Here is a 115343-nt window from a genome sequence, read left to right as displayed (position 1 = left end):
CCAATTTAAAGAACCAGGCCTCCTTTATTTATTTTTAACTGGATTTCTATTAATGGGATGCTTTGTATCGTTATATAATTACATTGGTTTTGAGTTAATGGCTCCACCTTATTCTTTAAGTCAAACCTTAGTTGGCTTTATATTTATTGTGTATATTGTTGGAACATTTAGCTCTACTTGGATGGGAATGCTAGCTGATCAATACGGCAAAAGAAAACTATTAATGTTGTCCTTGATTATTGTATTATTCGGGGCATGTTTAACGTTAAATTCGTCTTTATGGTTAAAAGTAATCGGTATCGCCATCTTTACGTACGGTTTTTTTGCTGGACATTCGATTGGAAGTGGTTGGGTGGGACAAATCGCTACTCATGATAAAGCACAAGCATCATCCCTATATTTATTTTTCTATTATGCGGGATCTAGTATCGGAGGAACGGTGAGTGGTGCATATTATAGTAGTTTTGGCTGGCATGGTGTTGTTTCCATGATTGTGGTCCTCACGATAATTTCTATCATCATAGTAATTCGATTGGGTAGCATTTCTATAAGAGCATTACGGCATTCTCCACATAGAATTTAAGAAACAAGGAGTCTTACTCGCAATATTGTACAAGATCTATACTTTGTAACGTTTTGGGATAAATGAATAAAAGAAAAGCCCTGGTGCCCTCCAAAATAATTGATTAGGCCCAGGGCTTTCATATACAAATATATAGACACTAAACCTAATAAAATAAAACCGCCAATTTTTTAATCTACAAAGACACCCCAACCGTCCGAATAACCACCATGTGGTTTACTTAAGTCATTTAATTTTTTCTGTATTTTAATTAATTCACTATGATTTAATAGCATTCTTTTCGAGCAAGAACATGCCCACTCATCTGTTTCGTCATCTTGCTCTAGGAAACAGTTGAATCCTTCTCCTTTTAGTACTTGCGATAATTTTTCACCTGTCATTTGATCAGGCACGGCCACAAAAAATTCGACTGACTGTGTTTTTTTAAAATTCACTCCATCTTTATAAAGACTTTGTAAAGCCTCTCCATCCGCATCATTTGGAAATTTCATTGGTTTTTCCTCCATATTCTATTACATTCAATATTCATTATAATTCACTTATTTCTATTCCACTAATCAAATTAGCTTGACTTAACATATTATTAACATCTTCTACATAGTCTCTTAAAATACGAAGGATATAATGTGAATTGTACAACAATCCACTACTAATAAAAGGGGGATATAAATGTTCTTAAAAAAACTAACTCAAAATGGCCTAATTACGATTGTTTACTATAAAAATGGTGCATTGCAAACCTTAAAAGGGCGGGTTTATCACCTAAATCTTAAAGACCAATTGCTTTCTTTAAAAGATGAAAAACAAATGTTATTTTCCATTCGTTTATCTTCTGTAAGACATATTTATTAACTGTTTTATTTCACCAATGAAAGCTAATCAAGAAATCCCCACCACTAAACCTTGAAAAGGTTATTTTTTTTCTAAATTTTCCATTAGAACAAGAAGATGCCTTGGTCATGTTATACCAAGGCACCTAATATTTGGAAAATTATTTTTTGAATTGGATTTAGCTATGCGTGATCCTTATTTTTGACGCGGCTATTTCGGCTTGGTTCCTTGCTACTTCAACAGACTCTCCTGAACTTAAGACCACCGCCATCCGACGGCCCACTTTTGTTTCAGGCTTTCCAAAGATTCTTACTTGGGTATTTGGGATAGATAAGCTGTCCTCAATGCCTTCAATTTGGTATCCTTTACTCTCTTTCCATGCTTTAACCGTGCGACTTGCACCAGGAGTTAACAGCTGAACCCCTGGGATGGGATAACCCAAGATGGCTCTTATGTGCAAGGCAAACTCGGAAAGATCCTGCGTAGCCATGGTAACCATTCCCGTATCATGTGGTCGTGGTGAAACTTCACTAAAATAAACACCCTTTGCCGAAAGAAATAATTCAACGCCAAAAAGTCCGTATCCACCAAGGGCATCGGTGATTTTTTTTGCGATGTCCTGCGCTTCTGCTATTTGTTCCTCTGACATAGCATGCGGCTGCCAGGATTCAATATAATCCCCATCTTTTTGGACATGACCGATTGGGGCACAAAAGGTTGTGCCTGAGACAGAACGAACCGTTAACAGTGTGATTTCAGATTCAAAGTGAATAAATTCTTCAACAATCACTCGAGCTTTTTTGCCTCGCCCACCCGAAATTGCCTCATTCCAAGACATTTCAACATCCTCGATAGAACGACAAATGGTTTGCCCTTTTCCGGATGAACTCATAATCGGTTTAATTACACATGGAATTCCGATTTCTTGTACGGAACTTCTTAATTCCTCCAGCGTGTCTGCAAAGGCGTATTTCGCAGTTGGAATCCCCAATTCTTCACTAGCCAATCTTCGGATTCCTTCTCGATCCATCGTCAGGTTCGTTGCTTTAGCCGTTGGCACAATACAAAAACCTTCATTCTCAAGATCAATTAACGTTTCCGTTGCGATTGCCTCAATTTCAGGAACAACCAAGTCCGGCTTTTCTAGTTCGATCACTTTTCGCAGTTCTACTCCATCAAGCATATCAACAACATACGAATGATCGGCCACCTGCATGGCAGGAGCATTTTCATAACGGTCAACAGCAATCGTTACCATACCAAGTCGTTGAGCTTCGATAATCGTTTCTTTTCCGAGCTCTCCCGAACCAAGTAACATCACTTTTTTTGGTTTGCTAGAATTTGGGTAACTAATCATCTTATCCACTCCTAAATGTTTGCTTTTTAGCTATAATATCGTATAATCAATGGGAATATCAATAGAAAAATAGTTTAAATAACGAACGTTTATATATTTTACACTATTAATCATTCGTCCAACAAAAGGACTCATACTATCAATACGAAGGGAAATAAAAAATAAAAATAAAAGATTCGTAAATTAACGAATTAAAAAAAGAAAACACTATTTTATTTAGATTAAAAGAGATAAAATAAAAAGTAATTTAAAATTGACGATAGAGGTGCCAAAGTGAAAGAGATTATTTTGATTTTGCTGTTACAATTGGTTTATGTACCTATTTACACACTGCGAACCATCTTTTTGGTTAAAAATATAACCGTGTTAGCATCAATTTTAGGTATCGCAGAAATGTTAATATATGTTTTTGGGCTTTCACTCGTATTTGGTGGCGATCAAAGTATTATTGCAATGGTAGTTTATGCCGTTGGATTCGGGTTAGGAATCATCCTTGGAACGAAATTAGAACAAAAAATAGCAATTGGTTATATCAACGTTACGGTTAATACACAAGAAAAAAATGGTCATTTGATAGACACTTTAAGACAAAATGGTTTTGGTGTTACATTATATACAGGTGAAGGACGCGACAGTGAACGTTATCGAATGGAAATATTGACAAAGAGAAATAGAGAAAATGAACTAATAGCTACTGTCGAAAAATTTGAGCCTAATGCGTTTATTATTTCATACGAACCAAGAAGATTTAAAGGCGGTTTCTTATTGGATCGACTTCGTTAGAAGAATTGAAACACAGCGTAATGTTGGATTTGTAATTTTTGCAAGATAAAAAATGACGTGTGGTAAACCACACGTCATTTCTTATGCCATTTATATAGATGGAACAAGTTACATACTAAACCTGGCCTTTTTTCTACTATAATATTATTTAGGTAGATAGGATTTCCCCATCAAATAACAATCCACTTCATGAGCAACCTGTCTTCCCTCGTTGATTGCCCAAACGATTAGGCTTTGCCCTCTTCTAGCATCACCTGCAGCAAATACCCCCTCAACGTTTGTACGATACTCACCGTAAGCTGCTTCAATCTTTTGGTTGATTGCATTCACACCGAATTGACTCAAAAGCGGCTGCTCAGTGCCCTCAAACCCAATCGCAATAAAGACAAATTGGGCTGGCCAGACTTTTTCAGTTCCTGGAATTTCTTTAAAAAAGAATCGGCCCTCATCATCTCTTAATTTTTCCATTTGAATGGTATGAAGTTCCTGTAAGCGGCCGTTTTCATCCGCAACTATTTTCTTCGTTTGGATCGAATATTGACGCGGGTCTTCGCCAAACTTGGCCTCGGCCTCTTTATACGCATAATCCATAGTAAAAACATTAGGATAGGCTGGCCACATATTCCCTGAAGTACGTGTCTCAGGTAATTGTGGATGTTTGCCAAACTGAACCACACTACGGCAATTTTGACGCAGGGCCGTTGCCACACAATCTGCTCCCGTATCGCCGCCGCCAATCACGATGACGTCCTTGCCTTCCGTATTGATAAATTGACCATCTTCAAAATTCGTATCCAAGTAACTCTTCGTTGCCTTGGTCAAGTATTCCATGGCGAAGTGAATCCCTTTCGCCTCACGCCCTTCAATGACTAGATCACGCTGTTTTTGAGCACCTGTACAAAGAATCACAGCATCGAATTGTGCGTGGAGTTCTTCTGCCGTAATATCTTTTCCAACCTCTGTGTTCGTGACAAACTTGATCCCTTCTTGGGTTAATAAGCTGATTCGACGCTCAACCACTCCTTTATCTAGCTTCATATTTGGAATACCATACATGAGTAAACCACCAGGACGGTCTGCACGTTCAAAAACCGTTACCGAGTGACCTGCTTGGTTGAGTTGATCCGCACTGGCTAATCCAGCCGGACCTGAACCGATAATCGCCACTTTTTTCCCCGTTCTGCTTACTGGAATCCGAGGGGCAATCCAGCCATTTTCAAAACCCTTATCAATAATCGCTTGTTCAATGTTTTTAATGGTTACTGCTGGGTCCGTTATGGCTAACGTACATGATCCTTCACAAGGTGCAGGGCATACCCGCCCGGTGAATTCCGGGAAATTATTCGTTTTAAGCAACCGATCAAGGGCTTCTTTCCACCGGCCGCGATAGACCAAGTCATTCCATTCGGGAATAAGATTATGAATCGGACACCCGGATGTTGCTCCTTGAACTTCCATTCCCATATGGCAGAAAGGAGTGGCGCAATCCATGCACCGCGCTCCTTGTCTGCTTAAAGTTTCGTCCGAAAAAGGCAGGGAATACTCTTTCCAGTCGCCTACTCGCGTAAGGGGATTTCGCTCTTTACCTTTTTCTCGATAGTAATCCATAAAACCTGTTGTTTTTCCCATCTTCCTCTCCCCTTTCTTAGCGTAGTACAGCTTCTGGCTGTTTAGTTGTAGTATTTTTCTGTTTGGAAGAATTGGCTAAAAATGCACTCATAATCGCGTCTTCATCTGGTAAACCTGCATCCTTTTGCTTCTGAATTTGCTCAAGCATCCGTTTATAGTCTTTCGGAATGACTTTGATAAATTTTCTGACATAATTTCCCCAGTTTTCTAAAACATAGCTTGCTTTCACACTATTCGTATAATAGAAATGAGTTTGAATCATTTTCATTAACTCTTCCTCATCGTTTTTTGACAACGACTCTATTTCAATCATCTCTTGATTACATAACTTCCTAAAAGCCTCTTGATCATCAGCTAATACGTACGCAATCCCGCCAGACATCCCTGCAGCAAAGTTTTTACCTACATCACCTAAAATAACGACGCGTCCGCCTGTCATATATTCACAGCCATGATCGCCAATTCCTTCCACAACCACGTTCACACCGCTATTACGGACTCCAAATCGTTCGCCTGCACGTCCATTAATATATGCTTCACCGCTTGTTGCACCGTATAAAGCAACATTCCCAGCGATTACATTTTCCCCAGCTAATAATTTAGATGATTGGTCTGTTTTCACAATCAACTTTCCTCCAGATAAGCCTTTCCCCAGAAAATCGTTGACGTCTCCCGTAATCTCTAATGTCACGCCGTTTGGAACAAAGGCACCGAAACTTTGACCTGCGGACCCTGTAAATCTTAGGGTAATCGTATCCTCAGGCAGCCCCGCTTCCCCATAATGTTTCGACACTTCACTTCCGACGATTGTTCCAACAACGCGGTTCACGTTCGTAATTGGGAAGCTCACATCCACTGGAATTTGATCTTGTAATGCTTTTTGAACGGCCGGTAAGATTTTCTGGATATCAAGCGACTCGTCAATTTTGTGATTTTGTGGTGTTGTAAATGTGCGAACACCTTCAGTCTGATGCAGCAATGGAGTTAAATCTAGATCTTTTGCTTTCCAGTGTGCTTTTGCTCGGTCACTCATTTTCAATACATCTGTACGACCAACCATTTCGTCTAATGTTCTAAAGCCAAGCTCCGCCATTAGTTCTCGAACTTCTTGAGCAATAAAACGCATATAGTTGACAATATAATCCGCTTCTCCTGTGAACTTTTGACGAAGCTGCGGATTTTGGGTCGCAATTCCAACTGGGCAAGTGTCTAAATGACAAACGCGCATCATCACACATCCAAGTACGACAAGTGGTGCAGTCGCAAAAGCAAACTCTTCTGCCCCAAATAATGCAGCCATTACCACATCTTTTCCGGTCATTAATTTACCATCTGTCTCAAGGACAACACGATCACGCAAACCATTCAACATTAACGTTTGGTGCGCTTCGGCAAGCCCCAGTTCCCATGGTAATCCTGTGTGCTGGATACTAGTTTTTGGAGATGCTCCGGTTCCACCATCATACCCACTGATGACAATGACATCTGCGGCGCCTTTGGCCACACCGGCAGCAATCGTTCCGACCCCGCCTTTGGATACAAGCTTTACGCTGATTCGTGCATCTCGGTTGGCATTTTTCAAATCGTGAATCAGCTGCGCCAAATCCTCAATCGAATAAATATCATGATGCGGTGGTGGTGAAATCAGCCCAACACCTGGTGTGGAACCACGAACATCAGCAACCCATGGATAAACTTTATTACCCGGAAGCTGTCCGCCTTCACCTGGCTTTGCTCCTTGTGCCATTTTAATTTGAAGCTCATCCGCATGAACCAGATAATGACTTTTGACTCCAAAACGGCCGGAAGCAATTTGCTTTACAGCACTGCGACGGTTATCGCCATTTTCATCTAAGCTAAAGCGGCGCGAATCTTCTCCACCTTCACCAGAGTTGCTTTTTCCGCCTAAACGATTCATCGCAATCGCCAAAGTTTCATGTGCTTCCTTGCTGATTGATCCAAACGACATCGCTCCTGTTTTGAAACGGCGGACAATGGAATCAACTGATTCTACCTCGTCGATTGATAAAGACTGTCTTGTTTCATCAAATGAGAACAAATTCCGTAAGAAGCCAATTCTCTCTTCATTAGCAAGCTTGGAATATTTTTTAAATAAATCGTAATCGCCCTTTCGGCAAGCCCATTGCAGTGTATGAATCGTTCCAGGATTAAAGGCATGATGTTCCCCTGTTTTTCTCCACTGGAAGTTACTTCCTGAATCTAAAGTTTGATCATAAGAATCTGCATATGCCAAAGTATGAAGCATTTTTGCTTCTTTCGCGATTGTATCTAAACCAATCCCACCAAGCTGTGAAACCGTTCCTGTAAAATAACGCTCAATGACTTCTTCGCTGATTCCAACTGCTTCGAAAATTTGTGCACCGCGATAACTTTGGACCGTTGAAATCCCCATTTTGGACATCACTTTTACAACGCCCTCAGTCATTGCTTTTATATAATTATTTACCGCGTCTTCATAGGTAAATTGTAAACTTCCTTCTGCGATGGCCTGCTTATAGGTGGCGAATGCAAGATATGGATTGATGGCATCCACACCATAACCAATTAATGCAGCTAGATGATGAACTTCACGTACCTCTCCAGATTCGATAATGATGCTTACTTTCGTTCTGCTGCCTTCACGAATCAAATGCTGGTGAAGAGCACTTACTGCCAATAACGAAGGAATCGCTGCTTGGTTCTTATTCATTTTACGGTCAGATAAGATTAGTAGACTTACCCCTTCTGAGATCGCCGAATCTGCCTCTTGGCAAATCCTATCAAGACTGCCTTCCAGATTATCATCAAACAGAATGTCAATAACCTTACTCTTAAAATCGGCTGAATCCAAAGATTTCAAACGCTCTAATTGACCGTTGTTAATGACTGGTGTATCAAGTTGAATTCGACGGCAGTTTAACGGTGAAGGCTGTAATATATTTCCTTCTGCACCTAATAACGTCATCGTTGATGTGACAATTTCTTCTCGTAGTGAATCAATGGGCGGATTGGTTACTTGGGCAAATAATTGCTTAAAGTAATTAAACAATGATTGTGCCCGATCAGATAAAACCGCTAAAGGCATGTCATTACCCATTGCGCCAATAGGATCTTTTCCTTCATTTACAACGGGAACCAAGTATTTTGAAATATCCTCGTAGGTGTAGCCGAATGCTTTCTGGCGAATGAGTAAATCTGCTAGGATTTCTTCTTCGTTGGATCTTTCTTCATTTAAACGAATAAGCTGTTCATCCAACCATTGCTGATAAGGAAGTGCTTGAGCCATCTCCGTTTTTACTTCTTCATCAGAAATAATCCGTCCTTCTTCCAAATCAATTAACAGCATTTTCCCTGGGCTTAAACGATCTTTATATAGTACTTTTTCAGGTTCAACATCAATGACGCCAACCTCTGATGAAAAAATAATATAATCATCATCCGTAACGTAATAACGAGCAGGACGAAGGCCGTTCCGATCTAAAATCGCGCCAATTTGTTTACCATCTGTAAAAGAAATAGCCGTTGGACCATCCCATGGTTCCATTAAGCAGCTATGAAACTCGTAAAATGCTCTCTTTTCTTTTGTCATATGCGGGTTTTCTGACCATGGCTCAGGAATCAGCATCATGGCAGCATGAGCAGGTTTTCGGCCCGCCAGTACCAAAAACTCAAGCGCATTATCTAAAATCGACGAGTCACTTCCCTCGGTATCAAGGATTGGAAGCACCTTTTGCAGGTCCTCACCAAAAGCTTCCGAGACGAATTGCTTTTCTCGGGCCTTCATCCATTGAACATTGCCGCGAAGTGTATTTATTTCTCCATTATGGATTAGGTAGCGGTTTGGATGGGCCCGTTCCCAACTAGGGAACGTATTTGTACTAAAGCGGGAATGCACTAAAGCAAAAGCCGATACAAAACTCTCATCCTGTAAGTCCAGGTAAAATCTGTCCACCTGTTCCGGTGTTAATAACCCTTTATATACAATCGTTCTGCTTGAAAGGCTGGCAAAGTAAAAACGTAAATCAGATTCCTTCGCCCAAAGTTCTGATTGTTTCCTAATAATATATAGTTTTCGCTCAAAAGATAATTCATCCTTCAGTCCTTCATTGGCACCAATAAAGACTTGGCGGATGAATGGACGGCTTTGCTTGGCTGTTTCTCCAATGGTTTCATCATTGACAGGTACAGTTCTCCAACCAAGAAGGGTCTGCCCTTCTTCTTCTACCACTTTATTAATATAGGACTCTATTTTTTCTCTTTCTACATCATTATTTGAGAAAAAAAGCATCCCTACCCCGTATCGTCCTTTTTCAGGTAATTGGACGTTCTGAATGGTAGTGCGGAAAAACGCATCTGGAATCTGGACCATGAGTCCAGCGCCATCACCTGTTAATGGATCACTTCCCTGCCCGCCGCGGTGATCTAGTTTACATAGCATGCTGAGTCCTTTTTTGACAATCTCGTGAGATGCGATCCCTTTAATATGGGCATACAATCCAATTCCACATGCATCATGTTCATATTCTGGGCGGTAGAGACCTTGTGCTTTTGGTAGTTGATGAAACGTCATTTCTATCTCCCCCGTTCTTAATTTTCCGATAAATCAGTATGATAGTAATTTTATGTTTTTATATACATATAAACAATATATAATTAAGATTAAATCAATCTCATTTTTATATGAATGGAGGGTTTAAGATGGAACTACGTCAATTACGTTATTTTATGGAGGTTGCTGAGCGCGAACATGTAACCGAGGCGGCAGATAATCTCAATGTCGCACAGTCGGCCGTAAGTTTTCAGATTGCTAAATTAGAAGATGAGCTCGGTGTTCGTTTATTTGAACGAATCGGAAGGAATATTAAGTTAACGCAGATTGGAATAATTTTTTTAAGCCATATTAAAAAAGCGGTCAAATTGATTGATGAGGCAAAAGAAAAGGTAGATGAGTATTTAGATCCTCAATCCGGCACCATTAAAATTGGTTATCCAACAAGTCTTGCAAGCTATTGGCTTCCAACGGTTATCTCCGCCTTTCGAACAAAACAACCAAACGTTGTTTTCCATTTGAAGCAAGGCTCTTATCAATATTTAATTGAAGCCGTTAAGAATGGTGAAATTGATCTAGCGTTTATTGGGCCAGTACCAACGAAGGATCCTGATATTGAAGCAAAGATACTATTTACAGAAAACATCTCTGCGTTGCTTCCTTCCAACCATGCACTTGCCAATCGAAAAAGGTTGGAACTAAACGAGTTACGAAACGATTCATTTGTTTCATTCCCGCAGGGATATATTCTTCAAAAAATTGCCATAGAGGCGTGCAAAGAAGCTGGATTCGCACCAAATATCACCTCAGAGGGAGAGGATTTGGATGCATTAAAGGGACTGGTATCAGCAGGCATTGGTGTATGCCTCTTACCAGAAAGCACCGTCTATGAATCCATGCCGCGATACACGGTAAAAATACCAATTGACTCCCCTCAAGTAAAAAGAACCGTCGGCCTCATCACACCAAAATCTAGGGACCTAGCACCATCCGAAAACCTCTTCTACCAATTTGCAATCGATTTCTTCCGTGTATTAGAGCAGTTTCAATAGGTGTCAGGCACCAATAAAAGACACTTTAGTCCATTTGTCCATATGGCGTGGACATTAAAGATACAGATGTGAAAGAATTTTATTTAAAGACAAAAAAGCCTGTTTATAAGCAGGCTTTCCTATATTGGCTCATCTTCCTTGATGAACCTCTTTAAAAACAGATATTAATAGTCAACGAAATGCCTTAGATCCTATATCTGTTCGGTAATGAGCACCTATAAAAGATACCTTTTCTACGGATTGGTAGGCCAAATCTCTCGCTTCCTGCAAATGGTCGCCAATGGCAGTGATCCCCAGGACTCGGCCGCCATTTGTTAGAATTTCTCCATCCTTTGAGGTAGTGCCAGCATGGAAGGCTATAGTCGGATAAGTTATATGTTCCAATCCTTTGATCACTTGACCTTTTTCGTATGCTCCCGGATAGCCAGCAGAAGAAATAATCACGCAAACCGCAGACTGGTCTTTCCATTTCACTTCTACATTCTCTAATTCTCCGGTGAGACTTGCCAGTAAAATATCAAGTAAATCTGTTTCAAGCAATGGAAGAACTACCTGTGTTTCCGGATCGCCAAAGCGTGCATTATATTCAATGACTTTTGGACCTGATTTTGTCAGCATTAAACCAGTATAGAGGATTCCCTCAAATGGGGAACCTTCCTCTACCATAGCTTTTGCCGTTGGTTGGACTATTTCATGAATAATCCGCTCTACCATTGATGAATCAATATGTGGTAATGGCGCATACGTTCCCATTCCACCAGTGTTAGGTCCCTTGTCGCCATCATTTACCGGCTTATGGTCCTGTGCCGGAACCATCGCTTTTACAGTAGTCCGATTCACAAAAGCGAGCAGGGTCAATTCTTCTCCTTCTAAAAATTCCTCAACAACCACCCTCGCTCCCGCCGAGCCAAAGGATACTTCTTTCATCATACTTTGAAGTGCTTCTTCCGCTTCTTCCAGTGTTTTTGCCACAACGACACCTTTTCCTGCAGCTAAGCCATCTGCTTTTATTACGATTGGTGCCCCTTCGCCGCGGACAAAAGCGAGTGCATCCTCATAGTTAGTAAAAGAAGCATATTTAGCAGTAGGAATCTGATACTTCATCATTAAATCTTTAGCGAACGCCTTACTTCCCTCAATTAATGCCGCTTCCTTTGAAGGTCCATATACCGCTAAACCCTGTTCTTTAAAATAATTAACAATACCCAATGAGAGCGGCTCTTCTGGTCCTACAAATGTAAGATCAATTTGTTCTTTTTGTGCAAAATCCGCTAATTTCTGAATGTCTGAAACAGCAATGGAAACACATTCCGCTAACTCTCCAATCCCAGGGTTGCCCGGCGCACAATAAATTTGCGTAACTTTAGGACTTTGTGACAGTTTCCAAACTATCGCATGCTCACGGCCGCCTCCCCCTATCACTAACACCTTCATTTCGTCTTACCTCCTAGTGTTTAAAATGGCTTATGCCTGTTATCAAGGTCCCTATCATTTTACAGCCTCCTTATTCGCCAGTCTTTGGATCACTTCTGGTAATAATTTGTGCTCCTGCTCCTGAATTTTTTTTATCAATGTTTCCCTGGTTTCTTTCGGATCAATTGTTACGGCACGCTGGTCGATAATCGGTCCTGTATCCATTCCTTCGTCCACAAAATGGACCGTGACTCCGGTTACCTTTACACCATAATCGAGTGCTTGTCCAATGGCATCCTTCCCTGCGAAAGCTGGTAATAAAGACGGGTGGACATTGATAATTTTCTGATCGAATGCATGAAGTAAAACATGACCTAACAGTCTCATATATCCAGCCAGCACGATAAAATCCACCTCCAGTTGAGTTACCTTTTCAAGGATCTCTTCTTCATAGGCTTGTTTATTCGGATAATCTTTTGCTGTAAAAGTAAAAACCGGGATTGATTCATTAATAGCGGTGCGGACTGCAAGAGCGTCAGGACGGTCACTGACCAGTAAAACCACTTCAACGTTATTGATTTTTTTTGATTTTATGGATTCTATAATCGCAGCAAAATTAGAACCCGTACCAGAAGCAAAAACGGCAATCTTCATACTTACTCCTTCTTGAATACGACGTCTTCGTTTCCTTTTTGCACTGTACCGATTACAAACGCATTTTCACCCAACGTTTCCAAGTGATCCAATACGCCCCGAGAGTCCGCAGTATCGACCACTAAAATCATCCCTATTCCCATATTAAAAGTTCGGAACATATCATAATCAGAAATTTTACCTTTTTCTTGGATAAAGGTAAAAATCTCCGGAACCTTCCATGATCCATCCCTAATTTCAGCCTGTAAACCTTTGGGTAAAATTCGTGGAATGTTATCATAAAAACCCCCGCCTGTTACATGCACCATTCCAGTGACATTAAATTTCCGTATCGTTGAAAGGACCGATTTCACATAAATTTTGGTGGGTTCAAGCAACACTTTTCCCAATTCAGTCCCCAATTCCTCTACATAATCACCTAATGAGAGCTTAGCATCCTCCAATAGAACCTTGCGGACAAGTGAAAACCCATTACTATGTACTCCGCTTGAAGCTAACCCAATAAGCGCCTGGCCTTCTTTTACTTTTGATCCATCAATGACATGTTTTTGATCCACCATACCAACCGTAAAGCCTGCAATATCATATTCCTCATCCTGGTACATTCCCGGCATCTCGGCAGTTTCCCCGCCAATTAGTGAACATCCCGCCTGTACACAGCCATCTGCAATTCCTTTAACGATGGCTTCAATTTTTTCCGGGATAATCTTACCGCAGGCTAAATAATCTAGAAAAAAAAGTGGCTCGGCCCCTTGGACAATGACGTCATTCACACACATGGCAACGGCATCGATGCCAATGGTATCATGCTTGTTCATGGCAAAAGCAATTTTCAATTTGGTCCCTACTCCATCCGTACCAGAAACAAAAACAGGCTCTTCTATATTCGACAAATTTGGTTTAAAAAGGGCCCCAAATCCTCCTAATCCCGTTAAAACCTCTGGCCTGAATGTTTTTTTTACATGTTTTTTCATTCGTTCAACGGCTTCATTTCCCGCATCAATATTGACCCCAGCATGGCGGTAAGCATCACTCATTCCTTTTCTCTCCTTTACGGTAAATTTGCAGAGATTTCCTGCATATTAAGCTTTTTTAATAATCCCGAACTCATAATGGTAGGTATAGCATTCCGCCAGGCTTCTGCCAATTTAGTAATCGGCATAGAAATAACGGTATTACCATTATGTGAAATTGAAAGTTCCTGGCCTTTCACATGACCGATTTCTTTTAGTGGCACCTCCTGCTGTTTTGCCATTTTCTTAATCTTCTCTGCATTTTCCGGAGAAACGGAAAGAATGATTCGAGATTGAGATTCACTAAAAAGGCTAAAATCTGTTCGCAGGTCTTCGGTTATTTGAATTTCGGCACCTATCTTCCCACTTATACAACTTTCTGCTAAAGCAACTGCTAAACCGCCTTCCGCTGTATCATGAGCTGACTGCACCAATCCTTCTTGAATCATTTTTAGGGTAAAAGCTTGTATCTTCTTCTCCAAATCAAGGTTTAACTGCGGCGGGCGCCCTTCAATCTTACCAGTCATTATTTTTTGGTATTCCGACCCGCCTATTTCTGCTTTGGTTTCCCCAATTAAAAAAATTAAATCTCCGTCTTTTTTAAATTCTTGAGTTGTAATATGTTCAATGTCCCTAATTAGCCCTACCATGCCAATGGTTGGTGTTGGAAAAATAGCTTCTCCTTTTGTCTCATTATATAAGCTGACATTCCCACCAATAACAGGAGTATTGAGTTGACGGCATGCTTCACTAATTCCATCCGCTGCCTTTTCAAACTGCCAGAAGATTTCCGGCTTTTCCGGACTTCCAAAGTTCAAGTTATCAGTAATCGCTAAAGGCTCAGCACCCGAACAAACCACATTGCGGGCCGCTTCTGCTACTGCTATTGCTCCTCCAACAAACGGATCAAGATAAACATACCTTCCGTTGCAATCCGTTGTCATCGCCAGGGCTTTCCGTGTTCCACGAATAGCCACGACAGCCGCATCCGATCCAGGTATGACAGCGGTATTTGTTCTTACCATATAGTCATACTGTTGATATACCCACTCTTTGCTGGCAATCGTAGGCGATGCTAGAAGCTTCTGCAGAACAGAATTATAATCCGTTGGCTCTTCGATGGATGCAGTTATGTCTATGGATGAATATTGTTCGTAATACGGCGCCTCTTTCGATGGCTTACAATACACTGGCGCATCTTCTGCAAGCTTGTCCGCGGGGATTTCCGCCACGATTTCTCCCTTGTGAAGTAAACGGAGTTGGTTATCATCAGTCACTTTACCGATTACAGAAGAGTGGAGTCCCCATTTATCAAAAATCTTTTTTACTTCTCCTTCTTTTCCTTTTTTCGCCACAACCAGCATTCTTTCTTGTGACTCGGAGAGCATCATTTCGTAGGCACTCATTCCTTTTTCTCGCTGTGGAACAAGATCAAGATCCAATTCAACTCCATTTCCCGCTTTACTGGCCATCTCAGAACTGGAGCTGGTTAACCCTGCCGCACCCATATCTTGTATCCCAACCACATGACCAGAGGCGATCAATTCAAGAGTAGCCTCAAGCAGTAATTTTTCCATAAAAGGATCGCCCACTTGGACGGCTGGACGTTTCGCTTCCGAATTTTCACTCAATTCTTCTGAAGCGAAGGTAGCTCCGTGAATTCCATCCCTGCCGGTAGCCGCTCCAACATAAATGACGGGATTACCAATTCCTTTTGCGACGCCTTTTTGAATTTCATCATGGTTGATTAAACCAACACACATGGCATTTACAAGGGGATTCCCTTCATAGGAAGCATCAAAGTAGATTTCCCCGCCAACCGTTGGAATGCCCATACAGTTACCATATCCGGCAATACCCGCGACCACATTTTCAAAGATATATTTCGTTTTTGGATTATTAAGTTCGCCAAAACGCAGCGAATTCAATAAAGCGATCGGACGGGCACCCATGGAAAACACGTCACGAATAATCCCGCCAACTCCTGTTGCAGCACCTTGATAAGGCTCAATGGCGGAAGGATGATTGTGGCTTTCAATTTTAAACACCACTGCTTGATTATCACCTATATCAACAATACCTGCTCCTTCTCCAGGGCCTTGTAAGACGTGCGGGCCGGATATCGGAAAACGTTTGAGAACTACCTTCGAATTTTTATAGCTGCAATGTTCGGACCACATGACACTAAATATGCCAGTTTCCGTATAATTGGGTTTCCGCCCAAGGATTTCAATTACTTTATCAAATTCTTCATCGGTTAATCCCATTTCCCGATAGACCTTCTGCTGGACAATTTGCTCAGGAGTTGGTTCTTTATGCTGTACCATATTGTTTCCTCCAGTAACTTAAAATAGATGAAAACATACGTTTTCCGTCATCTGTTCCCAGCCATTTATGAACCGCACGTTCCGGGTGGGGCATTAATCCTAAAACATTTCCTCTCTCATTGATGACCCCTGCAATCTCAGAAATCGACCCATTTGGATTCGTCCCTTTATACCTGAATACGATTTGATTGTTCTTTTCTAATTCATCCAATGTCTCTTGATCACAATAATAATTACCATCACCATGGGCAATCGGAATACGTATCGTTTCGCCTTCTTGATAGTCTAATGTGAACGGGGTTTGGTTGTTTTCTACTACTAAATCAATGAAGTCACAATGAAATTTTAACCGTTGATTTCTTCGTAAAGCACCTGGCAAAAGATTAGCTTCAGTTAGAATTTGAAACCCATTACAGACACCAAGAATCAATTTCCCTTCTTCAGCAGCTATTTTCACCTGCTCCATAACAGGAGACAAGCTCGCAACAGCCCCTGGACGCAAATAATCCCCATAGGAGAAGCCCCCTGGAACAAGAATTGCATCATATTTTGATAGGTCCGTTTCAAGATGCCATACATATTCGACAGACTGTTCAATCGTATCTAACACTGCTTTATACATGTCTACATCACAATTTGAACCAGGAAAAACCAGTACAGCAAAGTTCATCCTATTCCCCTCCTATCCTTCCTGCTTGGTAAGATCAAACCGAAAGTCTTCAATTACGGTATTGGCTAACAGTTTCTCACACATATCCTTTACTCGTTCTTCTGCCGCCTTTTGATCATCGCTTTTAATTTCAAGCTCCATGTATTTCCCTATTCGTACATCCCCAACTTCATCATATCCAAGAGAATGCAACGACTCATGAACGGCATTCCCTTGTGGATCTAATACACTTTCTCTTAAGGTTACATATACTGTTGCTTTAAACATTGACATTACCCCCAATTCTCCGTTGTATTTCTTGATAGGCTTCCTCAACGTTTCCTAAATCCCGCCTAAACCGGTCTTTATCTAACTTTTCCTTTGAATGGGTATCCCAAAAGCGGCACGTATCCGGTGAGATTTCATCCGCTAAGATAATAGTGCCAGCTGGGGTTTTTCCAAACTCTAATTTAAAATCAACTAAGATAATATCTTTGTTTAAAAGAAACTCTTTTAAAATCTCATTGATTTTTAGGGCTTGTTTTCGAAGTTCAACCATTTCTATCTCTGATGCGAGTCCAAGAATGGCAATATGATCATTGTTAATCAAAGGGTCTCCCAATTCATCATTCTTATAGTAAAATTCCACAATGGCTCCCGGCAGTTCCTTCCCTTCCTCCCATCCCAGTCTTTTTGCAAGGGAGCCCGCCGCAATATTTCGAACGACAACCTCAATCGGGATAATCTCTACTTGCTGAACAATCTGCTCTGTTAATGAAATCTTTTTAATAAAATGATTTTCCACGCCTTGTTCTTTTAACAAACTTAAGAAAATGGCACTTATTTCATTATTTAAAGTTCCTTTTCCTGCAATTTGTCCTTTTTTCTCGCCATTGAAGGCAGTGGCATCATCTTTATATTCAATCCAATACTTTCCTGGTTCTGATGTTTTGTATACTTTTTTTGCTTTTCCTTCGTAAAGCTGTTCTAATTTTTCCATTATTTTTTCACTCTTTTCACTCGTTGGTTATGTTTTTAGCAGAACGACTCTAATCCACGTTCCCTTATGACCAAATTCCAAGATCCTTAATTTGCTTGTCTATTTGCTCGAGATTTGAACCTAAAAAATTAATGTGACCCATTTTCCTATTTTCGTCGCTTTCCTTTTTGCCGTATAAATGTAGTTTGGCTGTTGGTGGTAACTGCTCAATTTTATCTAGCACTTTATTTACATGCTGACCTAAAATATTAACCATGATAATCGGGCTTAAAAGAGTAGTATCTCCTAAAGGCAGTCCGCATATTGCCCGAATATGCTGCTCAAATTGAGAAGTAATACATGCATCCATGGAATAATGCCCGGAATTATGAGGTCTTGGTGCTAACTCATTTACGATAATTTCACCATCATTCGTAAGGAACATTTCGATCGCAATTAATCCAACTACTTGTAAGGAGTCTGCTATTTTTAATGCTTCCGTTTCCGCTTGAATTCTTTGCTCATCGCTAATTCTTGCAGGAACGAGGGACTGATGCAGGATATTATTAATATGGATATTTTCAGCTGCCGGGAAAGTCTTAGTTTGACCTTGGATATTTCGCGCAACAATCACGGATAATTCCTTACAGAACGGGATAAATTGCTCGATGATCATGTCCATCCCTGCATTTTTCCAAGCCTCGATCGCAATGGGAATGTCCTCCCTGCTTTTTATAACCCATTGCCCTTTCCCATCGTAACCCCCTGTAGCTGTTTTCATTATGTAAGGGAATCCCATAGGATCTATTGCCGTTTCAAAGTCATTTTCCGAACTTATGACAAAGAAAGGTGCTACTTTCACATCAAAGGACTTTAAGGTAGATTTTTCCAGGATACGATTTTGGGTTATTTTGAGCAGTTCGCTTCCTTGAGGTACAAAGGATGTAGTTTCTAAAATAGATGTTATAGTAGAATCTACATTTTCAAATTCATAAGTAATCACATCTGAGGAATCGGCAAGTTCTTTAACTGCTTTGAGCTCAGTATAGGGAGCTGTGATTTGAAGATCTGCCACTTGTCCACATGGTGAGTTAGGTGTCGGATCCAACGTAATGAAGCGATATCCCATATTTTTGCCAGCAATTGAAATCATTCTTCCTAGCTGGCCACCCCCTAAGATACCAATCGTTGAGCAGGGTTTAATGACTGTCAAAGCTTTTTCCTCCTTCATCCTTTTTTAAACTTTTCATAATGTTAGGTTTTCCTGAAATGCACTCAAATACTTTTTTAATCGAAAAAACTTCTTTTATTTACAAAGCTAATACAATTTCAACAAGACAATCAAAAGGATAAAAATTCTGCTTTCGCCAAAAATAATGAAATGAAATTAACGGGAGGAATACACATATGGATTCAGAAATGAAGGAGAAATGCGGTGTATTTGGAGTGTTTAATCACCCTCAAGCAGCCCATTTAACATATTATGGACTTCATGCACTTCAACACCGCGGGCAGGAGAGTGCAGGAATTGTAGCTAGTGATGGAAAATCATTCAGGCATCACAGGGGAATGGGATTAGTTACCCAAGTATTTTCGCGTGAGATCCTTGATGGACTAAGTGGGAATATGGCCATCGGTCATGTACGATATTCTACTTCTGGTGCAAGTTTACTACAAAACGCACAACCTCTTGTATTTAAGTACAGTGCGGGCAATTTGGCCGTTGCCCATAACGGGAATTTAGTAAATGCCAATGTTGAGCGGAAGGTTCTCCAGCAACAGGGTGCCATTTTTCAGACAACCACTGATACTGAGATTATCGCTCATTTAATAGCGCGTTCCAGTAAACAATATTTTGATGAGGCAGGACCGGATGTTCTTAAGCGGATTGACGGTTCCTTTGCATTGCTGATCATGACAGATAAACAAATGCTGATTGCCCTAGATCGTCATGGCTTACGTCCCCTTAGCCTCGGAAAAATTGGTGAATCCATTGTCGTGTCTTCAGAAACTTGTGGACTTAATGCGGTTGATGCTAAGTTCTGGAGAGATGTTGAACCGGGAGAATGGCTTCTTGTTGACGAGACGGGAATTAAAACAGGTAGATTTGCTGCAAAAGGTGACGTTTCTCTTTGCTCCTTTGAATTTGTTTACTTTGCTCGTCCAGATAGTGTGATTCATGGAAGAAGTGTTTTATCCATTCGAAAAGAATTAGGCCAAATTTTAGCAAAAGAACATCCTACACCTGCTGATGTTGTTGTTGCTGTTCCAGAATCAAGTGTCCCTGCAGCCATGGGTTTTGCCCAACAATCAGGAATTCCATATGAAATGGGAATCATCAAAAATCCTTATGCCGGTCGTTCATTTATTGAACCAACCCAAGAATTACGCGATTTGGCCGTTCGTTTAAAATTAAGTGCTGTTCGTGAAATTCTCGAAGATAAACGGGTCGTGCTTGTTGATGATTCGATTGTACGTGGAACGACAAGCAAGCGAATTGTTCAATTGATTCGTCAAGCAGGTGCAAAAGAGGTCCATGTACGAATTAGTTCCCCAATGGTAAAAAATCCTTGTTTTTATGGAGTGGATATGCCAACCAAAGAAGAACTTTTTGCTAACAAACATGAGCATGAACGTGCAATGGGAAGTGTGATTGGAGCAGACTCATTAGCCTTTTTAAGCACCGAGGGATTATTAGAGGCTGTCGATGTAGATCTGGCAGATACTAGCCGCCGTTGTATCGCTTGTTTTAGTGGTGCATATCCAACTGATTTGTATCTTAAGTGATCATCTTCATTAAACAAGGACTAAGATAAAGAAAAACCTTCAAAATTTATGAAGGTTTTTACTTTTTATTGCGAATAGTTGATTCCGACTTATAAAAAAGAAATAGTATCCTATTTCTCCTGAAGATATCCACCTAACTAATTATTATCATTTTCGTATGCGATAACCACTACTTTTTTATGTGCTTGCTCACTTAGCTTTTCCTCTAGTGATTGAATTTCATTTATTAAATTGGGTGATAGTGAAGCTGCAACATACTGATTTTCATTTTCCATTATCATTACTCCTTTACGACATTTGTCATAGATATCTTTAATAACTTAAATATAAGGTTTTCCTGTATCAGGAGAAAGAGATGGAACACGACGCTTGAAATATTAGCACTTTCTCACTGAATATAAATATTATTTAGTTGTCTACAATGTTTTTATTCATTTTAGTTTGTGTTTTTCCATATTTTGAAATTCCAGGCGCGCTCATGGAAGATCAAAAGGATAAAATTTCATTTTCTTCAATATATATATGAAACATAATAGAATAGAACTCGTCGTTATAGAGAGGGAAGGATGTGGGAGCAGTGGACAGATACTCAATTGAAGAATTTATCAAACAATCGGAGCAGGTTGATAAGGGACAGGGTCTTTTTGAATTAGAGACTCCTCGGATGTTGGAAGTAAATCTAGATGGTCAAGTTTGGGCCAAAGCGGGATCGATGGTTTCTTACCAAGGGGAAATTAAATTTGTCCGCGAAGGAATGCTAGAACACGGACTAGGAACCGCGTTCAAAAAGGCGCTCACCGGAGAAGGTGCTTCGTTAATGAAGGCCAATGGAAAGGGGAAATTATATCTAGCCGATAGCGGTAAGAAAATTATTATTCTAAATTTGCAAAACGAATCTATTTACATTAATGGGAATGATTTACTTGCATTTGAACCAAGAATTAAATGGGAAATAAAATTAATGAAGAAAATTGCAGGGATGATGGCAGGAGGCTTATTTAATGTTCGATGTGAAGGAAGTGGATTGATCGCTTTTACTGCCCATTATGAACCACTCACCTTAAGGGTATCACCTGGAAATCCTGTGATTACCGATCCAAACGCAACGGTTGCGTGGTCTGGCAATCTTCAACCTAAATTTCAAACCGATATTAGTTTGAAAACATTCTTTGGCAGAGGAAGCGGAGAGTCTATTCAAATGAAGTTCGAAGGTGAAGGCTTTGTCGTAATTCAGCCCTTCGAAGAGGTTTATATGAAAGCAAAGCAAAGTTAATAGGTTTAAATAATCATACTAAAAACTAGATAGTGCCTGACACCATTCATTTGAAGGTGTCAGGCACTTCTTTGTTGTTCCCACTAAACAGGTATTTAAAGATATATTCCTTTGGTATTTTCTTATTTCCAACTATGAATGGGCATGGTAGAATCATATAGTTGTATTCTATTAACTACCGGTGGTGCCCTGTGAAAGAATCTGTATTAATTCAAGAAAACAAAAGACTCAAGTTGAAATTTGCTTTTCTAAAAAAAGACATTGTTTTTACAGTTTCTCTTGTATTAGCTGCGACAAGCTGTTTAATTTATCCTCCAAAACTGGAGTATATCAATTTTCAAGTGTTAGTTATTTTATTTAGCTTGATGCTAACCATTAAGGCGTTAGAAGAATTAAGATTCCTAGACAAATTCGCAATTGCTGTTATTAATAAATGTAATAACAGCCGCTCTGTTTCAGCAATTCTGATATTGTTATGTTTTTTTAGCTCAATGTTTGTCACAAACGATGTGGCGCTGCTTACATTTGTACCCTTGACACTTGTGGTCAGTAGGAAAACCCAGATGCCCATGATGGAGACGATAATTTTTCAAACCATTGCAGCAAACATTGGTAGTAGTTTAACTCCAATGGGTAATCCGCAAAATCTGTTCATCTATTCGCATTATGGAATCCGGCCAGTTCCATTTTTTTCGACGGTTCTATTCATGGCTGTCCTTGGAATTAGTTCTCTTTTATTCCTTATAAAAAGAATGCAATATAGAGAATTAAAAGTTGTTCTAAATCCAGTGCCAATAGACGATTGGAAAAAGCTAGCAGTCTGGGGATTGGTTCTAGCAATTATCGTTGCTTCAATTTTTGGAGTGGTCAGTTACCAAGTCGCCTTCGTGCTAACTTTGATAACCGTGATCATATTAAATGTAAAATTATTGATAAAGATTGATTATCTACTTTTGTTAACGTTTATCTGCTTTTTTATCTTTATTGGAAATATATCCAATTCAAATACATTACAAGCATTTGCCAATACAAGTTTAAAAGATACTACGTCCGTCTATTTTAGTTCAATTTTTTTAAGCCAGTTTATCAGTAATGTTCCAGCCTCCATTCTATTGGCAGAATTCACAACTGATTGGAAACCTTTATTATTAGGAGTGAATATTGGCGGACTCGGGACAATTGTTGCCTCATTGGCCAGTGTAATTTCTTACAAACTATTTATACAGGCAAATCCAACCGAAAGCAAAAGGTATTTAATCAAATTCAGTTTCTATAATTTTACTATTTTAACGTTTTTAACTTTAATTCAGTTCGTTATCCTTAAACTTTTATAAAATTTTTAAAAAATAGACACCATCCATTGAATTGGATGGTGTCTATGCTTAATTTTTTGAAGCAACAGGAGCTTTTTCACCATTTATTCAGTTGTATCTTGCGATAACCTATTCTTTAATTCGATAATCCTAAAAAATTCTCCAATCTCTTCCTTAAAGATTTTTTGCCATACATGCTTTCATCTTGCTGTTTTGGAGTGTTATTAACATACATCCATGCAGACTTGGCGTTTTTTTCCACTTCCTGTTGTTTAATTCCCATCATAGTTTGGTAATCATACATTCTCATATTTATTTCATCCTCTCACACAAAAAATATAAAAAACGACCGTTCGGTTTATTTAATGGTTCAATGATTCTTTATTTGTTCCTGAAATTATCAACAATTCATACGTGCAAAAAAACAAGCCGATTAGAGGGGCTTGCCTTATTGCTCAGATATTTCTTTTTACCCTTAGGATATACATTTTTTTTATTTCTTTTAATACCTCATGGTAGGGATAATCTTCGTATACTATTGTCTGTGAGACCACTCCATCAACCATCGACCAAAAAAGATCAGCAAATATTTCGGGATTCACATCTTGTTTTATTTCACTAGACTTTTGCCCGTCTCTAAGAATATCAGTGACCTGTGAAATAAAATATGTTTGCCTGCGATTGCGTAAACGTTCCTTTAATTCTTTGTTCCTTGAAGAGTGAAGCTTGAACTCTAAGTGAACTGAAAAACGTGCTTTATTTTCTTCGATAAAAGGATTTAGGTCTAAGTATATTTCGAACAAGTAGTTTAATTTTTCTATAGCTGATGTCTTTTTAGATATTTCCTGATTCAGTTCATCGTAAGTTTGACTCGTTTCTGTACTCATTAATTCAAGATAAATTTCATCTTTACTTTGAAAGTAATTATAAATCGCACCTTTGCTGATACCGGAATGTTCCACGATATCATTAATCGTAGCAACTTCGAAACCTTTCTTCGCAAAGCAAACAAACGCACTTGATAAGATTTCTTTTTTCTTTTTCTCTTTATAATCATCAGAGACTATTGGGGGCATTTTATCTCCGCCTTTATAATTAATAATTATTTATTTATAATATGTGAAACATTCAAAAACGACCGTCCGGTTTATTTAAATTTTAGCTTATATCCACCTGAAAAATCAACCAAAATTTTCCTGAGAATCTCATACAAGACAAATATAATGGTGTCAGGTACCAAAGACTATTTTCTATCCACACAGCTAAAAAAAGCCCTTGTTAAATTAACAAGGACTTAAACATACATTTATTACATTGAATAAATCGGGACTCACTTAATAATCTTATTCAACAAAAAATCGACTTTTTCAGTCAGTTGTTTTTTTACACTATCATCCATGTCCATTTCATCCATCGTCTCTTTCAATTTACCAAACCAGATTGCTGCTCTATCTGGAGCGATTTGAAATGGGTGTCGTTCTTTCACTTGTGAGACTTGCTTCCCTTGTTCCTGATCAGATTCCCCCGCAACTAGTCGGTTGATAAATACTCTTTGCCGCTCCTTCAATAATTCGATATCCGTGTTTCTTTCATTAAACATGTTAATGTAGTAGGAATCTTTTAGCAGCTTATCATAAAAACGGTCAACTAACTCATTCACTTTATCCTGTTCCAATACAATTGTCATCATTTATTCCCTCTTTTTCTTATGTAAAGTAATTTCTCCTATCATTATAGTGTAAATTAAAATCAAAAATTGTGATTTACATCACGGAAAGTGATTATGGAAGAAAAAAAGACACCTCTGTCATCACAGAAGGTGTCTAAACTTTAAAGTAAATTAAACATTCCTCGAACGACGATTATAATCCCTTTCAATGTCTTTTTTCCAGCTTCGATCAATCTTTTTGCCACTGCGAAGGTTAACCACAGCTTCATTTACCGCTTCATAATTTAATTGCGTTCCTTCACCGTCCGCGTGGTATTCAACAGCGAAGTCCTCATCGATACCAAATCGCGCAGCTGTTGAAATGGCATCGATATTGGCACCCAAGAATAAGAACTCCCACCCAAATTTCTCTTTTTGGAGCTGAACCATTTTTTTGATTTTGTCCGCTGTGAATTCACGACTGGCATTTTCCATCCCATCCGTGGTAATCACGAAGAGTACTTTTTCGGCACGTTCATCCTCTCTGGTTCTCTTTTGTACATTCACAATTTTTTGTATCGATAAACCAATCGCATCCAATAACGCAGTGGTGCCGCCGACTTCATAATCTTTTTCAGTAATAGGAGAAATGCCCCTTACATTGATTCGGTCGTGTAATAAATCGTAATCGTGATCAAACAACACAGTTGTTACAATAGCTTCGCCCTCTGCCTTTTGCTGTTTCTTCAGCATCGCATTATATCCGCCGATGGTATCCGCTTCAAGACCTGCCATGGAGCCGCTTTTATCCAAAATAAATACTAATTCTGTTAGATTTCTTTTCATGATTATCATCCTCCGCTTTGTGATAAACAAAGGATAACAAATATTCAAAACCAAATGGTCGCTTTAAAAGCGACATTTTTATGCGCCAAGTAATGGCTGGTCAAAAGCAAATAAGGCCTCATTGATTTCATGAATATTGTAATTTGCCTGTTGAATAAAGTACTCAATAATCACATCAAATTTATTGCTCCGTGACAAAGTATAACCAGCAGTGGCTAGAAGATCCATCGTTTCCTCCACGTTTAACTCTAAAGCAACAGCAAACGCAATCGTGGTTTTCTTTTTCGGAGTATAATCACTTTCATTCCGAATCTTGGAGAATAATCGCCGGTCAATATTCGCTCGTTTATATGTTTCCACATCTGTCATACCTTTTTCATCAATGAAACGAAGCAGCCGTTCGGAAAAAGATTCATCAAGTTCGTCCAATAGATTGACTAAGGAATACTCTGCTTCTTTATGTACATCCTGCTGATCAATCTCGATTTCTTGCTGGCTTTCCCATATATAAGGTTCTTGTCTAGTACGCGTAAACATGCTTTCTATTTCTTCCACATAATGCTCATCAATATATTGATGAATCGATGTAAATAGTTTCTTGCTTAAACCGAAAGAGCTCTTATCAAAAACAACTAGATAAACGAGCATGTCATGCTGTAATAAAAATGAACCAATCGTAGAAACCGCAATTTGTAATGCTTCCTCCTTGGGGTAACCATAAATGCCTGTCGATATCAACGGGAATGCGATGGATTCACACTGATGGTTCCTGGCCAACTCCAAGGAGTTATAGTAAGAATTCTTTAACCGTAAGGCTTCTTGATTGGAACCACCTTGCCAAATCGGTCCAGGAGTATGTATGATATATTTTGCTTCTAAGTTAAAGCCGTCCGTCAATACAGCTTCTCCAACCTTGCATTCCCCCATTTGATCGCAAGCTTTTTGCAACTCATAAACACCAGCTGCACGAAAGATAGCACCACAAACGCCCCCACCCATTTTCAATGATGTATTTGCAGCATTGACAATCGCATCCACCTTCATCTTAGTAATATCATGACGAACAATTTCTAATGGCAACCTTTTCCCCTCCCTAAACAATACTATATTGCATTTATCTCCCACAATTTGTATAACCCTAGTGAGATTATACCATTTTTTCAAGCCAGAACTTGCATCAAAAAAAGCCATCAAATACTAGATTGAAAACCACTAGTACTTGATGGCTCGTATTTTTCTACTGACTACCGGGTAAATGATTGTCTATAACACTTTACTTAAGAACGCCTTGGTACGTTCATGCTTTGGATTACTGAATAACTCATTTGGTTCATTTTCTTCCACAATATAGCCGCCGTCCATGAATATGACCCGGTCTCCTACTTCACGAGCAAAGCCCATTTCATGAGTAACAACCACCATGGTCATCCCTTCTTTAGCCAGCTGTTTCATTACTTCTAATACATCTCCGACCATTTCAGGGTCAAGTGCAGATGTCGGCTCGTCAAAAAGCATGATTTTAGGATTCATTGCAAGTGCCCTAGCGATAGCAACACGTTGTTTTTGCCCCCCGGATAGTTCACCCGGATAACTATTAGCTTTTTCTCTTAACCCTACTTTTTCGAGTAGTTCAAGTGCTAACTTATCCGCCGCAGATTTTTCGGTTGAGCGAATTTTAATTGGTCCCATCGTGATGTTTTCTAAAACGGTTTTATGAGGAAAGAGATTGAATTGCTGGAAAACCATTCCCACTTCTTGTCTAACCTTGTTGATATTAATCTTGTTGTCTGTGATATCTTGTCCGTTAATGACTACTTCCCCGCCTGATATTTCCTCAAGGCGATTTAAGCAGCGAAGGAACGTACTCTTTCCTGAACCCGATGGGCCAATCACACAAACTACTTCTTTTTCTTGTACCTCTGCATTAATATCCTTTAAAACCTCTACCTTACCAAACGATTTTTGCAAATTTTTAACCTTAATTATACTCATCGAACCTGAATCCTCCTTTCGATGAAATTAGCTAAGATAGTTAATAAATAAATAATGATAAAGTAAATAACACCTACAGCCAGCCAAATCTTAAATGCTTCGAAGGTTGCCGAAGCTTGAATTTGCCCTTGCTGTGTTAAGTCGGCGATCCCAATAACAGATAAAAGTGAAGTATCTTTTAAACTAATAATGGACTGGTTTGTAATAGTAGGAAGCATTCTTCTAAATGCTTGTGGGAGAACCACATATCGCATCGTTTGTGCCCCTGTAAAACCAATCGATCTTGCCGCTTCAGTTTGTCCTTTATCTATCGATTGAATTCCTGCTCTGATAATCTCAGCAAAGTATGCCCCTGCATTAATGGCAACAGTGACGATCCCAGCAGTCGTGCTGTTTAAGGAGATTATTTGTAAAGAATTCACGCCGAAATAGATAAAAAACAATTGTACAATAAATGGCGTACCTCGAATTGCATCCACATAAACTTTTGCAATCCAATTTAAGATCTTATTCGGTGCCAATCTCAATAAAGCGACCAGTAAACCAATGATAAAACCTAGAATAATAGCTATCACAAATATATATAATGTCACTTGAAGACCTTTGAATAACATCGGTAACGCCGCAGAAATAATATCCATCTTTTCATCCCCTTTCAAAAAGAAAGCGCGCATTAAGCGCGCTTATTGCTTATAGATTAATTATTCACCAAGATAAGTTTTGATAATTTTATCATAGGTTCCGTCTTTCTTTAATTCAGCAAGACCATCGTTGATTTTTTTCAAAAGATCTGAATTTTTTCCTTTTAGAACAGCAATTCCATATTGATCTCCGTTCAAGCGATCACCTACAATTTTTAAGCCAAGATCTTTTTGGGCAATTGCATAAGAAATTACAGGATAATCTTCAATAAGTGCATCCGCATTTCCGTTAGATACCTCTTGGAACATAGCAGGACTATCATTAAATTGAACAACTGAAATTCCTAATTTTGAAGCATTGTCTTGTGCATATTTTGCACCAGATGTACCTTTTTTAACTGCAACTTTTTTGCCTTTTAGGTCATTGATGGATTTAATAGTTGAATTATCTTTCTTCACAACTAATGTTAACCCTGCATCAAAATATGGTGATGAGAAATCAACTATTTTTTTTCTTTCTTCAGTAATACTCATACCTGCAATAGCCACATCTAGCTGATTAGCTTGCATTGCTGGAATGATTCCACCAAAATCCATTGGAGAAAGTTCAATTTTGAAGCCCTGATTTTTTGCAATAGCATTGATTAATTCAATATCGATACCCTTATATTCGTTTCCTTCTTTAAATTCAAATGGAGGATACGTCGTATCTACACCAACTTTATACACCTTACCTGCTTCCTCTTTCCCGCTTTTTGTGTCACTACTTCCACAAGCAGCGATAAAGATGGTAAGGATTAAAAACAAACTAAATAAACCAAACTTTTTCATTTTAATCTCCCCTTTTTTGTCAGATTATTCTCATATGCAGAATTGATAGAATTCACCTAGTTAATATAACACATATGATAAACATAAAAAAGATAAAATTATTGGAATATAGATTATTTTTTTATAAAATTAATATAATAAGATAATTTCAACAGCGGACCATATTAATAGAAAAACCGGGACATGAGAACATTTATTTCGATAACAATCAAACCAACTCAGGTTAGGTTATGGCAACACTTGCATAAAAAATTTTATTAATACGGGCTCCAATTTCATCTCAATGTATATGATATAGGGTAATCGCCTAGTTACTGTCCTTACCATCGAAAGGAAGTGTTTAAGTGTATACTAACGCAATCCCAACAATAAGTGGATGCTCTAATGCTATTCCCCAGCCTCAGATGTCTTATGGATATGCGACTCCTGTTCAAGGTTATTGTGTTAATGTTCGTGGGTGTGAAAATTTTATCATAATAATAGTGTTGTTTATTTTATTAATCATAATTGGTGCAATTGCTTTCTGCTTTTAAAAGGGAAGATCTAAAAAGCATAAAAATTCTAGCGAGTTAGATATAACAAAATCAGGGACATGGTACGAACCCATGTCTCTTAGCACTTCCACCAAAATCGACGAAGAATATAAGCGCATGTTTCCAACGATATGCCATAAAAAGATATACATAAAATGAATTTTAAATATAATTTGTCCACACCTTCCTTTTACTTCTTCATTTAATGTAGTAAGGGAGGTGAAATTATATGAGTATAGAAGACGTTATTTCAATTGGTGCAAATTGTATTGTACAAATCAGAAATCGCTTTTTTCTTTTAGTGGAAATTGAAGTGGAAGCAGGTAATGTTGCATTCGAGGAATTCGTGTTCATTCGTATATCACGACAAGAGGCTATGACATTGTTGAATGCAGGAGTCAAGCCTTGTGAAATTAAAACTCGCGTTCCAAGATCCAATGATGTAGAAGTAGAGTTTATTTGTATCTTGATTGTAGACGGAGAGGCATTTGCTGTGTTTGATGTAGAAAACGACACAGACGAAGCAGTTCTTGTCGAAATTCCATTAGCAGCTGCACGTAATTTAATCCGCAGAGGTGCAAGGGAATGTACTGTCATTGATAGATTGCGACATTAATTTTAAAAAATTTTATAGATTCCACAAGAGGGCTATTTAAATAAATGGTCCTTTTGTTTTTAAAACCCCTTTCATATATTATTTTCACAGGAAAAAGGGTTCTGTCCCCAGGTGCGTTAAAGCTTTAGTTCACTTGGGAGCTGCCCCCCGATTGACTTGAATGTTTTTTTTTTTGTAATGGTCTGTCCCTCAACTTGCATAGAGATATACAAAGGGGAGGATTTTTATTTTAAATACTCATAAATTTATTAGAATGACTGTTTCCTATGTTTTTATTACCTCAGCACTTATGAAATTAATGGGTACCGAAGTAACAAATCATTTTCTTGAATTAGGACTGCCCTATCCCCACATGATGTTAAAGCTTGTTATTTTAATTGAAATGGTTTGCGGAATTTTATTATTGGTTAATAAAGCTGTTATATATGCAGTGGTACCTTTAATTGGTATTATGATCGCAGCCATTCTATTAACAAAGGTTCCCCTTCTGCACACTGGCCTGCTGCCATTCGCTTTTGGTGCTCGTTTAGACATAGTAATGTTGGTTTTGCTAGTTTATCTATACAAGCAATATCCCCGCTGATTCCAGTGCCCGAGGAACAGATTTTACTGCACGATCATTTCCTAAAATACTAAGATCAATTGATTAAATTTGCCGGAAAAGTGGTAAATATAAAACAAGAGAAATACAAACTGGTGAAGTTTTGCAAAGAAAGGATGATCGAAAATGATTATTATGGATAGAGAACAAAGCTATTTTATGGTAACTCAGAATGATCACGCCAAAATTGCAGGGGAAATCGCCCGAAACTGTAAAGATGATTATTATTTTGATCTTACACGAACCCAAGAAGTGCAACTGGCAATCCAAGAACATGACAGAGGCTGGATAGACCTGGACAAGTCTCCTGTATGGAATGATAAAACGGAAAAGCCGTACTCTTTTATCGACTACCCAATCATGCTTAAAATATCTTTTTATAAAAAGGGGTTGAATGAAGTTGAAAAGATGAGCCAGTATGCTGGACTTTTATGCAGTTTACACTATTCATCATTCATTCAGGATGCAACAGAACCCACAGTCAGGGAATTTTGGAATGAAGAAAAGCAAAGACAGGAGCAACTATTAAAGGAATTGCAAATAGTGGGAGACGAGAAAAAGAATGAAACTTTAATGTACCATTTAGATCTATTAAAATTTTGCGATTATCTTTCCCTTTATATTTGTTTAAATGAACCTGGAAATAATAACAGGATACATCCCTTTTTCAGAAATGGATTTCCACAGTTATTTCCTTTTGTTACGGACAAACCCATTGTTGCTCATTGGAAAAACCAAGAAACGGTTTCGCTCTCCTTCTCCCCTCTAAAAAGTGAATTTGAAGTAAAACTGCCTTATCGGGCTGTAAAAAAAGACCAAATAGAGGAGCACGGCATCTTACAGGCATACAAGGACACCCCTGTTACTAGTAGGAAGATAGAGTTTAAATAGGAGAAAACCTAAAAAGGAGAATCTATTTTCCTCCCCCATCAACACATCCTGCCTGTTCGGCCCCCCCCATTTTTGACTACTACTATGAATTTTATATTACGAAAAAAAGCTATTGATACCCGTATCTAGGATCAGATGTTCCGCACCTATCGGTTGGGAGATCAGGTTAAGTAGCCCAGCTGATAAATAGACGGAAAAATTCCGCCTAATTCGTAATTTTTATTATAAAAGGCTTAATTAGACGGAGAGATTCCGCCTATTTACTCGAAAAACGTGAAAAGGGAAGATTTTTCTTTGCTTAATCGGAAAATCTCCGCTTATTTACCCCGAAACGAGCTCCATTTTACATTTAACCGGAAAATCTCCGCTTATTTCACTTTTGCTGATTACTCAAATCCAACAAAAAGGAAACTCCCTTCTATTATCAGAGGGGGTTGGTCTTCTGTCAAGAAAGTGGACAATAAAATTTGAGATTATTGCAACCAAAATCCCTACCGCACTTCGTTTGGTACGCTATTAGAAATGGGCAGTCGAAATACATGACTGTCCATTTCTAATACCAAATGTCCCCTTTATGAAACTAATTCGGATTCATTTACCAAGTGGTTTCTTTCAAATTGGTTCGGGGAGGAATTCCCTAATGTTGAATGTTTTCGTCTTTCATTATAAAAGCTGCTAATATAATAATTTACTGCCTTAATCGCCTCTACCCTTGTTTTAAATCGTCTTCTGTAAATTAAATCTTTTTTAATTGTGGCATGAAACGACTCAATACAAGCATTATCATAAGGATCACCTTTTTTACTCATACTGATGTTCATTTCTTTCTCTTTCAAAATATCAATATAGTCATGAGAACAATACTGAGACCCACGGTCTGAATGGTGAATTAATTCCTTGCCAGGCTGTCTTTGAATAATCGCCCTATTCAATGCTTGTACAGCTAACTCTTTCTTCATATGGTCTGCTAAACTCCAACCGACTATCTTTCTTGAAAATAAATCCATAACGGATGCCAAATAAACCCATCCCTCACTCGTCCAAATATATGTAATATCTGTAACCCAAGCTTGATTAGGTTCTTCCACATTAAATTGACGATTGAGTATATTAGGATAAATATTTAAATCATGATCCGAGTCTGTTGTGACCACAAACTTTTCTTTTTGTGTAGCTTTTAAGCCCATTTCCCTCATTATTCGAGCAACTGTTTTTTGCGAAATCGTATAACCCCAATCAATTAAATCGGCATGTACTCTGGGACTTCCGTAGGTTCCAAAACTCTCATGAAATGACTTGCTAATTTTCTGCTGAATTTCTAACCGATATTTTTCCTTTTCGGATGGGACACTTGATTTCTGATTCAACCATTTATAGTAGCCACTCGTTGATACCTTTTACACATGGCACATCTTCAATATAGCGTGTTCATTTGAGTGGGCTTCAATAAAGGTATAAACTACGCTTGGTTTTTGGTGAAGATGTGCATGGCCTTTTTTAAGATTTCAATTTCCTCTCTTGCTTCTGCCAATTCTTTTTCATGTTGTTTTTTTAATTTTTCAAGCTCAGTAGGTGTAATATAAGTCTCATTAGTCTTCCCGGTATTACTCTTCTTTCTATAAGATGAAACCCATCCACTTATCGTCTTAGGTGAAATTTCTAACTCACGTGCAACATCTGATGCTTTTCGGCCTTCCTCAACAACTAACTTTGAAACATAATCCTTATACTCTTGATCAAAATGTTTACCCAAAGTGAACACGTCCTTCTAAATGATGATTGTATTATAAACTAAATCTCATTTTTACGTGTCCACTTTTTAGACTAACCTCAGGGTTTCCTTCTTGTAAAAGTATTTAACTGATTTATTCTACTCCCGGAAACCATCCTGGCGTATGAACAATTGCCTGCCACAGGGGATCTGGTACTTCCAGTTCGTGCTGATGATTCTTGTTTATTTTGGTGACAATTTCAGATTCTCTACCTTGTTCCACTTTTTGCACCCACTCAGGATCAATGATCAGTCCACGTCCCAATGCGATTAATGGGACGCCCGTTTCCAATGCGTTTAAGGCATCATCAGCTGTATAAATCGAACCAACACCGATAACTGGAACTCGGTTCCCTACACGTTCCTGAATGATTTCAATACGTGAACGTGTATCCTCCACTCCTCGTCTAGGGGTTGACCTGAAATCCAGCAATGAAACATGAAGATAATCAAGGTCTTTTTCTACAAGTGCATCTATTAGTGCCAGTGTGTCAGCCATCGTGATTCCAGGTGTTTCAGGTTCCTCCGGAGAAAAACGATAGCCTACCAAGAAGGGCTCCTTCGCATATTCAGCAACCACTCTCTTTACTTCATCGACAATCGCCAACGGAAAAGTTAACCGTTTTTCAAGCGTGCCGCCCCATCGGTCATCCCGACAATTAGAATGAGGGGAGAAAAATTGCTGAATCAGATATCCATTGGCACCATGTATTTCAACTCCATCATAACCTGCTTCAATGGCACGTCGAGTGGTTTCTCCAAAATCGCGAATAATAGATTCGACCTCTGTTTCAGTCAATGCGCGGGGAACGGGTTTTCCTTCCCCTTCTGAAGGAACTGCACTAGCACTTACCACGTCACCATCCACTAATTCAGGTGGAACCTGACGGCCGCCATGGAAAATTTGCAAAATTGCTTTCGCACCTTGTTCTTTAATGGCTGATGCTAGTCGACTCAAACTTGGGATCATTTCATCTCGGTCTCCAGCAAATTCACCATGAAATCCTTTACCATTCCTGGTTACATAAGTACATGCTGTAATGACCATTCCAACGCCATTGGAACGTCGTTGATAATACTTGACTTCCGCATCTGAGACTGTGTCGTCAGGATTGGATGAGAAATTGGTCATCGGTGCCATGACTATTCGGTTTTTTAAGTGAATCCCCTTTCCTATCGTAAATGACTCAAATAATGGTGCATATTTTTCATTCATCATGTCTTTACTCCTCCTGTATGTTCATTTATGTTATATAGGCAAAAAATACCTTTACCCTTTCTATAACTTCACCTTATAGTTTAGGTATTTGATAAGAGCTTTATCAATTAAGAGTGTTTTAAAATTAATTCTGTTAATGCTTCTTTTGGTTGGAAGCCAATAACCTTATCAACTTCAACACCGTCTTTGAAAAGAATCAACGTTGGAATGCTCATAACACCAAATGATCTGGTGGTTTCTGGGTTCTCATCCACATTAAGTTTTAGAATCCGAACTTTATCACTAATTTCAAAATCGATTTCCTCCAACACAGGTGCAATCATTTTACATGGTCCGCACCATGGAGCCCAAAAATCCACTAACACCAATCCCTCTTTCATTTCTGCAGCAAAAGTTTGATCTGTTACGTGTAAAATTGCCATTATTTTTTCCTCCATTTTAATTTTTATATTTTAAGGCTCTGTTAAACTTGCCTGTTGATTTCCGCTCCAGGCACTTCGCTTTCCGCGGGTGGTCCGGCGAGCCTCCTCGTCGCTGCGCTTCTGCGGGGTCTCCCCTGCCCCGTCCTCCCGCAGGAGTCTTCGTGCCTTCCGCTCCAATCAACAGGGTGCCAAAATAAACAATTAAGCTTTAACACAGCCTATTTAAAAAAAACTTAATTGATCACTCTGGAAAACATATGAAAGTTACCTTTTTATATCAAAATTCCTCATTCGGTTTCCACTAATTAGAAATTCAGATTTTTTTATAGGCACTTCATGATTTTTTTTAGTAGATACTAATTTCGCCGATAATTCCTTAAACCACTGCTCATCTTTAAATAGTAAAGCCAAATCTATTAAAGCTAAAAGCTCACTTTCATTTTTATCAGTTGTATCGGGTAGCTTTTCAGCCCGTTTATTTACGATCCAAATCGATTTTCCAATCGCTTTTTCATTGTCACTATCAACCACATTTATTTGTAACATTCCTTCGGTAGTGTCTACGGTTTCAACATACCCGTGGATCAGTTCTCCATCTCTGGATACCCCCTGTATCCAATCCCCATTTTCAAAACGATAATTGTCGGCCATTGTCATCTGCACCCCCTAAATGTTATAAAAAAAGTTACAGTTTGGTTTTTTTAAAAAGTTTATAAACAACATCTCATTATACTGTAATAAATTAATATACAGTATGAATAAAAGAAAAAACTAAATCATGGACAATGTTTAATTTTTTCTAAAACAGTACTAAGTGTAATATTCTCTAAATATTTTTCAAAATACAATTCAGCATCATTGAAAATCTGGTCCATTACCACCTGGGTATTAGACGAGATGACACATTTTTGCTCAGGGTCACCAGTACACCAGTTTGGTTTTAGGCTTCCGCGTGAAACAGTACGATAAATATCTGCCAATGAAACTTCTTGTGAGTCACAGTCGAGAATATAGCCACCACCTATACCTTCTTTGGTCCTAACAAATCCATGATTGCGCAAACAGCTCATGATCTTGCGAATCCGTGCCGCATTTGTACAAACATTGGCAGCGATTGACTCACTGCTAGCCATGTGATCTGGTAAATATGCTAGATAGATTAAACTATGGACGGCTATCGTAAAATCACTATTCACTTCAATGCTTCCTCCTCAAGAAGATTAATGTAATTTTATTATTTACAGTTTATAAAGTCAACAAAAAATAACTCAATTATAATAATTCCACTATAGCCTAACCATAATTAGCTTTCTACCCTATTTTATTTTTGCTAATCACTGTGTGAGTATTTACTTAGATTTTCCAAAATCGCTAAACGAATAAGTTTCACTTTTATTTCTTTACTTAATGAAAGCCATTCAGGTTTATTGATTTTCATTATTCATTCCCCCATTAGAGTATTGTTCGTTTCAAGAAGTTTTTAAACAACTTATTTTCTAACAATATTCATCTGAGAAGCATTTGATTTTACTAATACTTTTTTCATTCCCGTTCACTCGTGCTTTTTAACATTTTTCGTTTGCCATTTTATTTTAATTTTCTACATTTTTTTCATTTACAATTTGGTTTGTAGATTTTTGGTTTAATCATTTTGTCCATCAATATCTGAGCCTGTCCCCCAAAACTATGTTAACTAAAAGCACGGGGGACAGGTACATTAAGACTTCTTCTTTTCACCATCTTAATCTTAATCGTAATCCAATTTAGACTTTGATTTATTAAATATTTCGTTAAAATTATTTAACTTGCCATATTATTTTTGACTAGGGCTGCGTTATATATAGAGTAATGATCCAGGTATAAGGTTTGAGTTCCTGTAGGAAAAACAAACTTTAATGTATTGGTCCCAATCGTATAGCTGATAATTTCTTCCTTATTACTTGTTTTTATATCTGTTTTCGGAGTACCAAAATAATGTTTTATATCATTAATAGATAATTTTTTTAACCCAGGATCGTAGGATCTAATCTCAAACAGTTGCTGCCCTTTATTATAAGCGACCACTACATGCTTTTTATTATAAGTGCAATAGGTGCCTTTCGCTGCAGCAACATATTCACTTTTATCTTCTTTTCCCCAGGTCTTTCTTACTTCATCAATTGTGGTGCTTTTTAGATGAAAATAAACATTTATAATGGAGCCTTCTTTTGCCTTAGTAGCTATATTTAAAAGTAATTTACTCTTTGTTATATTCGTCGAAGTAGTATTTGAAATCGTTTTTGTTAGTTGATCATTTAGTTTACTTACATTTACTGGAGAAACTTTATTATTATTAATATTATATTTATGTTTCAAAGTTAAAATCCTATATACACTCTTATTGATTGTATCTTCAGAAATAGTATGATTTTTTACTGCTGAATAAATACTGTTGTAGACAGTTGCTACATTATCCATCCCATGACCCACTAAAATAATGTCAGTCCCAGCATTTACCGCCCTTACTGCAGCGTCTTGCAACTTGTAGTGCTTTGTAATCGCACCCATAGTTATATCATCTGTAATGACAACTCCGCCAAATCCATATTGTTTACGTAAAAGATTTGTAATAATGGTTTTTGACATGGATGCAGGATAATTAGAATCAATTTTTTTCACCAATATGTGAGCAACCATCACCATATCTGCATGTCCTTTGATTGCATTGTTAAATGGAACTAATTCAACCTTTTTTAGTCTAGTAAGATCATTCTGTACGAATGGAAGTTCCAAATGAGAATCAACGGAAGTGTCTCCGTGACCAGGGAAATGTTTAATAACTGGAATGACTTTTCCAGAACTTATACCATTCATCATACTAACTCCCATTTTCGTAACAATACTCGAATTTGTTCCAAAGGAACGGTCCCCGATAACAGTATTTTTAGGATTACTTTGGATATCTAGAACTGGAGCAAAATCTGTGTTAAATCCAAAAGCTTGCAATTCATAGGCGATCACCTTACCGATATTAAAGGCGTATTTTTCATCATTTTTATTTCCAATGATTCTTGCACTCGGTGTATTTTTGATTGATGTTGGCATCCGGTGTACCCTTCCGCCTTCTTGGTCGACGGATATGAATAATGGTACTTTATTCTTACTGTTTACATTCTTGATTGCATTTGTTAAGTTTACTAATTGAGCCGCATTCTTAACATTCGTTTGATATATGATTAACCCACCTGGCTTGTATTTATTAATTAAGTTTTGTGTATTTGAATTAACGGTTATGCCATCAAATCCTGCGATTATCATTTGACCTATTTTTTCATTTAAAGTCATCTTATTAAGCTGTTCTTGAATTGAATCTTTCTTGGGTGGTAAAGCTGTCTTTTGTGTATCTTCTGTTTTGGTATCTTCTGTTTTGTTACCTTCTGTTTTGGTTTTTTCTGTTTGGCCTGTATTCATCTCTTTATGATTATCCTCATAACTATTAGTGGTATTATTATTTGAACAGCCATTAATAAGTAATAATGCAAACAAAATGAATAGCGTTTTCATCATCAACTTTTTCATAGTGCCGCTCCTTCCAGTTGTAATCAGTGATTGTTCTTCTATATAATTCAGGGGATTCTGGAGCTCAAAGGTAATTCAAAATTGACGTATTATTTTATATTGCAAATAATATTCCCTATAACATAAATATTTACCATCATTGATCCTGTGGACTCTTCATGAAACGCTTCAAGTCAAATCCTTTTTTTGCACATTTTTCACATCTCCAATCAAATAGAATAAAATTCAAGCTGCTAGGTGGCATTGTCCTCTCTTCAATAATAAAAAATTCAACAGAAAATACACCATCCAATAATAACGTAATTTGACCATCCACCTAATAAAATAGTGTATATAAGAACTGTTGCCATTGCCCAAGGTATCCATCAACGTTTCATGGGTTTTATTATGAAAAAAGATGCGCTCATTTTATAAGCGCATCTTCCGATCTCTTTCAGTATTTCTTTAATAATTAGCAATATTTATTAATACCTCTTTCCTTCAAATATGATATAAAGTGAGATAATTTTCTCCACACTCTTATTCTTTAGTATGCCTTTTTAAGAGTATCATTACATATTTGAAATGGCCTCACGTGTTGTCCATGTAGCACTACTGAATGCTCGGTAGTTCGTAACAGCAGCATGAAAATCGTCTTCACTAATCGTGGCAGTTGCATCGTAAACAACGGCTGTCTTGAAGCCATTTTCGATTAAATCTCTCATGTGCGATTCAACACAAACGTTTGATAATACACCAGCCAAAATTACTTGTTCTTTTCTGCGTTGCCTTAGTTGATAGACCAGATCATTTGTCTGAGGACTGGCCACCTTGTGCGGTGTTGCAATGACGGATGTTTTGTCCAAGATATACGGAGCTAAAGTTGGAACATAATCTGCCTCTGGAGTTGGAGGACTAAATTGATTTAATTTCTGATACACACGTAAATTAATCAACATTTCTTGTTCGCTTCCAGTAAACTTCCAATTATAGTCATGTGGATATAAAAAGTGCGGGGAAACAAAGAGCTGATAACCTTTACTCTTGCCAGTGCTTAATAGTAGTTCCAGGTTGGCTAAGGTATTATTCTGTTTAATGTTATCCTTTGTCAAATGATATCCTCTTCCGCCTGGAGACAAAAAGTCATTTTGAGGGTCAGTAATAACTATTGCAGTATTCACTGGATTTGATTTAAACATAGAATTGTCCCTCCTTTTTTATGTTTTCACTTATCGATTATATGAACTACATTGATTAAAAATTCCCTAAGAAAATGAAATTTTGAACTTATTACCAAAGTACAAATTCACATACATGGAATTGTAGATTTCACCTCATATTAAAGTTAGGAGGGATTCTAGGAATATGAACTTTACTTGGTTACTTGGGTTATTAATTTTATCTCAACAGGTGAATATACCAGGCAGTTTATTAACAACTAACAATGGGCAAACTTTCACAATCGTTAATCGTACTGACTTTTCGATGAACTTGCCCGGTTTACCTATTATTGACACAGAAAATCTTAATAAATATATGGATGAAATGGACAAACATGTTTCTAAAAGTCCTAAAAATGCATTTATTGATAATAACGGGAATATCATACCTGAAAAAGTCGGTTACCGATTAAACCGTCAAATCTTTACAGAACAAGTATATTCTTATTATTTTAACAATGGATCATCTAAATTGGAGATCCCTTTACAAACAATTTATCCTAATGTTGACAGTGAATTACTAGCAGATATTCGAAATAAAAAAATTGGCGAATACGTAACATCCTTCAATAAATATAACAAAGAACGAACCAATAATATTTATCTTGCAAAAAAAGCGATTAATAATTTTGTTCTATTCCCAGGGGAAACTTTTTCCTTTAATAAAGTTGTTGGTAAAAGAACAGCAGAAAAAGGTTATATGCCTGCAACAGTGATTTATAGGGGAAAATTTTCAGAAGATATTGGTGGTGGGATCTGTCAAGTATCATCTACCCTTTTTAATGCAGTGGATAATGCGGGATTAAAAGTTATCCAACGTGTTTCACACAGTAGAAAGGTTACCTATATTCCACCAGGGAGGGATGCAACCGTTAGTTGGAATGGACCAGATTTTGTATTTAAAAATAAATACCATGAACCCATTCTAATTCAAGCAAAAACATTAGGGAACAAGTTAACCATTGAGTTATATTCTTCAGATTTCATTAACTTTAGTCCTAGAAAAGTTCCACATCTTCCTAATGATCAAAATCACCAACCCAAGTGAGATCACTTGGGGTTTTTTGGTGCTTATTAATTTCAACACAATCTTTTATTTAGAGATGTACTCGAAAAGCTGTCGCATAATTATTTATAGTATAAACCTAAATTACTCCCACACCATTGTTAAAAGTTGCTCCACTTTTTCTACTTCTGTTTTTCCAGTTTGTTTGTCCATCAAAGATGTATACAAATGAGGAATGACTAACTCAGCACCATTATCAAAACATGTTTGCACAATTGAATGAACATTATTTAAATCAATTCCGCCTGTCGGCTCAAACACTTTGATGCCCGAGCTTACCGCTGATCGTACCATTGCTGCGACTTCGTCTAATCGCTTATCTCCGTCGATTGGATAAAATTTAACAGAATGTATTCCAATTTCCTCCAACATAGATGCAGCCAATTCACATGACACTTTTTCTTTTAACTGTTTGCTGATAGGGCCGGTTGAAATATACACCTCACCAACAACTCCGCTCGGTTCAATAAGAGCATTAACAATGGTATGATGGGCGCCAAATTGCTGCATCGCCCCAAGAGTGTAGCCTGCTGCTGGAAACACTTGGTTTACATGGCTTGGAATCGTCTTTGTTGAAACATTCACTACATTTTTCCAAACACTCGCATCTCCAGCACCTAAGCCAACAGAAACAGGGATTCCTTCATTTTTATAGGATGTTACGGCATCGATAGCTGCTTCATCTGATGGGAAATCTTTTACCGTCAGTCCAATTAATATCTGTTCTTTGCCAACCTCATAAATTTCTTTTGCGTTTTCTACATCCTTGGCCAGTACGTTAAAAATTACACGCTTGTTGATCATTTTAAATATGTTCCTCCTATAATCTCAAGTATTCTCTCGGCAATCATTTGCTCTTGACCTTCTAATAATGGACGTGGATCAATATGGAGCATTCCCAAATCAGAATAGTAGTCTCGCAAGTAAATGGCAGGATTACCTTTTTTTAATGCTTCGCTCAATTCATAAGCTGAAATGCCTGTTTTTGCAGCATCTATTTGTATACAAGCCCGGTAAATCGGACGGCCGGCTTCATCCGCCTCTAATCTTGTTTTCACTCCTGGTATGGCCAATATACGATTACACAATCCTTCCATTCTTTTTCTCTGTGCGTCAGGCTCTACGGACTGTATATCATAATTTTCAAGGGCGATCATTAAGCCAACCATTGCTTCTTTACTTACCTTCATGGCCCGGCCAATTCCTTTATACTGCATGCGACATGCTTCCACCCATTCTTTTTTACCGCAAATAAACCCGGATGTCGGTCCGCTGAGTGCCTTTCCACCACTGAAAATGACCATATCAGCACCCAGTCTAGTGTATTTTTTCAAATCAGTTTCTGCCGCTGCATCAACAATTAAAGGCAGATTGTGTGTCCTTGCGATATCAATCATAACCTCCAAAGGTTGCATACCTTTTTGAACTGTATGATGTGACTTGACATAAAATAAGGCAGCTGTATTAATAGTAATAGCTTGTTCAATATGTTCTCGGTAAGTGCGATTTGCATACCCCACTTCAATAGCTTGACCACCACCAAGTGAAATCATCTGCTTAATGCTTGCACCAAAATGAATCACATGACCGGTTTGAATAATCACTTCTTTTTTCGTTCCCTCAAAAAATGGCAGCTGTTCAATAGTGTGTAAATCCGTTTTAGAAATAGCAGCTGCTACACTCAACGCTATACCGGCAGCAGCGCCCATTGTCGGACAACCATCTTCGGTATCAGTATGCTTTGCAATAGCCTTTCCTGTATGACGGATTAAAGTATCAATCTCAATATAATCCTGCAATGCCTGTTTCATCGAATCAGCAATGTTATCATTTACCGCTGAAATGCCGAGCGCTGTCATTTTGCCGCTAGCGTTTATTACTTTTTTTAGTCCTATTCGTTCATATATATTCATATTTTTCTCCTTACTTTAGCGGAAGCGGGAAGAATCCGCCCATTAGCATTGCCCCTAATATTGCACCACCAGCAATCGGCTTTTTCCAAATATAGAACAATAAAGCTCCAATGATAGATCCTAATCCCACTGGTAAAGATGCCTGGCAAGCCGCGATCACAATTAATGGTCCAAAATAGCGGCCGGCCATATTTCCTGCACCCATCATAATATCCGCGCCAAATGTAGAGCTTGCAGATTTAATTGATATTTTACGAATACCAACAATGATATATCCGATTGCCAATCCGATCAGTAACCCCGTTAATATGGCTAACGGGAAATTGTAAACAGGCGCTGTAAACCCAACCGCCAGAAAAATTGCAGGAATGCCGACACCCACTCCGGTATTTAACGCTCCTCCTATGTCCAATATCCCTACCAAAGGCCCTTCTAGTACTCTAGCAAACAAAAAGCTGGCTCCAAATGCCGCAGCTGCTCCATATCCCCCGCCATCAAGCCCTGCTTTTAATAGGGCGATAACTGCAATATCATTAAATGCACCAACACCATGCACAACGTACATATGGCAAGCTGTAAATGTTCCTGCAGCCAACAGCGCTGTAAAAAATGGAAATGACCAGTCCGCATACCAAAACGAATTATAATTAATATTTTTGTTATTTGTCATAATCACTTCACCTCTTGTCCAACCATTTTGTGTAAATTGATTAACCATTCCGGATGATGTAAATGCATTTGAGTAAGTAATGTTAAGTCACTGCCCCGGAAAAATGCACTTAACATAAATAAAATGATAATTGTTGTAAAAATTGCTTTCGGTGCCCGTGTCCAGCCGAGATCATCGACACCTTTTCCGAGTATTATCCCTAGTACAACCCCTGGAACAGCATTTCCCATAATCAATTGGGCCATTCCGCCGAAGAGCGTTCCCCAAAATCCAGTACGTTTCCCGGCATCAATCGCAGCGAGCCAAAATATGGCTGGCATCACATAAACAATAAGCAAATTGGCGGCGGGTGCCAGTACATTCATCGCTACAACTTGTAATGACTCAGGAATTGCCGATGCTGTTGTACATAAAAAGGCAACTGTGACCGCTCCGACAATCGCCCCAATAATCCCCATCTTTTTCGGGTTGTGTAACGTTTCTTCTGGATTCTTTTTTCCTCTTAAAACAACTGCTGCCGTCCAATGCGGCAATACACGGTGATCTGTCTCGGAAGTTATGGCTCCCACCCCAACCGCGGAAGCCCACGCCTTGAAAAAGAACCCTAATCCAAATGTAAAATGCGAAATACTATCCCCCGCACATGAGTTTAACTCCCCTAATGTACGAAAGGATCCCAGCCCTTGCACCTTGGGTGTATGGAACATTCGTGCGGCCCCCGCACCGATTGGAAAACCCGTTAACGCTCCCACTAAAGCAGCTTTACATAATATGATTAACGTTTCCATTATTTCACCTGCCTAAATTTCTGTACTTTATATTTGATAAATCCCAGTATGCCATTGTCTTGAAATTGCTTTTCATGCTGGATTCCATCTACGTTTAACAAGGATACACGTACCTTAATGTTCAAAACATATTGATACTTTGTTCTTTTCCTAGGGAAGAACAAGAATAGGAAGTATTCTGTATAACTAATTTCTTTCGCTTGAATTATGTCGACACTTAATGGTTCAAGCCGTATAATTATTTGGTGATCATCTTGTACTTTTTTTTTACTTGATTCAGTGCTGAACCAATAGCTTGGTCTTTTGCATAGCCAGAAGAGGACACTTGGACATTCAGGTCTTTTGTAATCATTATTTACCACCCCTTACTCGAATGAGCTCGTTCGTTATCTCTTTACCAAGTTCTTCAAGATCCATAAAACTAAAGCCAAGTACTTCAATACCATCCTGAATCGCCGTTTTGCCTTCTTGGATTGATTTCATTCCATAACGCGCTTTATACCCATATTTATTTTGTGCTGTTATTGCACCGGCACCGCCGCTTCCGCAAAATGAAAGTCCAAGATCAGCATTTTCTGACTTCATTACATCTCCTAGTCTCATATCTGCAGCCATTCCTTCTATAACAATCGCTTTCCCACCTGCAGATTCAATCCCATTCCCAACCTTTTGCCCTTTCCCTAGGCGATCACCGATAACGATCACTACTTGATTCATTTTTTATTCCTCCTATTATTCATTATTTTTAATCGTTTCAAAGTGAATGGCTAATAAGTATGTTTCATCTTCATATAAATGTGGAAGCAAAGAGCAAACCACTTTTGCTAATTCAATTGAAACGCTTGATACCTCATTGAAAAGCTCCGTATTTAAATCCCTAATAGAATCTTCATTCATATTGCGAGTTACCATTGCTGATATATGCGATATAAGAGAAAGCCACTGCGGATGTGTTGGGTAAAGCTTCCTTTCCTTGATCATTAACCGAACTTTATTAAGAATATCTTTACATGTTTTTTCATCCCCACTTTTTGTGATCATTTCTTTAATTTCTATTTGATTTAGTCCCACCATTACATTCAAAGACCTTCCTTCCTGCTCGGATCGTTATATAAGGTTCGATTACTTTTTCAACAATAAGTGGATACCCCTCTGAATCTATTAATTCAGTGCACATTTCTTTTTCATAGAAAAGTGTGACATCCGCTCTGGTACCATAAGCAAATGTACCTTGCTCAATTAGATGAAGGGTTTTTGCAGGCTTGATTGTTACCGCTTCCACAACTTCCAATAATGAAAAACCAAGCCCTCTAATTTTAGACATCGTTTGCATTAAGCTCCCTACTGGCTTCTCATAGTTTCTTATATGAAGGTCACTGCTGATCGAGAAAGGATATTGGTATTTTTCCTTATAAATTGAAAGTGTAGCAAAACTGAAACTCGCTGTACCATGTCCAACATCAAACAACACACCCCTATCTAGGCAATTAACGGCTTCTGGAATTAACGTTTGATGGGATGTAATTATCTTGTTTTTTTGTTTACCATGAAAGGCATGTGTTACAATATCTCCCTTTTTTAGCAATGGTAAAATTTCTTCTATTAATGGAGGAGGATTACCGATATGCACCATAATCGGGACATTCAATGCGTCCGCTAATTTTCTTGCATGCAGTAAAGGCTGGATTCCATTATCTTTCACAACTGAACCACTCATTCTAGCTTTCAGACCGATGATAGATGATTGTGTTTCAAAAATATTGGTAGCCTCTATAATTTCCATTAAATCATCCATGTTAGCCAACTCGGCCCTGCCATTACATAAGCCTTCTTTAGATATATTCAGGAAAGCAAGCACTTCTGTTTCACTAGTTTCTATTACCTGCTGCCTAAACGTTTCATAATGATTGATTCCGGTACTTCCCGCGTCCACAATTGTGGTCACACCTTGACTGATCCCTATTTTGTCAGCTTCTACTCCCAAGTCTGTATAATCCTTGAAAACATGGGTATGAATATCGATAAAGCCTGGTGCCACAAAAGCTGCATTCGCATTGATGTAATCAACTTGGCCCCCGTGACTCTTAACAAGTGATGGATCTGCAAATTTCCCTCTTAAGATACCGATCTCTTTTTTTTCGATGGTTGCTGCTTCCGGGTCAACCACATATCCATTTTTTATAATGACAGCATCCATCGTAGATTCACCTGCTCATTTAAAATATTGTAATAATGCGATTAATTCCGCATCATTCAATTTCAAATTATTTCTCTCCATAATTACTTGTAATTTTCCTTTAATTCGTTCATCTTTTTCACCTGAATTTCCATCAGCATAGGCGAAATAATCATACTGCTTATCAAAGTAATAGCGATGGACCATTAAGAAAATATGCATCATTAATGCATTTCTTTTATTTTGTTCATCTGTTCCATTGACAAATTTAAAGATTACTTCCTGATAAATTTCATAACCTTTTATGATAATGTCATAACTAATAGTTTCACTGTCTTGACTTTCCTCATCGTTAGAACGGCTTGTCAATAAATCGTTCAGCTGCCTGTACTCACTGCTCACAATGGTTTCAACTTCTTTTTTGATCGCCTTTAAATCACTTTTTGTGGGCAATGGATTTACGACAATCACAGGCACATCAGCTTCAATCGGAAACACACTAATAATTAAGTCGATTTTTTCTTTTTGGCATATCTCATTTACTTCCATAATCGAACAATATGCAAAAATATTAATACCTGAAATCTCCTGCTCCACTTTATTTTTTATAAGCCTCGCAACACCATGCCCAGTTGCACAAACATAAAGGGTTTTGGCTTTTTTCTTTTGATCACCTAGTTTTTTTTGATAGGAAATGAGAAAATGCAAAGCAATAAAGGTAGTAAAGGATTGCTGAGCGGACGTCACATAATATCCTATATAAAATTGGCATACCTCTTTAATCGCCTGGACCAAGGATGCGTGGTTTTGATTGATTTCCTCTGCAAATGGATTTATTTCCACTCGATGCCTCATCCCTCCTTGCAGACGGAGTGATAAATGGGCTAACACATCACTGTATAATTTCGAATCACTTTCATAATCGACCTGTTCTTTTTCACTTACATGCCGAATGATTTGTTTTGTTACAAAGGCTATATCAATCGGTTTTATTTCCTCAAATATCCATTGAGATATATATTTAAACTCACATTCCAATAATGGCAGCACTGCTTCTGCAAAAGCATTCTCTGCAATTTCAAGCAAAAAATCCCTCTGTTGCCATTTATGCATATCTCTGTTTACTAATCGATAGTTTCCTAAGGAAAATCCTAAATTCATCCTAGTCAGAGAAACCGTCAATTTTATTAAGATCGTAATGAATTCCGATTGTTTATAATGATTTTCAGATGTACCCTTAAGTTGTTTTCGTATATGCTTTAAGGCTAATTTATAAGACCATGACCATGCTTCCGTTAACGCCGGTTCAGCATCGGAACATTCGCCTTCGTTTACGATTGACTTGATGATTTGATAAAGGTCATAATGACTTAAATCTTCCCTAATAATGTGTTCATATAGAAATCGCAAATGCTTCTCTTCACCGACCAGTCGATAACCCAATCTTTGCTTTCTTTCCAGATGAACCAGCCATGGTTCAATATACGCCTCTACTTTATTTAAATCATTAATAATGGTGTTCCTGCTAACCTCTAAATAATCCGCTAACAATTGCGCAGTCACATAATCAGACTGTATTAGTAAATAGCCAATGATACGCTTTATACGAATGTTTTGATCCGGATACAATTCTGATTTGCCGATGTGCGCCATCCTGTTATGTAATTGAAGCCGTTCCCCATCTAAGCACTCAATCCAGATCCCTTTATTTGGCTGTGCGTGAAATGCCACCCCTTTTTCCTTAAACCAATTTTTCACATTTTCTAAATCATTTTTTATTGTCCGATCACTGACACAAAATTCTTCTGACACATCTTTGATACGAACCGCATTCCTTGTATTCAACAGTTTTCCTACTATTTGATATTCTCGTGTTGTAAGCACTTTAATCACCACCTTAATGTGAGTAATGAACGAATATTTTTACAATTTAAAGTATAGCAATTCCTTTTATTTTTTTTACAGACCAAATACCTTCCTTAATTAATGGTGAAAAATTAAGACTATTTGCCGTTCTAGCTCTAGTTTCTATGGCCTCTTCTCATATCCACTATAGAATTTGATGAATAAATCATATCAATCATTCATTTCTATGTAACCGCTCATTAAAGACTGAATTTTCATTGGATTTATATCTGAATCAGCCAAACAGATTAGATTAAAAGCCAAAAGAGTATGAAAATTTGCTTGAATTTTATTAATGATTTCACTGATTTTTGTATATTGAATGTTCAAAGCCCAAATAAGAAAAAAATTAAGACTGAATTTTAATTGGATTTATGTATGAATCGGTCGAAAGAGTGAACAAAAAGGTGCTTGGGCAATAAGATTTACTAGAATTTTATTAAGAATTCCACCTTTATTGGGCAGATTACGTGTTCAAAGTTATTTTTTTAAAAAAATATTTAGTTGTCAAGTAATTAGTCATAATTTAGTATTTGAATTGTGAAAATTATAAAAATTCTAATAAATTTTTCAATAAACTAGGTCATTGTGAAGGATGTGATCAATTGAAGAAATCTTGTATTAGTAGATTGATATTAACAGTCTGTATTTACAGGTTGATTAGTATAAAAAAATATTAGGAGGTTGACAAATGAGAACAAAGGTGAAAAAACGAATTACAGCTCTAACTCTCATCTTTACCGTAATCCTGTCTCTATTTAGTAATTTAGCTTCTGCCTCACCTGAAAAATCAGTAAAGGAGACAAAGGGACCGCCATCAAAGGAGATAGTGAAACTAATTCCAAGTGAATCGACAGTCTCGTTCTCTCTTTCTAAAGGCAAACACGAATTAAAGGCTGAAGCAGAGTATAAGGATGGTTCTAAAGCTGACGTTACAGCAAAAGGGAAATGGACTTCACAAGATGAGAATGTCGTAACTGTTGCTAGTGGAGTTCTAACTGCTGTGAATGCAGGGTCTACAAATGTACAATTCAGTCTTGGTAATGCGGTGTTAAACGTGGAAGTAAATATTATTCAGAATGCACGTAATTTAAGTCAAAATATCAATCCTTCAGAAGAGAAAAAAATTGTATCGCTCGTTTTAGCTGCAAATAACATTACCTACATAAAAGTAGGAGAAGAGCGTCCTATCGCTTTGAAAGCACTTTATAGCGATGGTTCGATGGAAGACGTCACTAAATTAGCAAAATGGGAATCGAGAGATCTGTCGATTGCAAATGTTGAAGGTGGCGTATTAAAAGGGATTTCACCAGGTGATGTTTCACTAAGAGTAACCTACTCATCTTTTCCACAGATAAACTTCTTTGCTTCTATACAAGATACTCCAGAAAATGTAACGTCGCTCAGGCTTTCTGCTGCCATGTTGAGGTTTGAAACCTCTGATAAGCCGGTTCAAGTAAATGCCAAAACATATTCCCAAGACGAGGTGAAAGAGGTTACTTCTTTAGGAAGGTGGACAACGACAGATCGTAATGTTGCCATCGTTAGTAAAGATGGTCAGATTACCCCAGTTGGGATAGGCCAAGCCTATATATATTTTAAATACGATAAATTGGTTGATGCTGTACTTGTTAATGTTGTTAAGCCTGTGAAGCTTGTAACCGATTCACCTGCTGTTGAAATTCATCCAGGTGAAATTTGGCCGGTTCAACTAACCGAAGTATTTACTAACGGAGTATCAGAAGGTGATTTGAGATTACTTGAAAATGTAAATCCAAAAGATGTGAAGTGGACTGTAGAAGATAACAGCATTGCAACGGTAACGGATTCAGGATCAATCATAGGAGCTAAAACGGGGAAAACCATTGTGACAGCTTCCTATCGACCAGATGTTCTTCCTCCAGTTAAAATGGAGGTTACTGTCACCAATAAGATTACTACTCCAAGAATTATGGGTGTGACAGCTTCTCCATCAAATCTCTCCATAGGTGTAGGTGAAGCAGCGCCTATTGCAATTACTGCGATTTACAGTGATGGGAGCACACAGGATGTCACTGGTTCCGTTGAATTTGTTACAGACGACTATGACCATGTAGCTTCCGTTCAGCAACAAAAGGTTATTGGTCAACACAATGGCGCAACCGTTTTGCATGCTTACTATGGTCGTCACAGTTTAGATATCCCAGTGGCAGTTACGGATAAAGACGATCAGAAGAAGGCTTCGATCCCTGAATCGATTTCTGTTACACCAAATATGAAAAATATGGTGGTCCATCAACAGCAGCAATTAGAGGTAAAAACGAGCTATACGAACCGATCTATGGTAAATACGACTCCATCTGCGGTTTATAAATCATCTAATCCTGATGTTCTTAAGGTTAATAAGGAAGGCCTACTTACTGCAGTAGGTACTGGTACAGCAATAGTTACCGTAAATAGCTCTGGTTATTCAAAGGAGATTCATATTGAGGTTTCAGAAAAGCCTTCTAAAGATGTCGTCAATAAGATTGTTAGTCTGATTCCTAGTGAAACTAACATCTCCTTTCGGTTAGCTGAGCACACGCATTCGTTTTCTGTAAAAGCAAAATATCAGGATGGTTCAACAGATGACGTCACTTCAGACTCGAGATTCACATCATTAGACCCGGATATTGTAAAGGTTAAGAATGGTGTTCTTACAGCGGTGGCACCAGGTACAACTCAGGTCCTTATCAACCAAGGAACGAGCACTGCAATCTTGAATGTTTCCATCCATTCTGAAAATGATGCATCTATTGAGGATTTAAAAATTGAGTCATTGCTTGTATCATCATTAGATGTTGTCGTTCAAAAAGAAAAGCTCTATCCCGTACATGTGTTCGCCCAATACAATGATGGGACTCAAAAAGAAATTACGAAGTCAATCCAGTGGATTTCAGCGGATCCTACTATTGTTGGTGTTACAGACGGGAAAGTTACTGGAAAGAAAATTGGAAAAACCACAGTTAGTGGAACAATTGCAGGTCTCCCTCCTGTTAAAATTTCAGTAAAAGTGACAGAAAAAGCAGGACCAGTTAATATTATTGGAATCACCCTAAACAGCTTGGTGCTATTACAGCCTGAGGCAGGAGCTCCTGTAGATGTTGACGCCACTGCGGAATATACAGATCATAATATGGCTCAGGTTGATTTAGAGGGAAAGTGGGAATCTACCGATGAGAATGTAGCAACTGTTGACAAAAACGGGGTCATTACATGGGTCGGCCCTGGTAAAGCATACATCTATTTCTATTTTGAAGGTGGGGTTGCAACTGTTTTTGTAAGAAACATTAAGCCTGTAGATTTAGTTCCATTTAACAAAAGTGACAATAAGATGTTAGAACCAAATGACAATGTGATGTTAAAGCCTAATAAGTCGAAGGACATTTCTATAATTGCATACTTTGGTGGTGTAGGAAGACATAATTGTGATTGTTATGATGTTACTAGCCTGATAGAATGGGATGTAGCAGACGAATCGATAGCAACGATATCTGCTGATGGACATATCACCGCCCATGCAGTTGGAAAAACAACGATCACTGCTACTATTTTTGGTATGTCAACGACATTTAATGTTGAAATCGTAGAAAAGTATCCTACATTTACTTTTGGGATCGTCTCTTCGCCGGGTTATATCGTAAATTCGCCAGGCTCATTAAGTGACTTAGTCATTAATGCTGTATCTAGCGATGGAAGGGTAAAAGACATTACGGCTGATGTCACAATGAATACGTCTAGTTCGGAAGTAGCTGAAGTGACCGCTGATCATAAGATTGCAACGAAATCAGAGGGAGCAGCTGTGATATTTGCGGAATATGACGGATTTAATATAATTATTCCAGTTATTGTTAAGCCAAATTAAATAATGTCCATTTCGAGTGATTGATGATGGGATAAATTCTCCAGAAATATTCAATTTGAAAATCCAGCGAATTTTGGTTTGGCAAGAAAAAATATAGTTGTAAAAAAATCTTGAGCTATTTCCCTTTGGAAATGGCTCCTTTCTTTGCCTATTATTTAGTTTCATTTTGTTGTAATGAGTATTAAAAAGATAGACCCAAAATTAGGTCTATCTCTTTGTCTATAATAAGTTAGAAAGTATGAGCAAGATCTTTAGCCCGGGCAATAGCATTTTCTTTTATTTCCAGTGCTTTATCTGGCATTGCATTATGTCCTTCTACAAATAGACCTTCAAAGGCCGGAATCCCAAAGAAACTCATCATTACACTTAGATAACGATGTCCCATTTCCATTTGAGCTGCGGGACCTTCAGAATAAACTCCACCGCGCGCTTGAATGTGCAATGCTTTTTTATCTTTTAGTAATCCAATAGGGCCGTTTTCTGTATATTTGAAAGTTTTTCCGGCTACAGAAACTGAATCAAGATAAGCCTTCATAACTGGAGGGAATGAAAAGTTCCAAAGGGGTGTACCAAAAACATATTTATCTGCAGCTACAAATTGGTCACTTAACTCACCTAAACGGCTAACTTTTGCCTTTTCTTCGCCATTAAGTTCATCAAACGATTGTCCAGATTGAAGTTTTCTCCATCCGCTAAATACATCGGCGTCAATCTGTGGAATGTTTTCTTTATACAAGTCAATATGGATGATTTCATCACTTGGATTAACTTCCTTATAAGAATCAATAAATGCTTTCCCAACCGCCATACTATACGATTGTGTTTCATTGTGTGGGTGTGCTGTAATGTACAATACTTTTGTCATTTTTCACCATTCCTTTTGTGTAATTTGATTATCTTAATTTGAATCAAAAATTAATGAAATAGTAATGAATTTAACAAACCTTGATTTCAATTATTATTAATTCGAGATAATCACATAAAATAATTTGCTGTAATCAAGAAAATTGTGGGCGTTATAGTTCACCTCCTTTAGGTACCGGTATGCATTAGATCCATATTATTTTTGCTTATATCGATCTATTTCATGACGTTGGTCAATACGTTTTTCAATTCTTTCTATTTCCTTGTTATTGTTAAGAAGTTCATTTTTGTTTTTCTGTACTAATTCTATAAATGATATTTTTTTCTTATTACGCATGATAATTCCTCCTGATTTATTTGTTTCGTTTTAGTAATTATTAGACTGGAATGTCTTCATTTTTATTTTTATTGGAATTCTTCATTACCGTGTCCATTTTATACTTCTAATAGATTAATCGTTCCATTAGCATTCAGAATCCTTAAAGCAAGTTGAAGATTAAATTTTTGATCTGCATGATTAAAATCAATTTCACCGATATCTTTTAATCTCTGCACTCTATATTTCAACCCACTTAGCGAAACATTCAGTTCCTTTGATGTTTTTTGAAGATTGCATTCGTTTGCAAGAAAGATGTGAAGAGTAGAGATGAGTGTCATTCCACCGCTCTCTTCATCATATTTGAGAAGCTTTTCAAGCATTCTAGTTGCATAGGTAAGAAGTTGTTCTTGAGCAGAGCCTGCATATAGTAAGTCAAATATGTTTATCTCCTCTACTAAAAATACTTCACCTGTACGTCCTAAGCGAGTCATAACCTTCATCATGTTTGAACATTCTTCAAATAAAGCCTGAAGTACATCAATGGACAAGGACTCACGACTAATACAAATGGAAGTTTTAATATTTTCAAATAATTGCTGTTCGCGGTCTTGAAGTATTTTTGCTATCTCTCGGAAAACTAATCCATTGGGATCTGAAGGACCCAAAAGGATAATCTCCCCTCTTCGCTCTACAATTAAAGCACCCTTAGGAGAAGAATGGAAATTGGTTCGAATAATATTTAACAATTCATTACGAAGATTCAAACGCAGATCTTGATTTTCTATCAAGTCATTACTGTTTCCCTGTTGTATCATTTTCACAAGCATAAATCGGTGTGGATTTCCAAAATCATATCCCATAAAATATGCTCGCTTAACTAATTGTTCAATAGGGGTTGTACCGGATAACAATTCTTCAAGAAATTCACCTTTTAATTTATGTTCGGTATTCAATGCAGTTTTTTCTTTCAATAAATCTACTGCCATAACAGAAGCAGCGCGCTCGGTAATCATTTTTCTTAATTCTATATCTGTTCCTTCATTATGAATGACGGATAAATATCCCATAATCTCATCGCCATGAACAATCGGCGCAATGGTCCTGTTAAGAAACATCGATTCATCCGAGACGATAAAATCCTTGGCACATTTTTCCTCATCTAACTGTCTAAGCTTCAAGAAAAATTCAGAAGAAAGATCCTTATCCGGTTTGATGAGGTATGGATCTATACCTGAATTTCCCTTGTTTGGCAGCCACCAAGAAAGTGGACGAAAAAATTTATCTTGAACAATTACAATTGAATTAAGCATTTGCCCAATTTTATCCACTACTGCTTGCCTGCTCTGCCCTGAAAGATCCATTCGGTTTAGCTGTTCATGTATGTCCATAATTCGTTGTAACATCGTATGCTGTTTTTGAATATGCCGATGTGCCTCATCTAATTCTTCGGCAATTTTGGTATCCCCATAATAAGACAGTTCATGTTCAATATCTTTTCCCCACTCTCCAACAGTTCTTCCAACAAACCGGCACTCAGTATCTCCACGGGCAACACAAGACACTTCTTTATAATATATTTTCCGTCCGAAAATCCCTGTTGAGACCCCACTTGCATATCCAGTTAATATCCAGCACACTGGATCTTTGACTAAACCGAAATGTTTAATGTGTTGATCTACTTCATAAGAATTTATCCAAACACCTTCCATATAAAACTTATTTTGTTCATAATCCACACTAAGACCTTGTAAATCAACTTGAACAACGCCTTCTTGCATATGAAAAATTGGAGCTTGTTGATGGAGGAATTCAAGCGACGCATTTGGAAAAAGGTTTTTTATTGAAATTGAATCTTTATATCCGCATTCCCATCCATAACGAAGGAGGAACGCCTTTGCTCTTTCCCGCCCTAATGTAGAAATAAGGTCACGACTAAGCATTCCTAATGCTTCGGCATTCATCAGAATAAAACGTTCCCCTTTAAACCTAATTTGGCCTGGATGAAATTCTATGTCTGATTTATTCAGTGAAGTTAGTACTTGCTCCATATTCTCCCGCCTTGTTAGAGGATTATAGTTATTGTGACAGTCTTAAAATTTTTTCCATGAATCATTAGAGTATTTTTTTTTTGACAATGGAAGTGGTCAAAAGGATTCCATTTCTCCAATTCTATATGTACTACTTTCAAATTATTAATGAATTAACAGTTTACTATTTAACCAAACTTTATGCAGGATTTTATTCTCAAGCTATGGGTACCTGTGTTTCTTTATACCTCTCCTCTAATGCCTTATTCTCATTTATAAAGTTCACTAATATTTCGATAAATCCTTTTGCAGCCGTTCCAATATATTTTTGTTTATGGTGGACAATAGACACTTCCTTGATGATATCTGGATTTGTCATTTTGATAGCCTTTAATCCCCCTGTATTTTCCAGGGAAAAGAGTGTACCAGATAAAATGGAAGCCCCTATCCCTTCCTCAACTAGATCCAATATCATCTTTGAATCGGTTGATTCAATGATAGGTTGGAGGACAATCCCTGCAGATAGACACGCATCCGTAAGTAATTTCCTAAAACAATGATCTATTGGATTTAATATTAGTGGAATATTCTGAATTTCATAAAACTCAATTTCGTCCCTGGCAGACCAAGCATGGTCCGTTCGCGCGACAAAATAGAATCCATCCTTGTATAAAGGAATTTGGACAAAACCCTCCTCTGGTCTTGGCATAAAAGTTAGAGCCAAATCAATTTCGTTTTGTTTTACCTTTTCTATCGGGTCATCTATTGAGAAAAACTGGATCTGAACGTGTGGGAACACTTCATGAAACTTTAATAAAACCTTGGAGGCTATAAGACTTAGGTCACCGGAAAGTGCCCCTATCACTAATTTCCCTCTTTTCACCTTTTGCAGCTCTTCTATTTGTTCCGTGGCAAATTTTAAATTTTCAAACACTTTTTTGCATTGTTGAAGGAGGATTTCACCGGCTTCCGTGATCGCTAATTTTTTACCTAAACGATCAAATAAACGAACACCCAGTTCATCCTCTAGCGCTTTCATTTGATAACTTAAGGTAGGTTGACCAATTCTTAGTTTTTCAGCCGTCTTTGTAAAATGCAGCTCTTCACATAGGGTCATGAAGTATTCTAATTGTCTTAATTCCAAGATTTTTTACCCCTTTGCTTATATAGAATTGTACTATTCGTCTATCTATCTCAATTTCATCCTGATAAGTAGGCGAGTTTAAAAAGCAATCCTTTATTGCTTATACAATTCTTGGTTAATCCCACTCCCATTCTTCTCAAAGATCTTAATTCGAAGAGGTTCTACAAATAAAACGAGTTAAAGGGAAATTTTGTGACATATGAACTCCTTAAATTTGTACGATCATTTCCTGTTACATTCTTATTAGGTATTGCAATTTTGGAACGATAGGCCTTTTCCACCGCTTTATCTATCGAAAAAAACTGGATTTGAACCGCATAACCATCCCATGATAATGATAAGCGACAGCTCACGCATTTGTATGGATGGTGAACTGTCACTCCTACTTTCATAATTTTCAAGCTATTTCAATAAATTTCTCGATTGACAAAAATTTATTTGCCTTGACCTTGAATAGTTGGAATCGCATTCCCCTTGACTTTAACCATAGCTTTTTTGGGATGCGTATGATCCTTAGGTGTTTCAATCACAGATCCTGAAATCTCATTGTTCATGACTGCTCGAATCATCATGTTACCATATTGTGGATCCGTATTGTGTGCCCAAGTTCCATTATACAGAAACCAATTTCGGTCATGGAAAGGGCTATTTTGATCACTTTTGAGACTTGGTATTGTACGGGAGGCAGCAGTGTCAGGCTGTATATAGACTAGATAGAAATCTTCCGTGACAAAAATGTTTTTATCCGCTAAATCGACATGAGTCCATTCCCCATCAGTCCGGGCAACTGCTTCAAACGGACCGGCGATTTTTTTACCAGGAGCTCCGTTAGCACCGGTTGAATCATAAACGGCTACTTGAAATCTAGTCCCCCCGTAAGGATATTCTGTATTCACTTTAAAGAGTCCGCCTGTCAGCCAAGATTTCATGACTCCTTCTTCCAATGACATTCTAATCGCAAAGCCATTATTAGCATCGTTCCAATACCATGATTCTTCCGAAGTTCCATCATCATAGCCAATTTCTCCAGGAGTTCCCAAAAATCTTTCCAATTCAACATTCTGTTTGATTTTCTTTTTCGGCTGGAGTGTAATGGAGTAATCATGATAAACATAATCTTTCTTGAACACATGTAACGTATAGGTACCTTCATAGGCTGTAAGTGTAAATCTTCCATTACTATCCGTTTTCACAGGAGTAATGGCGGCATCCTCTACTAAAGTGATGGTAGCATCTGATAGTGGTTTCCCTGTCGATTGATCCTTGACGACCCCTTTTACAGTACCTTTCCCTAAGGGTTGAAGATTAAAGTTTGCTTCGACGGTCCCTTCTTTTGGAATTGAAACTGCTTGGTCTTTGGAATGAAAACCATATGCCTCAGCTCGGAGAGTGAATTCCCCTGCATAATGCGATATGGAGAACCTTCCATTTGCAGGATTAGTTGCAACTGAGTATCCAGAGTCTACTAGCGTTACCGTTGCACCCATTGGCAATACATCCGGATGACTAGAAGTATTCTCAACCAATGTAGCTGTCGGAGCTAATAAATTAGTATACGATAGTTCTTTTGTATGAATTTCTCCCGTTGTCCTTTTCACCTTACTACCCACTAGTGGTTTGTCTGTTAAGGATATATCATCCAAGTACCAGCCATCATAAGTTCTTGTTTCAAATCCTGTTTGTTTTGTAAACATATAGAAGCTGATATAAATTCGCTTTCCAGCATATGCCGAAAGATCTACTTCTTCATCAATCCATCCATCAGTAGTATACTCAATTGGTATCCCATTTTCACCATATTTAGTGGCCTCCGTTCTTGTCACTAATTCCCAGTTTTTGCGGTCGGTAGAGACAAGGACTGCTCCAAAATCGATTGAACGATCGATACCCTCTGGACTAAAGTCATACCACTGTTTAAACTGCAGGTACGAATTACCACTTTCTGGTATGTCGATCGGAGGCATATGGAGATACGATAACGTTTCAAATATACCGTCATATTCACGGGGGATTTCTTTACTATAGTATACGTTTTTTCCTGAGAAAGCCTGGCCAGGACCTGCTTCTGGGCTGCCCCATTTCCAATTGTTTTTTAATCCTTCTGAATACCAGCCTTCAGGAACAGCTTCTAAATCTTGATAATAACCAATTGTAATCGCAGGCTTAACTTCTACCTTAAACTCCGGAGAAGTTACTTGATTTTGTGCAAAATCGACCATTTTCCATTTATACGTAAACGTACCCATCTCTTTCTTTACATCATTACCTGGAACTACAGCTTGATACGTCCCTTTCCTAAAATCACCAGCTGTTCTCGATGCTTTTACCGTCTTCCATTGTTGACCAGCTAAATACTGAATTTCTACAGTCTCTACACTGATGTTGTCTTGCACTTCCACTGTTAATGGCAGCACTACCCGGTCGTATACAAAATCTGGAGAGGTATGCTGATAGGTTGGATTTGTTTTATCTTTTCCATCATATACGACTGAACCTTCAATTTTCCCAAATCCATTATTAATAGTTTTTATTGCATTGTAGGCGTTAACAAGTCCATGTCCATACCCATGGTTAGGGGACGACGGAAATTCTGTGTCTGTCAATGGGATGGCCGATTTGAACAGTATTTCCTCAATTTGGTCAATTGAGTAGGATACACTTGCTTGCTTTAACAACGCTACTACTCCCGAAATATGAGGTGCTGCCATTGATGTACCACTCATCAGTTCATAGTTATTGGAAGGTATGGCTGAGCGGATATTGACACCTGGTGCTGAAATATCTGGTTTTAATTCGTCATATGGTGCTGGTCCACGGGAAGAGAACCACGCTAAGGCATTGTGATCATCTGTTGCTGCAACTGCAAAAGAATCTGGATAGTTTGCAGGAAAGGAAACCCATCCTTCCCCGTTAGAACCGAGATTGCCAGCTGCAAATACCGGGAAGATATTGGCAGCTCTCCAATTTTGAACCATGGGGCGATACCATTCATCTAGTCCAGGACCACCTCCCCAGGAGTTGTTTACGACATCCGGGGCTAGTTCGGGATGCGGATTACCTTCAGCATCTTTTGGTGCCAAGATCCACTCTCCGGCTTCAAGAAAATCGACATCATAACCAATACCCTCACCAGATAATGCTTTAACCGCAATCCATCTTGCACCAGGTGCAACACCAATTTGGTTATTCCCATCAGGCTCAGAGCCGACCATAGTACCAACCGTATGTGTACCATGGTTATTATCATCATACGGAGTTTCTTTTCCTCCGATGGCATCAAACCAATTAAATTGATGATCTGGTTGATTTGGATTGGATGGATTGTATCCTCGGTATTTTTCTATTAAGGCAGGATGGTCCCACTGAACACCTGTATCAATACTAGCTACCACAATTCCTGCTCCATCGATTCCCATATCCCATACCTGAGGGGCTCCGACTTTTTCAACTCCCCATGCAACCGTTGACGAATTTAGATTGGTCGTTTTTACCTTAGGTTGGATCGGTGTGATTATTTGCCGCGTTTCATTTGGAAGAATTTTTGCTACCTCCGGGAATGCTTCCAATTTGTCCATTACAGCCTTGGTTGCTGTCACCGCTATCGCATTCACAACATAGAACGATTGGATGCTTTCAACTTCTCCTTTTTGCTTTGCTTTCTCAAGATAGTCCATTACTTCTGTCTGAGTTTCCATTGCAGTATTTCTTAAGGACGTAACTACAGTAGAACGAACTTGAAGTTCTGTTTTTGCTGCAGTTAGTTTCTGTTTTTTCGCTTTTTCTACTGCTTCCTTTGCTACTTTCGTTGTATCAACCTGATCTTCAAACTTTAATAGGAATGTAATCTGATCCTGATCCTTAAATTGTTTAATAAGTTTAGAATCTACCTTATTTTCAATAGATGTGTTTTTAATTGCCGATATTGGCTTACTCTTTATAGAACCTCCCTGTGCTACTGCAATATTGGGAAGAACAAGGCTGATAAAGAGAATAAAAGACACTAGTAAACTTAAAGAAAAATGCAACCTACTTATTCTTTTTCTCAAAATGGGGTGAACTCCTCTCATCTTTTTATTGGATAACCCATAGCCTTCGAAGTTGCAGGGTTAATACAACTTTTTTACTAAAAAAAATAAACCTCCTTTGAATTTTTTGAAGGTTAACACAATAGTAAAAGTATTCCGAATTATTAACAATACAACATTTTCGATTGAATTGATTAAGAAATTAGATAAAAAAACTGATTATATAAAACATTAACTTAATGGATCTTTTATTCCTTCTTACAGTAGGAAGACGAAGAAAAAGCATATACAAATCTTAACTATAAACTCCACAATTTTACCTCCTCTATTTGTAAAAAAGCCATTTTCTATAGCTAGAAAATGACTTTTATTTTATGATAGAAAATGTATTTTCTCCACTCTATGTTCTCTTGATTCTCTTTGTTAACTATTAATTTAAAAACATCCGGTCTTGAATAACTGCAACTCTTACACTTTCATTTATCATATACATGACCTCCTAATCGGTCCCAAGTTTTAACGATTGGGTAATATATATAGATTCATATTAAAATTTCATTTATTATCCAAATATCTCAACCGCAGGACTAGACCTGTCCCTATTGCTCCGGCTTTAGCAGCAATTTCGCATGCACATACTTTTTCATTAGTAGTTAATAAACATACTTCAATAATTACTTTAACTAAAGCCTTCCCTTTTGCAGCGGCTACAACAGACCGTATATCTTTTTCAACAAGTTCCTCGATTTTATCTTATAATGCTCCAATATTTAACACTGTATCTACTTCTTTAGATAGGTTTTCAATAGCATTTATGGCCTTAATCCCTTTGTCTTAGGTGTACTTACTCCTAAAGGGAATCCTAAAACAGTATTAAGATTAGTGTCCCGTTTCTCCTGTAGACTGTTGATGTTCTTTAAAATACAAAGGAGCATGATCATCCTTTAAACCTTCGATAATATCTTCAGAGATTTGTTTACCTAGTTTTCTACCAGCTATATTATCAGAATCAAAATGTACACCTGCAAGTTTTCTAGACAGTTCAGATTCTATTGCCATTGCAATAAATGTATCTTTTTCGTCAGGAAAGATATAGGACAGAACCGTGCACGCTGCCCATCCTGTTGTCGCATGGGCAGAAGGATAGGAAGGATGAGCTGGTACAGTAAAATTTTCAATTAATTTTAGATTTGGATCAAGATGTGTTGGTCTTGGTCGAAGATAAAGATACTTTTCATGGAAAGCTGCTACAGAGGCCGTATATATGGCACCACTAACAATATGGTTAACTCTGGCAGCTTCCGGTGGTGCAAGATTGTATTTTTTTAAGATTTCTTCAGTAACAGCTGTCCACCGTGTATTAGGTCCAGTTATTTCTCCAGCCCAACGATTAATAATTTTTATGTCTTCTTCCGTTCGATTTTCTGCCAATTGACGTAACTCTTCCAAGTCTTTTTTGGTAATGTCAGAATCATTCGCCGGTGGTGGTTCTAATGAATAGTTTCTTCCATCTGGAAAATCTATAGCTTTCCATTCACCTGCAGTTGGAGCTGCGGGATTGTCATGCTTCCAGCCCAACCCCTGTTCATCTTCAGATATATCTTCTTTTTTATTCACTTCTTTTAGGTTTTCTGTATTACATCCAACTATTAATAGAATCAAACATATTAAACTAGAAAATAATAGTGTTTTTTTCAAGTTCAGATCCTCCCCAGAAATAAAATACATATTATAGTATTTCTAGTAACTGAGTAAAAATTGCTCATCCAAGAAATATTCATGTACTAGGAATTAAAATAAACATTCTCTAAATGTCGAAACAAGACTTTCCATTCTCAACAATAAATGTAAAAAATTTTATGTTCATTATCCTTCATCAAATATGGCAACAGGTCGAGCCCAGCCTGCACTGGCGCCTTTTATCTTTACCGGAAAAACAGCCACTCTAAACCCAAATCTTTTCGGAAGTAATTGTAAGTTTGCTAGTTTTTCAATTTGACAGTACTCGGCTTCTTTTCCTACATAATGAGCAGCCCAAAGGACACCGTCGGACGGGTTACTTTTATAGTCAGCTGCTTGGTTATACAGTGGGATATCCCATCCCCAACCGTCGGTTCCCATAACCTTAATTCCTTTACTGATCAGCCATCTAGTGGCCTCCGCCGAAACTCCGGCATGGATCGCTGCATAATTTTCCTGATAGTATGTTTTATCCGCATCTGTCCGGACCAGGATGATATCGTATGGCTCCAGTTGATAATCTATTTCTTCTAATTGTCTTTCAAAGTCTTCCACTTGAATCTCATATCCTGCAGGCTTTCCGCTAAAATCAAACAAGACCCCATTACCGTAGAACCATTCCAGAGGTAGTTCATCAATGGTTCTGGAAGGTTTACCTGCTGTTTTAGCAGAATAGTGCCAAGGTGCATCCACATGTGTGCAAGTATGAGTGGTTAAGGTAACGGTTTCAGTCGCCCATGCTGCACTATCAGGAAAATCACTAGGTTTCAAGCCTAAAAAATGTGCCGCCTGCCGTGCTCCTTGTTCATGCGATTCATAGATGATTTCGGGCGGAAAAGGCTCCTTTGCTTGGTTGTCCAACGGAACACTTAAATCAATAATTCGTAACTTCGCTCGGTTCAATTGTAAAAACCCCCATCTTATTCTTATAGGTCTTTAAAAATTAAAGTTCTCATCATTTTTGCTCTTCTTTAACGTTATATAACTGAAGTTTTAAAAGGATAGAACTAATTTCTTCTATTAATATATGATTTTCTTCTGTAGTTCCAATCGATATACGGATATGTTCCGGCAATCCCCAAGTATCACCATAACGAACGATTACACCGTGAGCTAGAAGTTGTTGATAAATTTCCTTTGCATTCTTCCCTAAGTAAACTAGTATGAAATTACTCATGCTCTCAGTAAAACGCAATTCTAGCTCTGTAAATGCTTTATATAACTGTTCCCGTCCTTCAGTATTTACTTTTATTGACTCCTCTAAATGTTCTTGGTCACGAATCGCTGCAGTGGCTGCAACTTGTGCGATACTATTGACATTAAACGGCTCTTTTACATGTACGATACTTTGAATAATACTTTCTGGTGCCGCACCAAAACCTACTCTCAAACCAGCAAGTCCATATATTTTTGAAAAGGTTTGTAAAACGATAATTGGATAACCAGAACGTACATACTCTAAACCATCTGTGTAATCCTTGTTAGTTGCATAATGGCTATAGGCACTATCAAAAACTACTAAAATATGATTTGGCAATGATTGAAGCAGTTGTTCTAACATATTTTTCGGAAAATAGGTACCTGTCGGATTATTTGGGGAACATATATAAACCAATTTGGTTCGATCTGTAACAGCCGATAAAATCATATCTAAATTAAATTGGTACTCATGATCCAGAGGAACTGGTACAACTTTTGCCCCCATCAGGTGTGCACCGAAATCATATTCACTAAAGGATGGAGAAGGGACAATAATTTCATCATCTGGTTCAAGATAGGTTTCTGAGATTAAGGTTATTAATTCATCTGCCCCATTGGTAACAATTAACTGCTCAGCAGTCAGGGATAGTTTAGAAGCAATCGCTGTCTTCAACTCGACTGCATGTGCATCAGGGTAACGATTAAATTCGCAAAGACTATTTGAGATTATTTCAAGGGCAATCGGTGACGGTCCAATTGGATTTTCGTTTGAAGCCAATTTAATCACTCTTGTCAATCCTAATTCTCTTTGAACTTCCCATAGGGGTTTTCCTGGGGTATAGGGTACGATATGATTTAATGCTTTCCGATGCTTAATCAGATTGATTTTATCCATTTTCCTTTTCTCCAATCGAATTAAAATATATAGTGAATTGAAATAAAGTAACTATATGGTGAAGAGAATTGTGAATCAAATTACACATTAAAGAATCATTTTCCATATGAGTAGACCATTTAATAAAATCCACTACTCCATAATATAGGACTTAGAAAATTTATAACCCTCCAATCTTATACTTTTTTAACCATCCATTATTACTCAATGTAAAAAAGAACCATGATCAAAATCATGATTCCTAGTAAAATCGTGGTTAATCTTTTTAAAGAGAATTTAGTGCATCTGCAAATCTTTTTATTCCTTCATGAATGGATTCCTCATCTTCCCTTGCGAACGTAAAACGGACATATCCCTTTTTGGATCCCATCGTATAGCCTGGAACATATATGACTCCTCTTTTAATCGATTCTTCCAATAATTGTATTTCATTAAAATCCTTTTTAACCTTGCACCATATATGGATGCCTCCCTCTGGAATAGCAAATTCAATTTGATCCTTTAAATAAAAATCAAGACTGGTGACAATTTGATCCCTTCGTTTTTTTAACTCTTTCACCAATCTTTTAATATGTAAATGGAAACTATCCGATTCCAGAAAATCATTTGCAATCCATTGAGTAAAGCTAGCATGTCCAAAGTCTATTTGTTGTTTTGCATCGGATAATCTTTCAATTACAGGCTTCGGTCCAATAATCCAGCCAATTCGCAACCCTGAAGCAACAATCTTTGATAAAGAACTAATATATAAGACATTTCCATTAACATCCATCGATTTTAGAGTGGTAACTTCTTCTCCTCTGAAAGAGGTTAAACTATATGGATCATCTTCCACTACAGGAATCCCATGTTCTGACGATATATCTAGTATAGCTTTCCCCTTTTTCTCCCTAATTAAAGTCCCTGTGGGATTTTGAAAAGAAGGGTTTAAGAATATCATTTTAATTCGATGTTTCTTATGTAGATCCAATAATTCATTTGGATTTATTCCATCCTTTTCTACTGATAAATAATATGGTTTTATCCCGGCAGTTTTGAAAATTGGGAGATTAAAGCTATAGGATGGGTCTTCTATTGCTACTGCATCACCTGGCTTTAATAGACATTGAACCACTAAATGAAGAGCCTGTTGTGCTCCAGATGTAATTAATATAGAAGAAGGATCTGTTTCAATTCTCCGAAGTAGCTTAACATGATTCGTAATGGTTTCCCTGAGTATCACGTTTCCCTGTGGATGATCATAACCTAAGCTTCCAATGAATGATCTTGTATTTGTAATCCATCTTAAGGAATCCAAAGGAAAAAGATCTTCTGATAATTCACCGCTAGCTAAATTAATGAGTTTATGTTCTACCGCTTCTTTTCGTATCCTTTGAGTTACAGGTAAATTGGGTAAAAACGACCCTGCCTCAATATACCGGTTCCAGCTTGGAATACGTTTCTTCGTAATCCCCCAGATATCCTTGCTTATCGTTGTCCCACTACCTCTATTTCTTTGAATCAATCCGTTTGATTCCAGCTCATCATACGCGGACACTACTGTACTTCGGTTTACATTTAGTTCTTTAGCTAAGGATCGTTCTGATGGTAAGGGTTTATCCGGCGGGAATGTACCATTCGCAATACCATTTTCAAAATACTCAGCAAGCTGCTTATAAATAGCCTTTTTAGCCTTTCGATCTGGTTTCCAGTCCATTTACTACCTCCTTTTTATTTTTTTATATCATATATTATTTTTCTCTTTGTTTTTTTTAGTCCAACTGACAGTCATAAAAAAATACCTTTAAGCCTCCTACATGATGTGTTTCAAATTTCGGCAACATAAGTCTAATAGAAATGTACTATCTTCCCTCCTATAATAGAGAGCATTTCAGAAAAATAACCATCCATTTTTATAATATTTTAACCATCCACTATTTTAAAGAATACCACAAGCCCAAAAAACATAGATAGAATCTGGTAGAAATGAAAATGGAAGTGAATTGTATGAAATGTGACGATTTATCGAAATATAAAATAAGCCTATACATAAGTGATTTTCTTGTTATAATCGTAACGAATATTGTTGTTGGTCGTCTGACAACTATTATTCCTATTTATTTTGAAAGGGGCTGTTTCATTTGAAATATGCAAATTTAATTGATAATACATTATTAAAGGCGGACACAAAAAAAGAAGCGATTGTAAAGTTATGTGAAGATGCAAAGCAATTTGGTTTTGCCTCTGTATGTGTAAATCCTACATGGGTAAGCTTATCAGCGGAACTTTTGCGCGATTCGGATGTAAATGTGTGTACGGTTATAGGGTTTCCATTAGGAGCGAATACCCCTGAAACAAAAGCGTTTGAGGCCAAAAATGCAATTGAGCATGGAGCGACGGAAGTCGATACAGTAATCAATATCGGGGCATTGAAAGATAAAAATGATGAACTGGTAGAGCAAGATATTCGTGTGGTTATAGATGCTGCAAAAGGAAAAGCATTAGTTAAGGTAATTATAGAGGCGAGCTTATTAACACAAGAAGAAAAAGTTCGAGCATGTGAATTAGCGGTAAAAGCGGGAGCTGATTATGTCAAAACATCAACTGGCTTTTCTTTGCATGGGGCAACAGTCGAGGATGTAGCATTAATGAGAAAAGCTGTAGGCCCAGACATTGGAGTAAAAGCTTCCGGCGGTGTACGTGATCTTAAGGATTTGGAAGCCATGGTAGAGGCGGGTGCAACAAGAATTGGTTCAAGCTCAAGTGTTGCCTTATTCACTGGTAAAGAAGACTCTACTGGTTATTAATAAAAACAAAGAGGTATGTTTTACGGTTAAAAAGTGACTGATATGATACATGTTAATAGTGATTATAAAGAAGTCCTCGTGGCTGAACACGAGGATTTCTTTTAAAGATTACCATGGACGATAATTAGCATTTTCTCCATAATTCGATCTATTTTTTTTTAAGAAATATAACCCCCCTCGACCCAATCGTCATGTACTCTTGGGCTGGTATAACCCCCAAAACTCTAATGAAATCCTGGCATACAAAAAAGCTGTCGAAAATAGCCGACAGCTTCAAGACCGCATTATTTTACTGTTAATTTATACGGCAATGCACTTGCATTTCCATTTTGTTCTTCTACTTTCATGTAGTAGGTTCCTTTTTTGAGAGCAGCTTGTAGAATTTCGTAGTCAGCTTTGTCATAGTAATCAGATTTTGCGATTTGTGTTCCTTTTGAGTCGTAGACTGTCACGGTTCCGTCAAAGTCAAATGGTACTTCTAGCTTGATAGTGCGTTTACCGTTCTCCTTTTGAATGAATTTGTAATAGTCGGTATCACCTTTTCCTTCAGTCATGTTAATGTAACCAGATCGTGTATATTCCCCATTAGAGCTTTCTAAGGTAACAGGTTTAGAAGGAACATTATTTTTCATTACAGATTCAGCATCCTCATCATTCTCCGGTGCTTTTTTTACAGTAAACGTATAGGGAAAAAGTGTTGTAACCATTTTATTGAAGTTTAGAATCTTAAAGAAGTAGCCTCTGCCATTTTCAGCACGGAATGAGCCGATTTCTGGTTGATTTTCATAGCCGAATTCAACTATACGCAGGTTCCCTTCTTCTTCTTCTTCTAGTTTTCCATTGCCATTTGTATCTTCGTATATAAGAAGCGTGGAATCTAAAGGTTGTTTCAATACATCTTGCGCGCTACTGTATTCTTCAGGGAGAGGATCTGGTTGAACAATGGCACTGTATACATCTGTTTCATCTGGTTTGAAATAGAAGGTATCGATATCTCCGATTGACGATAGGTTTCCTATAATTGGATCAGTAGATATTGTCTTTGCTGTTTTAAACGTGTCATTGTCTTCGTATGCATCATTAGCGTTGCTATATGCTGGTGAAATCTTGAACTCATATGGTTCAAAGTTAGGTCTGAATATTGCATCTGACATACGGAAAAAGTAGGTTTCACCTTTTTTTAAACCAAAATATAATGGATTCATCCCTTTAAGTTCTGATTCAGCAGCAAGAGCGTTCTCATCCACACTTTGATAAATCTGATCGATATCGTTCGTTTTTTCATTGTACTTAAAGATAAGGACCATTGGAACATTGTAGCCTTCTTTGTTCGTAAAATTCATTTCAAATACAGAGTTTTCAGTTGGAGTCACTTTAATCCAATCTTCATCATTACTGTACTGGATGTAGCCTTTTCGGGTTGTTCCTATTTCATATGGAATAGGAACATCTTTGATAAGATCATAATATGAAGAAATTGCTCCGTCATGGGAAAAGTCTAGGTTTGTGAATTTCCTATTAATTCCTTCCTTTTTTGCAAGATATTCCTCAATTTTTCCTTCTGCCAATGCATTTTTCGTTACGGTTTCCTTCGAGGATTCAGGGAAATGATCCTCATCTTCAGGTTGTGATGTTATTCCAAAGGAAACTTGATATGGATTTTGAGATGAATAGTTTCTACTAAAATCAATTTCTTTTCCAATAAAGATCTCATAATCACTTAGGGACGGTTTATTCGTCACTTCCACCATGTATTCCGAACCTGGAAGAACCGTAGTGGACATCGACTCTGACTTACCATACCCTTTGGTGTTTAATTGATCAATGACATTGGTGTTTTCGACGGTTGTACCATCTTCATTTACATCAGAATTAATCATATGAAGCTTAAGCGATGGGTCCATACCCGCTACGGCTGATACATTAATTTTCATTACTTTTGCTGGATCACCTGCAATACCAGGAACCTTAAATCGATAAAAATCAGAATCTCCCGGAATAGGCTGCTCTTTACGTTCCGCTGGTGATGCTGATAATAACTCATCTGTATAATAATTTGAAAGCGATGTTGTAGATGGAAGTGAACCCAGTACGACCGGTTTTTCCATTGTATTTCCATCATCATTTAGCTGATCCTTGCGGCTTACTTTCAGAGTATATTTTGAATTACCTGTTTCACCATATTGCCCAAACGAATCTTTTACGGCTAATACTACGGTTCCTTTTTTTGGAGCTTTGTATAAGGAACCTTCCTGTTTTCCTGCAGCTCCGTCATTGACTTCGATCGAATACTCCGAATTATTTTCGCCTTCGGGATAGAATTTAAGCTCATATTTCAAATCATATTGACTTGCTCCTTGAAGATTTACTTGGACATTTTGATCTTTTTCAACAGTAACCTTGTAATAGTCTGTTTGTTCGATCCTTTCCAAGCTGCCTTCTACCGTTGTTTCCGAAATTTCTGTCGTAACAGGCAAATTAATTGCTTTTTCTAAAATCTGATCTGCTGAGACAACAGACTGGGCAGGAATCTTTTTAGGATCAAAGGAAAGCATCTTTACAAGGTCAATCATCCCATAACCATATTTAGTATCATATCCTTTTTCTCCGAAATCTCTCGCTGTATGAGTTAAGATATAGCTTACTTGATAAGGTGTAAGGTCAGGATACTTTGATAATAATAGGGAAACAGCCCCAGTAACCATAGGTGATGCCATTGACGTACCGCTCATTTTTACAAACGAAGAGCCTTTTTCAAATGAATAAACAGACGAATAAATATTATTTCCAGGTGCTGTTACATCGACAGACGGGCCGTATGTAGAGAAATGAGTTAAGGCATCTTCCTCATTTGTAGCTCCAACGCTAATGACGCCATCATAGGAAGCAGGATAATTTATATGTTCAAAACCGTCATTACCTGCTGCAGCCACAATAACGATTCCACTATCAACGGCCTTTTTCACCGCATCTCTCAAGATCGGAGAGGACTGCCAGGAACCTAAGCTCATATTCATGACATCTACATTTTGACGAATTGCTTCTAAAATACCTTCAGCTATGACATAGTCCGTTCCATACGGCGATCTGTTAAAAACGTCAATGGAAACAATTTCAGAGTTTGGTGCGATTCCGTACCCACCGAGTTCATTGTTTTTCTCGGCAGCAATGATCCCAGATACATGGGTACCATGAGAGTCAGGCGCTCCCTTTTTCATAGGATCCATTGCATTATAATTGACAACAATTTTATTGGTTAATTCAGGATGATTGGCATCAATTCCCGTATCAATAACTGCGACGCGAACTTTATTTGTCCCGGCGATTTTTTGTGCTTGTTCAACGTTAAGATTATTGAGATGATACATATCCGACGCTTTTAGATCTGGTGTTGGTAATATATTAGACGCTTTTAAATTTGGTGTTACTAGTTTTTTTATGAGAGCACTTTTTGAAATAGAAGTTACCTTTGATAACTTTGCATAAGCTCTTGCAATATCTTCGAGCTTTGCCCCGCTTTGTACCTCTATCACATCATAGCCTAAAGATGATATTCTTTTTAATAGTTTCCCTCCAGCTTCATTATGTTCGCTTTCAGTAATCGGTGAGGAGTAGTGAATCACAAGTTGGTTTTCAGAAAATTGCTTTTGGACATTATCAAGTATAGAAGCTGACTTCGCATTCATTTTGTTTCCAACATGTTCTAGACGCTCTAATATAGGCCTATGATCTCCCGGAATCTTTGTGATAGCAAGTGAAGCGGTTGGTGGCAGTGCAGAAAAAAGTAGAGTTGCAGACAAGCTAAGTGCTGCTAAGCTATTGATCTTTTTCTTCTTCAAATCAGTTCCCCCTTGATTTTTATAGGCTTTTAAAATTCGGAAAGCGTTGTGTACCCTTCTCCTTATTTGTAAACCTCATTTTTTTATATTAATCAGCCTGTAAATACAGCCTGATTAATATCAATCTCCTAATATTTAATTTCCTTTTGTAAACCCAATATTAAATTGTGTTTTCTATTCTTCTTTACGTAAAATTGTAAGACCAGTCTTAATGTTATAAATGTTCAGAAAAATAAACAATACAAGATTTTAAATGATGATGATTGATATTTTAAATGATAAAAATTTGCAGGAATCAAATTTTCCAAAATGCTTTTAAGAGTGATAATGATTCAACTCCGCATGCTGTGGCGAATTAAATATCCTCCACTGTTTCACTAAACAGTCTAAAATTATGGTCATTTCCTGAGGCGATTTTTCCATCCCACTATCGAGCCAATGCTGGATTACACCAAGGTGAGCGGCGCTGATATATGCAAGCGAATAGTCCACTGGTACCGGCATTTCCTCATCTTTTAGTTCTTCCGCTATTTTCCGGATGAAGGCTTTCTTAATCAATTCCTTTATTTTGACCTGAAAGGACGGATCTCCTTTTGGCCCTAAAATGACCTTCATATAACTCGAATTTTCCTGAAAGTATTCGCACAGCTTCATGATAATAGGGAAGGGTTCGTCTTGATTTGTATAGCTTACCGCCTTCTGTGATTTGATTGCATATACAATATCCTGAATTCCTTTAATAATCACTTCTTCACTTTGCTCCAACAAATCATATTTATCTCGGAAATGTAAATAAAATGTGCCGCGATGAATACTCGCCTTTTCCGTTAAATCGCTGACCGTAATTCCTTCAAACCCTTTTTCCTCCATCAACTCGGTGAGAGCATCCCAGATCATCCGTTTTGTTCGTAGAATCCTCCGGTCTGCCGTTTTTTCTGCCATTTTGCTGTCCTCCAAAAATTTTTTTTAAATGAACACTGGTAATCATTTCTGTTTAATACCTGACATTCAATCGCCTATTGTTAATTTCCAGAACTAATAGTCCTATTAAAATGAACAGCACGTATTTAAAAATAAATATCAGAAAAACAGAAAAACCCATATCCCTAGAGATACCGGTTTTTCTGTATTATTGATTAACGATAATCTTTTAGTCTTGCCGTTCAAAAGGTCTATGTTATATTTGGCTCATATCACACTTAGCTTAGGCCAGCTTTTGTTAATCCATAAGCTTGGTCAGCTGTTCCTGGTGCCGTTTTAAAAGCAACATTAACACGGTTCCAAGCATTAATGGTCATAATTGAGAAGGTAAGATCTGATAACTCTTTTTCTGAAAATTGACCACGAATACGGTCATAAAGGTCATCCGATACACCATGCTCAGGCAGCTTTGTCAAAATCTCTGTCCATGCTAGTGCCGCACGCTCACGTGGACTAAATAGTGTTGATTCACGCCAAATTGGAGTGTGGTAAAGACGCAGCTCTCTCTCACCATGGATTTTAGCTTCTTTAACGTGCATATCTAAGCAAAAACCACATCCATTCATTTGTGAAGCTCTGATGTGAACTAAATGACGGATTGATTCTTCAATTGAACTTTCCTTCTCTTGCATGCTAAGTCCCATCAACTTTTTAAAAAATTCTGGTGATTCTTTCATATAATTAATACGTTCAGTCATAGTTGGTATACCTTCCTTTTCCTTTTAATTGTATTCAATGAGAGCAAACAGTAAAGATCATTACCGAATTAAAAGTTGCTGATCCGGCTGTCATCTTCACCTACATTTGCCTTCAAATATATAACGACTAAATGACTCATTCTGTGACAAGTAGTCAATTAGAATTTGTTTGGTTCATCACATTCAAGGGGATTCTTTACGTTTTTTTAGGTGTTAATAGCGAAGTTATACTAATGCCGCATCTGACGTCCCGTTTCAGTCTTGAAGCCGATGTTTATGCGGTCCCAACCATTTACCGAAACGACCAAGAAACTAAGGTCGGAGATTTCTTTTTCAGAAAACTGAGATCGAACACTGTCATACACGTCTTCAGGTACGCCTTGATTAGGCAGTTTAGTCAGAATTTCGGTCCATGTCAGTGCGGCCCTTTCTCGCGGAGTAAACAGAGTCGATTCCCGCCATGATGCAATATGAGAGAGGCGTACCTCGCTCTCGCCATGAATCTTTGCCTGCTTGACGTGCATATCTAGACAAAAGCCGCACTCATTTATTTGTGAAGCCCTGATCGAAACGAGATCGATTATTTTCTCTTCAATTGAGCTTACACTTATGGCATTGGTGAAGGCCAAAAACTTTTTGAAAAGTTCTGGTGATTGCTGAGCGAAATTTACTCGTTGTGTCATAACAGTACCTCTCCTAACTGAATATATTGACAAATGTTCTCAATTGATAATACGAAACAAATGCTAAATCTGAAGCAACAAAGAGTCCGGTCGATGTATTAAATCATCAATTAATATCCGTTAAAATCAATACTTTCATCTGTATTCCGCTCTTCAAACTTGTAACACATATGCCAGCTATATGAAATCATTTGACAAGCAATAAGCTCCCAAACTCTTGAAGGCTGTCAACACGGATAACCGAAGCTAAGTATGAACAAGTACACCGTCATCCACCCCGGAATTAGAATACGGAAATTTTCTTGCAGCTTTTTAAAGCACGGGGTCCTACATAGCAAGGAATGGTCGGACTGAAGTTCCGTCATTGACAACCTTAGTTTATACAGCTTAGTTTCCGGTTATGCCAATGTCATATTTGGCTCATATCACTCTTAGCTTAGGCCAGCTTTTGTTAATCCATAGGCTTGGTCAGCTGTTCCTGGTTCCGTTTTAAAAGCAACATTAACACGGTTCCAAGCATTAATGGCCATAATTGAGAAGGTAAGATCTGATAACTCTTTTTCTGAAAATTGACCACGAACACGGTCATAAAGGTCATCCGGTACACCATGCTCAGGCAGCTTTGTCAAAATCTCTGTCCATGCTAGTGCCGCACGCTCACGTGGACTAAATAGTGTTGATTCACGCCAAATTGGAGTGTGGTAAAGACGCAGCTCTCTCTCTCCATGGATTTTAGCTTCTTTAACGTGCATATCTAAGCAAAAACCACATCCATTCATTTGTGAAGCTCTGATGTGAACTAAATGACGGATGGATTCTTCAATTGAACTTTCCTTCTCTTGCATGCTGAGTCCCATCAACTTATTTAAAAATTCTGGTGATTCTTTCATATAATTAATACGTTCAGTCATAGTTGGTATACCTCTCTTTTCCTTTTTAATTGTATTCAATGAGAGCAAACAGTAAAGATCATTACCGAATTAAAAGTTGCTGATCCGGCTGTCATCTTCACCTACATTTGCCTTCAAATATATAACGACTATATGAATCATTCTGTGACAAGTAGTCAATTAGAATTAGATTGGTTCGTTCTCATTCAATAATTATCCCTACTCTTTCCTTCTATTTACACTCCCCTTGATTCATAATTGTTTAAATTCAGATGAAGTATTAGTTGTTCTTTGGGAAGCAGCTAACCTTCTTAATAAAGATTCCTTTATTTCTCCATCTACCCCATATAACGACTAAGTGTTTCATTCTGTGACAAGGTGTTTAATTAAAAGAGTTTAAATAATAATCAAAGAGTTTAAGAATGTTATTCTCTATGCTATGCAATCCAGTCATTCTATCTAATATATTAGTAAAAGTTTGGTTTCAAACTTTATATGAACATGTATGAATACTTACGATTGTTCCACTAAATAGATATAAATATCAGAAAAACAGAAAAACCAATATCCCTAAAGATACCGGTTTTTTCTGTTTTATTGATGTATGAAAATTTATTAGTCTAGCCCTTCATCAGAATCGTGTTGACACATAGAGATGGTGATGCTGCCACTACCTCATGATTCAATACACATTTTGATCATATCACTATTAGCTTAGACCAGCTTTTGTTAATCCATAGGCTTGGTCAGCTGTTCCTGGTTCCGTTTTAAAAGCAACATTAACACGGTTCCAAGCATTAATGGCCATAATTGAGAAGGTAAGATCTGATAACTCTTTTTCTGAAAACTGACCACGAACACGGTCATAAAGGTCATCCGGTACACCATGCTCAGGCAGCTTTGTCAAAATCTCTGTCCATGCGAGTGCTGCGCGCTCACGTGGACTAAATAGTGTTGATTCACGCCAAATTGGAGTGTGGTAAAGACGCAGCTCTCTCTCTCCATGGATTTTAGCTTCTTTAACGTGCATATCTAAGCAAAAACCACATCCATTCATTTGTGAAGCTCTGATGTGAACTAAATGACGGATTGATTCTTCAATTGAACTTTCCTTCTCTTGCATGCTAAGTCCCATCAACTTTTTAAAAAATTCTGGTGATTCTTTCATATAATTAATACGTTCAGTCATAGTTTGTATACCTCTCTTTTCCTTATTAGTTGTAATCAATGTAAAAACATGTAACTTGAAATACACGACTAGAAGACCCAACAGTAAAGATTATTCCCGAAATAAAATTCCCTTATCCGACTATCTTCACCTGCATTTGCCTTCAAATATATAACGAGTATATGACTTATTCTGTGACAGGTATTCAATTAGAATTAGATTTCGAGGCATTCAACAGAAACCGTGTGACACCTATAGTAGGTGATCTGCCCACTACCTCAAGATCCATTTCACATTTATCTCATATTACTCTTAACTTAGGCCAGCTTTTGTTAATCCATAAGCTTGGTCAGCTGTTCCTGGTTCCGTTTTGAAAGCAACATTAACACGGTTCCAAGCGTTAATGGCCATAATTGAGAAGGTAAGATCTGATAACTCTTTTTCTGAAAACTGACCACGAACACGGTCATAAAGGTCATCCGGTACACCATGCTCAGGCAGCTTTGTCAAAATCTCTGTCCATGCTAGTGCCGCACGCTCACGTGGACTAAATAGTGTTGATTCACGCCAAATTGGAGTGTGGTAAAGACGCAGCTCTCTCTCTCCATGGATTTTAGCTTCTTTAACGTGCATATCTAAGCAAAAACCACATCCATTCATTTGTGAAGCTCTGATGTGAACTAAATGACGGATGGTTTCTTCAATTGAACTTTCCTTCTCTTGCATGCTAAGTCCCATCAACTTTTTAAAAAATTCTGGTGATTCTTTCATATAATTAATACGTTCAGTCATAGTTGGTATACCTCTCTTTTCCTTATTATTGGTAATCTCAATGTATAAACATTTAAATGTAAATACACGACTAGAAGATCAAACAGTAAAGATTATTCCCGAATTATCCGGCTGTAATCTTCACCAACATTGTCCTTCAAATATATAACGACTAAATGACTCATTCTGTGACAAGTAGTCAATTAGAATTAGATTGGTTCGTTCTCATTCAATAATTATCCCTACTCTTTCCTACTATATACACTCTCCCTTGATTCATAATTGTTTAAATTCAGATGAAGTATTAGTTGAACTTTTAGAAGCATCTAACTTTTTGTAATACTGCTTCCATTACCTCTTCATCAACACCTATACAACGACTAAGTGATACATTCTGTGACAAGGTGTTTAATTAAAGTTTATTAAAAAGTTCTCTTTCTTTAGTAAAAAATTATCTGGTAAACTGTTTTTCCATATTATTTTTAAGGTACACATATATTTTGGAGAGTGACTTCCAGAACCCTTTTCTAATTCTGAAGAAGATGCAATGGACTCAGTCATCCATGAAATGATAAAAAGCTGTCCAAAATGGCAATGCCATTTAGACAGCTTATGGTGATTTTTCTAAATTACTAGAAATGTACAGATACGAGTCTTGCAATTTGTTCTGCTGTAATTTCAAGTTGAAGTGCTGAAATGTCAGGTTTTAACGCTTCATCCAACGTGCGGCATTCGGTTTGAATCGAAAATACTCCATTAAAGTATTTGTTCACTTCATCAAGATTAGTATCAATTCGTCCGGCCATTCCAATCACGGGTTTCCCATATTTGTTGGCAAGCTTGGCTACGCCCACTGGAACTTTCCCCATGACAGACTGATTATCTAGGCTGCCTTCACCGGTCACAATCAAATCAGCAGCCATTATCTTTTCCTCAAGAGCGGTTAGCTCAATCACAAGCTCCACACCGGATTGGATGGAGCCCTTTAGAGCTCCTGCAATGGCTCCGCCTAAACCGCCAGCCGCACCTGCTCCAGCGATCTCTTGAACATTCACACCGTACTCTTTCTGAATCAAGGTTGAAAATCGTTCTAACGCCAAATCAAGTTCCATAATATTCTGATCACTGGCCCCCTTTTGCTTAGCAAAAATATGGGCAGCACCCTGAAGACCATAAAACGGATTCGTAACATCACTAGCCGCGATGAAGGTGCATTCCTGCAATTTCGGAAGGATATTCTCATCAGAAAAAAAAGCTGTCTTCAGTAACGGATTACCTGTATTCCCAAGAATTATTCCGTTATCATCAAAAAATTCCCATCCAAGAGCTTGAAGCATACCAATCCCGCCGTCATTAGTTGCACTGCCGCCAAGAGACAGAATAAAGCGGCGATACCCTTTTTCAATAGCATCCTTAATTTGCTCACCAAGCCCATAAGTGTTGGAAAGCATAGGATTACGCCTTCCAGCCGGTACCAATGGCAAGCCGCTGCTCCTTGCACATTCAATAAACACAACCTCTTCCCCATCTAGCTCTAAAATCGCATACTTTGCCATGATTTTGTTCATTAGCGGGTCATGGACTTCAATTTGGATTTCCTTCCCATGCCCGCCATAGAGGAGAGTATCTATTGTCCCCTCTCCTCCATCAGCCATGGGAGATACATCTACAACTGCATGAGGTATTGCTCTTAAAATTCCCGATTTCACACAATTGCCCACCTCAATGCTAGAAAGTGAGTCTTTGAAAGAATCTGTTGCGATTAAAAACTTCATTCCCATCACCTAACCCATAAAAATTGGTATGGCTCAAGCGTTTCCACTGAATCCAACTCTTTACCCGTAAACAGGTCAATGCCTTTCGCCTCAATCTCTACTGTCGCAGGCTGTGAATCCACATTTACGATAAAGAAGATTTCTTCACCAGTCGATTCATTTTGGCGTTTTAACGCAAATACCTTAGAGCCTAGGTCAACAACCGTTTGCTGTGCATAAGGAGAAAAAGCACTTTGCTGTTGGCGGATTCTTATCATTTCTCTCAAGCCTTGAAAAATTCCTTTTCGGCGTGAATTTTCCTCTAGCTCTCTCGTAATCTTCGATAACTCAAGTTTTTCACGGTTAATTCTTCGATTGATCCCAGACACTCCAAGGCCATGGTAATCATTTTCTGATCCAAGCAGTGAATGATAGTATATCGCTGGCACACCGATTACGGATAAAAGAATCGAGTGAGCCGCAAGCATTTTTTTTACAGCGATTTCTTCTGTATTATCTTCACCTTTGTTGATCAAAGCATCAGAGTAATTAATATTCATTTCATAAACTGACTGACTTCCATTTGTATTGGTTTTATATGAAATCCGCCCGCCATTTTCGATTACTTTATCGATTAATACTTGCCGTTCTTCGTCCGTCAAAATTCCTTCTGTCGGACGCATCCCAATCCCATCATGGCTCGCAAGGAAATTAAAATACGTCGCTTCATTCGAAACCTTATCAATGGTCTTTGCCCAAAAAGTTAATTTCGTTGAATCATGGGTGGTCATCGTATGAAGCACAAGCGGCGGAAGGGAGAATTGATACACCATATGCGCTTCGTTTGTACCATCGCCAAAATAGCGAATATTTTCCTGATGCGGAACATTCGTTTCCGTAATGATCTGTGTGTTTGGTTTGAAATAATTCAACACTTCACGCCAAAGCTGAATGATGGCATGTACTTCAGGCATATGAATTGATGATGTACCAGACTCTTTCCAAATGAAACCAATAGCATCCAAACGAATACTAGAGGCTCCTTTATGTGCATAGGTAAGAAGTATATCTGTTGTCTCCAAGAGAACAGGGAAATGGTGGAAGTTCAAATCCACCTGATCCTCACTAAATGTGGTCCAAGCCGTTTTGACAGCTTCCTTCCCCTCATATTCATGAAAAAGTGGAGAAGTCCGCGGGCGGACAACCTGTTCGGTATTAAATTCTGGATCCTTCGAGATGAAATATTCCTGGTATTTCTCCTCTCCATTTAAGTAGCCTTTAAACCACTCGCTGGATTTAGAAATATGGTTGGCGACAAAATCATACATGAGACGATAATCCTTGGACATGTTTGTAATATGATCCCACGTTCCTAATTCTGGATTAATCTCTCGATAGTCCACAACGGAAAAACCATCATCTGAAGTAAAAGGAAACATCGGCAGCAAGTGAACATCGGTAATCGTATCCTGTACTTCTTTTTTTAAAAAAGAATGCAAGGTCTCTAATGTCGGTTTCCCTTGTTCATAAATACTATCTCCGTACGTGATCAAATAGATATTTTTTTCAGAAGGAGCGTTAATCTTATCCCATTGCTCTTTTTCCCATCGGCTGATAAGGTATTGGAAATTTTCCATAAAGCTTTCTTGATATTCATTCCGATAAATGTCTTTTAGCTTTTTTTCAATCTTAGCTAAAATGGAATCCTTCATCATTACTTCATCCCTTTAACGTAATTTTAATGTAACATAGCCTTTGGCTGGGACTGTTACAGGTCCGTTCAATTTCTCTAATTCCCTTTCATATAAGTTCGTCAGGCTGACTTCTTCAAAAGTATGCTCTAATATTACGTCTTCTGATCGATCTGTCGGATTAAATAAACGGATGATTACACTTTTATCCTCATACGCGCGCTTGCAGCTGCTCAAGAATATCTTTTTATTGTCTAATCCGAAAAGCGAAGCCTGGTCCGGCAGTTGCTTTATAGGATACGGTATTTCAAATCGCTCCAGTCGCTCTTCAAATGTATTAAGGCTTTGCTTTTGATACACAGCATAACGCCCTTGGAATTCTTCCACCGCTTGGAATATCTCTTTTTCATTCAGGGCACCTGCGGTAAAATACAAGGCATATTCAAATTCTAACTGTTTTTGAATTTGTGCATCTGGTGTATAGACCACTTTATTATTAATCCCGGAAGCACGGCCCGGACGCCATAGGAGGTCATCCCTTCCAAGCAAGCCGACACTGCGGAACAACGTTAGTGCAAGTGTGCCTGTTTCTGGGAGAACTTCATATTCTTTCATACCTTTTGTGATGGCGGCAAACACCGAAGTACCATCCGTAACACCCGCAAAATTCTCTAATGGATAAATTGGAACCGGCGCCTCAGCAAACTTATTTTCACGCCAGTTATTTAGGTAAGGATTGTCAACTGGCCGTTCTAGAATACTGAAAGCCTGGTCTGCAAAGGAAGATCTTGGGCTTGCAACAGAACTGTTAAGCAGCACCCGTACACGGTGATCCTTTATTTGATTGTCTACATGATGCTTGACGCGGACAAACTTTTCACCGGCCCTCACCTCCAATTCTGTTGTAATCATCAAGGTTTTGCTGCGTTCGCCCTTTTTGCTTTCATCTAAATCAGCTGGAACCTCCGCATCGTGTAGAAGGGTCATTTTTTGTATAAAATGACCTTTTTCTACCTTCACTAGTTCAGCTGTTTTCAAATAATTTGGCTCATCACCTAAAAGCGGTGAGAAGTCATAGGAATCACCTGAATCCGCAACATTTTCAAACTTCAGGAAGGCAGGAATGATTTTTCCTGAAGGTTTGTTCAACAGAGTAACGGAGCCATTTTCAAATACAATCGAAAACATTTCATTTTCTATTACTCCTGATTCTATTGGTGATAACAGTGATAAAGCTCCATGGGTTTCTTCAACCGTGCAAGTACGGTAACCCATTGCCGGTACATCAGTTATTTGCAACTCAACCACTGTGCGGTAATAACCAGGTACCTCTACTTCTTTCTCCCCCTCGGCTGTAACTACAATCTTCTTACCACCGCTTAAATACTCTTGACTAATGATATCGAATGGTATAATCTCGCCCATCAAATTCTTAATTTGGAAAGCTTCAGCCTTTGTGAAAAGAACATTCTCCATGCTTCCGCTAAACTCTCTTGGCATTGTATTGAATAAAACTAGGACATTCTCTTTGCCTGTTTCGTTACTGATCGCCTCTGTCAACTGCTTTTTGATGATATTAATCAGTCCATCACAAATCCGATTTACTTTTTCTAAACGGTGGATAATATCTTGATTCGTATCATCCGAATTACACCCGCCGATACTATCATGAGCGTGAACATCAAATAGCTGTTTCCACATGATATCCAGCCATTCCTGTGGATATTTTAATCCAGCCTGCTGCCCGATGATCGCAAGCGGCTCGAGGATATAGATAATTTTGTTTTCTACCATATAATTGAGCTTTTTGATATCATAGCGTTGCGAACGAATTGTGTTATGAATCCGTGATTTTTGTGATGCAATCAATTCACCATTGATTTCATTGGTAAACGGAGCATCTTCAGTCCATGTTTCCTTCATAAACGTTTCATAGTCTGATAGGACGTATTCATGATTCGGGTCCTTCTCATTTAACTGATTAACCGTCTCAGGAAAATGCTCTCTAACTAGGACTTGGTCACCGCCTGCTGGAAGCAGGAGATGATCACTGTTTTGATTCAACGCAGCTATCTTTTCAAGCATCGGGAGCAATCGTTCCTCAAGGTAAGCATCACTTGCTTCCAAAAACTTTCCTGGTCCATAACCAAAATATATATTATTCGCTTTGACCGACTGTCCATCCGGTGATTTCCAGATAAAATTCAAATCGTTGTTCAGCTGGTCGGTATAGATCCCTCGCTGCACAACGCTATATTCGATATCAAAGCCATTAAAAATGGACGGCAGGTAGGCATTTTGTCCAAAGATATCTGGTAAATAGCCTACCTCCATGCTGTGGCCAAGATCGTTTGCAATTCTTGTTCCGTAAAGGAGATTTCGAATGATGGATTCTTTATTAACCAGCAGTGAATCTGTTTGGGTATACCATGGTCCGACATGAATTCTTCTTGTTTGAACCAACTTGCTGAATCGGTCTCGATTTTCTGGGCGGACCTTTAAATATTCATCAATAATCGAAGATTGGGCATCAAACACATAGCCCGTATAGGCGTAATTATTTTCAAGAACCTCGATTAGATGGTCAAGATTTTCAACTAATAATACATTTGAATCTTCTATTGTAAAGTACCACTCACGATCCCAATGGGAATGAGGTACGACATAAACACGTTTGCTCTTCAATGGATGTAAGCCTCCTCAAAGTAAATGGGGATGGGGATTAAACGACCTGAATTTCTCCAGAGGTTCAACCCCCACTCTTCTCTTTTTAAAATTTGGTTCATGTTAGGGCTAATTGTTAATCTTGCTTCTATGTTGATTGGAGCGGAAAATCAACATAGCCTATAATTTAGAAGTTTTTCCGTTGCGTTCTGCTTTTTTAATCAATGCCAAGCGAATAAAGATATTCGCGAAAGCGATGAACAATGTACCGACTGCTAAGCCGCCTAGGTAAGCCCAGATTCCTTCAACAAGCGGCCAGCCCCAAATCGCTGGAAGTGGATACCATTGAACTGCACCAAGAATCACAGCTGTAACGGAGCCAAGAATCGCACCTAAGATGTTAATTGGAATCGTAATGATTGGATTACGGAGCATAAATGGAATCGCCCCTTCACTAATCGCAATAAAACCAAGCAATAATGATGTGTTACCTGTAATTCGCAGATTTTCATCGAACACTCGGCGTCCAACCACATATTTGTCAATAATCGTTGCCAAGCCAAGACCGATTGGCGGAATGACAATCGATAATACCCTAGGTGTTAATGGGAAAATTTGATCCGCGGCTAGTCCAATCGCAATCGCACCTGCGGCTTTGTTAATCGGTCCGCCAAGGTCAAATGCCGTTGCTGCTGCAATCAGAATTGATAATCCAATTTCACCAGAGCCTTGAGCTCCTTCAATCCAATTGCGAAGTGCAAGGTTCAAACCGCCAAATACAGGGTCAATCACATAAAAATTGAGTAAAAAGATCGATAATACCGTGATCGCTGGAATAATCAACATCGGCTTCATCGCCTGTAGATTTTTGCTCAGCTTAATTTTTTCATTTAAGAATTTAGATAGATAACCAGCTGTTAAACCAAGGATTAGTGCTCCTAAGAAACCAGATGGGATACCGCCTTCAATTCCCCAGAACGTATAGTGAAGTCCTGCAGCAAATGCACCACCGATTAAACCTGAGACAATACCAGCACGATCCGCTAAAGCATACGCTAGGAACGCACCAAAGACAGGATACATGAACTTAAAGATCAACCCGCCAAATTTATCAAGGTGATGAAGAATCACAAATAGTTCGTTAGAATGAGTGGCATATTTAATATCGCTAATTTCATTTACAAGACCAAAAGGCATTGAACCTAATTTCGCAATACCGATCATCAAACCTGCGGCAACAATAATCGGAATCATATAAGAAATACCTGTTAAGACGGCTTGAGCCATTTCAGCAAGAATACCTTGCTTCTGGCGGTTGTTTTCAGTTCTAACTTCATTTTCATCGACAGTTACTTTTCCATCCGGACGATTTAACGCACGGTCGATTAAGCTATTTGCATTTTTCAACGGGTCAGCTACACGTGTCTGAACAAAAGGAATCCCTTTGAATCTCTCTTTATTTTTCGTAGCAATATCGGTCGCAAAAATGATCGCATCCGCTTGTTTAATTAAGTCCGCTGTATGAGCATCTTCAATTCCATTAGCGCCCTGCTTTTCAGAAACAACACGGACCCCCATCTCACGGCCTGCTTTTTCAAGTGCCTCTGCAGCCATGTAGGTATGAGCTATCCCAGCAGCACAGGCTGTAATGACAAGGACTGTTTTATCATAATCTTGATTTTGTGCAGCTTTTTCATCTTTTTGATCCAATGCCGTCATAAATTCACTTGAGGTTTTCGCTAGCATTAAGCGGTTGAGATAGCTGCTGTCCATTAAACGCACACTAAGCTCAGACAATAATCTTAAATGAGTCGAACCCGCCTCTTCTTCAGGAATAGCTAATAAAAACACCAGCTTAACCTTGTTGTTCGGATCGATACTTTCCCATTTGTTTACCGGATCCTTTAAACGAGCTACTGCGAAAGCCGCTTTTTTCACTGCCTTTGACTTTCCGTGCGGAATCGCTAAGCCAGCTTCTAGTCCTGTAGCTGAAACCTGTTCCCGTTCCATGACTGCTTTAATAAATTCTTCTTTAGAGCTTAAGGCACCCCTTTCAAAAAGAGCACCACTTAATTTTTCAATGATTGATTCTTTTGAAGAAAGCTTCACATCTAGAAAGATGAGTCCTTCTTGCGTCATTTTTCTTAATTCCAAGGCTGTACACCCCTTTATATAAAATATTTATAGGTAAGTTGAAATCCCTTACACCATAGTTTTAACACAGAGAGTATAGCCTTGATTGTACATAATGCGTACAATTATACTTAAGCAAGTACATAACATTAATATTTTGCAAAGAACTTATGTACCATACACACGAATTGATTATTTAAAGGAGTTATCTCAATGGGAAAGATCATTGATAGGTTCGCTGCATACATCAGTGAATTGACCTATGCAGAAAAGCATGTACTTTATTATGTAGAAAACAACCTTAAGACAGCTAAACAACAATCGCTCACAACCATGGCTCAGGCGAATAATGTCAGCACGACGACGATTATCAGGATGTGCCGTAAGCTTGGTTTAGAGGGCTTTTCACAATTCAAATGTATCCTTAAGAGTATGGATGAAGAGGAACGGCCGATCCATGATAATATGCTGGAACGCTACCGGGAGGACATGAATCATACACTTTCCTCCCTCCAAGTTAGTAAGCTAGAATCGATAAACGAGCAGCTATCAAGGGCAAACCGAGTAACGATTGTCGCTGTTGGTTTATCCAAAATGTTCGGTGAATACTTTAGCAAGCTCCTCATGCAAGTAAATAAGTCGACTTCCTATGTGTATGAATCACATATTATCGATTTACTGGTCAACATGGTCCAGACAAATGATTTGATCATTTTCATTTCTTCCAGTGGTGAAACGAAAACGATTGTCCAGGCCGCCGAGAAGATTCGATATAAAAATGTCGATACCTTGGCCATTACCAATTCGGCAGGAAGCACCCTCTCGAAGATTGCCAGAAATAACATCAGTGCAGATGTCCAGCGTATCAGTTATGCAGGATATGATCTGTCTGCACGTTCAACCATTGTCGTCCTTATCGATTTAATTTTTGAATTTTATTTAAAAAAGATCACCAAAAAAGCGTAAAGGTTTCCTTTGCGCTTTTTCTTTTTAATTACTTTTATCTAGGAATACAACATACGTTTTCACAAAAGCGTATTCAGTTTTAATTATGAAGATAGTCGCTTTGACGGTAAGTCAGGAGGGGCACATTGCAGCAATACATTAGAATGTAGATATTATTACGAAGAGTTATCTCGAGTAACTCGAACATTTAAAATTCATATATGAATACTTATGATTGTTTCACTAAGTAGATATTAATATCAGAACAACAGAAAAACCCATATCCTTAAAGATATCGGTTTTTCTGTTTTTGATCCATTTCACATTTACCTCATATAACTGTTAGCTTAGGCCAGCTTTTGTTAATCCATAGGCTTGGTCAGCTGTTCCTGGTTCCGTTTTAAAAGCAACATTAACACGGTTCCAAGCATTAATGGTCATAATTGAGAAGGTAAGATCTGATAACTCTTTTTCTGAAAACTGACCACGAACACGGTCATAAATGTCATCCGGTACACCATGCTCAGGCAGCTTTGTCAAAATCTCTGTCCATGCTAGTGCCGCACGCTCACGTGGACTAAATAGTGTTGATTCACGCCAAATTGGGGTGTGGTAAAGACGCAGCTCTCTTTCACCATGGATTTTAGCTTCTTTAACGTGCATATCTAAGCAAAAACCACATCCATTCATTTGTGAAGCTCTGATGTGAACTAAATGACGGATTGATTCTTCAATTGAACTTTCCTTCTCTTGCATGCTAAGTCCCATCAACTTTTTAAAAAATTCTGGTGATTCTTTCATATAATTAATACGTTTAGTCATAATTGGTATACCTCTCTTTTCCTTATTATTGGTAATCACTATATAAACATGTACCTGCAAATATACGACTAGAAGATCAAACAGGAAAGATTATTCCCGAATTAAAAGTAGCTTATCCGGCTGTCATCTTCACCTACATTTGCCTTCAAATATATAACGACTAAATGACTCATTCTGTGACAAGTAGTCAATTAGAATTAGATTGGTTCTTTCTCATTCAATAATTATCCCTACTCTTTCCTGCTATTTACACTCCCCCTTGATTCATATTTGTTTAAATTCAGATGAAGTATTAGCTAAACTTTTAGAAGCAGCTAACCTTTTGTCATACTGCTTCCATTACCTCTTCATCTACACCTATACAACGACTATGTGATTCATTCTGTGACATGGTGTCAATTAAATGAATTTTTAAGAAAATACTCTTTCTTTTTTTCAAAACTATCAGGTTAACCTTTTTTTCATAATATTTTTAAGGTATACATATTTGGAATGTAGTAGGAAATGTTATATATGTTAAAAATTTATTAAAAAAAATACTATACTTTGTCACAAAATTGCTCCTCAGCTCGTTTTATATGAAGCCCATGCTACGGATTAGTGAATTGTAGAATGAGAATGGAAGTGAAAATATGCAAGAACTGTACGAAAAATATAAAAGGCTGCTGTTTAAACTCGCTTACCAACTGACAGGATCGGTTTCAGATGCGGAAGATGTTGTCCATGATGTTTTTTTAAAATTATATGACGTACCTCCGGAGAAGTTGGGTGAACCAAAAGCCTATCTTTGTAAAATGGTAACGAATCGATGTCGGGATTTACAAAAAACAGCTCGCAAGAAGCGAGAACAATATTTTGGAGAATGGCTTCCTGAACCCCTTTCTAATTCTGAAGAGGATTCAATGGACTCAGTCATCCGTGACGATGAATTGTCTTATGGGGTACTTGTGCTACTTGAAAAGCTTTCACCAACGGAACGTGTCGTTTTTGTCCTTCGTGAAGCACTTGGCTTTGAATATCATGAAATAGCTGAACTCATAGAAAAAAGCGAAGTGAATTGCCGCAAATTGTTCAGCCGTGCAAATTCAAAGATGGGGATTAATTCTGAAGAGGAAGTTCATCCTGAAGCTGCTTCTCAAGATTTAGTTCATGATTTTATAATAGCACTCAAACAGGGGAACCTGAATCAGGTCCTATCTATGCTTAATCAAAATGTTGTACTTGTCGCAGATGGAGGTGGCAAGGTATCAGCTGCTGTAAAACCAATTTTAGCACGGGATCGAGTTGTTAGGTTTCTGTTTGGTGGATTTCGTAAAGCGTCCATGGTTGATGGAATTTCACATATTGAAATCGGTAAAATTAACGGTCAACCTGCTCTTATTCTTCGTTCAAACGAAGGTATTCACACAGTTGGGATGATTCATGTCGAAAATAATATGATTCGCAACATATATATTATCCGGAACCCAGACAAGCTGAAACATGTAGAGATATGAAATAATTTTTTATAACACACACACAAGCAGATATATATAATGAAATCTATCAGAATGGAGCAATAATAAGGCCCATGGAGATAGTAATAGTTGAGGATGATTACTTTTTAGAATCTTATAAATATTTTTAAAGCTTAAAGGGCTAGTAAATAGCAGTTTAAGCTTTTTAATTTTTATTTAGAAAGGCTCTTGTATCTCCTTTCCTAACTTGAAAAGTATAGGTGGGAGAAGTGTCTTAGGTTTTATTATCTCCCTATGAAAAAATTGATAGAGATTTAAAGAAAGTATATTTAGTTTAAATAGGGAATAACTAAATTAAAAACGTGAGGTAGGACAGATGATGGGATTGTTTGGAAACACACAACAAATTAACGAAGGTAAATCCAATTCAAATCTTTCTGCCGAAAATATGGATAAAAATATCGGAAAGAATATTCTAGAAAATGTGGAAACGTTTAAAAAGATATTTAATCGTAGTTCTGATATTAAGTTTCGTGAAATTAAGATCCAAAGCATAACGAAGCTTTTCTTGATTTATGTTGACGGAATGGTAAATACAGATATTGTCACTTCTAACATTTTAGAACCATTGATGTACGCTGGTTTGCCTCAAGGTCTTGGGGCAGTTGATAGTGTTTCAGAGATGTTGGAGCAGGATCGATTTACTGTGTTACAAACGAAGAAAGTTTCGAGCGTAAATGATATATCTGAAGCTATTTTAAAAGGGAATCTTGCTTTATTTATCGATGGAGAAAGTATTGCTTTACTAGCTGATGTTAAAAAAATTGAAACTCGAAGTATACAAGAGTCTATCTTAGAGCCAGCCCTACGCGGATCAAGAGAAAGTTTTACAGAGAATCTGCGAACGAATACGACGTTGCTCCGCCGGATTATTGCATCCCCTACCCTGAAAATTGAAGAATTAATAATCGGAAAACTGACAAGAACCGACGTAGCTGTTGTTTATATTGAGGGAGTTGCTTCAAAATCTGTCGTCGATGAAGTCCTTAATCGAGTTAAAAAGATTCAAATGAATGGGGTACTTGAATCGGGGATTATCGAGGAATCCATTGAAGAAAATCATTTTTCCCCCTTTCCCCAAATCATGAATAGTGAGCGTCCAGACGTTGTTGCCGCTGGATTACTTGAGGGGAAAGTGGCGATATTAACCAGTGGAACCCCTGTTACACTTATCGCTCCCATGACGTTTTGGGCCGGAGTTCAGGCACCAGATGATTACCATCAACGCTTCTTGTTTATAATGATGATTCGATGGGTTCGCTATATATTTACCATTTTATCGGTTCTTTTACCATCCTTGTATATTGCATTAACCAACTATCATCCGGAAATGGTTCCGCCCAAACTAATGTTGAATATTGCTGCACTGCGGGAAAGGGCACCGTTTCCGACAGTGATTGAAATTTTATTAATGGAGTTCATATTTGAAGGCTTACAGGAAGCTGGAATTCGTTTGCCAAAGCAAATAGGTCCGCTTGTAAGTATAGTTGGTGCGTTGGTCATCGGGGAAGCAGCTGTTAGTGCGGGAATCATTTCCGGACCTATTGTCATTGTCGTATCGGCTGCTGGAATTGCATCGTTTATTATTCCTCGATATAGCTTCGGTTTCCCCTTACGCATGTTAAGATTCCCTTTACTCATTCTAACTGGAATATTTGGCCTTTTTGGAACATCGATTGGGATTTGTACGATTTTCATTCATCTTCTTAATCTTCAATCATTTGGGACTCCTTACCTTTCCCCGTTGGCTCCGCTTAACAAGCACGGGCTTAAGGATGTGTTGATACGATGGCCGCGAAGGCTAGTAAAAAATGAGAGGGATCATTCATGAAACGTACTGCTAAACTTTGTTTACTATTTCTCTTACAACTATGGATCACAACCGGATGTTGGAACCTTAAGGAACCGGATCAACTCTCATATGTCACAGGAAATGGGCTAGATTTGACAAAAGACGGAAAATTGGAAGCGAGTACTCTAATAGTTGTACCAACGGGGGTTGCAAGTGGCGGAGAATTGAGTGGGGGAGAAAAAAATCAAAGCTTTCATGTAATAAGTGCTACTGGTACTAACGTTACAGAGGCGATTGTGAACATTCAGGCAAAACTATCCCGAGTTGTATTCCAAGGGCATCGAGAAATCTTTCTTATCGGACAAAGAATGGCAGAACATGGAATTGGTGAAACAATCGACCCGTTCCTTCGAAATGCCCAATCACATTTGCAGTCATTAATATACGTGGTAAAAAACAGAAATGCGAAAGACGTATTTTCAGATGAGCCAATGTTTGAGCCATACATTTCAACGGCACTTGAGAAAGAGCAAACAGCATTAGGTTTCAAACCGTATCTAGCCCGTGAGCTTATTGCGGATACAATGAGTGATGGAACACAGCCTCTATTACCTGCAGTTAGTTTAAATTCCACAAAACACTTTAGTTATTCTGGGTCTGCCATACTAAATAAAGATGATGGTGTGAAATTGGTGGGATTCTTAAATAGAAAAGAATCTTATTATGCAACTTGGATCACTGACAGACTAACAAATTTCACACTCACTTCATATGTTCCCAAAGGGGATGGAAACGTTAGTTTAAGATTAGAAAAATTAGGTCGGCGGATTCGGGTGAAAAAAGTCGATGAACGAATTCAAGCTGACATCCATCTCATAGGAGAAGGAACTATTATCGAAAACAATACAAAACTAGACCCATCCAAACGGAAGGATCTTTTGCTTATTCAAGATGAACTTGGTCATAAGACACAGAAATCTGCAAAACTACTTGTCAAAAAGGTTCAAAATAAATATAAAATGGACATCTTCGGGCTTGGTGAAAGTGTACATCAACAATATCCTCAAAAGTGGAAAACCTTAAAGAGAAATTGGGCCAAGACATTTCCTACTGTTGATGTTTCGGTCAAAGTAGACCTTCAAATCAATGATCCGGGTATAACTAATTCGTCCTCGAATAAGCCTTAAATTTCATTCAGGCTGCTAGTATTGATTTTCTAAAAGGAGTGGGCAAAAATCTATGAAGCTTTCAGGAACGCAACTGGTGTGGATCATTGTAACCACTGAAACTGGGGCAATGATCGGATTAAGAATTACACCAGCGATCCAAGTGGCAAAACAGGATGCATGGCTTTCTATGATAATTGGGGGCATTATAGGTGTTTCTTTAACTTTTTTGGTTGTTCATCTATGTACTCTCCACCCCAACCAAACATTGTTTCAATTTAGCCAGGCATTGTTAGGTAAATGGTTAGGAAGACTGATTGTCCTTCCTTATTTGGTTTCCTGGTATATTTTAACTGCTGTGTTACTGCGTGCCTTTGCAGATTTTATTCATCTTATACTTCTTAACAGAACTCCTCTGTGGTTAATCATACTGCTTTCAATAGGTTTAGTGACATATTTGTCCTATACCTCAGGCATAACGGGAATTGGACGATTTTGTGAACTAGTAGGGCCCTTAATTATTTTTACGATGATTGTTAGTTTCATTTTAATTGTACAAAACTTAAAGTTGCATAATTTACTACCTTTCTATGCTGATTCCGAATGGATGAACATATTGAAGGGATCAATTGCTCCTGCTTATTGGTTCTCAGGTCCGTTCGTCTTATTGGTTATCGTTTCTTTTGTACAAAACACAAAAAAAGTGCTTTCAAAATCCATCTTAGGCGTAGGAATTACTATTTTCGTAATCTTTACTGCCACCCTTATTGTCCTGTTGGTCTTTGGGCCGAATTTATCAACCAAATTAAGATTTCCTTATTTTTCGGCAGTTAGAACGATTGATATTTTAAATTTCATTCAAAACGCTGATATCTTTTTGATGTTTATTTGGATCTTTGGAGTGATTGCCCAAGCTTCCCTTTATTTTTTTATTGCAAGTTATGAAATGGCAAATTGGATTAATGTAAAAGATTGGCGAAAAATTATTTGGTTCGGCGCGCCTGCGATCGCTATAATCACTATTTTGATTCCTGGTGTATCAGCATTTACATTATTCGACGAATTTTGGACAGCTGTGGTATTCCCTGTTTGTGGTATTGGTATCCCTCTTTTCTTATGGACCCTTTCAGCCGTCAAAAAGAAAGCATACGAAAAAAAGGTTTGAAGAAGCTTATTTCATTGAACTATTTTTCTTTATGTACGTAAAAGAGTTTAAGAAAGGAGATACAAGACCCCTTTCTAAATAAAAATAAAAAAGCTTAAATGGCTATTTACTAGCCCTTTAAGCTTTTAAGGTATTTACAAGATAATGGAAGGTAATCATCCCCTGCTATTACGATCTCCATTGGATATCTGATATTCCATCAATCATTGATGCTTGCGTAACATGGCCAAACAGAAACTTTTCAACATGATCTCGTGTTTCAATTGGTTCACCAGCACCCAATACTTTGCCTCCCCCATCTGAGACCAGTACAACAATTTGATCATAGCTAGGACTTGATTTAGGTTCCCCTGTTTGAGTGCTATTAATAAATAATGAACTAAATCTTGAGAAGCGGCTTCAGAATGAACTTCCTCTTTAGAACTAAGCTTCATCTTTGCACTTGCGCGGCTAAACAACTTGCGGCAATTCGCTTCGCTTTTTTCTATGAGTTCAGCTATTTCATGATATTCAAAGCTAAGTGCTTTACGAAGGACAAAAACGACACGCTCGGTCGGTGTAAGCTTTTCAATTAGCAGAAGCATCCCGTAAAACAATCGATCGTCACAGACGACCGAATCTATTGAATTTTCTTCAGAACTAGAAAGAAGTTCAGGAAGCCAATCTCCAAAATATAGATCTCGCCTCTTGTGAGCTGTTTTTTGTAAATCCCGACACCGATTCGTTACCATTTTACAAAGATAGGCTTTAGGTTCACCCAACTTATCCGGCGGTACGTCATATAACTTTAAAAAAACGTCATGGACAACATCTTCCGCATCTGTAACCGATCCTGTCAGTTGGTAGGCGAGTTTAAACAACAACATTTTATATTTTTCGTACAGTTCTTTCATCTCTTCACTTCCATTCTATTTCAACAATTCACTAATTCGTAGCAGGGCTATAAATATAACGAGATAAGATACAATTTTGTGACAAATTAAAGTATTTTTCTTAAATTTGTGCAAAACATTTCCTATTAAACATGGATCACGTACAAAGAGTATTAGAAAAGACTATTATCCTGAGTATCTATTATTTAGAAAGAGCATGTTTTGATATTCGTATCAAATTTAAATCTAATTTGACCGCTTGTCACAGAATGAATCACTAATTCGTTACATATATGTAATCCTGCTTACGGTAGGAATCCTGTGAGGTCTTTATATTCTCACAGCCAAATTTTTTGGGATTATTTGTGAAAAATTTCACAATATTTTAAACCGTTAGCTATTCCAATGTTTCCATGGGAAAGGTGTCTCTTTAGCTCCTTATAAATAAAATTATTACTATACGCAAAGGAGAATTAGAAATGGCAGAAATAATTACTCAAACAAAGTCTAAACAAGAAACACTAAACTTGTCAGCAAATCTAGAACAATTTGATATCCTTGAACGGCTATTAAAACCTGAGGTTCAGGAGTCATTGACTATGTTGGTCGATCAGCTTCCAAAATTGACTGAACTTGTAAATTTTTTGACGAAGTCATATGACTTTGCTCAAACTGTGGCTAATGATGAAGTACTAAAAAACGATACTATTGGAGCGATACAAGAAATTTTAGAACCTGTAACACACAGCGTAAAAAACATTGCATCAATGGCTATCGAAGCAAAAGACCGTGCTGAGGAAAGCAACGAAGTGATAGGCCTTTTTGGACTTTTAAAGATGTTAAAAGATCCGCAAGCCCAGAAGTTATTCCGTTTCGTAAACACTTTTCTACAAATTACTGCAGAACGAGATAATAAATAATACTAATAATAAGAACGGAGGATTAATTATGGCTAAACATATCGTCATCTTAGGTGCGGGTTATGGTGGACTACTAACTGCTTTAACTGCTCGCAAATATTTATATAAAGCTGACGCACAAATAACAGTGGTTAACAAATATCCAACTCACCAAATCATCACTGAACTGCACCGCCTTGCAGGGGGAACTATTTCTGAACAAGCAATTTCTATATCTTTAGAAAAACTTTTCAAAGGAAAAGATATTGATCTTAAAATTTCAGAGATTGAATCTTTTTCAGTAGACAATAAACTATTGAAGCTTGCTGATGGTTCTACTTTAACTTATGATGCCCTTGTTGTTGGTTTGGGAAGTCAAACAGCTTATTTCGGCATTCCAGGACTTGAAGAGTACAGCATGGTGTTAAAATCAGTTGATGATGCAAACAACATTTACAATCATATTGAAGATCGCATTCGCGAATTTGCTCAAACGAAAAATGAAGCAGATGCAACAATTCTAATAGCCGGCGGTGGATTAACTGGCGTTGAATTAGTTGGTGAAATCGTTGAGAATATGCCTAAAGTTGCTAAAGGCTATGGCGTTGATCCTAAAGAATTGAAAATCATGCTCGTAGAATCTGGTCCAAAAATTCTTCCAGTTTTACCTGATCAATTAATTAAACGTGCAATGACTAGTTTAGAAGCCCGCGGAGTTGAATTCTTAACAGGTCTTCCTGTAACAAATGTTAAAGGAAATGAAATCGACTTAAAAGATGGCCGCAAAATCATAGCAAATACTTTCGTTTGGACTGGTGGAGTACAGGGCCTTCCTCTAGTTGGAGAATCAGGCCTCGAAGTAGATCGTAACCGTGCAACTGTTAATCGTTTTCTTCAATCTAATTCTCATAATGACGTATTTATTGTCGGTGACAGTGCTGTTGTCTATCCTCCAGAAGGTGGTCGTCCATACTCACCTACTGCACAAAATGCTTGGCAAATGGGTGAACTTGTTGGTTACAATCTATTTGCATACTTACAAGACAAAACATTGAAAGAGTTTGCACCAATTAACTCAGGTACACTTGCAAGCCTAGGTCGTAAGGATGGTGTTGCTATAATTGGGTCCAACTCAATTCCACTTCAAGGGCTGCCAGCTACTCTAATGAAAGAAGCAAGTAACATACGTTATTTGTCACATATTAAAGGACTGTTCAGCTTAGCCTATTAAAACTTATTCATAAAATTGCTAAATAATGAATAAGTTTTTGTTTCTAAGAGGTGACTCAAACCCAAATGGCTTGATCAATCTCCCCTAACGATGAACTATTTACGATTGTAGCCAATACAAATTCCATTAAAGTAAATAATGGAATTTGTAGGCTATAGTCGTTTTCTTTTAGGTAAAGATATCCCCGTGAATTGAATAGTTCAAATATATCCATATAAGTTTGTTCATACGTAAGAAACATGATGTTATGGTGGTTCTTTTTTAGTTTGAGGAAAAAATGGATGGTTAAAAAAGGCTTCGATTGGATGGATGTAAAATTAATAAATCTATTATTATGGAGAAGTAGCTATTATTATGGAATGCATTTGAAAGGTAATGGAAATGATGATTGGTTAAATTTGTGAATTGATTCACAAATATCTCTTCACCATAAGTTTTTTGTTTTTTCGCTTTATATCTTATTTTAATTAGATGGATGGATGGACTCTTCCCTTCCCCCATCTTGAAAAAAATTTAATTTTATATAATTAAGTTGTGGACAATTTAATTATATAAAATTAAATTGTAGGCAATTTAATTTTAAATATAATTTATGAGGTGATTATATGTCAGTGCTGTTTACATCAAAAGCAACAACACATGGTGGACGTGAAGGAAGAGTAAAATCAGAGGATGGAATCATTGATTTGAATCTTGTTATGCCGTCACCAAACAACAAGAAAGAAGGCTCAAATCCTGAACAACTATTCGCAGCAGGTTACTCAGCTTGTTTCGATGGAGCTTTAAATCTGATTGCAAGAAAAAACAAACACAAAATTGAGTCATCTATTACAGCGGCAGTGAGTTTATTGAAAGATCCAGCAGACGATGGTTTTAAAATCGGTGTAGTTCTGCATGCACATGTAAAAGGTGTTTCTCAAGAAGTAGCTGAACAATTGGTGAAAGAAGCTCATGAATTCTGCCCATATTCTAAAGCAACAAGAGGGAATATTGAGGTTTTATTAGAAACAACAGTAGAATAGTAAAAAGGAACCTATTGGCACTGCAAGTGCCAATAGGTTCCTTTTGTTTCATTATTTTTGATTATAAGTAGGCATGACTTTAAGTACATCATTAATTTGACAGTTTAGCTTATGCAATTCCTCATGATAGTTGGAAAAAGTAGGATTAGCTGTTCTAGAAGGTAAATGAAAAGGAAACGTCTATTAAATTTGACTGAAAATGCGGGAGCATAGTATTAGTATAAGATTGGAGGATGCTTTATAAATGATAAACTTTTATACATCGACAAGTTGTGGATCTTGCAGAAAAGCAAAAGATTGGCTTGACCAGCACCAAATTGCTTATATAGAAAGAGACATTTTAACCTATCCATTTACGATAGAGGAAATTAAAAATATCCTTCGATTGACAGAGGATGGTACAGATGAAGTCATTTCTACAAGATCTAAAGCTTTTCAAAAGGTGAATTTAAACATGGATTCTCTCTCAATACAAGAATTGTACCAGATAATTAAAGATAATCCAGGATTATTACGAAGACCGATAATCCTTGACGAAAAAAGATTACAAGTCGGATATCATGAACATGAAATTCGTAAATTTTTGCCACGAAAAATCCGAACATTCCAATTTCAAGAAGCCCAAGGGATAATAAATTAATAATGAAGAATGTAATTTAGTTGGGTCAGTGCTGTATTAATTTGTATTAAATCTTTATTGAAAAACTAAATTAATAGATTAATTAAGTCGACACCTTTAATAACTGTTTACAGTTCAATTAAGGGTGTTGTTTTTATTAAAAAATGATTAAATTTTCTGTTGCTTTTCTTTCTAAAAGATTAGAGAAAAAATTCAGAAAGATATATATAAAGGAAAAAAGCAATGGTGAAAAGCAAAATTCAATAAGCTTTTCACCATGCTAATGGATAAATATGTGATTCAGATTTTTTCAACTGGTTTAAATAAAAACTAGAATTTTCCTAGACCAATTTGTTCAGTGAATAAATTGTTTCGCTGGTACGATATGCCAAATTTCTTCTGCATATTTTTTAACCGTATCGTCAGAACTAAACTGTCCAGCATTTGCGGTGTTCATCAAACTCATCTTCCTCCATGTTTTTTGATCTTTATATAACATGTCGATTTTTTCTTGGGCCGCCACGTATGGAAGGAAATCTTGAAGATTAAAATATTCATCGTTGTATTTAATCAACGCATCAAAGATTTCTTGACCTTCACGAATAATATTTGGAATCGTTCCATCAACAAGTGCATTCACCACGCGTTTGATGTATGGATCAGCATCATAAACAGCCCATGCATTATAATCATGTGCAAAATAGTGGGTATACACGTCTTCTTTATCCATCCCAAAGATTACGATATTTTCATCGCCAACAGCATCTCTAATTTCAATATTAGCACCGTCGAGGGTTGCTATCGTTACTGCGCCATTTAGCATAAACTTCATGTTTGAAGTACCAGATGCTTCTTTAGAGGCAAGTGAAATTTGCTCTGAAACATCTGCTGCCGGTACAATAATTTCTGCTAGTGAAACGTTATAGTTCGGTAAAAAGACAACTTTCAATTTATCTTTCAATGCTTTGTCGTTATTGACTAAGTTACCGACCTCATTAATCACCTTGATAACTGATTTTGCATAATAGTAGCTCGGTGCTGCTTTTGCTCCGAAAATGAAAACACGTGGCGTAATATCTAAATCAGGATTTTCCTTCAAATCCAGATATAACTTGATGATGTGTAAAAGATTTAATAGCTGACGCTTATACGCATGAAGACGTTTGACTTGTACATCGAAAATCGCATTTGGTGACACTTCAACACCAGTAGCTTCTTTTATGTATGCGGCAAGACGCTCTTTGTTTTGATGTTTTGCATGTGCAAGTTTATCTTGAACTTCTTTATCGTCTGCATAACTTTCTAAAAGTTTAATTTTGCTTGCATCTGCACGCCATTCCTTACCAATCGTCTCATCCAATACCTTAGACATTGGTTCGTTTGAAATTTGTGACCAACGACGGAAAGCAATCCCGTTGGTCTTATTATTAAAACGCTCAGGAAAAAGTACATAGAAATCATGAAGGACGACATCTTTCAATAAGTCAGAGTGGATTTTAGCAACCCCATTTGTTGAATGAGAACCGATGATAGCTAAGTGAGCCATATGCACTTGTCCCATTTGAATGATACGTGTACGTCCTACAATTTCAAGATCGGCAACTTTATTCATTTCTTCTACATAACGACGGTCGATTTCTTCAATGATTTGATAAACGCGTGGAATTAGGAATTTAACCATATCCACTGGCCATTTTTCTAATGCCTCTTGAAGAATAGTGTGGTTGGTATATGACATTGTTTTCACAGTCGCATTCCAAGCACGGTCCCAATCCATCTTATGGTCGTCAACCAGTAAACGCATAAACTCAGCAACTGCTAAAGCCGGGTGCGTATCATTGATGTGTACTGCGATTTTTGTGTAAATTTCATCAAGCGGGATTCCAAGTTTCAAATAATGTTTGACAATCGTTTGAAGCCCTGCTGAAGTAAAGAAATATTCCTGTACAAGTCTTAATTGGCGACCCTCATATGTCGAATCATCAGGGTAAAGCACACCAGTTATATCTTGAACTTGACGACGGTCGTTGATTGAATAGTATTTTCTTTCTTCAGATTCTGGAATTTCTACATCCCACAGACGAAGGTTGTTGACTTGTCCATTTTCATAACCAACCATTGCTGTGTCGTATGGTACTGCGCGCAAAACTCTAGGATTTTCATAAACCGGTGTGAAATTACCTGTCGACTCGTCTTCTTTAAGCCATACATTTCCTTCCATTTTCACTTCAACTGCTTCATGGGCTTTCCGGACTTCCCAAATATTGCCACCTTGAAGCCAAGCATCTGGAAATTCTACTTGATAACCGTCAATAAATTGTTGTTTAAACAAACCGTATTTGTAACGGATACCATTTCCGAATCCTGGAAGACCTGTCGATGCTAGCGAATCCATGAAACAAGATGCGAGACGACCGAGTCCACCGTTTCCGAGTGCCATGTCTTTTTCGGCTTCGGCAATCATATCAAAATCCAAACCTAATTCCGATAATCCATCGCGTACATCATCTAAAATCCCTAAGTTTAGCAAATTACTGCGAAGCATTTTTCCTGGTAAGAACTCGATCGAGAAGTAATAGGCAGTTTTGGTTTGATTCTCCATTTGGTAGCGACGTACATCGCGCCAATCCTCAGAAATATAGTTCTTAATTACCGAACCGAGAGATTCAAATAGTTCCTGTGCATTTGCATCCGCAGTTTCAATCGCGAATTTTTCATGCAATCGATTTTTAAAATCTGTTTGGAACTTCTTTTTGGGTAATTTCACAAGCAGCGACCTCTTTTCATTTTTTTGATGTTCATCGATATGGAATACAGAATCCTTTAAACCACCAATATCGTGGACAACCGTTCAGAGAAGATGAAAGGTGAAATTTTTTTCTAGAGTTTAAAAAATATTCATTTTTAATCAGCCCTCAAAAATGATAACAGTGCTTTATTAAATTCTTTGGCATGTGTTGCATTGATCCCATGTGGACCAGCCTTTATTAAAGCTAACTTAGAATTTGGAATTGCTTCATGTGTTCTCTTACCACTATATTCAAATGGAACAATTGCATCAGAATCACCATGTATAACAAGGGTAGGTATATCAAATTTGGCTAAATCCTCTCTAAAATCCGTTTTACTGAAAGCAACGATACAATCTAGTGTCCCTTTTGGTGATGCACCTGCTGCAATATCCCTATTGTAAAGTCGGAATGGTTCACTGACTAAGTCAGTTCTGTCTCCTACAGCAAAAAATCCTCGCGTAAATTCATCAAGAAATGCTAGGCGATCATTTTTTACTCCATCTTCAAATCTTTGAATTGCTAAATCATCAAATACTCCCTCAGAATGATCTTTTGACTTGTAAAGAAATGGTGGTACAGCTCCCGCGAATACTGCCTTCTCTACTCTATTTGTTCCGTAGATTCCGATATAGCGAGCTACTTCTCCACCTCCCATTGAAAATCCTACCAGTGTCACATGTTGGAGATCCAAATGCTCTAGTAACAAATGTAAATCAGTAGCGAATGTATCATAATCGTAACCATTCCATGGCTGAGAAGAGTTCCCGTACCCACGACGGTCATAAGTTATGACTCTGTATCCAGCCTCAACGAGAGCGGGAACTTGGTATTCCCAAGATCGACCACTTAATGGCCAGCCGTGAATTAATACAACCGGCTTCCCTGTACCATGATCCTCATAATATAGTTCTATGGGGTTTTGATTTTCTGTTCCTACCGTAATTTTCGCCATACTTCCACCTCAAAAAAATATTTTTATAATATCTATCCTTAAATTAAATTAAATCTTTATTTCGAATTAAAAGACGAAGCAATCCAAATCACAGAACCCGCTGCCGTGATGATGGTGATGATTACAGGTATGCAGATGACTCTTATGAGTCAATATCCCACTTCCTTCAATTTTAGAAGAATTATCATAACCCCCAAAGAAATTATAAGGTGCCCAATCAGGACTAGCTTTTGGGGCTGGAGGCGATAGTTTTTGAAATTCGGCAGTCCCATAGACAATCTTTCCTCCAACTACTGTTAATACCGACTCGATTCGTTTGATCTCTTCATCCGGAACATCGAAGAAATTAGCAGAAGGTATGGAAAGGTCTGCATATTGGCCTTCTTTGATTTGTCCCTTAACTCCTTCCTCAGCAGAGAACCATGCATTTCCAGCCGTATACATATAAAGGGCTTGTTGTCGATCTAATCGATTAGAAGCTGGATACAAACTTAACCCACCGACAGTTTTTCCAGTGACCAACCAATATAACGAAACCCAAGGATTGTAACTGGCCACCCGTGTAGCATCAGTACCCACGCCTACATTTAAACCAGCTGATAGCATCTTTTTTATAGGAGGTGTGTTCTCAGCAGCTTGAGAACCATATCTATCGACAAAATATTCTCCTTGGAATGCCATTCGATTTTGGACAGCTATTGAACCACCTAATTCTGCTACACGTTCCAAGTCCCGTTCTTGTATGGTTTCTGCATGATCCAAGATCCAACGTAATTCTTTGAATGGTACCTCTTTGTTCACTTTTTCAAAAACATCAAGGAATCGCGATATCGATTCACCATACGTTGCGTGTAGGCGGAAGGGCCAACGATTCTGTACGAGATGCTCTGTAACCTTAAATAACTCTGATTCCATTACGGCAGGCAGTTCGGGGCGGGGTTCGACAAAATCCTCAAAATCAGCTGCACTATAAACAAGCATTTCACCAGCACCATTGTGCCGATAGTAAGGACTACCAGTATATGGTTTAGTATTGGTCGTCCATGTTTTAAAGTCGTCAAGCTCCTGATCTGGATGCTGTGTAAATAGGTTATATGCAGTACGGACTGTTATTTCTCCACGCTTATCCAATTCCTCAAAAACCTGATAATCATCAGGGTAATTCTGGGCACCGCCGCCAGCGTCTATAACGCTAGTGATACCAAACCGGTTCAATTCCCTCATAAATAAACGTGTTGAATTCATTTGGTCCTGAAATGACAACTTTGGTCCCCGTGCTAAAGTTGCATATAATATCGCTGCATTTGGACGAGCAATAAGCATTCCAGTTGGATTGCCTTTTTTGTCACGTTGGATCTCTCCTCCAGGAGGGTTAGGGGTATCCTTTGTATACCCAACCGCACGAAGAGCGGCTTTATTTAAGAATGCTTGACGGTATAAATTAAGAATAAATACAGGTGTATCCGGAGCAATCCGATTAATTTCCTCCAAGGTCGGCATCCGGCGTTCCTGAAATTGAAACTCAGTCCAGCCGCCAACTACCCGAACCCAATGAGGAGCGGGGGTTCGGTCCACTTGTTGTTTCAACTTGCGCAAGGCATCAGCCACTGATGGAACACCATCCCAACGCAGCTCTAAGTTAAAATTTAATCCTCCGCGTATGAGGTGAATATGGGAGTCATTTAATCCAGGAATCATAAGTCGTTTATTTGCATTAATCACTTTAGTCGATGTTCCTTTGTATTGCATTACCTCGGATTCGTTACCCACAGCTATGAAACGGTCACCTCTAATCGCAACTGCTGTGGCCATCGGATTTGCTTCGTCCATAGTCACAATATTTGCATTGTGAATCAATATTTCTGCCTCTACAATGTTGGTTTCTCGCGACATAATCTAATTACCTCCACATTAAATAATGTTGTACCTACAATCATTGATGGTTGAACCATAACTTAATCCACGGAACTAGCCGTTGCCCTAAGAACATTCCAACTAGACCGATTAACCCAAGCATTGGGGGGGCGGGTGACGGAATACGAAGTGCTTGAAAAATTAAACCAATGACGATACCTGTACCTAAAGCTAATAAAACAGAACCCACTCACTAACTTCCTCCTCTGGCGATTAGTTTTAATTGCTGAACAATTCCGCCTTTTTAGTCTAATAATAAAAATAGGTGACTATCAATATTGTTTTACCTATAGAATGTATAGGCAAAAACTATGAAACTTTCTGTTGAAATTATTCATAGGTACCATCTATGAGAAATATAGATAATTTGCAATTGATTCATGGATTGGTTTTCAAATACTATAAATTCGAACAGCAGTTCACAATCTGTGAATCCTGCTGTAACTAATATAACGAAAGTAGGAATGTAAAATGTTTCATGCCAATTCTGATTTGCTTACTGCTGATAACTCTGTAGTAATCCTTATTGATCATCAACCTCAAATGCTTTTCGGGGTACAAAGCCACGATCGACAAACCATTATCAACAACACGGTGGGATTAGCTAAAACAGCGAAAGTGTTCAATGCACCTGTTATACTAACTACGGTTGCTTCGGATACATTTTCAGGCCCGTTACATCCACAAGTCCAAGAGGTTTTCCCTGATCAAAACCCGATAGACCGTACAAGTATGAATGCATGGGAAGATGATAATTTTTTGGAAGCTGTTAGAAAGACGGGGCGAAAGAAATTGGTTATTGCAGCCTTGTGGACTGAAGTATGTCTTGCGTTCCCCACAATTTCTGCAATTAAAGATGGTTACGAGGTTTATATTGTAACCGACGCTTCTGGTGGTACTTCTGATGAGTCGCACAATATGTCCATTCAACGTATGATTCAAGCTGGTGCAGTTCCGGTTACATGGGAGACTGTCCTTTTAGAATATCAGCGTGATTGGAGTCGTCAAGAGAGTTACGATGCTGTCATGGAAATCGTAATGAACCACGGTGGAGCGTACGGAGCGGGAGTAATCTATGCCCAAGCTATGTTTGGTGGACACGAAGGAAAGTAGAAATCCTGAATAATGGTAGTGGAACTGGATTTGCTATGTTCAAATATCTATATATATGCCAGTCATGGAAGGTACCATCCAAGCTGTGAATCGATAGTTATTTCTATTAATTAAGGTATAAACAAAACAGCCTAAGCCCGTTATTCCACGGGACTTAGGCTGCTTTAATAGAATCCTTTTTAACTATTGATACTTGTGAGGGGTATGGCCGGATTATACATGCGTCGATATTCTAAAATCTCATTGATTGGAAAGTTATATTTTAATGTTTCTCCGAATCCTTTAACCTATTTATAAAAACACTAGCCGCATAACTTAAAATTTTATCATCACGATGAATAAGATTAATATCTTGACTCGGTATTGGATCAACGATACGAACTACGCTTAATGAATCTTCCCTTACAAAATCAACAATTGAGATTGGTACTATGGCGACCCCAAAACCATTACGTACAAGACTCAATAGAGAAAACGAAGATTCGGTTACTAGACTTTCTTCACATAAGGAACATCCTAAATTTTTAAAATATAAATCAATCACTTCGCGACAACTGCTTGAAACCATTATTCTACTAAGTCCTACTAATTCGCGAAAGGTAACAAATGGTTTTTTATCCAAAGAATGATTTTTTTCCACAACAAGGACGAACTCTTGGCAATACAAAAAAGTGATTGTTAATGTTTCAGGAACCTGTGAACTACGTGTAATTCCAATATCAATATTATTTTCAATTATTTGGTTTACAACATCTTCTGATTCTATGATTTTTACAAAGATGTTGGGATACAAGTGGTGAAACTGTGTAATTTGAGGTGTTAAATAGTTGAGGTCCTCCAATAATCCTCCTACAGTAATGAAACCTCTTTTCAAACCTTTTAATTCAATGAATTCATTATTTACTTCATCTAGCAAATGCATGATAGATATACCTTTATCAAATAATATCTTACCAGCATCTGTAATCTTGATGCCTCTACCAATTCGATTAAATAAGGGTATATTAAATTCACCTTCTAAGACACGTATTTGCTGACTTAAGGTTGGTTGTGAAACATTCAGAACTTCCGAAGCTTTAGTAAAACTACCACTATTACAAATTTGAATAAAATACTCTAATTGACGTAATTCTATTGTAAAACCTCCTCGTAAGTGAATAACGCTGCCTTTGTGGCCAATTCAAAACGAATGGTGAATCTGATAGGAAAAATGCAGATAGCTTCCCAAGGGAGGCTATCTGCATTTTTTTCTTCTGCAGGCAAACCAATACCAATCTTATTTGTAAATTATACAGTTGCTTCTCTATAGCGGTAAGGCAAGAAATCCTCAAGCTTATTTATATAATTTGGTTGAGATTCTATTAGTATTTCTTCCTTATCATCCAAAGGAGGAACGATAAATTTTGTGTTAACTTCTATTTTCACTCCCTTGGCGTCCATCCCCTTCATCATTACTTTTTTATCCCATCCATCTGTAACCAATCCTCCCCATTCTCCAAGATCAAGACATGTACAATAGTAAGGCTGTCCGTAAGGTAATGAATCTTTTTCGAACAAGTTGCTTGTCAGATTATAACCCGCAAATTTTCCTTGAGGTGAGGCATGCTGGCATGACATCAATGCAACATGTGTTTCATCTGCCAGTACATTGGCACAGTCTCCAGCTGCGTATACATCCTCGGTACCTATTACACGTAAAAATTGATCAACAGGCAACCTGCCGAAATGATCACGTTCCACTGGGAAATGAGAGGTTAAAGGACTTGCTTTTACTCCTGCAGTCCAAATTGTAGTTAACGCAGCTAGTTTTTCACCATTACTTAGTACCACACCATCCTCAGAAATGCTTTGTACAGATACTTTTGTGATCGACTCGATACCCAAATCAGATAGAGCCTCTTTAATTACTGCACGAGGTTCTTCGCTGAAATCAGCAGCAATATCAGAATGATCGACTAATAGAATACGAACAACCGAAGGGTCATCCCCATTTTTTTCTGCAACACGTTTTAGCCTGGAAACCATTTCTGTAGCGACTTCTATACCTGTAAAACCAGCACCAACAACGATGGTCGTATAGCATCCTGCTAAAGATCTTTTTGATACCAAATTATCTAAGTGCTGATGAAGTTTACTTGCTTCCTGGTATGTATCAACAGAGAAAGCATGCTCGTTAAGACCAGGGATATTCGGTCTTTGCAAAATACTCCCTGCAGCCAGAACTAGTTTGTCGTATGGCAATGTTAAAGTATCAGAAGAGCTTGAGACGGTCACTGTTTTGTTATCGAAATCAATACCATCTACGTTTCCTTCAATATTTTTTACCCCGATTGGTTTAAGGATTCTTTCAAATGGTATACGAACTTGAGACAAATCAGATTCATAATTTCTAGGACGCATATTTAAGAAAGAATCTCTACTTACCACGGTAACTTCTACTTCATTTTCCTTTTCAAGTTCAATCGCCCTTCGAACTGCCCCTGCTGCACTCCAAAAACCAGCAAATCCCCCACCGATAATTATAATTTTTTTCATGATTCATTCTCCAATCGTGTTTAATTTTAAAAAAGCAGCTAAACAATGATGAGACATATATCCATTGCAGCCTAAGTTATGATTTTGTTCTTGTCTATCACTCTACTGTTGTTTGTTATCACTCTACTGTTGTTTGTTATCACTCCATTCTTTAATCACACTCTTATATATAACGAATCTCTGATTCCTTTTGTGACATCCTTGTAATAAAAAACGCAAGAGCCATTAAGCACTTGCGTTTCTTGATATCACTATCAATATCTTTTCATTTGCACAGTTTCAAGTCGAATTATGATTGCCCACGTTTTGTTTCTTCTAATGCTTCCTCTTGGTCTTTACGGTACCAATCGGCAAAAATTTTAGCAATAATGACCGCATATACAATTTCCTGTACCGTCTTCATGAGAATTCCACCCAGTTGTTGGTCCTGAAGAGGACCTAAGGGATTAAACATTTTTAACAGCTCAGGGCCAGCAGATCCTAGCCTCGACATGGATGAAGGGGTTGCGCATAAAGATAATGCATTGATCCAAGTCTCAGGGTCTGAATAAGTTTGGTATATTGGTTTATCTGCAAAGATAATTAGAGCACAAGCTGGCAACATCAGTGCACCATTGGCAAACATATATCCTGTCTTAAGTATCCCTGACATGTCTTTACTTCCACTCAAATTATTTAGAATTGGCCAAAACATGAAAATGGCCAGTAAAAATAAGAGAGAATGGATAAATGCATGATAGAAGTTATTGGTTTTTGAAAAATCGAGTATAAACGGAATATGGTAGAATGAAAAACATACATTGAACAAAAGCATAGCAATGAAAGGTTTATCAAAGAAACGGAACAATAGTTTTATCAGCCTGGTGTCTAACGCACATCTCCATAACCAATCCGGTATCCCTTTAATAAAGAGAATTGGAATAATTAACAATAGGAAAGCCATTTGAACCATATGCATCGTCAGCATCATGTGGCTCATCAAATCGATTGGTGACCCTTTTATTAGATACAAAAGAAGAATAAATCCAGTAAAAAAGGCTCCCTGATTTATAGTAAGCGGTTCACTCTGTTTAAAAGATTTTCTATATTTCACCGTGATTAGGTAATAAAGAAATAGAATTATAAATAGAAGCGAGGCGAAAAATGGGCTCCAAAGTGAGCGAAAATCAAATAAATAAAATATTGTCATATGCCTCTCCCTCTTATTCATTGAAAAAAAGTAAGATCGATGATTAAACCGTCCATAAAGCTGCTTTCCTCTTAATTTGTCTAAAGAACAAATATAAATACTTCATGGTAGCATAATGTCATCACTCTATTAATATTTGGACACTTTAAACAGTTTTACGTTGTTTATCTGGCCAATAAAGACTTACAAAAATTCCGACGATTAGACATATAATGAATGTGGAAGCTTTGGCTGAAACGATAGCTTCTAATGGTGAGATTGACCATAGAATAGCACTTAAAAAACCTGTTATTATGGTTACAACTACGCCTGTGCCAGATGTTTTTTTCCAATAGAAGATTAGTAGGATAATAGCCGAGAATGTATTGCCGACTCCTGCCCAAGCAAAGCTGACCATATTATAAATAATGGACCCGGAGGCTAATGAAATCACTATACCAACCAAGCCACTAAAAATAACCATTAATCGGGAGATTTTCACTAAAGTTGTACTCTTCATAGAAATCCCCATTGCTTTATGAATGATATCTTCACTTATTGATGTTGTAATAACAAGTAATTGAGAAGAGGCGGTAGACATAATGGCAGCTAATATTCCGGAAATGATGATTCCTGAAACCCAAGGCGGTAATAAATCAAATACCATATGAGGCAGAATCATTTCAGAATCCTCAATTGTCCCCTGTTTATAGATAACAGCAGCAAAAATTGCCGTTAAAAAAGCACCAACATAAACAATTAATGTCCAACCGATAGCTACCGTTTGAGCTGTTTTAAGTTCTTTTTCATCCTTTAGGGCCATAAACCTTGAACTTAGCTGAGGTTGTCCACCAAGCCATCCAAAAAACCAAGAAAGATTGGTGAAAAGCATGGCTCCAAGTGCGAGTCCCGTTAACCCTCCAAACCAATTATCTGCACCATTGCCCATTGCAGTAAGTTCAGTTGAAATGGATAATCCATTTTGTTGAATTTCAAAATATCCTGCGATAGGAACAATTATAAATGCCAAAAGCATTAAAAAACTTTGAATAGTATCCGTCCAAACCACCGACATAAATCCACCCATGCAAGAGTATGCAATAATAATAAATCCAATAATTACTGTTCCAACGGTAATATCGAGTCCTGAAAACGAATATAAAGTTTTACCCACGCCAGAAAATTGGGCGGCAAGATAACAAGTAAAAAAGATAACCATGATGATCGATGAAAACCAGCGAATCACATTACTATGATTGGGAAATCTTACGGCTATATAATCTGTTAAGGTATACACATTATATTTTTTGGTTTCCTTCATAAATCTTTTTGCTAATACAAGCCAAGAAAAGAGAATGCCTAGAAACATCCCAGATAAAATCCAAATTCCTGACAATCCTGTTGTATAAATAAAACCCACTGCTCCCAGGAACATATAAGCTGATTCTCCAGTAGCTCTTTCAGAAAACGCTAGTGCCCAACCAGGTAATTTATTTCCTCCAAGAAAATAATCAGCGTGGTCTAAATCTTTTCTACAAAAATACACACCCACAAGCAACATTAAAAAAATGTATACGATAATTTCGGCAAATACAACTGTTGAACCTGAAAAATTCATTTCTTTACTCCTTTTTGATTTCTAATTAAGCTCATTGGAATAGTAAGAATTAAAAGTAAACTGAGTGACAATAATTAAATGTTTTAAAGACAATTTCTAAAAAATATTTTAGCCTACTAAAAAAACATCAAGGCTCAGTATTCTTAAGACTTTACTTTGCATCCAATATTAAAACAGTTTTAAATAGTACAATAGCTGCTTTTTCAATATCTTGTGCTGATGAAAATTCCTTTGGATTATGGCTGATTCCATCTTTTGATCTAACAAATATCATCGCTATAGGAAATCGATCTTTAAACTGCATTCCGTCGTGTCCTGCCCCACTTGATAATGATACAACTGATTCACCTATTTCACGAATGCTGCCTTTAACCACATCTTGAATACCTTCATCACATGGAACAGGTGCCACGCGTTGTAATTCATTTACTTTTAAATGAATATGTCTTGCAGCCGCTGTCTTTTCAGCAAATTGTGTTATCTTTCTTTCAACCTCATCACGGATGTCATCATCAATATCCCGGATATCCATTGTCCATATCACTTCACCAGGAATGACATTTACTCCATTGGGTTTTACAGACAGTTTTCCGACCGTAGCAACAGCAGTTGGATATTCGCTCGCTATTTTTTCAGCCTCAGCAATGATTAAACTCGCCCCCACTAAAGCATCTTGCCTCTGATCCATTGGTGTTGCACCCGCATGCTCAGATAAACCTGTTAATGTAAATTGTAGCCATAAAGGACCAGCAATCCCTGTCACACAACCTACTGCAGCATCATGATTTTCAAGAACTTTCCCTTGTTCAATATGAACTTCTACATAGCATTTTACATTTTCTATTTTTGCACTTTGGAGTCGATACTTCTCCAAACCATATTCCTTAATGGCTTGTTCAATCGAAACTCCTTGCTGATCTACTCTATTTAAATCTTCATCAGTTAATGTTCCTGCCACTGCCCTACTTCCAATCATACCAAAGCCAAAGCGAGTACCTTCTTCATCCTTAAATGCAATCACCTTGACTGGATGATTCAATCTGATTTCTTTTTCCTTTAATGAATGAAGGACTTCAATCGCCGTTAAAATGCCTAAACTGCCATCATATTTTCCGCCATTTGGCACCGAATCAATATGCGATCCTAGTAAAATAATAGGTAAATTCTCTTTGCCTTTTAGACTACCTATTAAATTCCCTACTGCGTCATATTCCACAGTTAGATCTGCAGTCTCCATATACTTTTTAACTAGTTCATTGGCTAATCTTTCTTCATTTGTATATGAATAACGATTTACTCCACCCTCATTTGTTCTTCCTATTTCTGATAATTCCTGTAAATGGCTCGTTAATCGATGGATATTAATCATTTTGTTTCTCATCATCCTTTAATTGAAAACGGAAATGGCATTGTCCGTGTTTCAAAAGAAACTGATCATGTACGACATTAAATTGATTGTTATACCCGTGAGCGATGGCATCATCAATAATCCTGCAATATACAAGTCCGTATTTATGCATATCATCATCCGCCCATTGCTGACCTAACGGACATACTATAAAGGTTTGCTCAATCTCACCAGGTGTAAAGTTCTCCTCAATAATAAATAACTCACTTCTGCCCATGTCATAGTTCGGTAAGTAATTTTGAATCGTATTATTTTGCCCGTTTATTCTGGCTCTTTGAGCAATCCCATAACCACGATTTTCGCCAAACTCCCAAACTGCCTCTTCCATTATTTTTTCACCTTCATCTCCATACGTATCAACAATTGCTTTCGTAATTTGAGCAAAAAGTCTGGCGAATAAGGTAAAAGAATTAAGATTCTGATATTTATTCTTAGTATTATGGTCTTTAGGAATATAATCAAATAATCTGTGAATATCCCCCTCTATTACAGCTTTACTAGCAATATCCTCTGCATCTTTATAACCAAAATTTTCAATTCCCTGTTGAAGAAGCAATTTGCCTTTTTCCCCATATTTAGCAACAACATTTTTTTCGATAGAAGTAAATAGTTTTGTTGTCATGACTTCCATAGAATATGGTGCAATATTATGAAGTTCATTACTCATTGGTTTCACTCTCTTTCATGAAAATTAAATAAAAAAATAAACAAAATAATCCCTTTATCTTTTTCTATTTTATAAGAATTAAAGAATATTAAACCATCCAATAAATATATAAAAAGACCATCCACTTAACATATTAGAATATTTAACCACTTTTACTTTAAAAAGATTTGTCGGATTGATTGGACACCGTTCTGAAGGGGGATGTCGTGCATCAACCTATAACGCTGTTCCATATGAGGCATGCAAGGCATTAAGTGAATTTATGATTGAGTTTTAAATGAAAAATGTATAAATAATTAAATTCCAGCTGTTTTTTATTATTAAAATAACGTTGTAAAAAGAAGATCCCATATTAAAAAAGGATCTTCTTTAATTTCTCTAAAATAGTTCCATATCTATTGGGTCACGTCTACCATTAACAGTAAATGTTTGTGTATACTGCAGCTAAGCCATATGCTCTGATTTTCTTATTTTCGTCTGTAAATATTTTTCATTGTACTCGGAGATATCGCCCCATAAAGGCGTCCTACCTATAACAGGAAGTCCTGCCTCTTTCAACGCTTTAAGCTTTTTTGGATTGTTTGTAATCAGAGTAACAGGTTTCGCTCTTAGTGCTTTTAGTACTTCGATGGCTTCATCATAGTTCCTTAAATCATCAGTAAAACCAAGCTCCTCATTCGCTTCAACAGTATCATAGCCATTTTCCTGAAGAAGATAGGCGATAGCCTTGTTAAATAATCCTATTCCTCTGCCTTCATGATTGGCTAAATAGAATACCGCTCCCACTCCGTGCTCGGAAACCATCTTCATCGATTGTTTAAGCTGGAAACCACAATCGCAGCGCTTGCTGCCAAAGATATCTCCTGTATGGCAGATTGAGTGCATTCTAATTAGCGCATTTTCGCCATATTCAAAATCTCCATAAACAAGGACACTCGATTGTTGATATTCTGCTAGATTTAGAGACGTTAACTGATCAATCACACGCTGGAAATCCTTTGTCTCGCGGTCGCTCTTCAACCAGCTATACCATTTAAACTCGACTGTTTTCCCGTCTAAATTAACAGGTAGCTTGATTGGTCCAACCAGATAGATCACTTCATTACCTTTTTTTATCATTTTAATTTTATCTTCTAATATAGTGAAAACATTTGAGTTTAATTGTACTTGTTCCACTATGATTCCCCCGATTCAATAGTTTCGTAGATTTATGATATCAAGTATTTTTCTTTCACGGGCTGAACCGTAACGGAATATCCCCTGATTCTCGCTTACCAAATGGAGTGTAATAACTTGTCACCACCCCATTCGATTCAGGTACCTTCTTTCACACTTTATAAATTTTCTAAAAATTGTCCCATCCTTTCCATCGCCTCATGCAGTTTTTCCATTGAAGTTGCATAAGAGCAGCGGATATGCCCTTCTCCACTATTTCCGAAGGCACTTCCGGGTACAACTGCTACCTTATGTTGAATTAGAAGTTTTTCCGCAAACTGTTCTGACGTTAGCCCAGTTTGGCGAACCGATGGAAATACGTAGAAAGCACCTTCTGGTAAATGACAATGTAATCCCATTTTATTTAGTTGGTTTACTAGAAAATTACGTCTTTCACGATAAGAATTTCTCATCTCAATTATATATCTTTGTCCGTTTCTTAAAGCTTCAATTGCTCCGTATTGAGTTATGGATGGAGCACTTATGGTTGCGTGTTGAAGGACCTTTACAATCGGTTGTGTTAACCACTCAGGAGCACATATATATCCTAATCTCCATCCAGTCATCGCAAATGCTTTTGAAAAACCGGATACAAGAATCGTCCGGTCTCTCATTCCCTCAATTGAGGCTATCGAGCAAAAGGTGTCTTCTTCATATGTCAATTCAGCATATATTTCATCAGTAATAACTAATAAATCATGTTTTACGATTATTTCAGCTAATGCTTCTAATTCCTGCTTTTTTAGCAAACTTCCTGTAGGGTTATTCGGAAAACAAAGAATAATTGCCTTTGTTCTTGAGGAAATGCTTTGTATAATTTGTTCAGGTTGAGGTTTAAACTCGTTTTCAAAGGTAGTAACAATTGGCACAGGTTTCCCCCCAGCCATTGCAACCAATGCCTCATAAGCAACATAGCTAGGTTCTACTATCATCACTTCGTCACCTGAATTAATAATAGCCCTCAATGAACTATCTAAGGCTTGACTACCTCCTACCGTAACAATTATTTCTGTATCAGGTGAGTAGGAAACTTGAAAACGGTTACCCATATAATATGAAATTTCCTTACGTAGTTCTATTAATCCTTCTATTTCTGTATTCGTAGTATACCCTCGTTCAATAGATTGTATGGAAGCATGACATATAGACCAAGGTGTGATAAAATCCGGTTCTCCAACTCCTAATGAGATTACTCCTTCCAAACTATTAGCTAAATCAAAGAAACGACGAATACCAGAAGGTTTTATTTGTTCCGTTCGAGAGGATAGATACGATTTCATAGATGTATACCACCATTTTTAATTATCTTATTAACTGTTCTTTAATACCAAGTTTGCAGCAAAAATTAGTAAGGTATCCTGCTTATATATATAATAAAAATTGCCAAAATCTACTCCTTTCTGAACAACCTTCAATAAGAAAGCAATCATTAAGATTACCTTTCAATCTATATTAAAGAAACATCAGATAAAATAACCATCCAATTACCTATTTATTCAATCATCCTTTTCCGAAAAGACAAGATTTGTTCCTTAATAACAAAAATATCAAACAGCATATCTTGTTTAATAAATGGTATTTTAATAGAATTATAAAATGTGATTCGTAATAAAAAGTGGATGAGAATAAATGATCAAAATTGGGTGGTTTAAAACTTTCAAAATCTTTTATGATTATTGAATAGCTTCCTATTGCAACTATTACATAAAAGGAATAAATTGCGAATGGAACTTACAGTGATTTTTTAACTAGGAAGGAGCATTTAGGTATGAGCCTTATCCAAGAAAAGGGCAAATGGAGAAGGAATATATTTCTTCTGAGAGATTTAAATAACAAAAATATAGCTGCGGGGACCGTTGCGGGAATATTCGTTATAACAGGTCCATCTGCTCTAATACTAGAAGCTTCATCAAATGGAAATTTTAGTGCAGCACAAACCATACTATGGATATTTGCGGTTTATGTAATCGGAGGTATATTGGGAATTTTCCTTCCTTTATACTACCGAATACCTATCGTTGGAGGTCATACTTTAACAGGAACTGCATTTCTTGCCACTATGACAAGTCAGTTTTCTTTTAATGAATTAATAGGTGCATACATCGTTTCAGGAATATTTATATTAGTAGTTGGATCACTTAGTATTTTTTCAAGATTAGTTAAATTGGTACCTAGGGAAGTTATTTCCGCAATGCTGGCAGGAATGATTATGAAATACATGGTAAATTTCATCATTTCGATAACCCAACTTCTGCTAGTTGGAGCTATTTCTTTGATTACTTTCTTTGTTTTTAGTAAATGGAGGACAAAAATCCCCCCTGTAATTGCGGCAATTGTCATCGGGACAATTGTATTATCCCTAACTTATCCCATAAATATCGGTGATATAGTTCTTGGAAAGTTTCTTCCGCAGATTCAAAAGCCGAACTTTAATACAATCAGCATTCTTTCTGTATCGATTCCACTTGCATTACTAATTTTAAGTAACGATGTGGCGGTTGGAGTAGGTGCATTAGAACAAAATCAATATCGTACTCCCATTAATCGAATTGTTTCATTAAGTGGAGTATTTTCTGTTATCTCAGGCTTCTTTGGGGGGCAATCTGCAAATATAGCCGGTATGGCAACTGTCATTTGTTCGGATGAAGAGGCAGGTCCGAAGGAAAAAAGATACATGGGAGCCGTCGTTGCTGGTGTTCTATTATTAACTTTTGGGTTATTTTCATGGAAACTTGTTCCTTTTATTCAAGCATTACCGAAAGAATTTATCTCCATAATTGTGGGATTTTCACTTCTTGGTGTGTTCGGTAAAAGTATCCATGAAAGTTTCTCGAATCCATCAATGAAAACAAGCGCAACATTCGCCTTAATTATTTCCTTATCCAATATAACCATATTAAATATAAGCTCCCCGATTTGGTCCTTATTGATAGGCACCTTAATTGCTAGATATATTGAAAAGGATCCAATGGGGAAAAGGGAGAATAATAGAAAAAGAACCGTTTAAAAAGTAACCAATCCATTAATTTATACAGAAATGCGTATAAAGAGGCTTTAAAATACTAAAAAAGAAACGCTAAAACCTTCGTTTTAGCGCCAGACTGTCGACAAATCCGAAGGATTTCGGGTTTTAAATCGACAGTCTTTTTTATTTGGCTACATTAAACTAGTCTGTTGATTTCCGTTCCAGGCGGCTTCGCTTTCCGCGGGCGGTTCGGGGAGCCTCCTCGACGCTTTCAGCGTCTGCGGGGTCTCCCCTGTCCCGTACTCCCGCAGGA

The 115343-nt window shown here is 37.7% G+C and carries 97 protein-coding genes and 3 pseudogenes (1 of these 100 running past the window's edge); 26 read left to right on the top strand and 74 right to left on the bottom strand.

Annotated features, from left to right (window positions below):
* A protein-coding gene (locus ACE198_RS13415) for an MFS transporter (RefSeq protein ID WP_375375880.1) crosses the window boundary here: on the top strand, positions 1-583 show its final stretch. It extends 629 nt beyond the left edge of the window; only the last 583 of its 1212 coding nucleotides appear in the window; its start codon lies beyond the left edge, outside the window; it ends in the stop codon at positions 581-583.
* Between the two features lie 170 nt (positions 584-753).
* Here the strand turns inward: ACE198_RS13415 and ACE198_RS13410 are convergent, their stop codons facing one another.
* Positions 754-1074, bottom strand: a complete 321-nt coding sequence (locus tag ACE198_RS13410) for a ribonuclease E inhibitor RraB (RefSeq protein WP_251458688.1) — start codon at positions 1072-1074, stop codon at positions 754-756.
* A gap of 178 nt (positions 1075-1252) precedes the next feature.
* On the opposite strand from ACE198_RS13410, the gene ACE198_RS13405 reads away from it, so the two are divergent.
* On the top strand, positions 1253-1435 hold the full coding sequence (locus ACE198_RS13405; RefSeq protein ID WP_251458684.1) for a YolD-like family protein: 183 nt from the start codon (positions 1253-1255) through the stop codon (positions 1433-1435).
* A 157-nt stretch (positions 1436-1592) separates the two neighbouring features.
* On the opposite strand, the gene purT is transcribed toward ACE198_RS13405, so the two are convergent.
* Positions 1593-2771, bottom strand: coding sequence for a formate-dependent phosphoribosylglycinamide formyltransferase (gene purT / locus ACE198_RS13400; RefSeq protein WP_375375879.1), 1179 nt, complete (start codon positions 2769-2771; stop codon positions 1593-1595).
* A 273-nt stretch (positions 2772-3044) separates the two neighbouring features.
* Between purT and ACE198_RS13395 the strand changes: the two genes are divergently transcribed.
* Positions 3045-3554 (top strand): DUF2179 domain-containing protein, encoded by a 510-nt coding sequence (locus ACE198_RS13395; protein WP_098571865.1) that lies wholly within the window; start codon positions 3045-3047, stop codon positions 3552-3554.
* A gap of 144 nt (positions 3555-3698) precedes the next feature.
* Here the strand turns inward: ACE198_RS13395 and gltD are convergent, their stop codons facing one another.
* Positions 3699-5183, bottom strand: a complete 1485-nt coding sequence (gltD, locus tag ACE198_RS13390; RefSeq protein WP_251458679.1) for a glutamate synthase small subunit — start codon at positions 5181-5183, stop codon at positions 3699-3701.
* 16 nt (positions 5184-5199) lie between these two features.
* A complete protein-coding gene (gene gltB, locus ACE198_RS13385) occupies positions 5200-9753 on the bottom strand; it encodes a glutamate synthase large subunit (protein WP_375375878.1) in 4554 nt (1517 codons plus the stop codon).
* 128 nt (positions 9754-9881) lie between these two features.
* Between gltB and gltC the strand changes: the two genes are divergently transcribed.
* Positions 9882-10784, top strand: a complete 903-nt coding sequence (gene gltC / locus ACE198_RS13380) for a glutamate biosynthesis transcriptional regulator GltC (protein WP_251458675.1) — start codon at positions 9882-9884, stop codon at positions 10782-10784.
* 171 nt (positions 10785-10955) lie between these two features.
* Here the strand turns inward: gltC and purD are convergent, their stop codons facing one another.
* From purD to purK, 8 genes are all read right to left on the bottom strand, one after another.
* Positions 10956-12218: a phosphoribosylamine--glycine ligase gene (gene purD, locus ACE198_RS13375; protein ID WP_375375877.1), complete on the bottom strand. Its 1263-nt coding sequence runs from the start codon at positions 12216-12218 to the stop codon at positions 10956-10958.
* Between the two features lie 54 nt (positions 12219-12272).
* A complete protein-coding gene (gene purN / locus ACE198_RS13370) occupies positions 12273-12851 on the bottom strand; it encodes a phosphoribosylglycinamide formyltransferase (protein WP_375375876.1) in 579 nt (192 codons plus the stop codon).
* A gap of 2 nt (positions 12852-12853) precedes the next feature.
* Positions 12854-13888: a phosphoribosylformylglycinamidine cyclo-ligase gene (gene purM, locus ACE198_RS13365; protein WP_375375875.1), complete on the bottom strand. Its 1035-nt coding sequence runs from the start codon at positions 13886-13888 to the stop codon at positions 12854-12856.
* A 14-nt stretch (positions 13889-13902) separates the two neighbouring features.
* Complete coding sequence (purL, locus tag ACE198_RS13360; protein WP_251458666.1) at positions 13903-16191, bottom strand: phosphoribosylformylglycinamidine synthase subunit PurL; 2289 nt, start codon at positions 16189-16191, stop codon at positions 13903-13905.
* Entirely contained in the window at positions 16178-16861 is a 684-nt protein-coding gene (purQ, locus tag ACE198_RS13355) for a phosphoribosylformylglycinamidine synthase subunit PurQ (RefSeq protein WP_251458663.1), read from the bottom strand. The genes purL and purQ overlap by 14 nt, the downstream gene beginning before the upstream one ends.
* Before the next feature lie 12 nt (positions 16862-16873).
* On the bottom strand, positions 16874-17128 hold the full coding sequence (gene purS / locus ACE198_RS13350) for a phosphoribosylformylglycinamidine synthase subunit PurS (protein ID WP_251458660.1): 255 nt from the start codon (positions 17126-17128) through the stop codon (positions 16874-16876).
* Positions 17121-17840, bottom strand: a complete 720-nt coding sequence (purC, locus tag ACE198_RS13345) for a phosphoribosylaminoimidazolesuccinocarboxamide synthase (RefSeq protein WP_375375874.1) — start codon at positions 17838-17840, stop codon at positions 17121-17123. The genes purS and purC overlap by 8 nt, the downstream gene beginning before the upstream one ends.
* A 64-nt stretch (positions 17841-17904) precedes the next feature.
* Positions 17905-19050 (bottom strand): 5-(carboxyamino)imidazole ribonucleotide synthase, encoded by a 1146-nt coding sequence (gene purK, locus ACE198_RS13340; protein ID WP_375375873.1) that lies wholly within the window; start codon positions 19048-19050, stop codon positions 17905-17907.
* Positions 19051-19226: 176 nt separating this feature from the next.
* On the opposite strand from purK, the gene purF reads away from it, so the two are divergent.
* Complete coding sequence (gene purF / locus ACE198_RS13335; RefSeq protein WP_375375872.1) at positions 19227-20606, top strand: amidophosphoribosyltransferase; 1380 nt, start codon at positions 19227-19229, stop codon at positions 20604-20606.
* A 137-nt stretch (positions 20607-20743) separates the two neighbouring features.
* On the opposite strand, the gene ACE198_RS13330 is transcribed toward purF, so the two are convergent.
* Positions 20744-20881, bottom strand: a complete 138-nt coding sequence (locus ACE198_RS13330) for a hypothetical protein (protein WP_180229983.1) — start codon at positions 20879-20881, stop codon at positions 20744-20746.
* A 302-nt stretch (positions 20882-21183) separates the two neighbouring features.
* On the opposite strand from ACE198_RS13330, the gene ACE198_RS13325 reads away from it, so the two are divergent.
* The gene (locus ACE198_RS13325; protein WP_375375871.1) at positions 21184-21879 is read left to right on the top strand and encodes an AIM24 family protein; all 696 of its coding nucleotides are present in this window, start codon (positions 21184-21186) and stop codon (positions 21877-21879) included.
* 191 nt (positions 21880-22070) lie between these two features.
* Positions 22071-23213 carry an SLC13 family permease gene (locus tag ACE198_RS13320; protein ID WP_375375870.1) on the top strand — a complete coding sequence of 381 codons (1143 nt, stop codon included), beginning with the start codon at positions 22071-22073 and terminating at the stop codon, positions 23211-23213.
* Positions 23214-23328: 115 nt separating this feature from the next.
* On the opposite strand, the gene ACE198_RS13315 is transcribed toward ACE198_RS13320, so the two are convergent.
* From ACE198_RS13315 to ACE198_RS13280, 8 genes are all read right to left on the bottom strand, one after another.
* A complete protein-coding gene (locus tag ACE198_RS13315) occupies positions 23329-23502 on the bottom strand; it encodes a hypothetical protein (RefSeq protein WP_375375869.1) in 174 nt (57 codons plus the stop codon).
* A 145-nt stretch (positions 23503-23647) separates the two neighbouring features.
* Positions 23648-24268: a TetR/AcrR family transcriptional regulator gene (locus ACE198_RS13310; protein WP_375375868.1), complete on the bottom strand. Its 621-nt coding sequence runs from the start codon at positions 24266-24268 to the stop codon at positions 23648-23650.
* A 254-nt stretch (positions 24269-24522) separates the two neighbouring features.
* A complete protein-coding gene (locus ACE198_RS13305) occupies positions 24523-24882 on the bottom strand; it encodes a protoglobin domain-containing protein (RefSeq protein ID WP_375375867.1) in 360 nt (119 codons plus the stop codon).
* A gap of 150 nt (positions 24883-25032) precedes the next feature.
* Complete coding sequence (locus ACE198_RS13300) at positions 25033-25686, bottom strand: vWA domain-containing protein (RefSeq protein ID WP_375375866.1); 654 nt, start codon at positions 25684-25686, stop codon at positions 25033-25035.
* Between the two features lie 78 nt (positions 25687-25764).
* Positions 25765-26766 carry a macro domain-containing protein gene (locus ACE198_RS13295; RefSeq protein ID WP_375375865.1) on the bottom strand — a complete coding sequence of 334 codons (1002 nt, stop codon included), beginning with the start codon at positions 26764-26766 and terminating at the stop codon, positions 25765-25767.
* Between the two features lie 183 nt (positions 26767-26949).
* A complete protein-coding gene (locus ACE198_RS13290) occupies positions 26950-27678 on the bottom strand; it encodes an amino acid ABC transporter ATP-binding protein (protein WP_375375864.1) in 729 nt (242 codons plus the stop codon).
* Positions 27675-28319 carry an amino acid ABC transporter permease gene (locus ACE198_RS13285; protein WP_251458601.1) on the bottom strand — a complete coding sequence of 215 codons (645 nt, stop codon included), beginning with the start codon at positions 28317-28319 and terminating at the stop codon, positions 27675-27677. The genes ACE198_RS13290 and ACE198_RS13285 overlap by 4 nt, the downstream gene beginning before the upstream one ends.
* A gap of 60 nt (positions 28320-28379) precedes the next feature.
* Positions 28380-29150 carry a transporter substrate-binding domain-containing protein gene (locus tag ACE198_RS13280; protein WP_375375863.1) on the bottom strand — a complete coding sequence of 257 codons (771 nt, stop codon included), beginning with the start codon at positions 29148-29150 and terminating at the stop codon, positions 28380-28382.
* Positions 29151-29554: 404 nt separating this feature from the next.
* Between ACE198_RS13280 and ACE198_RS13275 the strand changes: the two genes are divergently transcribed.
* The 4 genes from ACE198_RS13275 to ACE198_RS13260 all read left to right on the top strand — a co-directional run bounded on the left by ACE198_RS13275 (position 29555) and on the right by ACE198_RS13260 (position 31791).
* Positions 29555-29683, top strand: coding sequence for a YjcZ family sporulation protein (locus ACE198_RS13275; protein ID WP_375375923.1), 129 nt, complete (start codon positions 29555-29557; stop codon positions 29681-29683).
* Positions 29684-29912: 229 nt separating this feature from the next.
* Positions 29913-30299 (top strand): hypothetical protein, encoded by a 387-nt coding sequence (locus tag ACE198_RS13270; RefSeq protein ID WP_283874003.1) that lies wholly within the window; start codon positions 29913-29915, stop codon positions 30297-30299.
* A 253-nt stretch (positions 30300-30552) separates the two neighbouring features.
* On the top strand, positions 30553-30882 hold the full coding sequence (locus ACE198_RS13265) for a DoxX family protein (RefSeq protein ID WP_375375862.1): 330 nt from the start codon (positions 30553-30555) through the stop codon (positions 30880-30882).
* A 144-nt stretch (positions 30883-31026) separates the two neighbouring features.
* Positions 31027-31791 (top strand): DUF3891 family protein, encoded by a 765-nt coding sequence (locus ACE198_RS13260; RefSeq protein WP_375375861.1) that lies wholly within the window; start codon positions 31027-31029, stop codon positions 31789-31791.
* A 572-nt stretch (positions 31792-32363) separates the two neighbouring features.
* On the opposite strand, the pseudogene ACE198_RS13255 reads toward ACE198_RS13260, so the two are convergent.
* From ACE198_RS13255 to ACE198_RS13215, 9 genes and pseudogenes are all read right to left on the bottom strand, one after another.
* A pseudogene (locus ACE198_RS13255) lies at positions 32364-33176 on the bottom strand (IS3 family transposase); the annotation flags it as partial.
* A 74-nt stretch (positions 33177-33250) separates the two neighbouring features.
* Positions 33251-33544, bottom strand: a complete 294-nt coding sequence (locus ACE198_RS13250) for a transposase (RefSeq protein ID WP_375375860.1) — start codon at positions 33542-33544, stop codon at positions 33251-33253.
* A 112-nt stretch (positions 33545-33656) separates the two neighbouring features.
* The gene (locus tag ACE198_RS13245) at positions 33657-34781 is read right to left on the bottom strand and encodes an NADH-dependent flavin oxidoreductase (protein WP_375375859.1); all 1125 of its coding nucleotides are present in this window, start codon (positions 34779-34781) and stop codon (positions 33657-33659) included.
* Between the two features lie 107 nt (positions 34782-34888).
* Positions 34889-35203, bottom strand: coding sequence for a thioredoxin (trxA, locus tag ACE198_RS13240; protein WP_375375858.1), 315 nt, complete (start codon positions 35201-35203; stop codon positions 34889-34891).
* Between the two features lie 16 nt (positions 35204-35219).
* On the bottom strand, positions 35220-35384 hold the full coding sequence (locus ACE198_RS13235; RefSeq protein ID WP_375375857.1) for a hypothetical protein: 165 nt from the start codon (positions 35382-35384) through the stop codon (positions 35220-35222).
* Positions 35385-35467: 83 nt separating this feature from the next.
* Positions 35468-35860, bottom strand: coding sequence for an IDEAL domain-containing protein (locus ACE198_RS13230; protein WP_375375856.1), 393 nt, complete (start codon positions 35858-35860; stop codon positions 35468-35470).
* A 119-nt stretch (positions 35861-35979) separates the two neighbouring features.
* On the bottom strand, positions 35980-36399 hold the full coding sequence (locus ACE198_RS13225) for an RrF2 family transcriptional regulator (RefSeq protein WP_375375855.1): 420 nt from the start codon (positions 36397-36399) through the stop codon (positions 35980-35982).
* Positions 36400-37003: 604 nt separating this feature from the next.
* Positions 37004-38761, bottom strand: a complete 1758-nt coding sequence (gene nagZ / locus ACE198_RS13220; RefSeq protein ID WP_375375854.1) for a beta-N-acetylhexosaminidase — start codon at positions 38759-38761, stop codon at positions 37004-37006.
* Positions 38762-39312: 551 nt separating this feature from the next.
* Positions 39313-39939, bottom strand: coding sequence for a cysteine hydrolase family protein (locus ACE198_RS13215; protein ID WP_375375853.1), 627 nt, complete (start codon positions 39937-39939; stop codon positions 39313-39315).
* A gap of 166 nt (positions 39940-40105) precedes the next feature.
* Here ACE198_RS13215 and ACE198_RS13210 point away from each other — a divergent pair, with 166 nt between their 5' ends.
* A complete protein-coding gene (locus ACE198_RS13210; RefSeq protein WP_375375852.1) occupies positions 40106-41008 on the top strand; it encodes a VanW family protein in 903 nt (300 codons plus the stop codon).
* Between the two features lie 102 nt (positions 41009-41110).
* Here the strand turns inward: ACE198_RS13210 and ACE198_RS13205 are convergent, their stop codons facing one another.
* The 9 genes from ACE198_RS13205 to ACE198_RS13165 all read right to left on the bottom strand — a co-directional run bounded on the left by ACE198_RS13205 (position 41111) and on the right by ACE198_RS13165 (position 48457).
* Positions 41111-41830, bottom strand: coding sequence for a KDGP aldolase (locus ACE198_RS13205; RefSeq protein ID WP_375375851.1), 720 nt, complete (start codon positions 41828-41830; stop codon positions 41111-41113).
* Positions 41827-42939, bottom strand: coding sequence for a DgaE family pyridoxal phosphate-dependent ammonia lyase (locus ACE198_RS13200; RefSeq protein WP_375375850.1), 1113 nt, complete (start codon positions 42937-42939; stop codon positions 41827-41829). The genes ACE198_RS13205 and ACE198_RS13200 overlap by 4 nt, the downstream gene beginning before the upstream one ends.
* A 10-nt stretch (positions 42940-42949) precedes the next feature.
* Entirely contained in the window at positions 42950-43609 is a 660-nt protein-coding gene (locus tag ACE198_RS13195) for a DUF4310 family protein (protein ID WP_375375849.1), read from the bottom strand.
* Between the two features lie 2 nt (positions 43610-43611).
* Entirely contained in the window at positions 43612-44397 is a 786-nt protein-coding gene (locus ACE198_RS13190) for a DUF4311 domain-containing protein (RefSeq protein ID WP_375375848.1), read from the bottom strand.
* Positions 44397-44603: a DUF4312 family protein gene (locus ACE198_RS13185; protein WP_375375922.1), complete on the bottom strand. Its 207-nt coding sequence runs from the start codon at positions 44601-44603 to the stop codon at positions 44397-44399. Before ACE198_RS13185 ends, ACE198_RS13190 begins: the two co-directional genes overlap by 1 nt.
* Positions 44604-44748: 145 nt before the next feature.
* Positions 44749-45114: an SFCGS family glycine-rich protein gene (locus tag ACE198_RS13180; protein WP_375375847.1), complete on the bottom strand. Its 366-nt coding sequence runs from the start codon at positions 45112-45114 to the stop codon at positions 44749-44751.
* 15 nt (positions 45115-45129) lie between these two features.
* Positions 45130-45471, bottom strand: a complete 342-nt coding sequence (locus ACE198_RS13175; protein ID WP_375375921.1) for a hypothetical protein — start codon at positions 45469-45471, stop codon at positions 45130-45132.
* A complete protein-coding gene (locus ACE198_RS13170; protein ID WP_375375846.1) occupies positions 45443-46594 on the bottom strand; it encodes an amidohydrolase/deacetylase family metallohydrolase in 1152 nt (383 codons plus the stop codon). The genes ACE198_RS13175 and ACE198_RS13170 overlap by 29 nt, the downstream gene beginning before the upstream one ends.
* Positions 46595-46609: 15 nt before the next feature.
* Positions 46610-48457 carry a BglG family transcription antiterminator gene (locus ACE198_RS13165; protein WP_375375845.1) on the bottom strand — a complete coding sequence of 616 codons (1848 nt, stop codon included), beginning with the start codon at positions 48455-48457 and terminating at the stop codon, positions 46610-46612.
* Between the two features lie 712 nt (positions 48458-49169).
* Between ACE198_RS13165 and ACE198_RS13160 the strand changes: the two genes are divergently transcribed.
* Complete coding sequence (locus ACE198_RS13160) at positions 49170-52361, top strand: Ig-like domain-containing protein (RefSeq protein WP_375375844.1); 3192 nt, start codon at positions 49170-49172, stop codon at positions 52359-52361.
* A gap of 229 nt (positions 52362-52590) precedes the next feature.
* Here the strand turns inward: ACE198_RS13160 and ACE198_RS13155 are convergent, their stop codons facing one another.
* The 10 genes and pseudogenes from ACE198_RS13155 to pdxR form a co-directional block, all read right to left on the bottom strand.
* Complete coding sequence (locus tag ACE198_RS13155) at positions 52591-53226, bottom strand: FMN-dependent NADH-azoreductase (RefSeq protein WP_375375843.1); 636 nt, start codon at positions 53224-53226, stop codon at positions 52591-52593.
* A 195-nt stretch (positions 53227-53421) separates the two neighbouring features.
* Positions 53422-53562, bottom strand: coding sequence for an FbpB family small basic protein (locus ACE198_RS13150; RefSeq protein WP_375375842.1), 141 nt, complete (start codon positions 53560-53562; stop codon positions 53422-53424).
* A 98-nt stretch (positions 53563-53660) separates the two neighbouring features.
* Complete coding sequence (locus tag ACE198_RS13145) at positions 53661-55592, bottom strand: XylR N-terminal domain-containing protein (RefSeq protein WP_375375841.1); 1932 nt, start codon at positions 55590-55592, stop codon at positions 53661-53663.
* 196 nt (positions 55593-55788) lie between these two features.
* Positions 55789-56715, bottom strand: a complete 927-nt coding sequence (locus tag ACE198_RS13140) for a LysR family transcriptional regulator (protein ID WP_375375840.1) — start codon at positions 56713-56715, stop codon at positions 55789-55791.
* A gap of 434 nt (positions 56716-57149) precedes the next feature.
* Positions 57150-60761, bottom strand: a complete 3612-nt coding sequence (locus tag ACE198_RS13135; protein WP_375375839.1) for a S8 family serine peptidase — start codon at positions 60759-60761, stop codon at positions 57150-57152.
* 585 nt (positions 60762-61346) lie between these two features.
* Positions 61347-61612: pseudogene (locus tag ACE198_RS13130) on the bottom strand (deoxyribose-phosphate aldolase); the annotation flags it as partial.
* 7 nt (positions 61613-61619) lie between these two features.
* Positions 61620-62438 carry a phosphatase PAP2 family protein gene (locus tag ACE198_RS13125; protein ID WP_375375838.1) on the bottom strand — a complete coding sequence of 273 codons (819 nt, stop codon included), beginning with the start codon at positions 62436-62438 and terminating at the stop codon, positions 61620-61622.
* A gap of 168 nt (positions 62439-62606) precedes the next feature.
* The gene (locus tag ACE198_RS13120; protein ID WP_375375837.1) at positions 62607-63383 is read right to left on the bottom strand and encodes a cyclase family protein; all 777 of its coding nucleotides are present in this window, start codon (positions 63381-63383) and stop codon (positions 62607-62609) included.
* Positions 63384-63435: 52 nt separating this feature from the next.
* Positions 63436-64575 carry a histidinol-phosphate transaminase gene (hisC, locus tag ACE198_RS13115; RefSeq protein WP_375375836.1) on the bottom strand — a complete coding sequence of 380 codons (1140 nt, stop codon included), beginning with the start codon at positions 64573-64575 and terminating at the stop codon, positions 63436-63438.
* A 265-nt stretch (positions 64576-64840) separates the two neighbouring features.
* Complete coding sequence (gene pdxR / locus ACE198_RS13110) at positions 64841-66271, bottom strand: MocR-like pyridoxine biosynthesis transcription factor PdxR (protein WP_375375835.1); 1431 nt, start codon at positions 66269-66271, stop codon at positions 64841-64843.
* 424 nt (positions 66272-66695) lie between these two features.
* Between pdxR and deoC the strand changes: the two genes are divergently transcribed.
* On the top strand, positions 66696-67361 hold the full coding sequence (gene deoC, locus ACE198_RS13105) for a deoxyribose-phosphate aldolase (protein ID WP_375375834.1): 666 nt from the start codon (positions 66696-66698) through the stop codon (positions 67359-67361).
* A gap of 284 nt (positions 67362-67645) precedes the next feature.
* Here the strand turns inward: deoC and ACE198_RS13100 are convergent, their stop codons facing one another.
* The 11 genes from ACE198_RS13100 to ACE198_RS13050 all read right to left on the bottom strand — a co-directional run bounded on the left by ACE198_RS13100 (position 67646) and on the right by ACE198_RS13050 (position 84654).
* On the bottom strand, positions 67646-71200 hold the full coding sequence (locus tag ACE198_RS13100) for a S8 family peptidase (protein ID WP_375375833.1): 3555 nt from the start codon (positions 71198-71200) through the stop codon (positions 67646-67648).
* A 315-nt stretch (positions 71201-71515) separates the two neighbouring features.
* Entirely contained in the window at positions 71516-72142 is a 627-nt protein-coding gene (locus ACE198_RS13095) for a TetR/AcrR family transcriptional regulator (protein WP_375375832.1), read from the bottom strand.
* 257 nt (positions 72143-72399) lie between these two features.
* Positions 72400-72879: a carboxymuconolactone decarboxylase family protein gene (locus ACE198_RS13090; protein WP_375375831.1), complete on the bottom strand. Its 480-nt coding sequence runs from the start codon at positions 72877-72879 to the stop codon at positions 72400-72402.
* A 230-nt stretch (positions 72880-73109) separates the two neighbouring features.
* Positions 73110-73562 carry a carboxymuconolactone decarboxylase family protein gene (locus tag ACE198_RS13085; RefSeq protein WP_375375830.1) on the bottom strand — a complete coding sequence of 151 codons (453 nt, stop codon included), beginning with the start codon at positions 73560-73562 and terminating at the stop codon, positions 73110-73112.
* Between the two features lie 431 nt (positions 73563-73993).
* Positions 73994-74473 carry a carboxymuconolactone decarboxylase family protein gene (locus ACE198_RS13080; protein ID WP_375375829.1) on the bottom strand — a complete coding sequence of 160 codons (480 nt, stop codon included), beginning with the start codon at positions 74471-74473 and terminating at the stop codon, positions 73994-73996.
* A 688-nt stretch (positions 74474-75161) separates the two neighbouring features.
* Positions 75162-75641: a carboxymuconolactone decarboxylase family protein gene (locus ACE198_RS13075; RefSeq protein WP_375375828.1), complete on the bottom strand. Its 480-nt coding sequence runs from the start codon at positions 75639-75641 to the stop codon at positions 75162-75164.
* A gap of 291 nt (positions 75642-75932) precedes the next feature.
* Positions 75933-76412, bottom strand: coding sequence for a carboxymuconolactone decarboxylase family protein (locus tag ACE198_RS13070; protein WP_375375827.1), 480 nt, complete (start codon positions 76410-76412; stop codon positions 75933-75935).
* 611 nt (positions 76413-77023) lie between these two features.
* Positions 77024-78166, bottom strand: coding sequence for a glycerate kinase family protein (locus tag ACE198_RS13065; protein ID WP_375375826.1), 1143 nt, complete (start codon positions 78164-78166; stop codon positions 77024-77026).
* A 5-nt stretch (positions 78167-78171) separates the two neighbouring features.
* Positions 78172-79857, bottom strand: coding sequence for an alpha-amylase family glycosyl hydrolase (locus tag ACE198_RS13060; RefSeq protein WP_375375825.1), 1686 nt, complete (start codon positions 79855-79857; stop codon positions 78172-78174).
* Between the two features lie 15 nt (positions 79858-79872).
* Positions 79873-82521, bottom strand: a complete 2649-nt coding sequence (locus tag ACE198_RS13055; RefSeq protein WP_375375824.1) for a glycoside hydrolase family 38 N-terminal domain-containing protein — start codon at positions 82519-82521, stop codon at positions 79873-79875.
* 159 nt (positions 82522-82680) lie between these two features.
* Positions 82681-84654, bottom strand: coding sequence for a fructose-specific PTS transporter subunit EIIC (locus ACE198_RS13050; protein WP_375375823.1), 1974 nt, complete (start codon positions 84652-84654; stop codon positions 82681-82683).
* Between the two features lie 192 nt (positions 84655-84846).
* Here ACE198_RS13050 and ACE198_RS13045 point away from each other — a divergent pair, with 192 nt between their 5' ends.
* Positions 84847-85599 carry a MurR/RpiR family transcriptional regulator gene (locus tag ACE198_RS13045; RefSeq protein ID WP_375375822.1) on the top strand — a complete coding sequence of 251 codons (753 nt, stop codon included), beginning with the start codon at positions 84847-84849 and terminating at the stop codon, positions 85597-85599.
* A 321-nt stretch (positions 85600-85920) separates the two neighbouring features.
* Here the strand turns inward: ACE198_RS13045 and ACE198_RS13040 are convergent, their stop codons facing one another.
* Positions 85921-86400, bottom strand: a complete 480-nt coding sequence (locus ACE198_RS13040) for a carboxymuconolactone decarboxylase family protein (RefSeq protein ID WP_375375821.1) — start codon at positions 86398-86400, stop codon at positions 85921-85923.
* 632 nt (positions 86401-87032) lie between these two features.
* On the opposite strand from ACE198_RS13040, the gene sigJ reads away from it, so the two are divergent.
* The 4 genes from sigJ (at position 87033) to ACE198_RS13020 (ending at position 92040) form a co-directional block, all read left to right on the top strand.
* Positions 87033-87896, top strand: a complete 864-nt coding sequence (gene sigJ, locus ACE198_RS13035) for an RNA polymerase sigma factor SigJ (RefSeq protein ID WP_375375820.1) — start codon at positions 87033-87035, stop codon at positions 87894-87896.
* 337 nt (positions 87897-88233) lie between these two features.
* Entirely contained in the window at positions 88234-89748 is a 1515-nt protein-coding gene (locus ACE198_RS13030; RefSeq protein ID WP_375375819.1) for a spore germination protein, read from the top strand.
* Complete coding sequence (locus ACE198_RS13025) at positions 89745-90896, top strand: Ger(x)C family spore germination protein (protein ID WP_375375818.1); 1152 nt, start codon at positions 89745-89747, stop codon at positions 90894-90896. Before ACE198_RS13030 ends, ACE198_RS13025 begins: the two co-directional genes overlap by 4 nt.
* 52 nt (positions 90897-90948) lie before the next feature.
* A complete protein-coding gene (locus ACE198_RS13020) occupies positions 90949-92040 on the top strand; it encodes a GerAB/ArcD/ProY family transporter (RefSeq protein ID WP_375375817.1) in 1092 nt (363 codons plus the stop codon).
* Positions 92041-92243: 203 nt separating this feature from the next.
* Here the strand turns inward: ACE198_RS13020 and ACE198_RS13015 are convergent, their stop codons facing one another.
* Positions 92244-92933 (bottom strand): sigma-70 family RNA polymerase sigma factor, encoded by a 690-nt coding sequence (locus ACE198_RS13015; RefSeq protein WP_375375816.1) that lies wholly within the window; start codon positions 92931-92933, stop codon positions 92244-92246.
* Positions 92934-93391: 458 nt separating this feature from the next.
* On the opposite strand from ACE198_RS13015, the gene ACE198_RS13010 reads away from it, so the two are divergent.
* The 4 genes from ACE198_RS13010 (at position 93392) to spxA (ending at position 96704) form a co-directional block, all read left to right on the top strand.
* Positions 93392-93832: a DUF1641 domain-containing protein gene (locus ACE198_RS13010; RefSeq protein ID WP_375375815.1), complete on the top strand. Its 441-nt coding sequence runs from the start codon at positions 93392-93394 to the stop codon at positions 93830-93832.
* 28 nt (positions 93833-93860) lie between these two features.
* Positions 93861-95042, top strand: coding sequence for an NAD(P)/FAD-dependent oxidoreductase (locus tag ACE198_RS13005; RefSeq protein ID WP_375375814.1), 1182 nt, complete (start codon positions 93861-93863; stop codon positions 95040-95042).
* Between the two features lie 605 nt (positions 95043-95647).
* Positions 95648-96064: an organic hydroperoxide resistance protein gene (locus ACE198_RS13000; protein ID WP_375375813.1), complete on the top strand. Its 417-nt coding sequence runs from the start codon at positions 95648-95650 to the stop codon at positions 96062-96064.
* A gap of 244 nt (positions 96065-96308) precedes the next feature.
* Positions 96309-96704, top strand: coding sequence for a transcriptional regulator SpxA (gene spxA / locus ACE198_RS12995; RefSeq protein ID WP_375375812.1), 396 nt, complete (start codon positions 96309-96311; stop codon positions 96702-96704).
* Positions 96705-97038: 334 nt separating this feature from the next.
* Here spxA and ACE198_RS12990 read toward each other — a convergent pair whose 3' ends face one another.
* The 4 genes from ACE198_RS12990 to ACE198_RS12975 form a co-directional block, all read right to left on the bottom strand.
* Entirely contained in the window at positions 97039-99450 is a 2412-nt protein-coding gene (locus ACE198_RS12990; protein WP_375375811.1) for a glycogen/starch/alpha-glucan phosphorylase, read from the bottom strand.
* 137 nt (positions 99451-99587) lie between these two features.
* Positions 99588-100427, bottom strand: coding sequence for an alpha/beta fold hydrolase (locus ACE198_RS12985; protein ID WP_375375810.1), 840 nt, complete (start codon positions 100425-100427; stop codon positions 99588-99590).
* Positions 100428-100493: 66 nt separating this feature from the next.
* Positions 100494-102320: an amidohydrolase gene (locus ACE198_RS12980; RefSeq protein WP_375375809.1), complete on the bottom strand. Its 1827-nt coding sequence runs from the start codon at positions 102318-102320 to the stop codon at positions 100494-100496.
* A 40-nt stretch (positions 102321-102360) separates the two neighbouring features.
* A complete protein-coding gene (locus tag ACE198_RS12975; protein WP_375375808.1) occupies positions 102361-102531 on the bottom strand; it encodes a XapX domain-containing protein in 171 nt (56 codons plus the stop codon).
* A gap of 281 nt (positions 102532-102812) precedes the next feature.
* On the opposite strand from ACE198_RS12975, the gene ACE198_RS12970 reads away from it, so the two are divergent.
* Positions 102813-103454 (top strand): hydrolase, encoded by a 642-nt coding sequence (locus ACE198_RS12970; protein WP_375375807.1) that lies wholly within the window; start codon positions 102813-102815, stop codon positions 103452-103454.
* Positions 103455-103716: 262 nt separating this feature from the next.
* Here ACE198_RS12970 and ACE198_RS12965 read toward each other — a convergent pair whose 3' ends face one another.
* From ACE198_RS12965 to ACE198_RS12940, 6 genes are all read right to left on the bottom strand, one after another.
* Positions 103717-104589 (bottom strand): LysR family transcriptional regulator, encoded by an 873-nt coding sequence (locus ACE198_RS12965; protein ID WP_375375920.1) that lies wholly within the window; start codon positions 104587-104589, stop codon positions 103717-103719.
* A 152-nt stretch (positions 104590-104741) separates the two neighbouring features.
* The gene (locus ACE198_RS12960; protein ID WP_375375806.1) at positions 104742-105989 is read right to left on the bottom strand and encodes an NAD(P)/FAD-dependent oxidoreductase; all 1248 of its coding nucleotides are present in this window, start codon (positions 105987-105989) and stop codon (positions 104742-104744) included.
* Positions 105990-106278: 289 nt separating this feature from the next.
* Positions 106279-107178, bottom strand: coding sequence for a cytochrome c oxidase assembly factor CtaG (gene ctaG / locus ACE198_RS12955; RefSeq protein ID WP_375375805.1), 900 nt, complete (start codon positions 107176-107178; stop codon positions 106279-106281).
* A 145-nt stretch (positions 107179-107323) separates the two neighbouring features.
* A complete protein-coding gene (locus tag ACE198_RS12950) occupies positions 107324-108775 on the bottom strand; it encodes a sodium/proline symporter (protein ID WP_375375804.1) in 1452 nt (483 codons plus the stop codon).
* 151 nt (positions 108776-108926) lie between these two features.
* On the bottom strand, positions 108927-110144 hold the full coding sequence (locus ACE198_RS12945; RefSeq protein ID WP_375375803.1) for a Zn-dependent hydrolase: 1218 nt from the start codon (positions 110142-110144) through the stop codon (positions 108927-108929).
* Complete coding sequence (locus ACE198_RS12940; protein ID WP_375375802.1) at positions 110137-110850, bottom strand: L-2-amino-thiazoline-4-carboxylic acid hydrolase; 714 nt, start codon at positions 110848-110850, stop codon at positions 110137-110139. Before ACE198_RS12940 ends, ACE198_RS12945 begins: the two co-directional genes overlap by 8 nt.
* 166 nt (positions 110851-111016) lie before the next feature.
* Between ACE198_RS12940 and ACE198_RS12935 the strand changes: the two are divergent.
* A pseudogene (locus ACE198_RS12935) lies at positions 111017-111127 on the top strand (3-phosphoserine/phosphohydroxythreonine transaminase); the annotation flags it as partial.
* Between the two features lie 167 nt (positions 111128-111294).
* On the opposite strand, the gene ACE198_RS12930 reads toward ACE198_RS12935, so the two are convergent.
* A complete protein-coding gene (locus ACE198_RS12930; RefSeq protein ID WP_375375801.1) occupies positions 111295-112026 on the bottom strand; it encodes a GTP cyclohydrolase II in 732 nt (243 codons plus the stop codon).
* Positions 112027-112184: 158 nt separating this feature from the next.
* The gene (locus tag ACE198_RS12925; RefSeq protein WP_375375800.1) at positions 112185-113345 is read right to left on the bottom strand and encodes an aminotransferase; all 1161 of its coding nucleotides are present in this window, start codon (positions 113343-113345) and stop codon (positions 112185-112187) included.
* Between the two features lie 488 nt (positions 113346-113833).
* On the opposite strand from ACE198_RS12925, the gene ACE198_RS12920 reads away from it, so the two are divergent.
* Positions 113834-115072 (top strand): benzoate/H(+) symporter BenE family transporter, encoded by a 1239-nt coding sequence (locus ACE198_RS12920; protein ID WP_375375799.1) that lies wholly within the window; start codon positions 113834-113836, stop codon positions 115070-115072.
* The last annotated feature ends 271 nt before the right edge of the window (positions 115073-115343 follow it).

It is taken from the genome of Neobacillus sp. KR4-4 (assembly GCF_042136325.1).
Taxonomy (GTDB): Bacteria; Bacillota; Bacilli; order Bacillales; family Cytobacillaceae; genus Neobacillus.
This window is presented reverse-complemented; position numbering and strand designations above follow the sequence as displayed.

Bases quoted from the DNA above. Each gene is read 5' to 3' on its own strand.
- ACE198_RS13260 (WP_375375861.1), top strand. From the start codon at position 31,027: ATGATTATTATGGATAGAGAACAAAGCTATTTTATGGTAACTCAGAAT.
- gltD (WP_251458679.1), bottom strand. From the start codon at position 5,183: ATGGGAAAAACAACAGGTTTTATGGATTACTATCGAGAAAAAGGTAAA.
- purL (WP_251458666.1), bottom strand. From the start codon at position 16,191: ATGGTACAGCATAAAGAACCAACTCCTGAGCAAATTGTCCAGCAGAAG.
- ACE198_RS12970 (WP_375375807.1), top strand. From the start codon at position 102,813: ATGTTTCATGCCAATTCTGATTTGCTTACTGCTGATAACTCTGTAGTA.
- ACE198_RS13070 (WP_375375827.1), bottom strand. From the start codon at position 76,412: ATGACTGAACGTATTAATTATATGAAAGAATCACCAGAATTTTTTAAA.
- ACE198_RS13410 (WP_251458688.1), bottom strand. From the start codon at position 1,074: ATGAAATTTCCAAATGATGCGGATGGAGAGGCTTTACAAAGTCTTTAT.
- gltC (WP_251458675.1), top strand. From the start codon at position 9,882: ATGGAACTACGTCAATTACGTTATTTTATGGAGGTTGCTGAGCGCGAA.
- ACE198_RS13090 (WP_375375831.1), bottom strand. From the start codon at position 72,879: ATGACTGAACGTATTAATTATATGAAAGAATCACCAGAATTTTTTAAA.
- ACE198_RS13025 (WP_375375818.1), top strand. From the start codon at position 89,745: ATGAAACGTACTGCTAAACTTTGTTTACTATTTCTCTTACAACTATGG.
- ACE198_RS13045 (WP_375375822.1), top strand. From the start codon at position 84,847: ATGGGAAAGATCATTGATAGGTTCGCTGCATACATCAGTGAATTGACC.
- ACE198_RS13030 (WP_375375819.1), top strand. From the start codon at position 88,234: ATGATGGGATTGTTTGGAAACACACAACAAATTAACGAAGGTAAATCC.
- ACE198_RS13405 (WP_251458684.1), top strand. From the start codon at position 1,253: ATGTTCTTAAAAAAACTAACTCAAAATGGCCTAATTACGATTGTTTAC.
- ACE198_RS13095 (WP_375375832.1), bottom strand. From the start codon at position 72,142: ATGGCAGAAAAAACGGCAGACCGGAGGATTCTACGAACAAAACGGATG.
- ACE198_RS12940 (WP_375375802.1), bottom strand. From the start codon at position 110,850: ATGAGTAATGAACTTCATAATATTGCACCATATTCTATGGAAGTCATG.
- nagZ (WP_375375854.1), bottom strand. From the start codon at position 38,761: ATGAAAAAGTTGATGATGAAAACGCTATTCATTTTGTTTGCATTATTA.
- ACE198_RS13160 (WP_375375844.1), top strand. From the start codon at position 49,170: ATGAGAACAAAGGTGAAAAAACGAATTACAGCTCTAACTCTCATCTTT.
- ACE198_RS13290 (WP_375375864.1), bottom strand. From the start codon at position 27,678: ATGAGTATAATTAAGGTTAAAAATTTGCAAAAATCGTTTGGTAAGGTA.
- ACE198_RS13075 (WP_375375828.1), bottom strand. From the start codon at position 75,641: ATGACTGAACGTATTAATTATATGAAAGAATCACCAGAATTTTTTAAA.
- purS (WP_251458660.1), bottom strand. From the start codon at position 17,128: ATGTTTAAAGCAACAGTATATGTAACCTTAAGAGAAAGTGTATTAGAT.
- ACE198_RS13155 (WP_375375843.1), bottom strand. From the start codon at position 53,226: ATGACAAAAGTATTGTACATTACAGCACACCCACACAATGAAACACAA.
- ACE198_RS13190 (WP_375375848.1), bottom strand. From the start codon at position 44,397: ATGGAAACGTTAATCATATTATGTAAAGCTGCTTTAGTGGGAGCGTTA.
- ACE198_RS13210 (WP_375375852.1), top strand. From the start codon at position 40,106: ATGAACTTTACTTGGTTACTTGGGTTATTAATTTTATCTCAACAGGTG.
- ACE198_RS13010 (WP_375375815.1), top strand. From the start codon at position 93,392: ATGGCAGAAATAATTACTCAAACAAAGTCTAAACAAGAAACACTAAAC.
- purN (WP_375375876.1), bottom strand. From the start codon at position 12,851: ATGAAGATTGCCGTTTTTGCTTCTGGTACGGGTTCTAATTTTGCTGCG.
- ACE198_RS13300 (WP_375375866.1), bottom strand. From the start codon at position 25,686: ATGAAAAGAAATCTAACAGAATTAGTATTTATTTTGGATAAAAGCGGC.
- ACE198_RS13195 (WP_375375849.1), bottom strand. From the start codon at position 43,609: ATGACAAATAACAAAAATATTAATTATAATTCGTTTTGGTATGCGGAC.
- ACE198_RS13205 (WP_375375851.1), bottom strand. From the start codon at position 41,830: ATGATCAACAAGCGTGTAATTTTTAACGTACTGGCCAAGGATGTAGAA.
- ACE198_RS13330 (WP_180229983.1), bottom strand. From the start codon at position 20,881: ATGGAAAATGAAAATCAGTATGTTGCAGCTTCACTATCACCCAATTTA.
- ACE198_RS13265 (WP_375375862.1), top strand. From the start codon at position 30,553: ATGACTGTTTCCTATGTTTTTATTACCTCAGCACTTATGAAATTAATG.
- purQ (WP_251458663.1), bottom strand. From the start codon at position 16,861: ATGAACTTTGCTGTACTGGTTTTTCCTGGTTCAAATTGTGATGTAGAC.
- purF (WP_375375872.1), top strand. From the start codon at position 19,227: ATGGATTCAGAAATGAAGGAGAAATGCGGTGTATTTGGAGTGTTTAAT.
- ACE198_RS13280 (WP_375375863.1), bottom strand. From the start codon at position 29,150: ATGAAAAAGTTTGGTTTATTTAGTTTGTTTTTAATCCTTACCATCTTT.
- ACE198_RS13275 (WP_375375923.1), top strand. From the start codon at position 29,555: ATGTCTTATGGATATGCGACTCCTGTTCAAGGTTATTGTGTTAATGTT.
- trxA (WP_375375858.1), bottom strand. From the start codon at position 35,203: ATGGCAATTTTACACGTAACAGATCAAACTTTTGCTGCAGAAATGAAA.
- ACE198_RS12950 (WP_375375804.1), bottom strand. From the start codon at position 108,775: ATGAATTTTTCAGGTTCAACAGTTGTATTTGCCGAAATTATCGTATAC.
- ACE198_RS12985 (WP_375375810.1), bottom strand. From the start codon at position 100,427: ATGGCGAAAATTACGGTAGGAACAGAAAATCAAAACCCCATAGAACTA.
- ACE198_RS13305 (WP_375375867.1), bottom strand. From the start codon at position 24,882: ATGATGACAATTGTATTGGAACAGGATAAAGTGAATGAGTTAGTTGAC.
- ACE198_RS13245 (WP_375375859.1), bottom strand. From the start codon at position 34,781: ATGATGAATGAAAAATATGCACCATTATTTGAGTCATTTACGATAGGA.
- ACE198_RS13310 (WP_375375868.1), bottom strand. From the start codon at position 24,268: ATGCCCCCAATAGTCTCTGATGATTATAAAGAGAAAAAGAAAAAAGAA.
- ACE198_RS13085 (WP_375375830.1), bottom strand. From the start codon at position 73,562: ATGACACAACGAGTAAATTTCGCTCAGCAATCACCAGAACTTTTCAAA.
- hisC (WP_375375836.1), bottom strand. From the start codon at position 64,575: ATGGATAAAATCAATCTGATTAAGCATCGGAAAGCATTAAATCATATC.
- ACE198_RS13150 (WP_375375842.1), bottom strand. From the start codon at position 53,562: ATGCGTAATAAGAAAAAAATATCATTTATAGAATTAGTACAGAAAAAC.
- ACE198_RS13080 (WP_375375829.1), bottom strand. From the start codon at position 74,473: ATGACTGAACGTATTAATTATATGAAAGAATCACCAGAATTTTTAAAT.
- ACE198_RS13060 (WP_375375825.1), bottom strand. From the start codon at position 79,857: ATGAAGGATTCCATTTTAGCTAAGATTGAAAAAAAGCTAAAAGACATT.
- ACE198_RS13180 (WP_375375847.1), bottom strand. From the start codon at position 45,114: ATGAATCAAGTAGTGATCGTTATCGGTGATCGCCTAGGGAAAGGGCAA.
- ACE198_RS13065 (WP_375375826.1), bottom strand. From the start codon at position 78,166: ATGAAGTTTTTAATCGCAACAGATTCTTTCAAAGACTCACTTTCTAGC.
- ACE198_RS13230 (WP_375375856.1), bottom strand. From the start codon at position 35,860: ATGACAATGGCCGACAATTATCGTTTTGAAAATGGGGATTGGATACAG.
- purK (WP_375375873.1), bottom strand. From the start codon at position 19,050: ATGAAGGAGGAAAAAGCTTTGACAGTCATTAAACCCTGCTCAACGATT.
- purD (WP_375375877.1), bottom strand. From the start codon at position 12,218: ATGAAGGTGTTAGTGATAGGGGGAGGCGGCCGTGAGCATGCGATAGTT.
- ACE198_RS13270 (WP_283874003.1), top strand. From the start codon at position 29,913: ATGAGTATAGAAGACGTTATTTCAATTGGTGCAAATTGTATTGTACAA.
- ACE198_RS13020 (WP_375375817.1), top strand. From the start codon at position 90,949: ATGAAGCTTTCAGGAACGCAACTGGTGTGGATCATTGTAACCACTGAA.
- ACE198_RS13170 (WP_375375846.1), bottom strand. From the start codon at position 46,594: ATGGATGCTGTCATTATAAAAAATGGATATGTGGTTGACCCGGAAGCA.
- ACE198_RS13285 (WP_251458601.1), bottom strand. From the start codon at position 28,319: ATGGATATTATTTCTGCGGCGTTACCGATGTTATTCAAAGGTCTTCAA.
- sigJ (WP_375375820.1), top strand. From the start codon at position 87,033: ATGCAAGAACTGTACGAAAAATATAAAAGGCTGCTGTTTAAACTCGCT.
- ACE198_RS12925 (WP_375375800.1), bottom strand. From the start codon at position 113,345: ATGAAATCGTATCTATCCTCTCGAACGGAACAAATAAAACCTTCTGGT.
- ACE198_RS13040 (WP_375375821.1), bottom strand. From the start codon at position 86,400: ATGACTAAACGTATTAATTATATGAAAGAATCACCAGAATTTTTTAAA.
- ACE198_RS13000 (WP_375375813.1), top strand. From the start codon at position 95,648: ATGTCAGTGCTGTTTACATCAAAAGCAACAACACATGGTGGACGTGAA.
- ACE198_RS13005 (WP_375375814.1), top strand. From the start codon at position 93,861: ATGGCTAAACATATCGTCATCTTAGGTGCGGGTTATGGTGGACTACTA.
- purC (WP_375375874.1), bottom strand. From the start codon at position 17,840: ATGGAAAAATTAGAACAGCTTTACGAAGGAAAAGCAAAAAAAGTATAC.
- gltB (WP_375375878.1), bottom strand. From the start codon at position 9,753: ATGACGTTTCATCAACTACCAAAAGCACAAGGTCTCTACCGCCCAGAA.
- ACE198_RS12945 (WP_375375803.1), bottom strand. From the start codon at position 110,144: ATGATTAATATCCATCGATTAACGAGCCATTTACAGGAATTATCAGAA.
- ACE198_RS13175 (WP_375375921.1), bottom strand. From the start codon at position 45,471: ATGGTGGGACTAAATCAAATAGAAATTAAAGAAATGATCACAAAAAGT.
- pdxR (WP_375375835.1), bottom strand. From the start codon at position 66,271: ATGGACTGGAAACCAGATCGAAAGGCTAAAAAGGCTATTTATAAGCAG.
- ACE198_RS13200 (WP_375375850.1), bottom strand. From the start codon at position 42,939: ATGAATATATATGAACGAATAGGACTAAAAAAAGTAATAAACGCTAGC.
- ACE198_RS13215 (WP_375375853.1), bottom strand. From the start codon at position 39,939: ATGTTTAAATCAAATCCAGTGAATACTGCAATAGTTATTACTGACCCT.
- ACE198_RS13145 (WP_375375841.1), bottom strand. From the start codon at position 55,592: ATGGAGCAAGTACTAACTTCACTGAATAAATCAGACATAGAATTTCAT.
- ACE198_RS12980 (WP_375375809.1), bottom strand. From the start codon at position 102,320: ATGTCGCGAGAAACCAACATTGTAGAGGCAGAAATATTGATTCACAAT.
- purT (WP_375375879.1), bottom strand. From the start codon at position 2,771: ATGATTAGTTACCCAAATTCTAGCAAACCAAAAAAAGTGATGTTACTT.
- ACE198_RS12920 (WP_375375799.1), top strand. From the start codon at position 113,834: ATGAGCCTTATCCAAGAAAAGGGCAAATGGAGAAGGAATATATTTCTT.
- ACE198_RS13015 (WP_375375816.1), bottom strand. From the start codon at position 92,933: ATGAAAGAACTGTACGAAAAATATAAAATGTTGTTGTTTAAACTCGCC.
- ACE198_RS12960 (WP_375375806.1), bottom strand. From the start codon at position 105,989: ATGAAAAAAATTATAATTATCGGTGGGGGATTTGCTGGTTTTTGGAGT.
- spxA (WP_375375812.1), top strand. From the start codon at position 96,309: ATGATAAACTTTTATACATCGACAAGTTGTGGATCTTGCAGAAAAGCA.
- purM (WP_375375875.1), bottom strand. From the start codon at position 13,888: ATGAGTGATGCTTACCGCCATGCTGGGGTCAATATTGATGCGGGAAAT.
- ctaG (WP_375375805.1), bottom strand. From the start codon at position 107,178: ATGACAATATTTTATTTATTTGATTTTCGCTCACTTTGGAGCCCATTT.
- ACE198_RS13315 (WP_375375869.1), bottom strand. From the start codon at position 23,502: ATGAGAATGTATGATTACCAAACTATGATGGGAATTAAACAACAGGAA.